General features: G+C 49.8%; 86 protein-coding genes (2 of these 86 cut by a window edge). 49 read left to right on the top strand and 37 right to left on the bottom strand.

The window, feature by feature from the left end; genetic code table 11:
- From QET93_RS02805 to QET93_RS02730, 16 genes are all read left to right on the top strand, one after another.
- Positions 1–208, top strand: the 3' end of a protein-coding gene (locus tag QET93_RS02805; RefSeq protein WP_322190090.1) for a right-handed parallel beta-helix repeat-containing protein. It extends 1,745 nt beyond the left edge of the window; 208 of the gene's 1,953 nt are visible here — the last part of the coding sequence; its start codon lies beyond the left edge, outside the window; its stop codon occupies positions 206–208.
- A 51-nt stretch (positions 209–259) separates the two neighbouring features.
- Positions 260–2,170, top strand: coding sequence for a right-handed parallel beta-helix repeat-containing protein (locus tag QET93_RS02800; RefSeq protein ID WP_280131528.1), 1,911 nt, complete (start codon positions 260–262; stop codon positions 2,168–2,170).
- A 2-nt stretch (positions 2,171–2,172) separates the two neighbouring features.
- Positions 2,173–5,133, top strand: coding sequence for a LamG-like jellyroll fold domain-containing protein (locus tag QET93_RS02795; protein WP_280131527.1), 2,961 nt, complete (start codon positions 2,173–2,175; stop codon positions 5,131–5,133).
- A 287-nt stretch (positions 5,134–5,420) separates the two neighbouring features.
- Positions 5,421–7,478 (top strand): hypothetical protein, encoded by a 2,058-nt coding sequence (locus QET93_RS02790; RefSeq protein WP_322190089.1) that lies wholly within the window; start codon positions 5,421–5,423, stop codon positions 7,476–7,478.
- A 48-nt stretch (positions 7,479–7,526) separates the two neighbouring features.
- Positions 7,527–9,098 carry a glycoside hydrolase 43 family protein gene (locus QET93_RS02785; protein ID WP_280131525.1) on the top strand — a complete coding sequence of 524 codons (1,572 nt, stop codon included), beginning with the start codon at positions 7,527–7,529 and terminating at the stop codon, positions 9,096–9,098.
- A gap of 372 nt (positions 9,099–9,470) precedes the next feature.
- Positions 9,471–11,411, top strand: coding sequence for a glycoside hydrolase family 97 protein (locus tag QET93_RS02780; RefSeq protein WP_280131524.1), 1,941 nt, complete (start codon positions 9,471–9,473; stop codon positions 11,409–11,411).
- A gap of 51 nt (positions 11,412–11,462) precedes the next feature.
- Complete coding sequence (locus QET93_RS02775; RefSeq protein ID WP_280131523.1) at positions 11,463–13,967, top strand: chondroitinase family polysaccharide lyase; 2,505 nt, start codon at positions 11,463–11,465, stop codon at positions 13,965–13,967.
- Positions 13,968–14,289: 322 nt separating this feature from the next.
- Positions 14,290–16,590, top strand: coding sequence for a GH92 family glycosyl hydrolase (locus QET93_RS02770; protein WP_345786066.1), 2,301 nt, complete (start codon positions 14,290–14,292; stop codon positions 16,588–16,590).
- A 54-nt stretch (positions 16,591–16,644) separates the two neighbouring features.
- The gene (locus QET93_RS02765) at positions 16,645–18,645 is read left to right on the top strand and encodes a DUF5054 domain-containing protein (RefSeq protein ID WP_280131521.1); all 2,001 of its coding nucleotides are present in this window, start codon (positions 16,645–16,647) and stop codon (positions 18,643–18,645) included.
- 52 nt (positions 18,646–18,697) lie between these two features.
- On the top strand, positions 18,698–21,034 hold the full coding sequence (locus tag QET93_RS02760; protein ID WP_280131520.1) for a glycoside hydrolase N-terminal domain-containing protein: 2,337 nt from the start codon (positions 18,698–18,700) through the stop codon (positions 21,032–21,034).
- A gap of 67 nt (positions 21,035–21,101) precedes the next feature.
- Entirely contained in the window at positions 21,102–21,653 is a 552-nt protein-coding gene (locus QET93_RS02755) for a hypothetical protein (protein WP_280131519.1), read from the top strand.
- Positions 21,654–21,804: 151 nt separating this feature from the next.
- On the top strand, positions 21,805–22,320 hold the full coding sequence (locus QET93_RS02750) for a sigma-70 family RNA polymerase sigma factor (RefSeq protein ID WP_280131518.1): 516 nt from the start codon (positions 21,805–21,807) through the stop codon (positions 22,318–22,320).
- Positions 22,321–22,347: 27 nt separating this feature from the next.
- On the top strand, positions 22,348–23,643 hold the full coding sequence (locus tag QET93_RS02745) for an NHLP bacteriocin system secretion protein (protein ID WP_280125189.1): 1,296 nt from the start codon (positions 22,348–22,350) through the stop codon (positions 23,641–23,643).
- 5 nt (positions 23,644–23,648) lie between these two features.
- Positions 23,649–25,847, top strand: a complete 2,199-nt coding sequence (locus tag QET93_RS02740; RefSeq protein ID WP_280131517.1) for an NHLP family bacteriocin export ABC transporter peptidase/permease/ATPase subunit — start codon at positions 23,649–23,651, stop codon at positions 25,845–25,847.
- On the top strand, positions 25,844–28,735 hold the full coding sequence (locus QET93_RS02735) for an NHLP bacteriocin export ABC transporter permease/ATPase subunit (protein ID WP_280131516.1): 2,892 nt from the start codon (positions 25,844–25,846) through the stop codon (positions 28,733–28,735). Before QET93_RS02740 ends, QET93_RS02735 begins: the two co-directional genes overlap by 4 nt.
- 28 nt (positions 28,736–28,763) lie before the next feature.
- On the top strand, positions 28,764–29,915 hold the full coding sequence (locus QET93_RS02730; RefSeq protein ID WP_280131515.1) for an ABC transporter substrate-binding protein: 1,152 nt from the start codon (positions 28,764–28,766) through the stop codon (positions 29,913–29,915).
- A gap of 58 nt (positions 29,916–29,973) precedes the next feature.
- Here the strand turns inward: QET93_RS02730 and QET93_RS02725 are convergent, their stop codons facing one another.
- Positions 29,974–30,735 carry a hypothetical protein gene (locus QET93_RS02725; protein WP_280125185.1) on the bottom strand — a complete coding sequence of 254 codons (762 nt, stop codon included), beginning with the start codon at positions 30,733–30,735 and terminating at the stop codon, positions 29,974–29,976.
- A 13-nt stretch (positions 30,736–30,748) separates the two neighbouring features.
- Positions 30,749–31,402: a hypothetical protein gene (locus tag QET93_RS02720; RefSeq protein WP_280125184.1), complete on the bottom strand. Its 654-nt coding sequence runs from the start codon at positions 31,400–31,402 to the stop codon at positions 30,749–30,751.
- A gap of 235 nt (positions 31,403–31,637) precedes the next feature.
- Between QET93_RS02720 and QET93_RS02715 the strand changes: the two genes are divergently transcribed.
- Both QET93_RS02715 and QET93_RS02710 read left to right on the top strand, forming a co-directional pair.
- Complete coding sequence (locus QET93_RS02715) at positions 31,638–31,850, top strand: hypothetical protein (RefSeq protein ID WP_280131514.1); 213 nt, start codon at positions 31,638–31,640, stop codon at positions 31,848–31,850.
- 28 nt (positions 31,851–31,878) lie between these two features.
- Positions 31,879–32,046 (top strand): hypothetical protein, encoded by a 168-nt coding sequence (locus QET93_RS02710; protein WP_280125182.1) that lies wholly within the window; start codon positions 31,879–31,881, stop codon positions 32,044–32,046.
- Between the two features lie 293 nt (positions 32,047–32,339).
- Here the strand turns inward: QET93_RS02710 and QET93_RS02705 are convergent, their stop codons facing one another.
- The 7 genes from QET93_RS02705 to QET93_RS02675 all read right to left on the bottom strand — a co-directional run bounded on the left by QET93_RS02705 (position 32,340) and on the right by QET93_RS02675 (position 39,188).
- Positions 32,340–33,347, bottom strand: coding sequence for an IS110 family transposase (locus QET93_RS02705; protein WP_322189958.1), 1,008 nt, complete (start codon positions 33,345–33,347; stop codon positions 32,340–32,342).
- A gap of 442 nt (positions 33,348–33,789) precedes the next feature.
- Positions 33,790–34,002, bottom strand: a complete 213-nt coding sequence (locus QET93_RS02700) for a hypothetical protein (RefSeq protein ID WP_322190087.1) — start codon at positions 34,000–34,002, stop codon at positions 33,790–33,792.
- 166 nt (positions 34,003–34,168) lie between these two features.
- A complete protein-coding gene (gene rbfA, locus QET93_RS02695) occupies positions 34,169–34,543 on the bottom strand; it encodes a 30S ribosome-binding factor RbfA (RefSeq protein WP_280125581.1) in 375 nt (124 codons plus the stop codon).
- 18 nt (positions 34,544–34,561) lie between these two features.
- Positions 34,562–36,643 (bottom strand): translation initiation factor IF-2, encoded by a 2,082-nt coding sequence (infB, locus tag QET93_RS02690; RefSeq protein ID WP_280131760.1) that lies wholly within the window; start codon positions 36,641–36,643, stop codon positions 34,562–34,564.
- Between the two features lie 54 nt (positions 36,644–36,697).
- Positions 36,698–37,960 carry a transcription termination factor NusA gene (gene nusA / locus QET93_RS02685; protein ID WP_280131759.1) on the bottom strand — a complete coding sequence of 421 codons (1,263 nt, stop codon included), beginning with the start codon at positions 37,958–37,960 and terminating at the stop codon, positions 36,698–36,700.
- Positions 37,961–38,146: 186 nt separating this feature from the next.
- Complete coding sequence (locus tag QET93_RS02680; protein ID WP_280131758.1) at positions 38,147–38,635, bottom strand: bifunctional nuclease domain-containing protein; 489 nt, start codon at positions 38,633–38,635, stop codon at positions 38,147–38,149.
- A 43-nt stretch (positions 38,636–38,678) separates the two neighbouring features.
- Entirely contained in the window at positions 38,679–39,188 is a 510-nt protein-coding gene (locus QET93_RS02675) for a gamma carbonic anhydrase family protein (protein ID WP_280131757.1), read from the bottom strand.
- A gap of 345 nt (positions 39,189–39,533) precedes the next feature.
- Between QET93_RS02675 and QET93_RS02670 the strand changes: the two genes are divergently transcribed.
- Positions 39,534–40,178 carry a DUF1287 domain-containing protein gene (locus tag QET93_RS02670; protein ID WP_280131756.1) on the top strand — a complete coding sequence of 215 codons (645 nt, stop codon included), beginning with the start codon at positions 39,534–39,536 and terminating at the stop codon, positions 40,176–40,178.
- Positions 40,171–40,416, top strand: coding sequence for a helix-hairpin-helix domain-containing protein (locus QET93_RS02665; protein ID WP_280125587.1), 246 nt, complete (start codon positions 40,171–40,173; stop codon positions 40,414–40,416). The genes QET93_RS02670 and QET93_RS02665 overlap by 8 nt, the downstream gene beginning before the upstream one ends.
- Positions 40,417–40,438: 22 nt before the next feature.
- Here QET93_RS02665 and QET93_RS02660 read toward each other — a convergent pair whose 3' ends face one another.
- The gene (locus QET93_RS02660) at positions 40,439–40,783 is read right to left on the bottom strand and encodes a cupin domain-containing protein (RefSeq protein ID WP_280125588.1); all 345 of its coding nucleotides are present in this window, start codon (positions 40,781–40,783) and stop codon (positions 40,439–40,441) included.
- A gap of 275 nt (positions 40,784–41,058) precedes the next feature.
- Between QET93_RS02660 and QET93_RS02655 the strand changes: the two genes are divergently transcribed.
- Positions 41,059–41,544 carry a MerR family transcriptional regulator gene (locus QET93_RS02655; protein WP_280131755.1) on the top strand — a complete coding sequence of 162 codons (486 nt, stop codon included), beginning with the start codon at positions 41,059–41,061 and terminating at the stop codon, positions 41,542–41,544.
- A 205-nt stretch (positions 41,545–41,749) separates the two neighbouring features.
- Here QET93_RS02655 and QET93_RS02650 read toward each other — a convergent pair whose 3' ends face one another.
- The 5 genes from QET93_RS02650 to QET93_RS02630 all read right to left on the bottom strand — a co-directional run bounded on the left by QET93_RS02650 (position 41,750) and on the right by QET93_RS02630 (position 46,572).
- On the bottom strand, positions 41,750–42,340 hold the full coding sequence (locus tag QET93_RS02650) for a flavodoxin (RefSeq protein ID WP_280125590.1): 591 nt from the start codon (positions 42,338–42,340) through the stop codon (positions 41,750–41,752).
- Positions 42,341–42,411: 71 nt separating this feature from the next.
- Entirely contained in the window at positions 42,412–42,948 is a 537-nt protein-coding gene (locus tag QET93_RS02645; RefSeq protein ID WP_280125591.1) for a flavodoxin family protein, read from the bottom strand.
- Between the two features lie 415 nt (positions 42,949–43,363).
- The gene (locus QET93_RS02640) at positions 43,364–44,338 is read right to left on the bottom strand and encodes a hypothetical protein (protein ID WP_322190086.1); all 975 of its coding nucleotides are present in this window, start codon (positions 44,336–44,338) and stop codon (positions 43,364–43,366) included.
- A gap of 225 nt (positions 44,339–44,563) precedes the next feature.
- Complete coding sequence (locus QET93_RS02635; protein ID WP_280131753.1) at positions 44,564–45,502, bottom strand: glycoside hydrolase family 16 protein; 939 nt, start codon at positions 45,500–45,502, stop codon at positions 44,564–44,566.
- An 80-nt stretch (positions 45,503–45,582) separates the two neighbouring features.
- The gene (locus tag QET93_RS02630; RefSeq protein ID WP_280131752.1) at positions 45,583–46,572 is read right to left on the bottom strand and encodes a metallophosphoesterase; all 990 of its coding nucleotides are present in this window, start codon (positions 46,570–46,572) and stop codon (positions 45,583–45,585) included.
- 280 nt (positions 46,573–46,852) lie between these two features.
- On the opposite strand from QET93_RS02630, the gene QET93_RS02625 reads away from it, so the two are divergent.
- A complete protein-coding gene (locus QET93_RS02625) occupies positions 46,853–48,127 on the top strand; it encodes a serpin family protein (protein ID WP_280131751.1) in 1,275 nt (424 codons plus the stop codon).
- Here QET93_RS02625 and QET93_RS02620 read toward each other — a convergent pair.
- Complete coding sequence (locus QET93_RS02620; RefSeq protein WP_280131750.1) at positions 48,109–49,527, bottom strand: DASS family sodium-coupled anion symporter; 1,419 nt, start codon at positions 49,525–49,527, stop codon at positions 48,109–48,111. The genes QET93_RS02625 and QET93_RS02620 overlap by 19 nt on opposite strands.
- A 216-nt stretch (positions 49,528–49,743) precedes the next feature.
- Between QET93_RS02620 and QET93_RS02615 the strand changes: the two genes are divergently transcribed.
- From QET93_RS02615 to QET93_RS02555, 13 genes are all read left to right on the top strand, one after another.
- Complete coding sequence (locus tag QET93_RS02615; RefSeq protein ID WP_280125597.1) at positions 49,744–50,073, top strand: autorepressor SdpR family transcription factor; 330 nt, start codon at positions 49,744–49,746, stop codon at positions 50,071–50,073.
- A gap of 8 nt (positions 50,074–50,081) precedes the next feature.
- Complete coding sequence (locus QET93_RS02610; RefSeq protein ID WP_280131749.1) at positions 50,082–50,789, top strand: SdpI family protein; 708 nt, start codon at positions 50,082–50,084, stop codon at positions 50,787–50,789.
- Between the two features lie 276 nt (positions 50,790–51,065).
- A complete protein-coding gene (locus QET93_RS02605) occupies positions 51,066–52,478 on the top strand; it encodes a hypothetical protein (protein ID WP_280131748.1) in 1,413 nt (470 codons plus the stop codon).
- Positions 52,479–52,962: 484 nt separating this feature from the next.
- Positions 52,963–53,241: a DUF3892 domain-containing protein gene (locus tag QET93_RS02600; RefSeq protein ID WP_280131747.1), complete on the top strand. Its 279-nt coding sequence runs from the start codon at positions 52,963–52,965 to the stop codon at positions 53,239–53,241.
- Between the two features lie 159 nt (positions 53,242–53,400).
- Entirely contained in the window at positions 53,401–53,820 is a 420-nt protein-coding gene (locus tag QET93_RS02595; RefSeq protein WP_280131746.1) for a hypothetical protein, read from the top strand.
- Between the two features lie 174 nt (positions 53,821–53,994).
- Positions 53,995–56,349: a hypothetical protein gene (locus QET93_RS02590; protein WP_280131745.1), complete on the top strand. Its 2,355-nt coding sequence runs from the start codon at positions 53,995–53,997 to the stop codon at positions 56,347–56,349.
- 430 nt (positions 56,350–56,779) lie between these two features.
- Positions 56,780–57,760, top strand: coding sequence for a ketol-acid reductoisomerase (gene ilvC / locus QET93_RS02585; RefSeq protein ID WP_280131744.1), 981 nt, complete (start codon positions 56,780–56,782; stop codon positions 57,758–57,760).
- A complete protein-coding gene (locus QET93_RS02580) occupies positions 57,747–58,643 on the top strand; it encodes an ATP-binding cassette domain-containing protein (RefSeq protein WP_280131743.1) in 897 nt (298 codons plus the stop codon). Before ilvC ends, QET93_RS02580 begins: the two co-directional genes overlap by 14 nt.
- A gap of 26 nt (positions 58,644–58,669) precedes the next feature.
- Entirely contained in the window at positions 58,670–59,338 is a 669-nt protein-coding gene (locus tag QET93_RS02575) for a FadR/GntR family transcriptional regulator (protein ID WP_280125605.1), read from the top strand.
- A gap of 148 nt (positions 59,339–59,486) precedes the next feature.
- The gene (locus QET93_RS02570) at positions 59,487–59,708 is read left to right on the top strand and encodes a hypothetical protein (protein WP_280131742.1); all 222 of its coding nucleotides are present in this window, start codon (positions 59,487–59,489) and stop codon (positions 59,706–59,708) included.
- A 189-nt stretch (positions 59,709–59,897) separates the two neighbouring features.
- A complete protein-coding gene (locus QET93_RS02565; protein ID WP_280131741.1) occupies positions 59,898–61,268 on the top strand; it encodes an alpha-L-fucosidase in 1,371 nt (456 codons plus the stop codon).
- A gap of 171 nt (positions 61,269–61,439) precedes the next feature.
- The gene (locus tag QET93_RS02560) at positions 61,440–62,627 is read left to right on the top strand and encodes an efflux RND transporter periplasmic adaptor subunit (RefSeq protein ID WP_280131740.1); all 1,188 of its coding nucleotides are present in this window, start codon (positions 61,440–61,442) and stop codon (positions 62,625–62,627) included.
- 36 nt (positions 62,628–62,663) lie between these two features.
- Entirely contained in the window at positions 62,664–65,795 is a 3,132-nt protein-coding gene (locus QET93_RS02555) for an efflux RND transporter permease subunit (RefSeq protein ID WP_280131739.1), read from the top strand.
- A gap of 24 nt (positions 65,796–65,819) precedes the next feature.
- Here the strand turns inward: QET93_RS02555 and QET93_RS02550 are convergent, their stop codons facing one another.
- Positions 65,820–68,303 (bottom strand): PQQ-binding-like beta-propeller repeat protein, encoded by a 2,484-nt coding sequence (locus tag QET93_RS02550; protein WP_280131738.1) that lies wholly within the window; start codon positions 68,301–68,303, stop codon positions 65,820–65,822.
- Positions 68,304–68,688: 385 nt separating this feature from the next.
- Here QET93_RS02550 and galB point away from each other — a divergent pair, with 385 nt between their 5' ends.
- The 3 genes from galB to QET93_RS02535 all read left to right on the top strand — a co-directional run bounded on the left by galB (position 68,689) and on the right by QET93_RS02535 (position 74,668).
- On the top strand, positions 68,689–71,643 hold the full coding sequence (gene galB / locus QET93_RS02545; protein WP_322190085.1) for a beta-galactosidase GalB: 2,955 nt from the start codon (positions 68,689–68,691) through the stop codon (positions 71,641–71,643).
- Positions 71,644–71,663: 20 nt separating this feature from the next.
- Positions 71,664–74,018 (top strand): beta-galactosidase, encoded by a 2,355-nt coding sequence (locus QET93_RS02540; RefSeq protein WP_280131736.1) that lies wholly within the window; start codon positions 71,664–71,666, stop codon positions 74,016–74,018.
- A 149-nt stretch (positions 74,019–74,167) separates the two neighbouring features.
- Positions 74,168–74,668, top strand: a complete 501-nt coding sequence (locus QET93_RS02535) for a hypothetical protein (RefSeq protein ID WP_280131735.1) — start codon at positions 74,168–74,170, stop codon at positions 74,666–74,668.
- Between the two features lie 21 nt (positions 74,669–74,689).
- On the opposite strand, the gene QET93_RS02530 is transcribed toward QET93_RS02535, so the two are convergent.
- Together QET93_RS02530 and QET93_RS13220 are read right to left on the bottom strand one after the other, a co-directional pair.
- The gene (locus tag QET93_RS02530; RefSeq protein WP_280125614.1) at positions 74,690–75,322 is read right to left on the bottom strand and encodes a GyrI-like domain-containing protein; all 633 of its coding nucleotides are present in this window, start codon (positions 75,320–75,322) and stop codon (positions 74,690–74,692) included.
- 98 nt (positions 75,323–75,420) lie between these two features.
- The gene (locus QET93_RS13220; RefSeq protein WP_345786065.1) at positions 75,421–77,835 is read right to left on the bottom strand and encodes a sugar-binding domain-containing protein; all 2,415 of its coding nucleotides are present in this window, start codon (positions 77,833–77,835) and stop codon (positions 75,421–75,423) included.
- Between the two features lie 351 nt (positions 77,836–78,186).
- On the opposite strand from QET93_RS13220, the gene QET93_RS02520 reads away from it, so the two are divergent.
- Positions 78,187–80,172 (top strand): alpha-L-arabinofuranosidase C-terminal domain-containing protein, encoded by a 1,986-nt coding sequence (locus QET93_RS02520; protein ID WP_280131733.1) that lies wholly within the window; start codon positions 78,187–78,189, stop codon positions 80,170–80,172.
- Positions 80,173–80,223: 51 nt separating this feature from the next.
- On the opposite strand, the gene QET93_RS02515 is transcribed toward QET93_RS02520, so the two are convergent.
- Positions 80,224–80,793: a GNAT family N-acetyltransferase gene (locus QET93_RS02515; protein WP_322190084.1), complete on the bottom strand. Its 570-nt coding sequence runs from the start codon at positions 80,791–80,793 to the stop codon at positions 80,224–80,226.
- Positions 80,790–81,716, bottom strand: a complete 927-nt coding sequence (locus QET93_RS02510) for a metalloregulator ArsR/SmtB family transcription factor (protein ID WP_280131731.1) — start codon at positions 81,714–81,716, stop codon at positions 80,790–80,792. The genes QET93_RS02515 and QET93_RS02510 overlap by 4 nt, the downstream gene beginning before the upstream one ends.
- Positions 81,717–81,753: 37 nt before the next feature.
- Between QET93_RS02510 and metK the strand changes: the two genes are divergently transcribed.
- From metK to QET93_RS02495, 3 genes are all read left to right on the top strand, one after another.
- On the top strand, positions 81,754–82,932 hold the full coding sequence (gene metK, locus QET93_RS02505) for a methionine adenosyltransferase (RefSeq protein WP_280131730.1): 1,179 nt from the start codon (positions 81,754–81,756) through the stop codon (positions 82,930–82,932).
- Between the two features lie 30 nt (positions 82,933–82,962).
- A complete protein-coding gene (gene ahcY / locus QET93_RS02500; protein ID WP_280131729.1) occupies positions 82,963–84,378 on the top strand; it encodes an adenosylhomocysteinase in 1,416 nt (471 codons plus the stop codon).
- A gap of 140 nt (positions 84,379–84,518) precedes the next feature.
- Positions 84,519–85,556: a low specificity L-threonine aldolase gene (locus tag QET93_RS02495; protein ID WP_280131728.1), complete on the top strand. Its 1,038-nt coding sequence runs from the start codon at positions 84,519–84,521 to the stop codon at positions 85,554–85,556.
- A 26-nt stretch (positions 85,557–85,582) separates the two neighbouring features.
- Here QET93_RS02495 and QET93_RS02490 read toward each other — a convergent pair whose 3' ends face one another.
- Positions 85,583–86,962: a sulfatase-like hydrolase/transferase gene (locus QET93_RS02490; RefSeq protein WP_280131727.1), complete on the bottom strand. Its 1,380-nt coding sequence runs from the start codon at positions 86,960–86,962 to the stop codon at positions 85,583–85,585.
- Positions 86,963–86,964: 2 nt separating this feature from the next.
- Positions 86,965–89,037, bottom strand: a complete 2,073-nt coding sequence (locus QET93_RS02485; RefSeq protein ID WP_280131726.1) for a glycoside hydrolase family 2 TIM barrel-domain containing protein — start codon at positions 89,035–89,037, stop codon at positions 86,965–86,967.
- Positions 89,038–89,205: 168 nt separating this feature from the next.
- On the opposite strand from QET93_RS02485, the gene QET93_RS02480 reads away from it, so the two are divergent.
- From QET93_RS02480 to QET93_RS02470, 3 genes are all read left to right on the top strand, one after another.
- A complete protein-coding gene (locus QET93_RS02480; RefSeq protein WP_280131725.1) occupies positions 89,206–89,928 on the top strand; it encodes a GDSL-type esterase/lipase family protein in 723 nt (240 codons plus the stop codon).
- 18 nt (positions 89,929–89,946) lie between these two features.
- On the top strand, positions 89,947–93,891 hold the full coding sequence (locus QET93_RS02475; RefSeq protein ID WP_280131724.1) for a glycoside hydrolase family 2 TIM barrel-domain containing protein: 3,945 nt from the start codon (positions 89,947–89,949) through the stop codon (positions 93,889–93,891).
- A gap of 140 nt (positions 93,892–94,031) precedes the next feature.
- Positions 94,032–95,576 carry a beta-N-acetylhexosaminidase gene (locus tag QET93_RS02470; RefSeq protein ID WP_280131723.1) on the top strand — a complete coding sequence of 515 codons (1,545 nt, stop codon included), beginning with the start codon at positions 94,032–94,034 and terminating at the stop codon, positions 95,574–95,576.
- Positions 95,577–96,127: 551 nt separating this feature from the next.
- On the opposite strand, the gene QET93_RS02465 is transcribed toward QET93_RS02470, so the two are convergent.
- From QET93_RS02465 to QET93_RS02450, 4 genes are all read right to left on the bottom strand, one after another.
- On the bottom strand, positions 96,128–96,682 hold the full coding sequence (locus QET93_RS02465) for a hypothetical protein (RefSeq protein ID WP_280131722.1): 555 nt from the start codon (positions 96,680–96,682) through the stop codon (positions 96,128–96,130).
- Positions 96,679–97,251 (bottom strand): hypothetical protein, encoded by a 573-nt coding sequence (locus QET93_RS02460; RefSeq protein WP_280131721.1) that lies wholly within the window; start codon positions 97,249–97,251, stop codon positions 96,679–96,681. Before QET93_RS02460 ends, QET93_RS02465 begins: the two co-directional genes overlap by 4 nt.
- A gap of 128 nt (positions 97,252–97,379) precedes the next feature.
- Positions 97,380–98,828 carry a hypothetical protein gene (locus tag QET93_RS02455; protein ID WP_280131720.1) on the bottom strand — a complete coding sequence of 483 codons (1,449 nt, stop codon included), beginning with the start codon at positions 98,826–98,828 and terminating at the stop codon, positions 97,380–97,382.
- Positions 98,829–99,197: 369 nt separating this feature from the next.
- Positions 99,198–100,241 carry a hypothetical protein gene (locus QET93_RS02450; protein WP_280131719.1) on the bottom strand — a complete coding sequence of 348 codons (1,044 nt, stop codon included), beginning with the start codon at positions 100,239–100,241 and terminating at the stop codon, positions 99,198–99,200.
- A gap of 319 nt (positions 100,242–100,560) precedes the next feature.
- Here QET93_RS02450 and QET93_RS02445 point away from each other — a divergent pair, with 319 nt between their 5' ends.
- Complete coding sequence (locus QET93_RS02445; RefSeq protein ID WP_280131718.1) at positions 100,561–101,028, top strand: hypothetical protein; 468 nt, start codon at positions 100,561–100,563, stop codon at positions 101,026–101,028.
- 25 nt (positions 101,029–101,053) lie between these two features.
- The gene (locus QET93_RS02440) at positions 101,054–101,530 is read left to right on the top strand and encodes a hypothetical protein (RefSeq protein ID WP_322190083.1); all 477 of its coding nucleotides are present in this window, start codon (positions 101,054–101,056) and stop codon (positions 101,528–101,530) included.
- A 361-nt stretch (positions 101,531–101,891) separates the two neighbouring features.
- Here the strand turns inward: QET93_RS02440 and QET93_RS02435 are convergent, their stop codons facing one another.
- The 8 genes from QET93_RS02435 to QET93_RS02400 form a co-directional block, all read right to left on the bottom strand.
- Entirely contained in the window at positions 101,892–102,491 is a 600-nt protein-coding gene (locus QET93_RS02435) for a hypothetical protein (RefSeq protein ID WP_322190082.1), read from the bottom strand.
- A gap of 121 nt (positions 102,492–102,612) precedes the next feature.
- Complete coding sequence (locus QET93_RS02430; RefSeq protein ID WP_280131715.1) at positions 102,613–103,695, bottom strand: hypothetical protein; 1,083 nt, start codon at positions 103,693–103,695, stop codon at positions 102,613–102,615.
- 70 nt (positions 103,696–103,765) lie between these two features.
- A complete protein-coding gene (locus tag QET93_RS02425; RefSeq protein ID WP_280131714.1) occupies positions 103,766–103,993 on the bottom strand; it encodes a hypothetical protein in 228 nt (75 codons plus the stop codon).
- A 245-nt stretch (positions 103,994–104,238) separates the two neighbouring features.
- Positions 104,239–104,838 (bottom strand): hypothetical protein, encoded by a 600-nt coding sequence (locus QET93_RS02420; protein ID WP_322190081.1) that lies wholly within the window; start codon positions 104,836–104,838, stop codon positions 104,239–104,241.
- A 254-nt stretch (positions 104,839–105,092) separates the two neighbouring features.
- Entirely contained in the window at positions 105,093–105,536 is a 444-nt protein-coding gene (locus QET93_RS02415) for a hypothetical protein (protein ID WP_280131712.1), read from the bottom strand.
- Complete coding sequence (locus QET93_RS02410) at positions 105,533–107,137, bottom strand: RHS repeat-associated core domain-containing protein (RefSeq protein ID WP_280131711.1); 1,605 nt, start codon at positions 107,135–107,137, stop codon at positions 105,533–105,535. The genes QET93_RS02415 and QET93_RS02410 overlap by 4 nt, the downstream gene beginning before the upstream one ends.
- A 1-nt stretch (position 107,138) precedes the next feature.
- A complete protein-coding gene (locus QET93_RS02405) occupies positions 107,139–107,975 on the bottom strand; it encodes a hypothetical protein (RefSeq protein ID WP_280131710.1) in 837 nt (278 codons plus the stop codon).
- Positions 107,972–108,262, bottom strand: coding sequence for a hypothetical protein (locus tag QET93_RS02400; RefSeq protein ID WP_280131709.1), 291 nt, complete (start codon positions 108,260–108,262; stop codon positions 107,972–107,974). The genes QET93_RS02405 and QET93_RS02400 overlap by 4 nt, the downstream gene beginning before the upstream one ends.
- Positions 108,263–108,320: 58 nt before the next feature.
- Between QET93_RS02400 and QET93_RS02395 the strand changes: the two genes are divergently transcribed.
- Together QET93_RS02395 and QET93_RS02390 are read left to right on the top strand one after the other, a co-directional pair.
- Entirely contained in the window at positions 108,321–108,788 is a 468-nt protein-coding gene (locus QET93_RS02395) for a hypothetical protein (RefSeq protein ID WP_280131708.1), read from the top strand.
- Between the two features lie 48 nt (positions 108,789–108,836).
- A complete protein-coding gene (locus tag QET93_RS02390; protein WP_280131707.1) occupies positions 108,837–109,418 on the top strand; it encodes a hypothetical protein in 582 nt (193 codons plus the stop codon).
- Between the two features lie 302 nt (positions 109,419–109,720).
- Here QET93_RS02390 and QET93_RS02385 read toward each other — a convergent pair whose 3' ends face one another.
- Together QET93_RS02385 and QET93_RS02380 are read right to left on the bottom strand one after the other, a co-directional pair.
- The gene (locus tag QET93_RS02385; RefSeq protein ID WP_280131706.1) at positions 109,721–110,008 is read right to left on the bottom strand and encodes a hypothetical protein; all 288 of its coding nucleotides are present in this window, start codon (positions 110,006–110,008) and stop codon (positions 109,721–109,723) included.
- A 218-nt stretch (positions 110,009–110,226) separates the two neighbouring features.
- Positions 110,227–115,343: the 3' portion of an RHS repeat-associated core domain-containing protein gene (locus QET93_RS02380; RefSeq protein ID WP_322190080.1), read on the bottom strand. Its footprint extends 694 nt past the window's final position; the window shows 5,117 of its 5,811 coding nt (coding positions 695–5,811); its start codon lies beyond the right edge, outside the window; the stop codon is at positions 110,227–110,229.

Here is a 115,343-nt window from a genome sequence, read left to right as displayed (position 1 = left end):
AGCCATTTCCCTGAAAAAGCTTCTGCCCGTCACCACCTCCCTTCTGGGCAAAAACCGCATGACAAAATGCCCTTATGAATTGCCGGACGGTTCTCCCATTGTCATTGACTACGATTTTGCAGGCAATACCAGAAAGAACGATTCCTGTGTCCCAGGCCCATTGGCCGATCTTCCGGTCAGAACACACCCCCTGCCCATCCGGCCATAAAATCAATCTCTCTCCACCCCAAGCAACAAATATCTCCTAACAACAAATATCATGAACCTCCGACTTACTCACTTTGCCCCCATGCTTTTGGCGGGATTCGCGTTCCTTCCCCTGTACGCGGCGGAATACCATGTCTCCCCACAAGGGAGCGACAACCACGCGGGCACAAAGGAAAACCCTTTCAAGACCATCACCGCCGCCGCGCAAAAAGCCGTCCCCGGTGACGTCATCTCCGTACATGCAGGCACCTACCGGGAAACTGTCAACCCGCCCCGTGGCGGTCTCTCTCCGGAAAACAGGATCACCTACCAGGCCGCTCCCGGCGAACGTCCCGTCATCAAGGGTTCAGAGATCGTCAAGGGATGGATTCAAACCGATGTTCCCAATGTCTGGAACATCAAACTCCCCCATTCCTTTTTCGGTAAACACATGCACCCGTTCCGGGAATTGATCGAAGGAGACTGGTTTTCCAACCAGGGACGCAACCATCACACAGGAGCCATTTTTGTGAATGGCAAGGCTCTTTTTGAAATGGACACCCGAGAGAAAGTGCTGAATCCCAAGCCCTTTCCCGGAGCCGTTTATCAGCAGGACTCCTTGAGGACATGGTTCGTCGAATCGGATGACGATGGTGTTACTCTCTGGATCAACACCCAAGGGGAAAATCCCAATGAAGCCCTTACGGAAATCACGACGCGTTCCTCCTGTTTTTATCCAGAGAATGAAGGCGTCAACTACATCACTCTTCAAGGTTTTGAAATCTGCCAGGCTGCCACCCAGTGGGCAGCCCCCACCGCCCACCAGGTCGGTATGGTCTCGACCAACTGGAACAAGGGATGGATCATAGAAAACAATATCATCCACGATTCCCGTTGCAATGGTATCACTCTCGGCAAGGATGCAGCTACCGGTCATAATCTTGAGTGTACTCAAAAGGATAAAAACGGGACAATTCATTACATAGAAGTCATTTTCAGAGTCCTCCGCAAGGGCTGGAACAGGGAGGATATCGGCTCCCACATCGTCCGTAACAACACGATCTACAACTGCGAACAAACCGGCATCTGCGGAAGCATGGGCTGTGCCTTCAGCACGATCGAAGGAAACCACATCTATGACATCTGGACCCAAAGGCAATTCTCCGGTGCAGAAATCGCCGGCATCAAATTCCATGGAGCCATCGACGTAACCCTGGCCGGCAACCACATCCATCAGACAGGCCGGGGAATCTGGCTGGACTGGATGGCACAGGGGGTTCGCGTAACTCGCAATCTCCTGTACAAAAACGATCAGCAGGATCTCTTTCTGGAAGTGGATCACGGCCCCGGCATGATTGACAACAACATTATGCTTTCCCCGCAAAACCTTCTCTGCGACTCGGAAGGATATGCCTTTGTCCACAATTTCTTCGGCGGTTTTCTCCGTATCTTTCCAGACCATTCCCGCTTCACACCCTACCACCTCAACCACTCAACGGACATCAAGGGGCTGGAAATCATCCGGGCTGGAGACGACCGGTATTACTACAACATCTTCGCACCCCTGCATGGGCAAAAAACAACGGGGCTGGAAGCACTTGCACAATATCCCTACCCCTCCCGGATCAGTGGCAATCTCTATTTTGCCGATCTCAAACCAGCACCCGGAGAAACGGATGCCATCGAAACCACTCTTCCGGCAAAAGACATCAAACTCGCATTCGATGAAAAGAACACGCTGCGTGCCATCTCACTTCCGTGGAATCAAAACATTTCCCTGAAACAGCTTCCCCCTGTCACCACACAATTGTTGGGAAGAACCCACATCGCCAAATGTCTGTACGAAAATCCGGATGGCTCCCCCATGACGATCGACCATGATTTCCAGCGCGCTTCCAGAAATGCGCCTTCGTGTATCCCCGGCCCATGGAGCAGTCTGCCCATGAAAGCCCCCATGGAGATCCAATCTCAACCAGCCCCATAATCATGAAGCCAACCCCAGCTATCCTGGCGGTAATTTTACTGTCAGGTATCACAACCCATGCGAAAGTCACCCCGCTTGCCCATTACAACTTCGGGCGATCAGGAAATGTCACGTACGCTGTTGCACCGGAATCGTTGCCGTCCTCCTCTGGAGACGATGTCCTGCGCTCTGTTGGCAAGCCTTTGTTCTATGCCGATGCGCCGGCAGACAAAGCTTTGCAGGGCGAAGGCTGCGTTCTGTTCAAGGAGGGAGCCGGCTATGCCATCAACAAGGCACTGGGGACTTCTCCCGGTAACCGGAACCAGCTTCTGGAAGTCTGGGTTAAAGCGGTTGAAATCCCGCAAAACGATGTCTTTCACCAGGTTCTATGCAATGGAGAAGCCGGAAAAGGTTGTTCCATAGGCATCCGGCAAGGAAAATGGGCCATCGACTCCAAAGAATCCGTCTCACTCGGCAAAGCACAGCAGAATCAATGGGTACACCTCGCCATCGTCGTGGAAGACGGCAAGGGAATAGCCTATCAAAATGGAGAACAAGTGGCCACATTCTCCACCCCTGCGGAGTATGCCCCCCATTTTTCCATTGCCGCCAGCGCCGGGGGGATGCAGGAAAGCTTCCAAAGTATGGTTTATGAAGTACGTGTCAGCACGTTTGAGAAGGGGGAATTCTCTGCAGGGACAGACCTGTTGTTCAACAGGCAATCCATGAGCGAGGAAAACGTCAAACGCCTGGAGGAGCGGAAAACACTCATCCGGGAACTGGAAAGCCCTGCTCCCGGAAAAGAAATCGTACAGGTGTTTCCCGAAGAGAAGCCCTCTTGCGACTGGCTACTCTCTCCTGAAGCGAGCTCCTGCAAACTACTCGTCCGGAAAGCGAAAGAAGGTGGTTCAACGCGCTTCCAATTAACCAACGGACTGGTCAGCAGGACATTCCACCTGGGAGACAACATCGCCTGCATCAGTTACAAAAACCTTTCCAACGGAGCTGAATACATCCGTGCCGTCAAACCGGAGGCACGCCTCAAAATTGACGACGTCTGGTATGATGTTGGCGGCCTGAAAAACCAGCCGGAGTGTTCCTATCTTCTGGAAGAATGGCTGCCCGGAATGAAGTCCGACAAGCAGGCATTTCAACTCGTCTCCATCAAAACCGACACGCCCGCAAAGCGATACACATGGAATAAAAAATACAACGCTCAAGCAACCGAATGGCCGCCAAAAGGTCTCCAGCTCGTCATGACCTACAAGCCCACGGAAGAGATGACCCATGTCAAGGGGGTGGAAGTAAAGGTTCATTACGAGATTTACGAAGGAATCCCCGTCATGGCCAAGTGGATAGAAGTCGAGAATGCTTCCGACAGGGATATGATTTTGAATGAAACCGAATGCGAAATTCTGGCCGTCAATCAGGATCAGAGGGACCGCCTCCATGTAGAAAGCGACTTCTCATTCGCCCTGGTCAACGGCAACATCAAGGGTAGTGCTCTCATGCACTTCAAAGGCACGCCCCAACCCTACCAGGCAGGAGAAAGCACCACCTTGTGGAGCGTCGATCCTGAATACAACACATGGGCATCGCAGAACCAGGCCGAAGACGCCTTCCTCGACTTCCCGCACCGCAACATGCTCATCAGCCGGCTTCCGGTCGGCCCGGATACGGCCGTTGCAAAAAATCGTCCGTTCCAATCATTTGTCACCTTCGAGTTGCTGCAGGACAGCGATGACCGGGAACGCAAATCCCTCGCGCACCGCCGCATGTATCGGGTTTTGGCTCCCCAGGTAACAGAATCGCTACTCACCGGGGGTATCACATCCAATGATCCGGCAAAGCTCAAAGCCTTCATCGACCAGATGGCCGAGCTCGGCATGGAACGCCTCGACATCATGGCATGGGTCGGCATCCAGCACGACAATCTGAATCCCGACTACGTGAATTTCTGGAAAGACATTGCCACCTATGCCCGGGAACGGGGTATCATCATCGGAGGGTACGAACTCCAGATCGCTTCCCGGGGACGGGGGAAACAAGTTGATTGCGTCAACCCGGAAACTGGCAAGCCCGGTTCCCTGTTCGGGCAAAGCGTTTGCGTCGCCAGTGCATGGAAAGACAGTTACTTCCCCAAAATGTGGGAATTCTTCGATAAAACGGGATTGAAAAGCTACAACATGGACGGCCCCTACCATGGAGACATCTGCGCATCCACCAAGCACCCCCATCACCGAGGCATGAATGATTCCCAATGGGAACAATGGAAAGCCTATGTGGACATCCTCCATGAACTGCAACGGCGCGATGTCTTCATCCCCATCCCGGACTGGTATTTCCTCAACGGCCAATGCACCACCGGCATGGGCTACAGAGAAGCCAGCGCCAACCTCAGCCCTCAGCAGCAGCTTTTGCTAGGCCGCCAATACATCTACGATGGCACCTGGCACAAACTCCCCACCATGGGCTGGATGACGCTCCAGCTCGTTGGCTTCTACACCAACGACCCCCGCGTCGGCCTGGAACCCCTCAAGGACAATCTGTCCCGTTACGAACAACAACTCATCCAATACCTCGCCAGTGGTTGCATGCTCACCATACGTGGCAACCGGCTCTATGATACGCCGGAAACCAAAGCCATGGTCAAGAAATGGATCGACTGGTACAAGGACCACCGCGCCATCCTGACATCGGAGATCATCCACATCAGTCGTCCGACCGGGCGCGATCTGGACTGCATCATGCACGCCAACCCATTCCTTGAAGAAAAAGGGCTGGTAGTCGTCTTCAACCCAACCAACAGGGACATCACACAAACGCTAACCCTTCCCCTCTACTATACCGGGTTGAAGGGACAGGCCACTGTCACGGATGAAACAGGCACCAGCCGTCCATTTGAGATGAACGACGCCTGCGAAATCCAGATTCCCGTCACCCTCACCCCCCAAGGAACAGCATGGTTTGTCATCAAAAAATAATGGCCGGCCTTCTCCTGGCTATTTCCATATCCCAAGGGATGGCTGAGGAACGAATTCCGTGGATTCCAATCGATGCCCCTTCCGCCCCGGACATGTACCACATGGAGGCCCACCTGTCTCCTGTGTTGTCCCCGTTCCAAGGAAGGGTGCGTCTTCTGGAATGTCGGTATGAGAAAGCATTGCTAAAACAACTTCATTTGTTCTCCGACGAGCTGCAAGGAAAAGAATGGGAGTATGCGATCATTGCCTCCAAAATTCCACCAGGGAAAGGAATTAGGCAAGAGCCCATGCCAGAAGGGACCACAGCAGCAGAAATCACCTTCAACGTGCGCCGACTCGGGCCTTCACAGGATTCGACAGGATTCGCCCTGGCCTTTGATTTCCTCAATTGGGATTCGGAAAACTACCTCATGATCCCCTCCTCCGTGTACAACGGCAACCGGAATCGCCTAGTCAACCGCCCCTACGCTCAAGGCCTTGATCGAAACGATCTTTACAAAAAGGATCTGCCTCAGACAACGGCGCCCGTCCCACAGCTCTCACCCAATCAAGGCGATGTATCGCGTCTGGAAGTGCTGACAGGGAACGCCGCCACGCCTGCCATGTGTATTTTCGACAGGAAAAACAACCGTGGCTTTATCCTGCTGGCGGAACAGGGAATCAGAAAAAATGGAGAGATACTCGACAACGGGCTTATCTTCGAAGAATCCCCAGACCGGACACAGGCTTCACTGGTCGTTTCTTTTCCCGGCGTCCGGGAAAAGAAACCGGAATTCATCGGATTCAGTACCAGTCCTGATCGCGGCACAACCTGGAATACCGGGGACACCTGCTCCGTTCGCGTCCAAATTTACTCTTTCCCGGCTCGCGATATTCCTGCTCTTCTGGATCAGTTCATGAGCATCAGGAAAAACCTCACCGGGCCTAATAGTCCACGAAACCTGATACCCCAGTCTGAAGTTCTCCGGATGATGACCGATCTCATCGACGGGCGTTTCTACAGAGGCCGGAAACATCAGTTCTATTGCCCGGAAAATGCAGAATGGATTTCATACGGTTGGATTGGCGGACTCATGAACACGTTCCCCATGTTGGCCCTCGGTGACCAGAGACACCGCAATCAGGTAAAATCCACATTCGACTTCGGCCTCGGATACGGACAAGGAAAATCCGGATATTTTTACGGAGCCTTGAACAAGGACGGCAAGCCTTTCGGACGCGAAGGATATGATGAAACACCCGAAATTGTCCTGACCCGCAAGAATGCCGACGTCCTGTACTGGATGGTCAAACAATTCATGCTCCTCAAGCAACAGGGACATGCCGAAGAAATCAATCCGGAATGGGAACAAAAAGTTCGCTACCTTGCCGATGCCTTTGTCAAAACGTGGAAACGGGAACGCCAATGGGGGAATTTCCTGCACAATGGCACAGGTGACATTGCCGTGTACAACACATCCGGTGGCGTCATGGCAGTCGCCGGTCTCACTCTGGCTGCTACGTATTTCAACGAACCAAGCTATCTGACCACCGCCCAAGAGGCCGCCGAATATTACAACGGGCTTTTCCAGAACACGGGTATGACGACGGGAGCCTGTGCCGACATCTTGCAAAATGCGGATTCCGAAACCGCCATTGCCCTTGCAACATCACTCATGACGCTCCACGAAGCAAGCGGAGATTCCGTATGGCTCGACCGTTGCCGAAATGCCGCTCACCTGGTTGCGACATGGACGGTGTCCTACGACTACATCCTTCCGCCACAAACACCGTTGGCTCAACACGGTGCCAAATTGGCCGGAGCTGTCTGGGCCAGTACCCAAAATAAACATAGCGCACCGGGATTCTGCACTCAGTCCGGCGAAGTCCTGTTCAGGCTCTATCGTCAAAGTGGGGACGAACGATATGCAGAACTGCTCCGTGACGTACTCCATGCACATGCCGAGGGAATCCAGCCCAATGGCCGTATTTCCGAACGCCTGACTTATTGCGATGCAGATAGTCGAGGTTCCTGGGAAGGATATACAGGATGGAACGAAACCAACGGAGCCATGATGGCCTTGGAAATTCCGGGGATCTACGTCAGCACGGATTCGGAACATTTCTACTGTTTCGACCATGTTCAGGCTACCGTGAAAAACCGATCCGGCAACAGTGCCATTCTTGAAATATTCAATCCGACGGCATTCGCTGCCAATGTGTCGATCTTCGCGGAATCCAAAGCAGAAGCTGGCAAGCCGCTCCCGGTCATCGCTTTCCCGCAATGGCAACATGTCACTATCAAAGCGGGACAAACAATCACTGTCGACTGCCCAGCGCAGACATTGCAAAAAACAAACTACTGAGGGACTCACCCCAAAAACATTTATAAGAAATATACTCCCCCCATCACCATGAAAAAGCTATGCACCATAAGCCTCCTGTGCCTCCTTTTCCCAGCCCCTCTGTATGCCTGGACTCCCGACAACGGCAACGGCACGTTTACCAACCCCCTCATGTGGGGGGACTGGCCGGATCCCGATGTCATCCGCGTAGGAGACGATTTCTACATGGTATCCACCAGCATGCACTATGTTCCTGGCTCGCCCATCGCCACATCCAGGGATCTGGTCAACTGGAAGATGATCGGTTATGCCATTGACCGTTACGACGAAGACCCGCGATACGATTTGAAAGGCGGCAGTCTCTACCTCAATGGCTCCTGGGCTAACTCCATTCGCTACAACAAGGGCAAATTCTACGTCGCCTTCTGCACTCCTTATGGGCGCGGTATCGAAAAGGGACATTTTTCCGTGTGCGAAGCAGACAAACCCGAAGGCCCCTGGAAGAGAACGATTTTCCCGGAATATCTGTATGATCCCGGTCTGTTCTTCGATGATGATGGCAAGGTTTATGTCGTTCATGGACAACACGATTTGTACATCACCGAACTCAATTCCGACGTCAAATCCGTCAAGGGAGAAAACGTCAAAATATGGGATAAAGGCTTCAAGGACAGTAAGACTCTCGGCGGCGGATTCGGCATGGAAGGGTCGCACATGTACAAGATCAACGGAAAGTACTACATCACCTGTCCGGCAGGAGGTACCGGAGGATGGCAAATATGCCTCCGGTCCGACAACATTTACGGGCCTTATGAGCACAAGCTGATCATGGACGACGACAGTTCCTACCCCGGCAATGGATTGCACCAGGGGGGTATGGTCCAATTAAAAAACGGGGACTGGTGGTTCATCATCATGCAAGACCGTGGTGCTATCGGACGCGTACCCTACCTAGTTCCAGTCACATGGGTGGATGGATGGCCCATGCTGGGAGCCAATGGTAAAGATGCCATCACATATCCCAAACCAGCTGTCGGCAAAACATTCCCCGTAAGCAGTCCCGCAACGACCGATGAATTTAATGCGCCGAAACTGGGATTGCAATGGCAGTGGAACCACAATCCCGACAATACCAAATGGTCGTTGACGGAAAAGTCCGGATTCATGCGCTTGAAAGCACTCCCGGCCAGGGATCTGAAAGATGCGCGCAATACTCTAACACAGCGTGTTCAGGGGCCCAATTCGGAAGGAACCGTGGAAATGGATGTCTCCGGGCTAAAAGATGGCAATGTCGCCGGATTCGGTATTTTCCAATTTCCCTATGCCTATGTCGCCGTCACCCAGGACGGAAACACCAGAAAAATCGTTATGTGCAACAACGGTGCAATTATAGAAACACCTGTCGAGAAGTTCACCGGCAATAAACTCTGGATACGGGCTCGCGCCATGGACAAAGATTTTACAGCCCGCTTCTATTATAGCACCGACGGTCAGCATTTCATACCCATTGGCAACACTTTGAAAATGGGCCTCGGCCTGCCCTGGACAGCCAACCGTTTTGCCCTGTTCAACTTCACCACCAAAGATGAAGGCAAAGACGGACACGTCGACTTCAATTGGTTCCGCTTCACTGACAAATAATGTTCACCATCCTAATTTTCCACGCCCTCTTCCTCTTGCACGGAATCGTTATCGTTCCCCATAAGTCTGTTTTAATACAGGACATAAACAGGATAATGCAGGATTGGCTTGTCTGCTCTACAGAATAAACCGGGAACCAGCAAATAACAGCCTTATTGCAAATATAAATTCAACCAATTATATATACAATAAGCTGTAAATTAATTATTTAAACAATTCATTATTGTTCAAATGACACTCAATCGAATCATAACACAATCATTTTCAATTATTTTCTTATAATTCAAGGGATATCTATCCGTATTTTTAAAAAGATTTCTCATACATTCCGCCTCTTCCATCATATTGATAACACATTCTCCTTCAATCTTCATGAAATCGTTTCCTATCACTTCATTGATATTACCACTGGTATGCCTGTCGCTGCAAACGTATGCATCTCCATCGTATCAGCTCAAGTCTCCCAACGAGCAATTAACCTGCCAAATCCGGCAAACTCCACAGGGGAATGTCACGTACACATTGTCGTATCAAGGTACTCCTCTCATTGCGGAATCTCCTATGGGCTATACCACAAAAGATGGTACGCAAGTCCCCGGCTCCGGCTGGCACATTTCCACCCCGCAACATAAATCCTATCGGGGATTCTGGAAACCAGTTTGGGGTAAACGATCCCTCGTTCCGGAACGCTATGAAGAAGTCATTCTGCCCCTGAAATCCCCGGAATCCGGTACACAACAAACATTTCCGGCTAACATCGATATTGTCGTCCGGCTTTATGATGATGGGCTGGCCTTTCGTTACAACATTCACCATACGGAAAACAATACTCGCCCATTTGAAAAAGAATCGACCGAATTCCGTTTTGCCGGAGATTACACCGCTTGGTTCTACAATGGAGAAAACGCCAATATCGGCCCGGAAAAACTCTCCGTATGTCATGCCGTACGCCTCCCCGTCATGACCATTGATACTGGCACAGGCCATTTCATGGCTATCCATGAAGCAGATCTGAGAACCGGAGAGCCTATGAAATTGCAGTCGGAAGAAGGCTCTTGCGACTTCACTATCCCTTCCCGTCCCGGCATGCTGAACAGCGACACCCCATCGCCCTGGCGCGTGGTATTCTGCGGGGAAACCCCCGGAGTTGCAATCGATTCCCATCTGCTGGAGCTGTTGAATCCCCCACCTGATCCATCCTTGGACTTCTCATGGGTACGCCCCGGAGTCTGTGTCTGGGACTGGCGGATCAACGGAGCGAAAACCGATGGATTCACATACCACATGGATTACCCGTCGTGGGTACGCATGGTAGACTTCGCTTCGGACCACAACATCAAACACCTTGTTCTGGATGCCAATTGGTACGGCCCCGAATTCCAGAAGGACTCCAATCCCCTCCAAGGCGGCAAAACGGAAGACGTTCAAAAAATTATCCAGTACGGCAAACAAAAAAATGTCGGTGTCTGGCTGTATCTGAACGATGTCGGAGGCCGCCAATATCCGCTCGACAAAACGCTGGAACAATATGCCCGATGGGGAGCAGCCGGTGTCAAATACGGATTCATGAACGGGACTCCCGAAGAAAAAAATGCCCGTACCCGCCGTATCACCGAACTCTGCGCCCGCAACCATCTGCTCATCGACTTCCATGACGGTCCCGTTCATCCATATGGGCAAATGAGAACATGGCCCAATGCCATTACCCGGGAATACTGCCAAGCACAATTAGATGGTCACAAGGTATTCCCGCCAGCCACCTTCCTCACCTCCGTATTTGTCAATATGGTTGCCGGCCCCCTGGACATGAACAACGGCATGTTCGACCTGAGGCAGGGTCCAACAACACGAACCGATGAAAACAAGCCGGTTCCCTCTACTCTCGTCTCGGAAGCGGCCCGTACCTTGATTGTCTTTTCCGGCGCCACTATCCTTCCCGACATCCCGGAGTATTATACCCGGTATCCGTCCCTCCTGGAATTCATCTCCGCCCAGCAAATGCCCTGGGTCGAGAGTAAAACCCTCGATGGAAAGATTGGCGAATACATCGTCATGGCTCGCCAAACGCCCCAAGTCACACTGATCGCCGCCGCAACCAACGAATCCGCTAGGGATCTGGATATAGATCTCTCCTTCCTCACTCCCGGATATTATCAGGCAATCATCACACAGGACGGTCCCGACGCTCATTATCTGAACAATCGGGAAACCCTGCACACATCCTCCAAAACTGTGACGGAAAAAGACACCCTCCCCGTTCATCTCGTTCCCGGAGGCGGAGCGTGCCTCCTGCTTAAACCAATTAGACAATAGGAACCGACATTGTCTGAATCCCACAAGAGCAATTCTCCCTCCTCTCGTTTCATGAATATTCATCTTCATTTCCTTTCTATGAAACACTTTGACTATCAGTCTCTTGCGCAATTTATTTCTCAAATAAGAGATATAAAAATAAATCTGACGATGAAAGCATCAAAAAATCTTTTGATTCTATGTTCCTGGTTGATGATGCCTCTTGTATGGGGTATTGATTCCGGAGTTGATGCAGCATCAGTAAAACAAACTTGCCTGGAAGGAAAAGTAGATAGCGACAAAAAAGCCGATTTGATCAAGCTGAGACAGAAATACCCTTTGCCGTTACCAAAAGCATCTGCCAAGGAAATGGAAATAGCCCTGCAACAGTTACAGCAGTATCAGTTGAGACGAATAGATAATACCACAGTCAAGGGGAATATACTTCCGGACAAAAAGAAAATTACATTCCAACAGGCCAGAGATCTAGCACAAACCGTACGAGGTTTGTCTTTTGCCGCTTTGGGGGGTAATCCTCAGGCAAAAGCAAATCTCTATCTTTATCTGGACGGTTTGTTTACAGACAATATTATTGAATGCCTCCCCAAAGGCAAAGGTAGTAGCTACAGATATACACGCCAAATTCCAGCTGATTTTCTGAGTGCACTGCCAATATGTGACAATAAGCGGAAAGAACGATTGATTGCAGCAATAAGAGATTTTTTAACAATAAATCGCTTATATTCAGATGCCTCCAACACTAATGAGAGGCAGATCAACTCAGACTTTATATATACTATGCTTCCACATCTGTTTGTCTGCGCACTGCACCATCCGAACGACAAACAAGCAATCCTGTATTTGATGGAATTTTCCCGTTTCTTGTCTAATTGTACGGAATACACTCCCGGAACAAAAGGCGTCTTAAAACCCGACGGAACAGGTTTTCATCATGGATCACATTACAACGGGTACATGTATGCCTATAATCCCTGGGTAGAATATATGGGACGTCTGAAAGGAAGTGCCTTCCGCATTAATAAATCTGCCTATGAACGACTAAGAAAAGCCGTTTTCAGTCTGTACTTAATGTCCGTCTGTTCGGAATCGGATAATAACCGTTATTTCGCAAACAGCATGGCGGGAAGACACCCTTTTTATGGAATGAATGTAACCTTTCCTCAGAAATTGTTCGAGCTTCTAATTGAGGTGGGAGGTGACGTCTACGGTAGCCCGTATGACCCGGGACTGGCATCCTGTTACAATTACTTTTACAAAACACGGAAATATGCCAACGCCCCCCAATGGGATGCTAACGGTTTCTATCCCTTTAATTACAGCCCGGCTGCCGTGTACAGACAGGACAACTGGATAGCTGTTATGCGCTGCCCAACCGCAAAATTGTGGGGAGCGGAAATCTATGACAAAACAAACCGGTTCGGCAGATATCAAAGCCACGGTACACTCGAAGTTCTTTACGAAGGAGGACTTGCCAAATGCGGCTATCCGGACGGAGAGAACAGAAATGGCGCCGGCTGGGACTGGAACATGATGCCGGGGAGTACCACTGTACACTACACAGACTGGAAAACCATGATGCCTGCCGGAAATGACTCGGCCCGGTTCGACCAATACGCCCGGACAACAAATTTCTCCGGAGCAGTGGCGGGACAAGAAGGCGGAATCTTCGCAGCAGTATTCGATCAGGGAGATTCCTGGGGAAGCAAACGGTTTGAAGAAACCAACCTTTTCTTCCGAAAATCCGTTTTCGCCACAAACGGGATGTTGCTCAGCCTAGGAACTGATATTTCCGCAAAAGGCAATTATCCGGATGAATGGATCACTGCTACAAATTTATTTCAAAATATTGTTTCTGAAGAGAGCAATAAATTGATGGTGAATGGAAAAGAAATTCAATGCAGAGACAAACTGGTGATTTCTTCCCGGGAATCCGTGTGGATGATCACTCCCGCCTCTACAGGGTACTTTGTCCCGAGTGGGCACGATGACATTCAGGTCATTTATGGGAAACAATCAAGCCCTCCATCAAGCGGTCCGGCTAACAAACTCGGGGAAATAGTGGTCGCCAAAGCTTTCATTCATCACGGAATCAAGCCTCAAGGCAAATCCTATCAATTTCTGGTTGTTCCCGCCGCAACAGAGGAGCGAATGAGAGAGCTTGCCACACAGCAGGAAAGTGGGAAATTATTCCAAGTCATGCGCATGGATAAACAAGTGCATCAGGCCCAATATTTACCCTCCCACACGATATACTATTCTTTGTTTGAACCTGTATCCGATTTATCCGGAGGCATCCTGCTATCTTCGGAAACGCCTCTGCTCATTTTGGAACAATCGCATAAAAACAACGGTGAATTAAACCTGAATCTCTGTTTCCCCGATCTTTCCCGACCTGTCCGAGCATCCGTGGAACTAAAAGGCATATGGAGTCTGAAAACCGGACAAGACTCCCCAAAGGTATTCCTAAAATCGAATGAACGGGGAAATACCGTACTTAAGGCGGATTTGTCAAAGGGTGAACCCTTGCACATTTCACTAAACCATTCTTCAAAATAAAGGATTCCAATAATCAAATCATCTGTTCTTTTCTCCCCACCAAACCATAATACAGAACATAAAATGAACCTGTTCCCACTCCTGCTGATTCCCTTGTCTACGGTCTCTTATGCCTTCCCGAATTCCATGTAAATCACCAGATGGGAAACTCATTTGTACAGCCTGCCTCCTGCTCAAACTAATTAACCAATAGAAAACAACACCGTCTGAATCCGATAAATGCGATTCTCACACAACTTACTCTCTTTTCATGAATGTCCCCTTTCATTTCATTTCCACAAAACGCTTTGTCCGGTGTAGTAAAGCCACTCTGCTCTGTCTAATGATGGGATTCACTATCCTCCCGTCTCCCGGAAGGACAGAGCCCATTGACTACGTACGGCCCCAGATTGATTCCCACAAGTCACGCTGGTTCTATTTTGCCTCGGCCTCACGACCTTTCGGTATGGTCAGCCTGAGCCCCGACACACAGGTCAGGGGAAGCTGGAACTCGGGGTATCTGTATGGAGACAAGGAGATAAAATGCTTCAGCCATGTCCACTGCTGGCAGATGGCAGGCGTCCCCGTGTTCCCCACTACCGGCGAAATACTGGGGCACAAAGGCATGGATGCGTACAAATCCCCCTTTTCCCACGAAAAGGAAACCGTCATCCCCGGTTATCACAAAGTCGTTCTGGACAAATATGGTATTACGGCGGAACTAACGGCGACCTCGCGAATAGGCATGCACCGGTATTCATATCCCAAAGGACGGACGGCAAACGTCCTGATAGATGCAGGCGCCTTTCTGGCACATGGACCGACAACCAAAGCGGCTTTCAGGAAAAAGTCTCCGACAGAACTGACCGGATATTCCATCCTTGCCCCTACCATGAGGCGACAGAAAAGCGTCACCGTGTACTATGCCATCAGTTTTGACCGGCCCTTCCAGACCTGTGGAGGCTGGGAACCTGTCGACAAAGTGAAAACCCTGGTCTCCAAAAAGTCTCTGGAAGGCAGCGATATCGGCGGTTATGTGTCGTTCGGCGACTTGGACGGCAAACCACTTCTGATGAAAGTAGCCATTTCCTACGTCAGTGAAGAGCAGGCAGCCCTCAATATGAAAAACGAACTGGACCACTGGGACTTTGACCGCGTCGTCTCCGAGGCTCGCAACGAATGGAACCGGGAACTGGGGAAAATATCCGTAGAAGGCGGTACGGAACAGGAGAAAATCAAATTCTACACAGACCTGTGGCATTCCCTGCTGGGCAGGCATACCTTCTCCGATGTCAACGGAAAATATGTAGACAATACAGGGAATTTTCCTCAAATCCGGCAGGTGCCTCTGGAAAAAGGTCGTTCTATCCGCAGCACCTACAATTCCGACGGATTTTGGGGAGCCGAATTCAACCTCAATATTCTCTGGTCCATAGCCTATCCAAAAGTCCTGAGCGATTTCGTATCGACACTAGTAGATTACTATCACAATGGAGGGTTGATCGCCCGTGGTCCCAGTGGGGGCAACTACACCTACGTCATGGTGGGAGACCAGGCTATCCCGATGATTGCTGCCGCATACAATAAGGGGATCCGGGATTTTGACGTACAGGGAGCCTACGAAGGTTGTCTGAAAAACTCGGAACCCGGCGGTATACGCGACCACGCGGGGTATGAACTGAAGACCAATTGCTACATGCAGAATTACGTAGATAAAGGATTCGTCCCCGAAGGTCTGCCTGGCAAGGGCAGCCACCGGGAAGGCTGCGCCATGACTCTCTATTTCGCCTATCAGGACTGGTGCATGGCCCAGTTTGCCAAAGGAATGAACAAGGATGAGGATTACAAAAAATACCTGAAACGTTCTTTCAATTATCGGAATGTCTTTGACACCGAAACAGGCTGGATGCGCCCTAAAAACCAGGACGGTAGCTGGATCAAGAACTTTGCCCCCGTCGGCAAGGGATTCAACATGCCGGGTTTTGTGGAAAGTAACTCGGCCATTTTCACCTACTATGTCCCACACAATCTGCCGGATCTCATCTCCCTGCTCGGAGGGAACAAAGTCTTTGCCACAAAGCTGAACAAACAGTTCGAAGACGCTGCCCCTCATCAATTCATCACGCCGCATGGTGCCCATGCCGGCAACTGGGTGGATTACGAAAACCAGCCATCCCTGCACATGGCTCACCTGTTTAGTCACGCGGGAGCTCCCTGGTTAACCCAGTACTGGGTACGCCGTATCAAAAAGGAAGTCTTTGGTAACATCACACCCTATGGCGGTTACAACGGAGACGAGGATCAGGGACAAATGGGAGCTCTAGGAGTACTGATGGCTATCGGTCTATTTGATGTTCAAGGTGGGGCATCTACACAGCCGTATTATGAAATTACATCACCGATTTTCGACAAAATCGTTATCAGTCTTGATAACAGATATTATCCTGGGAAAAAGTTTGTCATTGAAACCAAAAACAACTCTTCGGAAAACGTATATATTCAAGCAGCCACACTCAACGGCAAACCTTGGAATTCTTTCCGTCTTCCTCATTCTGAACTAGTCAAGGGTGGCCATCTGATTTTGGAACTTGGCAATACTCCCAACAAAAAATGGGGGACTGCATCACCCTGCCCTTGTTATTGATCCCACCCACCTTTCTCCCAAAGAATAAAAATCAATTTAGAACCAAAAAAAACAATGAAAAAAACATTCCTTGTTAAATTATTCATCATTCCACTGGTATGCCTGTTGTTTCAATCAATCGGACATGCTCAAGTCAACCCGGAGGTCACAAAAGTTTATATCGTCTTCAAAACCCATCTGGATGTGGGCTTCACCGACTTGAGTTCCGTTGTCACTCGGCGCTATCTATCGGAGTTTATTCCCAAGGCTTTGGATCTATCCGAAAAATTGTACGCCGAACATGCCAAGGAAAAGTATGTATGGACAACGGGAGCATGGTTGATCTGGAAGTACCTCCATACTGCCTCTCCGGAAAACGTGAAACGACTGGATGCTGCAATCCGGCGGGGAGATATCGTCTGGAACGCCGTTCCCTATACGGTCGAATCAGAGTCGATGAATCGAGATTTATTTGAAACCTGCCTGCGCCTATCACAACAACTGGACAAAAAATACGGCAAGCAAACAATTGCGGCCAAAATGACGGATGTACCGGGACATACGCGAAGCATCGTATCTCCGATGTACCACGCGGGGATCCGTTTTTTGCATATCGGAGTCAATCCCGCTTCTCCGATTCCCTCTGTACCGGATTTTTGCCGATGGAGAGATACGGACGGCAGCGAACTGATTCTGGTCTATCAAAAAGATTATGGGTCGGAAAACCTGCTCCCCGGAGGCAAGACAGCCATTTCGATCAATTTTACCGGAGACAACCACGGACCGCATACCTATGATCAGGTAAAAGCCATTTATGCCGGCCTGCATAACCGCTACCCCAATGCTCAATTAATTTCCTGTTCTTTCGATGAAATCGCTCGAGAACTGCTAGCCATGAAGGATCAACTCCCGGTAGTTACCTCCGAAATCGGCGATACCTGGATCTATGGTTACGGCAGCTCTCCTAAGCGCATGGCCCGGTTCAGAGCCTTATCCGAACTTTATTCCCAATGGCTGCGTGAAAAGAAAATAGACAAGAACAGCGAATGCGCGATCAATTTTGCCGTGGAACTGGGCCTGATTGCCGAACATACCCAGGGTATGGATGTGAAAACCCACCTCCGAAACTGGGATAAATACGACATGGATGCCTTTCTGCCTGCCCGGACATCCCAGACCTTCCAAAAGGTGGAACAATCGTGGAAGGAACTGGACCAGTACATTGATTCGGCGATCGGGTATTTACCTCTCTCCTTGCAACGGGAGGCCTTAGCCAAAATGAAAGAAATCAACAATCCGAAGTCCCTCTCATTGACAGACAAGGCCCGGACGATTTCTCCGATCCCGTGGAAGACATCGCTCTTCAAAGGGGGATGTTTGAAAATAGAAGGATTGTCGTACCAGATGTACGACAAAAATGATTTCAAGAATTATCTGGGCAAGTATTTGAGAACTCAGGCAAGCTGGGCGTTTGACGATATCGGGAAAACGGGACTGGATCAATCCGGAGCGGTAAGTGTAACTCTGTCCGCCAACGCGATTAAACAGGAAATACGCAAAGAACCGAAGGGTACGAGGACGATATGCGAGTTGGAATTCCCACACCAGGAAGGAGTTGATCCACGTGTTTACCCTCATAAAATGTATGTCGATATTCTGGAAGATCAAACCGGGAAAAAAGCGGAAATTGACCTAACCATTCTGAACAAGCCGGCAGTCCGATTGCCGGAAGCTTATTGGCTGTCTTTCAATACGGATCAAATTGTTTCCATCGTTGCTGAAAAGATAGGGGAAAGAGTCGATATTCTGGATGTGGTGGAACAAGGGAACCGGCAAATGCACGGTATCGACCATTATGTGGATTTGATCACCTCCGCCGGAACAATCCGGATATGGAGCGAAACTGCTTTCCTCGTCAATCTTGGAGAAGCCCAGGGCATCAACTATTCCCGCAACTATCCGGATAAACGGGGAGGTATCCATTTCAACTTGAGCAATAATCTCTGGGGGACGAACTTCAGCATGTGGAATGAAGGCTCCCTGACCTACCGGTTTATCGTCGAACGGCTTGATTAGCAATCATGTAAAATTATCTTCCAACCGACCTCCTCATCCATTTCTTCCTACAATGAAAATCAATTCGATCATCCTGCCGTGTCTGGCCTGCCTGGCCCAGGCAGTTCTCGGCACTCCCTCCGACTGTATCCTGAAGGACAATGTACCGGCTTCCGCATGGGATCACGGATATGGCGTCGGGAACGGGCGTCTCGGAGCCCTTTCCTATATGGATCAAGGACAAACAGTCATCCTCCTGAACGAAAAATCCATCTTTGCCAACAGCCCCATCCCCGATGTACCGGAACGGGCATCAGCCTTCCGGGAAGTTATCAAATTGTGCCAGGAAGGAAAATACGACCAGGCTACGGAGACCTATTCCCAAAAGGTAATGGACAAATGGTCTTTCAGCGGATGCTTCCAACCCGCCGGATTTGTCCGAATCGACTTCTCGAAGATGGGGGCACCCGGGAAAACGAACCGCAAACTCGACATGCGACAGGGACTTGTCTCCGAAGAATACACGACGTCAACAGGAGGTTACACCATGCAAATGCTGGCGGCTCCGACAACGGATTGCATCGCTATTCTGCTGCAGGCAACCGGCCGGGACAATCTGGATATCAGTCTCTCCGCCGACAGGCCTGAAACCGATTCCCTGAAGCAGGAAGAAAACGATTTCGTCATCTCCGGCCAGGCTTCGAATGGAGGTACCCGATTTGAGACGAGGTTCCGCCTCATCGTCCCCCAGGGAAAACGGGAATTCCGCGACGGGAAAATCCATGTGGAACAAGCCAGGCAGGTTCTTCTTCTCGTCTCCATCGCAACGGATTACGACATGCAGAATCCGACAAAACCCAACCATCACAATCTGGTTCAAGAAAACAAAAAGATACTGGATCAGGCGGAAAAACAAGGGTGGTCGTCCATGGTACGGCAAACATCCCAACACTTTTCCACGTTGCTGGACCGTTGCATCGTCGATCTGGGGGATTCGCCCCGGGATGTTTTGGAACTGACAACTCCTGAAAGGATTAAAAGATTTCAACTTGGAGAGGCTGATCCCGACCTGGTTGAGCTTTTGTTCCAATTCGGCAGATATTGCGTCATTTCCTGTTCCCGCCCGGGAACCCTGCCCAGCACGCTGCAAGGAATCTGGAATCCGGATATGACTCCTCCCTGGGAAAGTTGCTTTTTCCTGAACATCAATTGTCAAATGAATTACTGGCCCGTTGAGACGACCCATTTGGGGGAATACCACAAACCTTTCACCGATTTCGTCATCGGCCTCCTGCCCGGAGGGCAACACTTCGCCAAAGAACTAGGATACGAAGGCTTCTGCTTCGCCCACAATACGGACTGCCGCCTGGGCTCCAATTTCCGTTTCTTCGATCCGGGAGCCGCCGGAACCTTGCTCAACGGAGCATGGGCCACATCCCATCTGCTGGAACATTACCGGTATGGCGGAGATAAAAAGGAACTGGCCAAAGCCCTGCCAATGCTACGGGAGAATGTCCGCTTCATCCTTTCATGGCTGGAGGAAGAACCCGGTACCGGCAAATTGATCACCGGCCCCGGTAATTCTCCTGAAATGGGATTCTCCTACAAAGACAAGGACGGAAACAATAAATCCGGCAGCATCAGCACCGGAACGACTCATGACCTTCTACTGGCCCGCGAAGTCATGAAAAACTACGAAGAAGCCTGTCGTGAACTGAATGTTCCCTCCAATGATCCGATCCGGGACAAAGTCCGGCAGACCCTCCCCCGTCTGGCCATGCCGACCATTAACCCCGATGGACGACTGGCCGAATGGAGAAACGGCCAAGAGGAAACCGACAAGGGGCACCGCCACCTGAGCCATTGTTACGGACTGTTCCCCGGCAATGAATTCGATGTTCTCAATACGCCGGATTATACAGAAGCCGTACGCAAGTCCCTTGATTATAGATGTGCCAACGGTAGCGGCCATACAGGCTGGAGCTCCTCCTGGATCATTTCCCTGTATGCCGCCCTGCGGGATGGAGAACATGCGGAAAAATTCATCGACAAACTCATGAAGGAGAAAATCAATCCCAACCTTTTCGACATGCATCCGCCCTTCCAAATCGACGGCAATTTCGGCTTCACGGCAGGAATTGCCAACTGCCTTCTGCAAAGCCAGATCGTCAAGGACGGCAAACGTGTCATTTCCGTCGCCCCGGCCTTGGTTCCCAGTTGGGAAACAGGTTCTGCCCAAGGAATGTGCACACGAGGAGGATTGATCGTCAATCTCTCTTGGACGAGAAACAAGATCATGGCCGACATCCGCGCCACACGGAATGGAACTTTCCTGATCGAATATAAAGGAGCCCTCAAACCCCTCACCTTGAAATCCGAAGAAAAATCGTCCATCGAATTCTCTCGATAATTCGTACTTTTCCTGTAACTCGAACCATGCGCTTTTCGTTAGGAAGATAACAACAGAAAAAACTGCCATGGAAAAAGAAACACAGACAAACATTACTGACTATCAGTCTATTAAATCGAACAATGGAGCCATTGTTGCTACTCTTCACAACGAAGCGGAAAGGAAGTTCATGAGAATCTACGACGACAATGACCAGCCCTGCGCCGATATCGAAGAGCACATCGTGACAGAAGATGAAGCAGGACACGGCATCTTTGCCAATTTCCCTGCCGGGAGCATCGGCTTCATCATTACTCCCGCGGAAAACTCAGAAGAACGTCAATTCATGAAATTCGAAGAATTCAGCCAGTTTGTCTCTTCCTCGGAAACAGGGGAATTGACCATGGAGGAACTGGATATGATTGTCGGAGGAGTCAATTGGAAGAAAATCTGGCAAGGCATTAAAAAGGTCACCAGTGCTCTCGTAGGATTCATCCCTGTCATCGGGACTCTTCACATGGCTGGAAACTTGATTGCCTCCGGCTCCAGAAGAGATGGAGAAGGCATGATGGAATCCTTGATCCCCGGAGGGGGCTTCTTGTTCGACGCGTTGACGGGCAAGCAACCCCACTGGCCCTGATCAACATACCTATTGAGACATTTTCGTCACTGCTGAAGATTTGGTACGAATCCTCAGCAGTTTACATTTGGGATCACGGAGCAAGCATCTGGAATCCTCTTGCATGCTTCTTGTATTTTTCCTAATCTGTTGAGCGGGAAATTTACTGTTTATGATTACCAGGGAATCCATGGAAAAGTACTACGAGGCATATGCGCAAAAGGTTGTTAATTACCTGATAGCAAGTGGACTAGATTACGCAGCAGCAGCAGATGTCACCCAATCCGCTTTCTTGAAGATCTGGCAAAAAAGAGAAACTCTTTCTTTGGAAAATGAAGATGGTTTCTCAGGTTATGTGTTTACGGTAGCTCGTAATGAACTTGTCGACGGTTATCGCAAAAACAGTCGGATCGTGTTTACCGATGAACTGCCCGAACCGGAACACGAAGAAGACGGTCACGATTCCGGCAATTTCTCCAGAGACGAAGATTACATCCGGGAACGCATCTCTTCCGCCATGAACCAGCTTCCCGATGCCATCCGGGAAGCTTATTCACTGTTCGCCGTCAGCGAATGCTCCGTTAGTGAAATTGCGCGAATTATGGGCTGTAAGGAAAGTCTGGTAAAAGTCCGCCTGTTCCGGGCACGACAGAAGCTTCAGGCACTATTGGCCGACTTGAAGCCGTAAGGAAACGGATCCAATGAAGACACAATCATGACTGTCCCACGCAACATCTTCTCGGAGCGAGCCCTTGCCAATATGAACAAAGGGGAACAAACGGATTATATAGCAGATTCGCGTTCCGGATGGACGGTTTTCTTCCTTATCGCCTTGACGATTGGAGTTGCCTCAATTGTCTATTGGGGATTTTTTAGTACGATGGTTTCTACGGTCGAAGGGATGGGCATCGCTATGCGTGAAGATGGCCTGGGGGTCGTCCGTTCCAAAGGCAAGGGAGTCATTGATTATCTGAATATCGAAATCGGTTCTCCGATCCAGCGAGGACAAATCGTAGGCCAAATCTACAACCCCGAAAATTTTTTCAACATCAAATCCATCGCGATGGATTACCACCAGTTGACTTCCTATGTGGATCAATTTAACAACGGTTATAAGAGACTGACAGACGAGAAATTAAAGTTGGAAGACTTCCGCAAGGAACGTATCGGCCTCATTCTCGACAAACAAAAGGACAGCCAGACCAGAGCCACGGAACTTGCCGACATCTACAATGTCCTCCGAGGCCGCGGTTCCGCCAGCAAAGTCGACTATTACAGGCAGTTGGAGCAAATGCTCCAAAATGAATCCAGCATCACGTCCATGCTGATCCAATCTGCCGAATTCGGAGTCACGCAGAAGGATGCCATCTGGTCCTTTCACCGGAACAAGCTGGATCTGGAAAGGCAAATCGCAGTCAAAGGAGCGGAATTGGATCTGGCCGAAAAAATCTTTCAAGACTGCAGCTGGATTCGTGCCGACGAAAATGGACGAATTATCGAACTGCTTAAGAATGTCGGCGATCCCGTCGTCCCGGGAGACATGATCGCACTAGTCGGTTCTGAAGAACAGGCCAATATACATGTCGTTGCCTATGTCCCCATGGAAAAAGGTAAAAAAGTACAACCCGGGATGAGCGTTTATTTTTCTCCTGCCTCCATGAACGCCAAGGATTACGGGTATATCAAAGGTGTCGTGCGCGAAGTAAGCCCATACGCCGTTAGCTCGGATTCCATCCTGACGGAATTGAAAAACCGGGACTTTACGGCTATGTTGGCCAAGTCGGGCGCCATGGTCCGCGTCGTCGTTGAACTATTACCCTCCCGGAAAACTCCAAGCGGATGGTTGTGGACGAGTCGCAAAGGATCTCCTTCCCTTCTTGAAGCCGGAGCAGTAGGTACGATTCTGATCAATACGTCCTACAGGAATCCTGTCTCCTATATAATTCCCTATCTCCGCCAAATAATTATGGGAGTAGGTTCCAGCCATTCCGAACAACAGGAAGACAGATAAATGTCATGAACTGGATTGGAAAGCTGCTGCCATGTCTGTCCGGGCACCGTGTCAAGGTTCCCATGGTATTCCAGATGGAAGCGACCGAATGCGGTGCCGCATGCCTGGGAATGGTTCTGCGATACTACCATTGCTATGAACCTCTGGAAAAGCTACGCGTAGCCTGCGGCGTGTCCCGCAATGGCAGTTTTGCCTCTCTGATTATCAAAGCAGCTGCCACATATGGGCTGAAAGGAAGAGGGTTCAAGGTTACTCTGGAAGGGTTGGATTCCCTCCCTCTGCCAGCCATCCTATTCTGGGATTTCAATCATTTTGTCATCTATGCAGGCCGACGGGGAAAACATTACTACTTGAACGACCCTGCCATGGGACTCCGTAAACTGAGTGAAGACGAATTTGCGGATCACTTCACGGGAGTTGCCCTGACATTCGAGAAAACTCCCGACTTCAAGGCATTTGGTCGTGAGAGAGGAATGCTGGCCCGTCTCATCCCCCTGTTGGGCCAAGTTAAAGGCAATGTCTGGAAAATGCTCTGGATCGGCATCCTCTTGATCCTGCCCGGCGTCGTACTACCTGTTCTGACACAGGTCTTCGTCGACGACGTCATGCAAACGCGACCGGAGTGGCTCGTCCCGCTGATTATCCTGTACATGGTCCTGCTCATCATCCAGTTTTTGCTGACTTGGCTGGAAAATTTACTGATGCGGCGAACGGAAGTTAAAATGGCCGTCAATAGTACGATGAACATGCTGGTTCACATGTTCAAACTGCCCATGGAATTCTTCCAGAACCGTTCGGCGGGAGATTTGCAAAACCGGGTCGCTCTCAACAGAAGCGTTGCCAACTCGGCTTTCGGTACGATTTCCGGCAACGCTGTCAAAATGTTCACGGCCACGTTTTTCCTGGTCATGATGGTTCAGTTCAGTCCATTTCTATCGGCAATAGCCGTAGCGACGGCCATCCTGAATTTCCTGGCATTGTCATTTGTCAACAAACGCCTCCGCATATCCAACCAACGGCTCATCATGGTTGAAAGCCAATTGTTGAATTTTACGGCGACAGGCATTTCCATGATGGAAAACCTGCGGGCCGGAGGCCGTGAAGACGAGATGTTCTCCCAGTGGGGTAACTATATTGCCGATTATGCGGACAAAAGGCGAAGAATGCAAAGTGCCTCTACCTTCTTCTCTCTGCTGCCAAATTTCCTGTTCGGGTTGAACAACGTATTGATCCTCTGCTTCGGAGCCTGGCTTGTTATGAGGGGGGAATTATCCCTGGGCGGCATGCTTGCCTTCCAAATGCTGATGGTCTCTTTTATGACTCCCGTCAATGCCCTGGTCGGTTCCGGAGCCCAGATTCAAATGCTCCGCGGAGCAATCGACAGAGTGGATGACGTCTATAAATACGATGGAGAAAAACGTTTTAAGGAAGAAGACGGCAACACCTGCGAACTCACGGCCGGCGCCGGAATGCTGGAAATGCGAGGCATATCGTTCGGATACAACAGATACCAAGCACCTCTTCTGGAAGATTTCAACCTCATCCTCAAACCGGGTACACGGGTTGCACTCGTCGGAGCCTCCGGTTCCGGCAAAAGTACCGTCGCCAAACTGGCTGCCGGTTTGATCACCCCATGGTCAGGGGAAATCCTGATAGACGGACAACCGTTGGAGTCATATTCATCACGGGAATTTTACCATTCCCTGGCTACCGTCGATCAAAGCATCATGCTCTTCTCCGGTTCCGTCCGAGATAACCTGACTCTGTTCCGCAAACGCGTCAACCAGGCGGAACTAAACCAGGCCCTGCGCGATGCCGCCATCGAAGGAGAACTGCTTTGCCGAGGCACCGCACTTGACGTTCCCGTCAATGAAATGGGAAGCAATTTCTCCGGAGGCCAAAGACAAAGACTGGAAATTGCCCGGGCGTTGGCAAAATCAACCCCGATTCTCATCCTTGACGAAGCAACCAGCGCTTTGGATCCCATCACGGAGGTAATGATTGACAAAGCCATCCGCCGCCGGGGATGTTCCTGCCTCATTATTGCCCACCGGTTAAGTACCATCCGGGACTGCGACGAAATCATCATGATGCAGGAAGGACGCATTCTGGAAAGAGGAACGCACGAACAATTGATGGAAGCGGGAAATGCCTATGCCTCGCTCATGCGTTTTGAATCGCACACGGAGGAAGTACTGGGATGAAGAAAGAATTTGCAGGAAAAACCGTCATGCCACAGGGGACATTGCAGGAAATGGCCTCCAACCGGATTTACGAATTGAAGATCCACGGAGGAAGACCCTTGGTCGTTACTGCCGGAGAAATCAATCTGTTCCTGATAGAGTCCGATTCCGATGGCAACGAATGCGGGCGTACCTTTCTCGCCTCCCTTTCTTCCGGTGACTGGTGCTTTCCCCTCCCTCCGGGAGAATGGCAAGGAAGAACGGGGCGTGTCGTGGCAATAGCGGCCACCCATGCCGCATGGATGGAGTATCCCGCCACTATTCTAGAAAACCATTCTTCACTGGCAGAGGAAATAAGTGACTGTATCGATACCTGGATTTGCCGTCTGATCGAACGCCTCTGTTCCGGAGAACCAGCCCGTTCGACAGGATTAACCCCGCTCGGTACGGAAATGGAAGTTACGGATGGGACGGCAATCGGTTCGGCCAGAACAGTCCGCTGGATTAATCTGACAAAGGGAGACTTGGTGCCCATGGGTGACTCCGGCTATGCGCCGGTTCATGACGGCATGGCAATAGCAACAGTGGATCCCCTTTGGTTTGACGCCCGGGGAACGGCTTGTCTGGAAACAACAACCACGGAGGAATTGCTCACGATGGGAATTCTCCCCGAATGTCTTTCCGTTTTCCACCGACTTCTGACGCTCTGGTTAATCAGGAAACATGCGGTTTCCGTTTGGGACAGAAACCGCAAAGAATGTGCGGACAATGAATTTGCCGAACAGAGAATGTACTCCCAGCTCCACTCTCTGGCGGAGTTGATCGGAGTCTCCCAGCCGATTGCCGCCTTTAAGGACGACCCCATCCATGCCTCATTTGCCAGAATAGCGCAAGAGTGCAACCTGCCTTTTGAGTTCGATGTGAATGAAGACGAGAGCGACAATCTCTACGAACGCATCGCCCAGCTAACTTCCCGGAACCGCTGGCGCATGCGCCGAGTCTTGCTGCCTTCCGATTTCTACCGGACCGATGCAGGAGTATTCATCGGATTCCGCAAGGAAAATGCCTCCATCGTCGTCCTGATTCTCCGAGGGAAGGGGCATTCCCTCCTCTTTGATCCCGAAACGGGGCAAGAACGTCCCCTCACCCGTGAAGATACCGCCTCTCTCGACCGGACCGCCTTGAAATTCTATGATCTTCTGCCGGAGCACAAACTGACATGGAAAGATTTGGGGCGTTTCATGTTCAAAGGGGCCAAGGGAATGTTCGTTTCCCTCCTGACCGTAGGAGTCATTTCAAGCTTGATTGGCCTGGTCATGCCGGTTGCTATGGAATACGTCACGGGCAGTATCATACCATCGGCCAACACTCCGGAATTGTGGCAAATCATGATCCTGCTGGTTTGCCTGACAGCAGCCTCAGTCCTGTTCGGCCTCGTTCCTCAGCTCATCATGCTTTCGTTCGGGACCAGCCGTTTCGAACGCTTCCAGGCCGCCATGTGCGATCGTCTGCTGCGCCTGCCCGTCAACTTCTTCCGCCAATTCGACGCCGGAGACCTGACAAACCGAATCCTGGCGGCCACCCGTATCCAGGAAACCCTCTTCGGAGTCGTATCCAATCAGTTCTTGGGAGCCCTGTTTTCACTGGGAAGCCTGATCATGTTGTTTTATTACAGCCCCCGGCTGGCTTGCGTCGCCGTAGTCGTGGAAGTCATGTTTGCCGGGCTGTTACTGCTACTCTATCAGCGCAATTTAAAACCTCTTTCCGCATCTCTGGCTGCCGAAGGCCGCTTGTCCGGTTTATTGATACAATTGATTGAAGGCATGGCGAAAATCCGTTCCTCCAACGCGGAAAAACGTGTTATTTCGCGCTACCTTGAAGATTTTTCGACCGCAACACGAGCCGATTTTCAGTCTAATGTCAACGGTTCTTTCGTCAACATGGCATCCATTGTCTTTCCCGGGCTTGTTTCCGTCCTGTTCTTCCTGTTGATAGGTAAATTCTGGAAAGGCAGCCTTTCACTACCCGAGTACATGGCATTTATGAGCGCCTACGCAGGCTTCCAACAGGGTTTGATCAGTATTGTAAATGATATATGGACACTTCAATCCATCCGCCCCGAATTGAAACGCCTTCAACCTGTCCTGGAGGAAATACCGGAAGTTTGCCCCGGCATGCATGTTCCCGGCCGTCTGGACGGCAAAGTCGAATTAATTCATATAACGTTCCGCTATCAACCGGATGGTCCTACTATTCTGAACAACGTTTCCATCTCCGCCGAACCGGGAGAATTCATTGCCATCGTAGGTGCGTCCGGATCCGGCAAAAGCACATTGGTACGCCTTCTTCTCGGATTTGAAAAACCGGAAAGCGGCGGAGTCTATTACAGCAATCAGGAATTATCGAACATGGATGTCAGGGCTGTGCGACGCCAGCTCGGAGTCATTCTACAAAACAGTAAAGTACTGCCTGACAGTATCCTCGCCAATATCATCAAAGGTACTGACTACACGGCGGAAGATGCCATGGACGCACTGGAACTTGCAGCCATGAAAGAGGATATTCAAAACATGCCCATGGGTATCCACACGCTCGTGAGCGATACGCTCATTTCCGGAGGTCAGCAACAACGCATTCTGATCGCACGGGCGCTAGTCGGTAATCCGGCCGTCGTCATCATGGATGAATCGACAAGCGCCCTTGATAATGCCACTCAGGAAATTGTCCGGAAAAACATGGAACAGCTCCGTTTCACGCGCATCGTCATCGCCCACCGCCTTTCCACCATCATCAATGCCGACCGCATTTACGTTCTGGACAAAGGTAGAATATGTCAGGTCGGTACATACAACGAGCTCATCAATCGGGAAGGTGTATTCCGCCAACTCGCTTCCCGTCAAATGTTATAAACAACCCTTCTTCACCACAAAACATCCCATGAAAAACGGAATTATCGCCCTTCTTTTCCTCTTGGTCGTTTTCCTGCTGTTATACGTACTGGGAGCCTTCAATTACGGTTCCATAACCGATCACGATTATAACGGGGCATTTCTCAGTACTCGGGAGGAGGCTGTGTCAAAATCTCCAGTCTGGAAAGTAGGTATCGCCTTGGATTTGAGGGATGGCATGGGCCGAGAAACGGTACGGGGCATACAATTCGCCCGTGATTATTTAAACTCACGAGGAGGAATTCTCGGCAAGCATATCGAATTGGAGATCCATGGCGAAGCCACCTCTCCACAACAGAACAAATTACTAACCCAGGAGTTTTGCGAACGTCCGGATATCGCCCTGCTCATTGGCGGGCTGAATACGGAAGAAATCCCAACGCTGAGAAGCATCACCCAGTTCCAAGGGTTGCCGTTCGTCTCTCCCGTCGCCTCCCTGCCGGACTCCCTGCCGGAACTGAAACCCGACATGACGTTTTCCTACTTCCCTCCTCTGTCCATCCTGACAAACAAACTGGCAACCGAATTGGCCCGGAGAGGGAAAAAAAGGCTTCTGGTTGTTTCCCCCGGGGACGATTCCTATGGAAGCATTTTCGGAACCAAGCTGGAACGCAGGCTCCACGAAGATAAATCATTCGTGGAAATCTATCGCGTCAATTTCAAAAATCCCGCCCGTTTTGCAGATTTGTACCAGTCTCTCAAGCTGTTTACTGAAAACCGTACGATCGACGCGATCATTTTCACTGACGACGAACCTTGCCTCAAAGTCCTGGGAGAAGTCATCAAAGCCTTAAACATTTCCATCGAAGTATGGGGAAACGATTATCTGGATATCACGCACAGCGAAAATTCGCTCAAGGCTTTTCCTTGTCCGATCTTCTATACGGCCTTTGGCAACTGTCGCTTCGTCAACAAAGATTTCATCAAAGCCTGGCAAGAAAAATTCGGTTCTCCTCCCTCCCTTTGGAACCAACTGGGAGCGCAGTGTCTGCTCGGTTTCGCTGAAGCCGTCGAACGGGAAAGCAAATATAAACCCGGAAAAATCATCGACATCATGCGTGAATTACACGAAAGGAAACTGGCCTTGGGTAAAGTCCCGACCGAAGTCAACATCCGACAAATGCCAAGGGTAAAACAATAGCCCCGCATCCGGCTCATGACCAGACACGGGGAAGTAATATTACCGGAAGAAGAAATGCCTAAAAAGTATAGACCAATCCGGCGGACACCGTGACGTAGTACCGATCCTTCGTTCTTGTATTCATTAATTCGGCATTGCCATTGACGGAATAAAGGGGGCCGCAATCGGACCCGAAGGTCTGCAGGAAATCGAAACCGATATACATAAATGAAGTATCGCTGACTTGGACTTCAGCTCCGATACCGGCGCCTATCACAGGTTTTACTTTGGTAGAATTGGCGTCAAACCGGCTTTCCCCATACAGTTGTTCGGCTTCTCCTTTCGCTTCTGTCGTCCGAATGAGGACACCGGTACGCAAACCACCGCGAATTATGAAATGTTTATCAAGCCCATACACATAATCATAAGTCGCAAGGACAGGCACAACAGACACGCGAGTCTTGAGTCTATATAATTCATCAGTCTCGTCGAAGGATTCTAAATTGTACCATTCGGCCGACTTATAGGTATCGTAAAAATAACCGCTCTGAAGACCGATCCGTTGAGCATGCCTGTCCTTACGGAAAATTTCGCCCGACAGATTAAGCTGGATGCCATACAAATTGGAGGGGATCCATTCCTCTCCATTCGCAAAATGCTCATTCCCGTTGGAAGCCATCATACCGAATCCCATGCTCAGATACAACCGGTCACCCAGGCCGAACTCAGCCTGCATCGGGCGATTCAGTTGGACCGGTTCATGAACCAAGGTTTTTTCTCCCGCCTGGAGGGAAAGAACCCCACAAAGGGCAACCCCCAATATACAAATACTTTTATTCATGGTGCAAGAAGGATTAGAATTTCAAAGTAAGGCCAAGACTTGCCGTTCCGGAAAGGGCTGAATGCTTATCGGAAATCTGGGGATCACACGTCTGGCGGCGGAGGGAGGAATACAAGGTCGCCGTATAGCCGGCAAACAACTCCACCCGGGGCGTAATCTTGTAGCGAATCCCAACTATCGCACCTCCGGCCAGCGTCGATGAAGTAATAGCATACTTCCAGTAATAATCCTGCACCGGAGAAGTCTGCTTCTTTTCATCCTTGGAGTGAACATACCCAATCAACCCTCCGACATAGGCTTCCCAATGCTCGGATAATTGCATTTCATAACGGTATCCGAAATAGAACGGTACGACTTCCTGAGCAAAATGATAGCGGAAAATACTATCGGATGGGGTGACCGACTCCGTACCCCGGAACCATCCCGCCTGAAAAAAAGCGTAATGGGCGCTGTCGCCCATATGGGCTATTTCATATGTGCGGGCAACGGAAAAACCGTACAGACCGTCCACCGTCATATGGTCGTTCATATCGAACATGTAATCGATCGTCTGATCCATTGAAGAGCAATACCGCGGTTGCTCCGTCAGCTCAATTAGGTCGACACCGGATGCAAAATGAGGAGACAGGCACAAAAGAGCCAGTAATAAGAAATGCAATTTTTTCATAATGGAGAGAAAAGTACGGAGCTACCGTAATAGGTTCGGATGAATAACGTCCAGGCTATCGTTAAAAATTATGAAGATTTGTCAAGGTATAATGGAAAAAGAAACCCGTCGCAAAAATAATAGTAACCTTTTCGCCTCTTAAACCGTTTCAGGAAGTGAAGACCTGTAAAATAGGAAGACCAGGAAAAACTTTTCCAGGGGTCTTATCCGCAGAAACACATAGAATGGATCAACGATGAATAAAGAACGAGAAGAAATCAGAACTCCCCTAGACGACTTGGTCAGGGACAGCTTCAAGGTGGCCCCTCCGCCCATGCCTGCATTTCTTGACAACGATCAGGAGCAAACAGAAAACCTCGTCGAGCTGGAGGAAGAAGATATGGATATGCTTGCGGCAGCAGCCTCTCAAATCAAGCATGAATCTCCTCCCCGTAAAAGATTCATCTGAACAAGAAACACCAGAACCGCTATACTTCATGGACGAACAAAAAATACATGTAGCGGAATTGAATGAAACAGAATTGACGGATATCACCGCCGGCTGTACCAGCATTTTGTGCGTGGCAGACCATTCGGACGAATCCGACATGGAAGAAACTCATCTCCGCTTCATCTTCACGGAACTCACATCATCCAACCATTAACATCCAACCTGATTCATACATATTATGAGCAATACCAAACCAGAACAAGACGGCAAAACCTCCGATACCCGGAACCTTTCCGGAGAAGAGCCCAAATGCTGCCATTCTTCAAAACCGGCCCCAGAAGGAATATCGGAATTGAAACAAGAAGAACTGGACGGCCTTGCAGGAGGCCAAAGCCCCGTGCAAAGACAACACGAAGGCCAGAGAATCCAATATAAAAAGTAACGCATATTTGATTTGAACGGCACTTTGACAGAGTCAACTATAATTCAGAAATAGACAAATGGGGGCTACTCGCCCCCAATCCCCCCGGCAGCGTGCGACGCTGCATCCGGGGGAATTATTTTTTTCGTTAAGCTATTGAGATAAATGATTAGAGAATGACAGCAGGCAATAAGTGCACACTTTCGTGTTTTTCCCACAGAGAGAAAATGTTTGTACTTCGCCTGCAAGATTTCATTGCACCTCAAGGCACTAACCGTTGCCAAATAGAGAAGATGGCGCAGTTCCTTTCTGCCCCCATGTATTTTGCGTGTTCCTTTCATCGTTCCGCTTTCCCAGGAATAAGGCACTACTCCGAGTAGGGCTGACGCCTGCTTTCTATTAATGCTTCCCAATTCGGGCATGAGGCTAATCAACGCCATGGCATTGCGTTTCCCTATTCCTTTAACATTCAAATAGGTTTCATACTTTTCTTTTAGCTCTTGATGAGTATTGATGAGTTTTTCCATTTGAACCTGCAACGCCTCTATGCGTTTTTCTTCCTGCTTCAGGGCTTGATCCAATTGCTGTTTCAGAAACGGCTGATTGGTTGCTTTTTGCTCGTTTTTCAACTGTGCCCGTCTTTTGACATAAAAAGTAAGGACACTTTCGTATTCTTTGAGCTGAAGAATTTCTCGGGTAAGTGGATAGTCTTGCTCAAGTTGTTTGTCTTTTCCCAATTGGCAGAGCACCTGAGCGTCCAAACGGTCGGTCTTGGCCTGTAGTCCTTCACTTCTGGCATAGTTTCTTACTCGTACCGGATTAAGGCATGTTTGGGAGATATTGGCGTCCATGAAAACGGGGATAAGCCGACGGCTTAAATAGCCGGTGGACTCATACACGACATGAACTGGTTGTTCCTGTTTTTCAAAAAGACGGAACATGTTCTTATGTCCTGTCTTGTTGTTGGTGAATCGGTAGGTTTTATGCTGAAGGCAGATATCCAAATAGTCTTTGGATATATCTACTCCGGCATAGTTCTTTTGAGGTATGTTTTCTCCTACTTCACGATTGATTTTTGTTTTGTTGGGCTTCATTCTGATCTCCTCCTCAAATGCGGACTCATCTCGGGGAGACGGTCCTTTCAACTATTCGAGATTTGGAATGATCGGATCCCCGGATGGGGCTTGTATCGGCACTGACTCTTTGACATTCTCCGCCCTAGGGCGGGAATCTGGCTGTCTCTCGTGCTCAATACAAGCCAGGGCTTCGTGGTTGCGATCCTCGAAGCCCTGCTCCGATTCCACGAAGCATTTTACCCTCCGTGGTAATCAAATATTAGCTCTTTTTATTATTTGAGGCTGTCTCGCTAACCCGAGACAGCCTCTTTTTCGTTCCAATCAATACCTAACAGCCGACATGGGAAAGCCGACAAATCAGAATTTTCTCGAGAAACAAAATCATTTCCTCAGGAAATACACAATCAGTCGCCAGTTCCGAAGAGCTGACGACTGATGAATGATTGCCGTCCTGGTGAGATTATCTCTTGATTTCTCTTATTTGATAATATCCCGGACGTTTCTGGTCCATCTTGGCAAACATCTGTTCCGCTTGTTCCCGAGTCTTGAACGTAAAATTACCTTTTTTTTGGACGAAGCTGCCAGGTTTTATTTCTGTAGATTCATGATAAATTTCCCAAATCCCTCCAGCTACCGTATCTAGTTCTTCTTCGTTCAGTTCCTGCTTATTCATAGAATCGTTGTTCATTGTTTTGAATGTTGGTTAGTTCACTAGTACAACGAATACCATGTTTGAAAGGTTACATGATTTTACCCTAGTAGAAACAAAAGAAAACCCCGCTCGAAGAGATTCCTTCGGGCGGGGCTAAGTTTCTGCGTTTGCGTTACGAGGAACTCGCTTATTCTTCTCCTTCAGGAGCGGGAGGTGCCTTCGGAAGGTTCTTGTCGATATCCTCAAGGAGGTTCACCATATCCACGCCGCGTTGCGCGGAATCGTCCAGTCGGAATACAAGCCGCGGTGTATTGCGGAGCACCACCCGCTTGGAAACGAGAGACTGGACCATGCCGTGACGGGCATTGAGTTTCTCCAGAACCTGGTCGGGATGCATGCGTCCAACGACGCCGATCCAGACCTTGCCTTCCTTAAGATCCTCCGTGATTTCCACTCCGGCAACGGTCACGATCGTATCCGGAAACTCGAAGTCGCGTTGAATAACCGTGCTTATTTCACGGCGCATCAATTCATTTACCTTATCCAGTCTGCGTGTACTCATGTGGAATAGACAATCCTATTAGAGAGTCTGTTTAATTTTTTCCAAAGTATAGCATTCGATCACATCGCCTTCTTCGTATTCGTTGAAGTCGCCGAGGCGAATACCGCATTCGAGGCCAGCCTTGACTTCGTCCACTTCATCCTGGAAGCGGCGGAGCGTCGACATCTTGCCGTCGAAGATTGCCTGACCATCTCGGAGCACGCGAGCTTCGCATGTCCTCTGCACTTTGCCGTCGGAAACCATACAGCCGGCAGCACGCCCTTTATTGAGCTTGAAGACCTGCTTGACGTCGGCATGGCCGATGATCGTTTCGCGGGTTTCCGGCTCAAGAAGACCGAGCATGGTATCACGCACCTGGTCGATGAGTTCGTACACAATGGAGTAGAGCTTCACCTGCACACCTTCGCGTTTCACCATGCGAACGGCATTGGATTCCACCTTCACATTGAAACCAAGAACGACGGCATCGGAAGAGGACGCCAGCAGAATGTCGGATTCGGAAATGGGACCGGCAGCCGTTTGGATGAAATGGCACTCCACCTTCTCGGACTTAATGTCTTCGATAGCCTTTCTAATAGCTTCGACTGAGCCTTGGACGTCCGCTTTGAGCAAGAGCTTGAGCTGAACTTTCTGGGAGCCATCGCCCATGAGAGCACGGATGTCTTCCATGCGAGACTTCCTAGGTGCATTCAAACGAGTTGCGCGGAGATCAAGCTGGCGTTCTTCAGCCAACTTCTTGGCAGCACGTTCATTCTCCATTTCAACAAGTTCATCGCCGACATTCGGAGTTTCGGCAAAACCGATAATCTCCACCGGTGTTCCGGGACCGGCAGATTTGATTTTCTTGCCGCTGTCGCTGTTGAGTGAGCGGACTTTGCCTGCAAAGGGGCCGCAAATGAAAGGCATGCCTACCTTGATGGTTCCGCTTTCGACAATAGCCGTCGCAGAGCTGCCACGCCCTTGTTCCACACGGGCTTCGATGATAGAAGCCCGGCAATTAGCCTTCGGGTTAGCTTTCAACTCCAATACTTCAGCCTGCAACACAAGCAGATCAAGCAGATCGGGAATGCCTGCACCCGTCAAAGCGGATACTTCCACGCATTCAATATCGCCACCGAAATCGGTCGGCACCAAGCCTTCTTCCATCAGACCAGTCTTGGTCTTCATGGGATCTGCTGCCGGCAAATCGCACTTGTTGATGGCGACGATCACCGTCTTTTTCGCAGCTTTAGCGTGGGCGATGGCCTCGCGTGTTTGGGGCATAATGCCGTCATTGGCAGCCACGACCAGCACGACAATATCCGTCACATCCGCTCCGCGAGCACGCATTTCAGTGAAAATAGCGTGCCCCGGAGTATCGATAAATGTCAACAACTGGCCTCCGTGATCTACGGAATAGGCACCGATGTGCTGGGTAATGCCACCCGCTTCCCCTTTGGCCACACGGGAACGGCGGATGTAATCCAACAAGGATGTCTTGCCATGGTCAACATGCCCCATGACAGTAATGATAGGCGTCCGGATTTTCAGAACTTCCTTGGGTTCTTCGACAACCGGGACGGGATCGGGTTCTTTGGGAACTTCCGGCAGAGGTTTGACTCCGCCGCCTTTTTCGCGTTTTTCGCGTTCGAAGACGAATCCATGGATATCACACAGTTTACCAACGACTTCCGCATCAATTACGGTTGAGGGATTGCCGAAAATACCCAAGCCCATCAAGTCCTTGATCAAGCGAAAAGGTTTAATTCCCATCATAGCAGCCAGATCCGAAACGGAAACCGGGGGTTTAAGGTTAATGACACCCCCCGGTTCTACGACACCGGGGTTACTATCGGCAGAGGGAAGGGACGAATCAACTTCGGGAGATTCGGCAACAGGCTCGGCAGGAGTCTCTGGCTGAGGACGGGACTTCTTTTTACCCGAAAGGAGATCGAGAGCCTGCTTCTTTTCTTGTTTGACTGGAGTATCCGTGGCGGGAACCGGCGTCTCGTCGGCCGCTGCAGGTTCAACCTGCTGTTTCTTGCGAGGTCTCTTCGGCTTGGAACCGATGAGATCAAGCACTTCTTTTTCTGACTCGCGATTATCTTTTTGACCGGGCATAGATATAAAATTTTTTCTTGGAAATGCCGGTGAGGTTGTCCTCTCCGGCAGAGTTTACTGGTTCGCTACGTCGTGGACTTTTCCCATAACGGCTTCCGCTTCTTCCATGGAAATGTCAAGGTTGTCAGCGATATCGGCAGCCTCGAAGTCAACGAGGGCGGCAACCGTCGTACCACCCATGGTGGCAAGACCGTATGCGAGTTCCTCGGCAATGCCGAGCTGTTTACTCAGGGCCTTGGCTGCTTCTGCCAATTGCTTGGCAACACCGGCCTGAGGATCATACACGCGGACTTGAACATCCCAGTTCATCAGACGGGATGTCAAACGCGCGTTTTGTCCGCGGCGTCCAATGGCCTTAGAGAGGTCCCTATCGTCATTGACAATGACTAGAACCGTCTTCGTATCGGAGTTCGCGGTAATTTCACGGGGTTCCACCGGAGTCAACGCACTACGCACGAACTCGGTGGGATCTTCCGTCCATTCGAGGATGTCCACCTTCTCGTTATTGAGTTCGCGGACGATATTTTTAACTCTTGCACCACGCAGGCCAACGCAGGCGCCAACAGGGTCCACCTTGGGATCATTGCTGAAAACGGCCACTTTGGTACGGTACCCGGCTTCGCGGGCGATGCCGCGGATCTCTACCGTGTGATCGGCAATTTCCACGACTTCCGCTTCAAACAGGCGGCGGACAAGATTCGGATGGCTGCGGGAAAGAATTACTTCCGGTCCACGGCCTTCCACACGCACTTCAACGACGTAGAAACGCATCCGGTCACCGACGGAATATTCTTCCGTCGAAACCCGCTCCCGGGAGGGCATCACACCTTCGAACTTGCCCAGATCAATGTAGATATCGCCTTTTTCAAAACGGCGGACGGTACCTGTCACCAAGTCACCGGCACGATCCTTGAATTCATCGTAAAGCATTTCCTTTTCAGCATCCAAAAGTTTTTGCATCATTGTCTGCCGAGCAGTTTGGACAGCGATGCGGCCAAAATCCTTCGGAGTCACGTTCACGTCAATGATATCCCCTATAGCAGCTTCGGCATTCAAGCGGACAGCCATGTTGACGGGAATCTGATTAAACTTGTCCTTGTATTCGTCTTCCGGCACGACTTCCAAAGCCGCGACAATACGCACCTTACCCTTGTTCGTGTTGATTTCTGCGCGTAGATGCTCAATCGAATTGGCACCGGGGACCATTTTCTTGTACGCGGAAAGGAACGCGGAGGCAAGAGCCGTCAGGATTCTGTCTCGGGAAAGACCTTTTTCTCTCTCGTAGTAGTCAACCAAGGCGGTAATATCGTTCGTCATGTGCGTGAAATGCTGATTGTTAATGAGGGAGACAAAAAAGAGCGGGTCATTGACCCACCCTCCTGAATGACTCCCGGGGAATGTTTTCGCGGAGATTAGATCATGCTCCCACTAGTTTGACAAGGATAATTCCTGTCTCCCTAAACTCTCATAGACAATTATTTTCGAAATCCAAAAATACGCCCGTCAAAAGAAATCGGGGCCCTCGCCGTCAGGGGAGGATTTCCGGATTTCCTGCAATTTATCCGTGACGTCCTCCATGTCCGACCAAATATCGGAACGGATTGTAAACGGACATCCCTCAAGCAAAGACATAGCTAGGGCATCTCCCGGTCTGGAATCCAACTCCAACACCTTTCTTTCGGAGATTTCATTCTCCATTTCAACAATCATGCGACAGTAATAGATCCCTTTTTCGCTACGAACGATACAGGAACCACGCAAGCGAATCCCCATGCCCTTCATCATATCCCGCATCAAGTGGTGGGTCATCGGGCGGGGAATAACCTGTCCGGACAGATGGAGATTGATGAAGGCGCCAACAGCTGAATCAATAAAAATAACGACTGTTTTCCCCTCTCCATCCACTGGAGCAAAAAATGTAGCACAGCCGGCCGGAGTCGGCAACAAGGCAACGACGCGGACAGGAATAGAGGATGTTCCGGGATCCGGCATAGGAAAAAGATGAGGCGGAAAAAAGATTCACGCCATCAACAAGTTATGAATTCATATATCTACGTGAAACGCGAACGTATTTTTCAGCCCAGGCATGGTTTTTTACCTGGGATTCCGGGCCGAGATCCTTGACCACTTTGGCCGGAGATCCAAGAACCAGGGAATTGGGAGGAATCACCGTTCCCTTCGTTACCAGCGCCTGCGCTCCAACGACGGAACCCTCTCCGACTACGGCACCATCAAGGACAATGGCTCCCATTCCGATCAGGACGTCATTTTTGATTGTACAGGCATGCAGAATGGCGCCATGACCAACAGTCACGTAATCACCCACGATACAGCCATAGTTATCAGCCACGTGGAGGCAACTATTATCCTGGATATTGGAACACTTACCCACGGAAATATTGTTGATATCCCCCCGTAGCGTTACATTGTACCAGATACTCGCGTTTTCTTCGATATCTACCTGTCCGATCAGATCTGCGCTAGCGGCTATGTATGCCGTTGCGTCAATGACCGGAGTCTTCCCCTGATAGGATTCAATTGCCATACGCCATGGCATACTGGCAATTACCCCTGAAAGCCAGCAGAAAGATGTCCATACCTTCAAAACCGGACTATGTTTTCTCCGTCATTTCCCCGCCCAGACATCCACGGCTTTCCTCAAATATTCCACGATTGCTCTCTCACGCTCCGGCTCCATGCAGGCCCTTCAATGCTGTTCGTGCGAAAACAAAATACCGGCACAGATCCTCAAACAACAGGCAACAACGGAAAAGATACACGCACCCAACTTTCTATTTCCGGTTATATCCTCATTGCCCATAATCAATCAAGAGATAGAGCCATGGAATTTCTTCTTTCCCCGCCGCCTGGAATAATCTATGAACACACCATGAGAATTCCTTGTCCAGCCTGGTTTTTCGCAATCCTCCTGTTCACGGTTGGCACCGTTTCCGGGACACCTCCGGAACCGGCTTTGTTCCTCGTGACAAGCGCGAGATCCCAAATCGGCGTCACAGTCTCGTACGATCCGGAATACCGCTCCATCTCCTACCCCAATGGCGACGTTCCGCAATCGACCGGGGTTTGTACCGATGTCGTTATCCGTGCCATGCGCCGGCTCGGGTTCGACCTGCAAAAGGAAGTCCACGAAGACATGTCCAGAAATTTTTCCCAATACCCTAAACTATGGGGACTAAAATCCACGGACAAAAATATTGACCATCGTCGCGTCCCCAACCTCCGTACGTTCATGTACCGCCGCGGCTGGGCCATTCCCCTTTCCCCAAAATCCTCCGGCAAACAGGATCCCGGTCGCTACCACCCCGGCGATGTCGTAACTTGGTTGCTCCCGGGCAATCTTCCGCATATCGGCATTGTCTCCGACAGGAAATCACCTGAGGGAATTCCGCTCATCATCCACAACATCGGCGCCGGCACTCAGGAGGAAAACTGCCTGTTCTCCTTTTCCATCACCGGACACTTCCGCCCCAAATGGAGCAAAACGACGACATCAACACATACTTACCATGGGTGAATTACGCAATATTCCAGGCGTCGGCAAAGAAACGGAAAAAGATCTCATCATGCTGGGATTCACAACCATCGCATCCCTCAAGAACGCCGATCCCGAGGAGCTTTACGAACGCGAATGCGCCATGCGGGGAATCCGTATCGACCGCTGCCAGCTTTATGTATATCGTTGTGCCGTTTATTTTGCTTCGACGGAAAATCCTGATCCGGAAAAACTCAAATGGTGGTATTGGAAAGGATAAACAAATACCCCCTCCAACGCTTTTAATCTTCCGGAGGAAAGGCAACCGTCAGGAGCATTTTGAAATCTTCAACGGCATAAACGGAATGAGGAAGCCCCGCAGGTAGAACGATAGCCTCACCCTCACGGAGGATGGAATCCGCGCCGTTCAAAGTAATTCGGGCCACTCCATCAAGCACCTGGATCAGTTCATCGCCAATGGACGAATGCGTACTCACGCCCTCCCCTTTACTGAAAGCAAACAGAATAAGCCGAACGATTTCATGCTTCGTCAAGGTCTTGCTAACGATCTCCCCGGGAGAATAGGAGACTAATCCGGCCAGAGACAAAGCCGACCCCTCCGGTATATTTTCTAGTTCTGTTGTCATAATTTGTACTCAATGAGATTCGTGTTCCGCAAGAACTTCTCGCAAGCCCTTTCTCCGGGCCAAACACGATCTTCCAGAATGCGGAGGCCATCACTTGCGTCCGAAGTACCTCCAACGCTTTTGATTCCAATCTGCATTTCACACACTGAGACCATCCCCCAGTCGAGGATGTTCAAATCGGTGTCTGTCTTCCAGACAGACAGAATGTCAACAAATGGTTTGAGACTCTCCTTCCCATGGATTATTAAAGTTACAGTAAGAATAACCCAGCCCATATGATAGAAAGCCAACGTAAGGAAGGAACCTTCCCCAACTCCTACGACCAAACTCCCTGCTATACCGTCAAACAAGTCGCCGACATGGTGGAACTATCCACCTACACGGTTCGATATTATGAAAATGCAGGCCTCATTCCCGGAGTGGATCGTAGCGGGAGCAACGCTCGCCTATTCTCGGAATACAATCTAAACTGGTTGCGCCTGGTCCACTGCCTGCGCATGACCGGACTTCCAATCGAAGGAGTAAAACGCTACATCAACCTCTGCCTGGAAGGAGATTCGACAATTATGGAACGGGCGGAAATCATCTCCCGTCAGGAAAAAAACCTCCGAACCCAAATCCGTATGCTGAACAAGCAAATGGAAGTCCTAAAATACAAGAAGCGTTACTACAAAGAACTTCTTGAAAGCCGGGAGAACGACGTCTGCAATCCTCTCAATCACATTCCTCAGGAAGAGCCCCATATCAAACCGAACGATTAAAACAACAGTTGACTCAATCGTTGAAGGGAGAAAAGAGACAGGCAACAACAAAAAACCATCCCTTTTCCCCCTTTCTCCTATCACCTTTCAGTACTTTACTGACAAAATTGATTGCGGAGGCGTATTCCCTATCCGCTACGAGAGATCCCCACGGAACCACCCATAGATGGCCTCCCCGGCAAAACACGGTTCTTCAGCAATCGGGTTATTCTTTGATGGTAACTGATTCTTGAATCCACTTGGCAATGGCTGCCCGGTAGCTGCGAATGCCCTTCCCGGCAAAAACTCCGCTCTTAAGAAATACCGAGCCCGGACAAAGTTTCCGTAAGTTTTCCTCACAATGAGCCAAACCACCGCCGCCATGCGTCACGAACGGAATCACAGTTTTCCCGGCGAGGTCATATCCGGCGGCAAAAGAAGCAACCGGAGGAGCAATATTGCTCCACCAATTGGGAGAACCGATAAAGATAACGTCGTACTGTCCGATATTGTCTACTTTCGTCGCCAAATCGGGACGGAATCCATCCTTGATCTGCTGTTTGGCCACCTGGGTACAAGCATTGTAGTCTTGGGGATAAGCCTCCGCCGGCTTAATCTCGAACAGGGTACCTCCTGTTTCTTTCCGAATCTGTTCCGCAACAAAGCGGGTATTTCCACCCCAGGAATAGTAGGCAATCAGAATCCGGGATGATTCAACTGACACCGGAGTCCGGAGTTGTGATCGTTCCTGTCCCTGACCGACAAGGGTTGCCAGAAGAGAGGAAACGCATAAACCGAGGAATGTTCTCTTTTTCATATGTCGATATTCTATGAATGAATTGCTTAACACGGAAGACCGGGGCGCCCTCCATCATTGATCCGATCAATTCAGGCCCCCATCCCCATGGACTTAGCCTCCTCCAAGGCAGGAGATCCCTTGATGTCGCCAACTTTCCAGGCACCGATACCATAGACAACACCTCGTTCGACGGCTCCTTCCAGACAATCCAGAAATCCACGGAAGCATTCTACAGTTCGCAACATGGCCTCGCGATTATCGTCTGCGGCTGCCAGAATAAAATAAAATTCCTTGTCCCGGATATCCAGATAACGGGGAACCGTGCGGTCGATGAAGGTTTTCATCTGGGCATTCAGAGTATAGAAATAAACAGGCGTCCCCAGAACGATGACATCAGCCTTCAAGAGTTTTTCCAGCATCTCTGCCATGTCGTCCTTCTGCATGCAGACATGGGTATCGTTGCATACGCCACAACCACGGCAGTAGTTGATTTTTTTGTCAGAGAGGCGCACTTTCTCCACCCGGTGCCCGGCATCAAGAGCCCCCTGCATGAAGGCATCGCAAAGAAGATCGGAATTACCTCCTTTGCGGGGGCTAGCCGAAATAATCAAAATATTTTTCATCATCAAATCAATAGGTTAAAATTAAAGGTTGGTCATGAAGACAGTTCAAACGACCTGCTTCGAAAAGAACTCTCGTCAGTACGTACATATTAAAACAATCCATGGTCTTTCTGAATTTGGAGATTGATAAGAACCAGTCACCCAAGGCGGAACCCGCCCTGTATCCGACCGGACTTTAACTCTATCAAAAAACCTACAGTTACTCTAATGGAAGATTTTTTTCACTCTCCTCTGAAAAAATTTCATCAAGAAAATCTATACACTTATTTCGAATAAGTTATGAAACAAAAAAAATCATTTGCCCTTTCATGAAAGTAAATGGAAGACACATCGAAAAGAAAAAGCATCCACCTTCTAGCCTGTTTTCCCGCCAATCCACCTTGATCAATCGCAGAGCCCCCCCCCGTCACCACAACCACTAGTTCATCTTGTCGAGGACTGGCATCCAACCCCGCCTATCCGGATGGAACAGATAGATTTTTCCCAATGCCAGAGACACATAAAAACTCTCTTTACTGTTCCCTTCCCCTTTGAATAGATGAACCCTTCTAGCAGGAGAAGAGGATACATGAATCCACTTTTTCTTGGGGCGAGTCGGATTATAGAGGCTTGTGACTTCAATTCCATCCTTGGTAAACGTCCACTTTTCATCATTCTTTTCCGTCTTCCAGTTTCCCAGCAACTCGCCGTACGGACAAGTATCCTTCCTGGCAATCGGGCGATTCCCCAAAACTCCAATATAATCATTCAGTGCCTTAAGTTCATCCGCACTAGCACCCTTTTCCAATAAAACAGGGATTTGCTTGACGAGGTAGGCCACGTAATTCGTTGTAAGGTCTTTTGTCTTCCGGGAGCATTCATCCACAAAGCGCCTGCGTATTGTCCCTAATTCAGTTTCACAATTCGCCCCCTTGCGCGACGGAGCAATGCGAGACATGGGCAATGAAAACACTTTAGACCTTTGCATTAAGTTATTCTCATCCAGGTAGAACCAAAGACGATCACCATTGTTGAACACAAGGACTTCGGAATCAGATGATTTTAGATCCACCTGAAATTTTTCCACGGAACCGTCCGGAGAGCGGGAAACCATCACCATGTCCATATTTAGAGTATGCGACCAATCTCCTCCCCAACCTGAAGCCATGAAGTAAGAAAAATTCTTTTCCGCACTATTCCCCCACACATATGTACCGTTCGTCAACGAATCGTAATAGTCCTTGACCTTCTTGGCCGTTGCAAAGTCGGAGGAATTCAGACATTTCTCCTGTAACTTTTTCAATTCAGCCAAATGAGCTTTCGTCAGGTCTGCACAGATATGCCGACATTTACGGCGGTACGTTTCGTCGAGAGACTGGACAGAGGCAGGAAGATCCGCCCCCAGACAGCTCATCACGAAACAAAAGCATATCACTTTGAAAATTGTCCTGTAAAAAAACATTGTGTTGTTTTATTTATGGACTTATTTCAGAAGAGAAGTCAACACCATTATTGATCCCAGAAAAGAACAAACGCCCCCCAACAAGACGCACCTGACCAAAGAGCAAGAACAATGCCGATCATAGCATAGCTCTTACCAGTCGGTTTGCCTATGACAAGAGAATGCTCTAAAACTTCCCTACCGCATCTTTCCTTCCAGGTCGATCGTCCCCGTCTCCGGCGCATCTACCCTTTGATAAACACGGACATAATCAACTTCGAAAGTCGCCGGCCACTTGATCTTATCCAATTTGCCTCCCGCCTTGCCAAGGGCCAAATTCAAAATAATGGCCTGCGGCTGATGAAAGGGATTCTCCTGCTTCTCAAACAAGGCATTCTTCGTTTTGTCTAACATAGTGCGGTTCAAAAGAATGTCATCTACGTAGAGAGAAATGGAATCCTTATTCCAGTCCATGCGGAAAACATGGAATTTACTGTCCCACAGCGGATCCTTCTCCCTCAAGCGATCCACAGGTGTCCTTGTTGTACTCCATTGTCCTATAGACTTCCTCTCCGATGCCCAGCACAAATTGGCCAGATACGTTCCCTGATAGTATTCCATAATATCGATCTCGCCACAGCTCGGCCATCGTTCCGTGATCCCCACCGTCCAAAAAGCAGGCCACATTCCCTCCACGGGCAGGAACCTCCCCCTGCATTCGAATCTGCCGTAAAGCCAGGCAAACTTTTTTTTCGTCGTCAGGGAAGCAGACGAATACTCCGCCTGCTTGCGATTGAGATGCCAGCTTTTACTCTCCTTTTTGTATCTGGGGTTATTGATTTTTTCCTTCCTTCCTTCTATGACAAGGTTCCCTCCCTTGCAAAAGGCATTTTTTGCCTGGTACCACTGGGGTTCCTCATTCCGCACAAAGCCTTCCTCATAATTCCATTTTTTCGGATCCGGGCGGCCATCTTTGTCAAATTCATCATTCCAGACAAGTTTCCAACCTGTGTAGTCGGCTTTTTCCACAACCAGAGGCGCCTTTTTAGTCCCCTTGTCCTGATTGATAAAATCCTCGGCCAGAGAGGAATATCCCATCGCCGTTCCCAAAAGAGCTATCATCCATAACATTTTCATTCTACACTATCATACGGCGTCAAAAGATCCGATTTTACATTTTCCTTCCTTTTTCTGCACATCAAGAGAGAATCCGGGGCTCATCGGTATACGATCACTCTGTCCTTGATCCCCGGATAGAGTTTGTCCGCCTGTGGATAATTCTCACGAATTGGAACCGGCGGAAGAAATTCACTCTGCGTACCTTTGATCTCTATCGTCCCAGCCTCCGAATCAAGAGTGATAAATGCGAAAAGGGGGTGCTTATACTCAGCCATATGTCCGTTGGAGAACGCAGCTGCATGTCCGATCCAAAAGTAGGAAGCACTATTAATCTGAATATATTGAACTCCTTCGATAACTTTGTGGTTGTCGATATGGTGATGCCCGCAAATACTGGCAATGATTTTGAATCCTTCCGGTTTGACGGCATTCACCTCTCGGATGATCCGTCGTACATCCCCGGTACTGGAAGAACAGGGGGCCTGCCAAATGTCATCGAAGGCCTCATGGGAAAACAGAATGGACGGCTTGCGCGTTCCGAGCAGATCCTTTTTCAACCACTCGAGTTCGGCATCGCTTAACAACTCGTTGACAACCGGCAAGCCTTCCCGCTTCGAAGGCCGCTTGTCGTAAAATCTCCCTCCCTGCTTGAAGTAGTTGGCATCCAGCACGACAAAATGGTATCCGTCCACGTCAAAGGAATAGAAATTCCCCGGCATCTGCAGTTGCTTCACCAGAGCTCCTTTGTCGCCTCCGTCCATTTCGTGATTGCCTAGAACATGGTACTTTTTCCCTGGGAAACGGTTCCAGACTTCCAGCATAGCCTCCACATCCTCCGGTTTGCCATGAGTCATATCCCCGAGCTGGATAATAAAGTCCGGCCTCTTCTCAATAGCCTTGTCAATAAAGATTCCCAACCGTCTCTCCGCATCCTTTTGAAGACCTTTGTGAATATCGGAGATAATGCCGAATGTCACCTTTTTACCCTTCCCTATGTCGGGAACAGTTCCTGCGGACAGACTGGCAACAGCCGGGAACAATAGTAATTGCCCTAAAGCGGAGATAAATTGACGACGGGAAGTATCCATATAAAAATCAGGGATTTCAGATACTTACGTCCCACCAATCTCCAAAATTTCATCACCTTCGACATTTACATTTCCGTTATCTGCTCGACTCTAGAAAAAGCACTCGCCCTCCTACACATTCTGAAATCATCCGCCATACAGGCGCCCTCCTCAAGAAATTCATATTGACGAAATACCCCTGCCAATGGATAAAACCAATATTCAGGCATAATTTTCTGCCTTCGCATGACATGGCAAAATAAAATGCCACGCAGTACCGATTTTAAAAAAGACTCCAATCATGAAAGCCATCATTCCCCTTCTTGCTGGCGCCCTGTTCGCCATCTCAGCCACCGCACAGCCCCAGGAGGCCAATTCCATCAATATCATGGGGTTGAAGATCTTGCAAAGTCTTGTACCTCCAGGAAGCAGTACCAATATCACCGTTTCTCCCTACTCCATCGCTGACATGCTCCATATCATCCGTCTGGGCACTCAAGGTACCACCCGTACGGAGCTAGACGCCGTGCTGGGAAATTCCGAACAATTCAATACAACGCGAACTGTCCTGAACAAAGCTCGGCCTGTCAAACAATCCTTTATATCCAGCACCTTCTCCAACAAGAAAGAATCCCCCTTCACTCTGATTTCGGCACGAAAACTATTCGTCGACAACCACTTCAAGATCAACAACGCCTACACTAACCAATTCGAGGAAGAAGTCATTGCTCGGCAACCCTTCTTTGAAAATCAGGAGCAGGCCAGAATCTCCATCAATCAATGGGGAGCTAAGTCAACCAACAACTTGATCAAAGAAATTATCCCGCCGACAATGGATCTGAGTCAATCCAGAATCATTGCCGCCAATGCCCTTTATTTTCTGGGAAAATGGGAAGTGCCATTTAAAAAATTCGCTACGACTAAACAGGATTTCCTTACTCCTCAAGGGAAAACGACAGTCGATATGATGTCTGACAAAAGAATCATGCCCTACAAAATGATCCCCGGAGTAGGAACCAGCATCTCTCTTAGTTACAAATGGCTTCAAGAGCCCGGTTCTCCCGAGCCCGTTTTCATCGCTGTCCTTCCCGAATCCAAAAAAACAATCGGAGACTTTTTGGGCGCACTCTCTCCCCGGCAACTTGAACAATGTATCCCGGACCAAAAAGAATTAGTGCTCCTCGGCCTCCCGAAATTCAAAACGGATGGGGATTCTCTCTCTATCAATCCAGGTTTACAGAAAGCGGGTCTCCATGAATTATTCATCGAAGGAAAAGCCGACCTCAGCCTCATTTCACCAACTCTCCTTCATCTGGTCAACGTATTGCAGAAATGTTTCGTCAGTGTCGATGAAGAAAAAACGGAAGCTGCCGCCGTTACAGCAGGGATCATAGACGAATGCATTCCCGTAAGCGAACCACCCTTCAAAACACTCACCTTCGACCGCCCCTTCCTGTGGTTCATCTATGACAAAACAACGGGAAGTATCCTCTTCATGGGCGTCCAGAACAATCCGGGGGAAAACGATGCCAGCCGCGATTCTGAATCATTGCCTCCCTACATCCAAAATAAATAAGCCCAGCCGGCTTTGACGAAAACCAGCACGATGTTAATCGCAAAGCCCACCTTGATCATCATGGATTGAGGCACTTTGCCCGTAGCAAAAGCCAAGGCGTTGGGTGGCGTCGATACCGGCAGCATGAATGCGCAGGAAGCTCCCACACCAATCAGCAACACGAGAGGTTCCGCCGGAATCCCCATCTCGGCGGCAACGGTCACCATCAGGGGGCAAACGAGTGCGGCAGATGCCGTATTCGAGCAAAACTCCGTGAGCATCGTGATAAACAGGCTCACAATCAGGAAGAGTACAATCAGGCTTTGCCCCGTCCCCAGCACGGCAACTTGGGAAGCAAGAAACTGACCTGCTCCCGTCTTGATCAATATCGTACTCAAAGTGATGCCGCCACCAAAAAGCAGAAGAACGCCCCAGTCCGTGTTTTTGACAATTCCCTGCCAGTTGATCAAGCCGCACACAGGAAGCAACACCACGGCGCACAAGGCAATCAGAGCATCAATAGATGGGATTCCCCCCGGTACAAGGCCGGAAATAAAACCGCTAAACATCCAGCACAGGGCAATGACGGTGAAAACTCCCAGCACGCGTTTCTGCTTGGCATCCAGGTTGCCATGTCCTGCAACGGCACTTGCCTCCACCACGTCATCGGGCGATTTGATTTTCAGAGAAAGACAGGGTTTGAGCATCACCCACATCAATGCAAAGACCACCACGGAAAAGACACAGGCCACCGGAACACCAATCTTGAGCCAATCCGCAAATCCCATGTGCAATTCCCGGGCTGCAATCGCATTGGGAGGTGAGCCAACCAAGGTTCCCATCCCTCCGATGGAGGCACTGTAGGCCACACCCAACACGGCGAAAATCCAGGTCGATTTATACTTGCTTTCATCCACTTCACCCAAAAGACCAATAACCAATGGCAACATCATGGCCGCCGTTGCCGTGTTGGACATCCACATCGACAAAAAGGCCGTCGCGGCAAAAATCAACCCAAGAGCCAAGCCCAGATGGCCCCGCGAAAACCGCAAGATTTTACCCGCGAGCCAGGTGTCAATTTTCTGCTCATGCAAGGCTCCCGCCAGCACAAAACCACCAAAAAACAGAAAGATCGTCGGATCCGCAAAACCCACCATAGCCGATGCCCCGGGAAGAATCCCCAGGATCATCGCCAAAATCGGTACCAGAAGGGCAGTAATCGTCACATGAACCGCCTCCGTCAGCCACAAAATGCCAATGAAGACGAGGATAGCAACACCTTTGGCCGCATCGCCATCCAGAGGGAGCCATTTGAGGAGTGCCAGAAAGAGAAGCACATCGCACAGGATGATTGCATACTTGCGGTGCCCTTTCTCCGTATCCTTCGTATCATGCTGAATAGTAGGTACTTTTTTCTTCATAGCCCATGTTGTCCTTCTCTTCTAAATCCTTGCTGTCAGCAGTCCGGGGGAGAGCTGGTATGGTTCACAGTAGCAATCTTCAAGCAGCAGGTCAATAAGCCCTCGTGCCTAAAATGCCATTTCTCGGCCCTGCCATTCTTCTAAAAATTTCGGCATCTTCTTGACCTCCTCAAAAAAACAGATAATAAATCATTTAACATTCAACTTAAATGTAAAATGAGTACGGAAAGCAGTTTACAAAATACGCTCAAGGCATTAGCCGATCCCACGCGAAGAGAGATTCTGGAGATTTTGAAATCCGGGCGCCAATCAGCAGGAGACATCGGCAAACGCTTCAACATCACCGGTGCTGCCATCTCCCGCCACCTTTCCGTTTTAAAGGAAGCGGATTTAATCCGCGATGAACGAGAGGGCAAATTTATCTTCTACGAGCTCAACCTGAGTATTATGGAAGAGCTTCTCACATGGTTTGGCAACTTCCAGTCCACACGGCAGAGCAAACAATCCCAGAGTAAAGGATCTTCCCGTCCTGAACCTCAACACTAATCTCTCCCATGGATGAGCTTCAATCCCCTCAGCGCCCTTCACTCTTCAAGGGTGGCCCCATCCTGACCGAACTTACCATTGCGCTTTTGCCCTGGGTCTTCCTTGCCATCATCTACAAGGAACTTCCTGCCCAGGTTGCCGTCCATTTCAACGCCGAGAGTATTGCCGATCGCTATGCCTCCAAAGAGAGTTGGGAAGTGTTGTGCCTCCCCTCCGTCGGTTTTATTGGATTCATCATCGGACGCTTTATTCGTTTCATGTGCATGCTCTCAGGCCGTTTCGATAAAAAGTTCTGTAACGCCAAACCTCTAGAGCGTTTTTGCACCTACACAGAACTCTTCTCGGTGAGTCTGTTATCCGGCACAGCCCTTTACCTTTTGCAAAGCTGCAGAGCCTCATTGGAAACGATGAATATTGAGTTACTCCTGCGTATCTTCGTAGCAGCCATCTCAATTCTTTTCATCCTGGTCGGGAATCTCTGTCCAAAAATACGCCCCAACAAATGGTTCGGAATCAAAACTCCCCGGGCATTTTCCAGTCCGAATGCCTGGAATAAAGTTCAGAGCGTCGGAGGAAGACTCATGTTCTGGTGCGGTGCCTTCAACCTGCTAATTGCCTGTGTTCCTTTTATTCCCACAGGAATAGTAGTGACCTGCAGTTGCATCACCATGGTCCTCATGCTGTTTGCCATCTTCCTCTATCGCCCTAAAATGTGAGCAAGGAGAAATCGGAGCCAAGCCTCGAGTCTGACAACTCACTCCATCGCATTGGGACCCAGCACGGCAGTCTGCCCTGAACCGTAACAGTACACGTCGTTCCAACCCAAGAGATTTTCTAAACAGAGGGACACGCTGGCCGTACTGAGAAGGCGAGGTAGCATTGCCCCAATCCAAGACAAAGCCAATCTTTCTAAGAACAGAAAAAATGAAAGTAATTCCTCAATCAAGACGTATCATCTCATCATCAACTCTTTCTCCTCCTTTGATTCTCCTATGAAAACAGCTGTTTTTGCCCTATGCCCCTGCCTTCTTTTATCCGCCTTCGCTCAGACTTCCCCTTCCGCCGGAAATAAATCCGGCAATCCCGCTTCCACTCAAATTGCAGACCTAGCCTCGCAGGTCATTGCTCCGGATTGGGATCGATTGAAGCCGAGTCCTCTCACAGGAGAATGGGAACGGGGCGTGCAAGGAATGTTGTTAAACGCCAATAAATTCGCCCTCAACACTTGGTATCACGATCGCAAGGGATTCGACAAACAGGATAGTCCCTACCTGGATTTCAAAGGTCGTGCCGAAGCACAAATCCGTCCCGTAGCACACCAGGTATTCGGATTGGCGACATCCTTGAAATGGAACCTCTACGATCCTGTCATCACCGGGATCTCCCGCGAAGAAGCCACCCGCCGCACCATCCGTATGATCAGCTCTCTCGCCCACCACCACAAAGCCAATCAAGGTAAAACCGGTTGGGGAGATGCATGGCAAAGTGCCCTGTGGGCTAGTCAGGCCGCCCTGGCAGGATGGTTTCTTTGGGACGAACTGGATGCTTCCACGCGCATGGAACTTGCCCGTATGACCGATCACGAAGCCGACCGCTTCATCAACTACAAAACGCCCTACTACCGCGACAAAACAGGCAAAATCATCACACCGGGCGACAGCAAAGCAGAAGAAAACGCCTGGAACTCCACCATCCTTGTTGCGGCCAACGTCATGATGCCGCACCATCCCAACTGGCAAAGATGGAACGACAAGGCTATCGAACTTCAAGCCTCCGCCTACTCCGCCCCCGGCGACTGGAATCTCCCGGGATCAATCAATGGATTCCCCTTCAGCAAGTTGAATGGCAGCAATATCGATCCGGACGGCACCGTCATCAACCACAACATCCTGCACCCGGACTACATGACAGCCATCATGGGCAGCGCCACTAATGCCTGGATCTACTGCATCGGCGGCATGAAATCCCCGAAGGCTTCGCTTTTCAACGGCAACAGGGTCTATCATGCCCTCACCGATTTGCTCGTCAAGGATGGCAAAACCATGTACGTCTCCAACCAGGGGCAGGCCACAGCTACCATGTACTACCCTCAGGGCAACGACTGGGGCAACAATCGCCAGGCAAACTACTGGCTCATGGACATCATGGCGGATCTCTTCCACTGGGACACCCAATCCTCTATCAAAGGCCATGATTGGGCTCGTGCCCGCCAACAGGAAATGCAAGCCATGCAGGCCCGCACGACCACAGGCCAATACTACCAGAAGCGCGACGAAGACACCTTCCCCTCCCGGGAAGAATGGATTTCCTACCACCTCGCTTTCGGCTACATCGGCCTCTGGCTCCACCAACACCAACTCGTCAAATTCACCGACGAGCCTCTCAAAGCACCAGTTGCAAGGTAAAGGTGAATAGTATCGTGTCCTCCTTGCCTCTTCTGGCAAGGAGGACACTACTTAACAACTAGTAATTTACATTAAGCATATTACAGGTTTCAATCCACGTGTGATTCACACGAACCTGTCCAAGGAAGAGCATCAAGGACAGGAACAAGTATGGAGGCTCAGCAAGGGAATGTCACTCGCAAACCTCCCCATGTCCCCCACAAGCCAACATTCCTGTAGTATAGTTATAGAAATTATATTCCTGTACAATGTTAATGAAATTCTAGTTTGATAATTCTCATTGACAAGTATCGTAAATCGACGTAAGGTACGCCCAACGGAACAAAAAAGGTAAGGTACTACGAATACCTTACCTCAATGTTCCAACAACCAGATCTCGAAGACGAGTATTGGCGTCAGTTTAGCTCTGGAGCTAGACACCTTATATGGGCTCATCATGATGATGTCAACTTGGAATCGGGATCAAGTAACTAAGATATTCATCATGAACATCGCATATAAATTGAAAAGGAAGCCGTGGTGCTACATAGTAACCTCCACTCTCGAAATTGACTCCATCTATGTAGCCGGGGGAGATATCATTCCCGGGCTTTACAAGAAGGAGGTACTCCATGACTATGTCAAACAGGGGGGGATCATATACGTCAATATCCCTGATTATCCGAAACTCATCGCTGCTACCAGTGCACGAGGAGAAAAATACGTCCGTTCCGCACCTAACGATACCCCAAATGATAATCTCCTGAAATTGCCTTGCATCTAAGGTCAATCGTTTGACACATTGTTATTGAAAGGCCAGTGCTGTTGAGAAGATAAACTCAACAGCACTGGCATAGCCCATTTTTAGAAATAAGCCAACTTCCACAAATTTGTCTCGTTTCCGGATGCAAGAGAGACTAAAGAGTAAGGAAATTACATGACCATGGAAACGCCCGAAGGACATTCAGAGGCTCAGAAGCAGCCAATCGTACCACAGAAGACAAACGGAATGTGCATAGCGGCATTCGTCCTGGCTCTTGGAGCTATTCTGACTGCTCCATTCGTCATTCCTGGCTTTCTGGCAAGTATTCTCGCCCTTGTTTTAGGTATTCTCGGTATTAAGAAAGCAAAACGGGAAGGCCATTCGGGAGAAACTCTCGGAATGTGGGGTATTGTCCTCTCCTGCCTGTCCTTGCTGGTTAGTTTGACTCTGGCCGGAATCGCCACGTGGTTCTTCCTCGAACTGAAAAAATCTGACGAATTCAAGCAAGAGATCCAGGAACAAATCGAGCACCAGAAGGGAATCGATCCGGAAGGAGCCAAAAAAGCCGAAAAAATTTTCCATTTCCTCGGCCTGGATTAATAAACAAAAAATCGAAGTAGAGCATTCTTCGGTCAAGAATTTTCCGTCATCGTACCGTCATTCGGAGCCGATGCCGCGATTATTCAGGATTTTCTTTTCTTGATTCCCATTTGAACCTTGATTGCCTGTCTGATGCAGGTTTATGGTTACTACCTAGGTATTCTCTAAATCGCCATGTCCCGCTTTTTCATTCCCCTTCTCCTTGCCACGCTAGTACCACTGTTCCCCGTCTCAGCGGAAAGAAATCCGTTTGGCTCAACAGTCAACGGTCCGACACGAGACCAAATCATCCCTCTCCAGAAAAAAGACATTAAAACTCCGGTTATTTCCCCCCAAGAAGACGGAACGTTCCTCCTGACAGCCGATAAAGCCCAGCTTCGAGGAGAGGGAACCATCGAACATGAGTACGGATTTCCCACCATTGGCGTATTCAAAAAGCGAGGGAATCAGGCTGGCTGGTTACTGAATGTTCCCAAGGATGGCACTTACATAGTCGAAGTCCAATACACTTGTCCTCAAGGAACCCATGCTCCATCCTCCCTTGTCGATGTCCGATCGGGGAACAAAGTATGCCCGTGGGATATCGTTCTTACAGGCGGTTCATGGCAGCATTTTGTCAAGCGCCACATCGGCAAGATCCAACTTTCGGCAGGAGAACAGCCTTTCATCCTGACTCTCACTGACAACTACGGTATCAACATCGGCAATATCCGTCTCATTCCAGATCCCGGGTTGGAAGTAAAACCCGACAAGACCGGAACATTCACACTTCTTCCCGAAACGGCCGACCTCACAAAAGCTTCATGGAGTAGTTCCAAAAACATCATCGTCGGAACTTATGGGATTGCCTGGATTGTCAATTCCCCCATTCCGCAACGCTACCGAGTCATTCTCAACGGAGCAGTTCCCAGCGGTGCCGAATTTGAACTTTCCTGCGCCTCTCTCTCTACGATTGTCAACATTCCCTCTACAGGAAGCTGGGATAATTTCAAGGAACAAACAATCTCCACGATCACGCTCCCTGTAGGCCCCACCACTATTTCGCTGAAAAAAAAGAATGGAGGTTTGGATATTCGATCCGTCACCCTTCAGCCGACAGGAGAAAACTTGAATGCCAAAGTTAAGGAATTGGAAACCAAACCGCTCATCGGCATGGACAAGGAAGACATGGATCTCCTCTGGGGCGGAAGTGTCGCAAAAGGTTCCCAAGATTTTTTGAAACTTCACGGAATCAACGAAGCCGAGACCGATTTTTACAAGGGGATTGAACTTTCCTGTAAAGCCTATCAGTGGCCATTGCCGGACATGACTGTAACGGGCGTTTTCATGGACGGAAAGTGTATCAACCTGATTGTGAAAATGCCCAATCAAACATTCGCAGCATCCAAAACCCTCCTCGCGAAACTCCTTCCCGGCGTTGCTTTTGCCTCTGCTCCCACTACAACCGAACCTCCTTATATCGTCCCGTCTAAAGACAATACCTATCAGTTCCTGTACTGGGGGGACTGCTTCGAACTCCGGGCTCCCAACATCGTCAATGAGGCCAGGGAATCCGCCGAGAAGGAATTCAAAAACACTATCGGTAAAGTCCGTCTGGGCATGTCCCTGAGCCAGTTGAAAGAAATCCTGGGAGAAGGAAGACCCCGCAGCGATTTTGATGCAGAACGCTCCGGCCCCGGTGACATCGATCAAAACCTTTACAAAGGAATCACTAAACGCTGCAACGGAAACATCTGGGGATACCCCGAGAAGAAGGACTTCTATATCACAGCCATCCTGTTCCAGGATAAGTGCATAGAATTCGATATCAGCCAACGTGGAGGATTCACAACCGAAGAGGCCCTCTCCCTCGCTCAAACCTTCATCCCCGGCGTCCAATTCAATGTGACACCCGCCCGGATGCAACCCCAATATGCCTACTACTCCACCAATTATGGCAAGGGTTACAAGATGCAATATCGCGGGGCCTTCCTTGAATTGAAAGCATCCGCCCTTTTGAAAGCCCTGCTGCTGGAGGAATTGGGAATCGTCAGCAAAAAGCCGGTTCTTCCAGGAGCAACCGACAGCAGTGCCTCCCCCTCTCTCAAGCAATCGTCCCTGGCCCTGACCAATCTACTCCAGAAGAGCCCCCTGTTGAAAAACACACCCATTTTCGGGAAATCCGCTGAAGCAGTGGATTCCATCCTGGGCAAATCGGAAGAGATCGACCCCAGCCTCACCATCCAGCCGACTCGCGTCTGGGAAATCAAGAACAGTACCTTCCGCCTGACCGGAACATTCTCCAAAAAGAACGGAAAGGACATTCTCAATAGCATCTCCATTGTCGACGAATCCGGAGCGATCACCCCGGCTGTCGCCCTTTTTGTTGCCAGGAAACTGATTGCGCCCTACACGACAACCCCCATCTCCAGTGCCCAGATGAACGCTGCTTTCACCCTGACATCCTCGGACCCGCAGCAAAGATTTACCCTCGAATGGATCCCGGACAAAAACAACTCCGGCATCATGCGCATCGCCGACAAGGATTAATATCCCTCATGCACATCCCGAGCATGTCGGAAAATTCACTGCCATACAGAAACGCTCCGAATGCAAAATTGACGGTCCGATCGAAGAACTCTCCTGGATTGAGGACATCAAGTGCCAATTCCAGGGGAGTTCTATCCCACAATTATCACACCCTGCGCAACCGTTCCGTCCCGGTCGATATCTTCCCCCGTTCCCGGAATTCCTATCCCTTGTGAACCCGGCATCGCCTTGGGCGACCCCGAAATACCCGGGGTCCCCTCGGTCCGCAAGAAGCTACAGTTCCCTATGGAACACCCTGTAGCCTCTTGCTGAAATGGTTAATTTTCTGTCTCCAACGTTTTTCCCCCTTGCTTTTTGGAGAAGCCGGACTAGATTGAATCCACCAAACATAGGATGTTTGGAACTTTCCCTCATTAACAAGGAGCAAAACATGGATATCATTCACGACAATGCCGCTGACCTCAGCGTGTTGAACGGCAAGACGATCGCAGTACTCGGATACGGCGCCCAGGGACGCGCCCAGGCGCTTTGCATGCGCGACTCCGGCGTAAACGTCATCATCGGCGTCCGCCCCGGCAAATCCTTTGACGCAGCAACTCAGGACGGGTTCAAAGTCATGAGCGTCGCCGACGCCGTCAAGGAAGCCGACATCATTCACATCCTTCTTCCGGACGAAATGCACGGCCCCGTGTTCGAAGCCGAAATCAAGCCGAACCTGACCGCCGGCAAGGCTCTCGCCTGCTCCCACGGTTTCGCTTACGTGTTCAAAACGATCGTTCCTCCCGCCGACGTCGACGTCATCATGGTGGCGCCCAAGGGTCCGGGAACTGAAGTCCGCAAAGTGTTCGAACAAGGTTTTGGCTGCCCCGGCCTGATCGCCGTGTTCCAGGACGCTACAGGCAAAGCCAAAGACATGGCTCTCGCTATGGCCAAGGCCGAAGGACTCACACGCGGCGGCGTTCTCGAATGCACCTTTGAACAGGAAACCTACGAAGATCTCTTCGGAGAACAAAACGTCCTCTGCGGCGGCATGGTCGACCTGATGAAGTATGGTTTCGAAACACTTATTGAAGCCGGCTATCCGGCTGAAATGGCTTATTTCGAATGCATCCACGAAGCCAAGCTCATCGTGGACCTCATCTACGAAGGCGGCATCCAGAAGATGAACTCCGTCATCTCCAACACCGCCGAATGGGGTGAATACTACAATGGACCGCAGATCCTGACCCCCGACGTCAAGGAACGCATGAAGGAATCCCTCAAGCGCATCGAAAGCGGCGTATTCGCCAAGGATTGGCTGGCCGAAGCCAACAGCGGAGCCAAGGTTCTCCAAGCCAAGAGAGCAGAACTCGGACAGCATCCTGCCGAAGTCGTCGGCAAGAAGATCCGTAGCTTGTTTGAAAAACACTAAACCATTCTGTCGCCTTACTGACGCTGCCGCCGGTTCCGGATTTGGTCCGGCGGCAGTTGCCATCCCGACAACCAAGCCTATGGACAGGGAATCCGCCGATTCGGTTATCAATGTGGAAAATGCAAATGTCTTCCTGGGAGGACGTGAAATTCTGCATGATATCTCCTGGCAGGTCAAACGCGGCGAACGCTGTTTTATCCTCGGAGCCAATGGAGCAGGTAAAACGACGCTCGTCAAAATGCTCATGGGATATGCCTGGCCGCTCTACGGAGCTAAAGTCCAGGTCCTAGGCAAAACATTCGGCAGTATCAACCTGTCGGAACTCCGTAAATCCATCGCCTGGGTTAGCCCGTTCATGCACCAATGGCTTGCCGACCGCGAATGGACAGGGCTGGAAATGGCCCTCTCCGGGCTGGACGGAACCATCGGCCTGTTCCGCAGCACAAGCAGGGAAGAAAAAGACCGAGCGCGCAGCATCATGCAATCGCTTAAGGCGGAGCACCTCCTTGACCGTGCCGTTCACATCATGTCCTCCGGGGAACAAGTCAAGGTCCTTATCGCCAGGGCATTGATGACCGATCCCGAGCTCGTCATCCTTGACGAACCCAGCGTTTATCTCGATATCGCCGGAAGGGAATTCCTCCTCAATACCATTCAAGAACTTGCCGAATCCCGACCGGAACTTACCATTGTTTTCATCACCCAGCGCATCGAAGACATCCTGCCTTCTTTCACTCGCGGCATGATCCTCAAATCCGGTGCCATCTGCGCGGAAGGCTCCCGTGACGAAGTCCTGACCGAGGCCAACCTCCATACCGCATTCGATCTCAACATCCGGCTCATCAAAACGGATCAAGGCCGTTTCTGGACAGTCATCGAATAATCCTCTCCCTGCCCCTCCCTTCGCGTATGGAATTGAAAAAACCCGTTCGTATCTCCCTCTCCCGGCAAGTCCTCAATGCCATGGAAGGATTGATCCGGGAAGGCCGCTGGGCCGTCGGAGACCGGATTCCCGCCGAACCGGAACTGGCAAAATCCTTCTCCGTCAGCCACAATACCATCCGCGAAGCCCTGCAGTCCCTGATTCATGCCGGAATTCTGGAAGCACGCCCCGGAGACGGTACCTACGTCATCGCCAATGATCGTTTCGCCGTTGCCATGAACAACAAATTGCGTGAGGCGGAACTCCACCAAATCCTGGAAGCGCGACGGGCTCTCGAAAAGGAAATAGCCAGGCTCGCCGCCGCCAACCGCACGGATGCCGATCTCCGTCAATTGGAACAGGACTGGCAAACCTGCCAGGCTCGCTCCGGCCAGGGCATCGAAGACGATATGCGCTTTCATGCCTCCGTCGCCGCCGCCACCCACAACCCTGTCCTGGCGGAATTATACCGCGTCATCGTCAGCTATCTCCAGGACAATCTGGAACACATCCTGGCAGAAAAACAATACGATGCCGGAGCCATGCAATTGCATGCCGACCTTCTGGACGCCATCCGCAGCCACGATGCCGACACGGCGGAAGCCATTATTGTCCGCATCGTCGAATTCGATGCCAGTACCATCGCCGGTCAATAAGCCATGTCTCCGGCAGGGTACCAGGTAGGTGCGTGTCTCTGACATGCCCTTTCATAAAATTTTCAACGCTACACCGGATTGTCTTGTCTAAGTATTTGCCTCCTGATAGGGAGGTATCCCTTAATCATCTCAAATCATCAATACAACTATGAAAAAATTCATCGCTATCGCCGTTTGCGCCTGCGCCCTGGGTCTGAATGGTTTCGCCGCTGACACTCCGGCCGGCGACACCCCCGCCAAATGTGACCAAAACTGTCCCAAGGCATGCAAGGATTGCGAAGGTTGCAAGGATTGTAAAAAAGCTAAAAAATGCGACAAAGCCAAGAAGTGCGACAAAAAAGGCGAATGCCCGAAGAAGGCTGAAGCCTGATCTTGCCGCTTCCGTCCAATCCGGAATCCGGAGTCAAAGGACGCCACCAAGCTCCCAAACTGCAGCAATTTCGATTGTTGCAGTTTTTTTGTATCCGACGCATTTCGCGTCACGGAATAAATATCACGGCACATTCGTCTTCAGGAAAAGACATGTAAGAAATACATGCGTCTTACCGTAATTCTTTGTATGAATAGACTCCTTGCCCCCCTTACCGCCGCCACTGTCTGCCTTCTGGGGCTTGCCAATACTTGGGGAGAAACTCCCTCCTCAAAACCAGCCGTTACCCCGACTCCCCAGCAAAGAGAATGGGCTGAGCAGGAACTGGGAGTCATCATCCACTTTGACATGCCCACTTATGTGCCTGGTTATAATTGGCGCCAGTTCGGCACTCATCCGGCTCCATCCGTCTTCAACCCGACCCATCTGGATACCGACCAATGGTTGAAAGCAGCCAGGGACATGGGAGCCAAATACGCGGTGCTCGTCGCCAAACACTGCTCGGGCTTCAGCCTCTGGCCAACCAAAGCCCACGAATACAGCGTCAAAAATTCACCTTGGAAAAACGGCAAGGGAGACATCGTCGCCGACTTCGTTCAATCTTGTCGGAAAATGGGGATCAAACCCGGCATTTACGCCAGTACGGCTGCCAACGGGTACTGTTACGTAGACAACCCCGGCAAAGTTCAACCCGGAGCCAAAATCACCCAGCAGGATTACAACAAAATTGTAGAAACCCAGCTCACGGAACTGTGGAGCAACTATGGCAAGCTTTTTGAAGTCTGGTTCGATGGGGGAGTCCTCCCCATTTCGGAGGGCGGCGCCAATGTCTCTGCCCTCCTGAAAAAGTACCAGCCCGATGCCATCGCCTTCCAGGGACCGGAAGACCACCCGAACCTCATCCGCTGGGTCGGCAATGAAGAAGGTTTTGCTCCTGATCCCTGCTGGGGAACGGCCAACGCTACAACCAAAGCTGACGGTACGATCAAAATAGAAGGTATGGGAGGCTCCGCTACAGGCAGTATCTGGTGCCCGGGGGAAGCAGACCTGACGTTGCGCCGCAATTCATCCTTCCAGGGAGGGTGGTTTTGGACAAAGGGACAGGACAACACACTCTTCAGCGTCGATGACATGATGCACAAGTATGTCTGCAGTGTGGGGCGCAATACGAATATGCTCGTCGGCATCGTCATCGATGACCGCGGACTCGTTCCCGATGCCGATGTCAAACGCCTCAAGGAATTCGGCGACCGCCTCCGGCAGGACTTTGCCAACCCCATCGTTACCACGCAAGGCAAGGGCAACAATTTGGAGATCGTCAACCCGGACAACCGTTCCGTCCGCTATATCGTCCTGCGTGAACGCATTGCCAACGGCGAATGCGTCCTCGGCTACAAAGTGGAATGGGACACCGGCAAAGGCTGGGAAACCGTCTTCGAAGGACAAGTCATCGGCAACAAACGTATTATTCAAACCGATGGAGCCATTCCCAAAAAAGTTCGCCTTACCGTCACCGACTTCCGGGGAACGCCCGATATCCGTGAATTTTCCCTTTACTAATCTAACCTTCCTCCCGAGGTAGGAAATGCTTTGAAATCGGCAGACATGTCTTAAAACGGAATTAAACCAAACCGAGTTTAATCTATTCAACATATAGAGAATCAATCCGCGGAACAGGTATTGGGACGATATAAATTTCAACGCAACATCAAGAGTCAGTGTCCAACAGGCATGGCTTCCGTTCATCCTTTCCCCCGAATCGGATTCAAATCCTTTTTCCCCCTTGCCTGTATTTTGGGAATCCTGTGTTCCTGTCAACCGGAAAAACCTAAAGAAAACATACCCTATTCCGTCGAAACGGCACGGCCGACAGAAATGAATGTACCTATTCTCCAGGAATGGGTCGGACATTTGACCGGTACCGTCAATGCCAGTATTCTCCCCCAAATCAGCGGTTATCTGAAAAGCCAGGATTACCAGAACGGGGCCATGGTTAAAAAAGGAGATATCCTGTTCCACATAGACGACCAGTCGTTCCGCGACCAGGTACGCCAAGCCGAAGCCAGATTGTCCGAAGCCAAAGCCCAGCTGCAACAACAGGAATACGACAAAAACATCTATGCCCCTCTGGCAGCCAAGGACATCGTCTCCAAACAAAAATACGAAGATACGGCTCTGGCTGTCGAAGCTGCCAAAGCCTCCTTGCTGGCATCACAGGCTGCATTAAGCCTGGCCCAACAAAACCTGGCTTACACCGTTATCACGTCACCGATCGATGGCGTCGCCGGCATTGCGACCGTTCAGCAGGGAGACCTAGTCAGCCCCGAAGGAAAATCCATGACGGAAGTCTCATCAATCAATCCTATCCGATTGAACTTCTCCGTCTCCCAAGAACAATGGTTGAAGCAAACGGGCAACCAGGGAACTCAAAAAGCCGGGCAACCGGGCATTACCAACGGCAGTGAACTGGAGGTCATCCTTTCCGAAGGGAAAACTTATCCGCATCAAGCCCGTGTCGTTGCCATCGACAGCGCTTTTAATCCCACGACAGGCACCATACGTATCCAGGCGAACCTCCCCAATGAAGACTCTCTGCTCAGGCCAGGCATGTTCGTCCGCGTCCGCGCCCGGACCGGAGAAGAACAGCATGCCCTGACAGTCCCGGTACAAGCCATCATTTCCATGCAGGGACGCTTTTTCATCGTCACTGTGGATGACCGGAACAAGCCCCATATGATCCCGATCAAGGTCGGAGGAAAGATCGGAAACAGGCAAGTCGTCATACCCATTGTTCCCAATTCCGTAACGACCGACTCGCAGGTCGTCGTCGAAGGAGTCCAGCAAGCCATGATCGCAGCGGCGGAAGGAACAACCACGCTGATGGTCAAGCCCTATGATCCCGAAAACAAAACCCTGTAATTCCAAACTTTACATCCTACTCCTAGGGAGGACATTATGGCACAATTTTTCATCAAACGTCCGATCGTCGCGATCTGTCTCTCTATCATAATCGTCATGCTGGGTACATTTTCCCTGCTGCGGCTGCCGATTGCCGAATATCCGGACATCATTCCTCCCGTCATCCAGGTTTCCGCCACCTACCCCGGAGCAGATTGCGAAACAGTCGTCAAATCCATCGCTTCCCCGTTGGAGCAGCAAATGTCCGGTGTGGACAACATGTCCTATATGTCATCCGTCAGCACCAACAACGGACAAATGAGCATGACTGTCGTATTCGACGTCGGCACCAACCCGAACATGGACCAGGTGCTCTCCTACTTGCGTTACGGACAAGCCAACTCCCAACTTCCCGGAGAAGTAGCGGAACTGGGCGTTTCCCTGCGAAAATCAAGCGGATTGCCGACCATGGTCGTCAGTTTCTATTCCCCGGACAAAAACTATGACAGTCTCTGGATTTCCAACTACGCCAACATCAACCTAGTCAATGCCATCAAACGCGTCAAGGGAGTCGGCGACGTACAGGTCTTCGGCTCCGGCAGATACGCCATGCGTATCTGGCTGAATCCGGAAAAACTTTCCGCTCTCAACATCAGCGTCACGGAAGCCATGCAGGCTGTTCAGGCGCAAAACACAGTTAATCCCGCCGGCAAGGTCGGGGCCCAACCCGCCCCTGATGATCAGCAATTTACCTATACCGTCAAAGCGCCCGGCCGCCTCAACACGGTTGCCGATTTCGAAAACATCGTCGTCCGGGGCACAGGGGATTCTATTGTCCGCCTGAGAGATATCGCCCGCGTAGAACTCGGGGCGGAGACCTATGAACTCAGCGCCCGAGTCAACGGGTCGCCCACGGCTGCCATTGCCATTTATGAAGCCCCCGGAGGCAATGCCCTGCAGTTATCTGACGATATCAGAAAACTCCTGCAGGATACCCCTCTACCGCCCGGACTCGATTACCTCGTTTCCATGGATTCCACGAAAGCTGTCCAGGCCAGCATTACCGAAATCGCACAAACTCTGCTGATCGCTCTCGGCCTCGTCATCCTTGTCGTGTTCGTCTTCCTCCAAGGTTGGAGAGGCACCATCATTCCGTTTTTCGCAATCCCGGTAGCTATCATCGGAACCTTTGCATTCTTCCCGTTATTCGGTTTTTCCATCAATACCATTTGCCTGATGGGCATGGTCCTGGCTATCGGGCTAGTCGTGGATGACGCCATTGTTGTCGTAGAAGCCGTCCAGAACCACATCGACTCCGGAGAATCCCCCAAAGAGGCCACTGCCAACGCCATGAAGGAAGTTGCCGGTCCCATCGTCAGCACGGCGCTCGTCATTTCCTGCGTATTCCTGCCGACCCTTCTTCTTCCGGGAGTGACCGGTAAATTATTCGGGCAGTTCGCCATCACGATCGGAGCCTCCATCATCATCTCGGCCTTCTGCGCCCTATCCCTGAGCCCGGCTCTGGCAGCCATGATCCTGCGGAAGGAATCCACTTCCAATCATAAACTCCTGGGGCCCCTGTACCGTGCATTCAATACCTTTTTCGACAAGGCCCGTAATCTCTATGTCGCCATATGCGGCAGCCTGACAAGGCGGATCGTTCTCTCCCTCGTTCTGTTAGCCGGCATGACTGCCTTGATCTTCCCCATCACGCAACGCATTCCCGGAGGGTTTCTTCCCAATGAAGACCAGGGCTATCTGTTCGCCGGCATCCAACTTCCGCAGAACTCCTCCCTGAACGTCACGGAAAAGGCTTCCTTCCAGGTGGAAGAAATCATCAGATCCATTCCGGGCGTCCAGGACGTCACCACCGTCAACGGTTTCAACTTGATGACATTCGTCCAAAGCCCGAATAACGCTTTCTTCTTCATCTCCCTGAAACCCTGGAACGAACGCCGTTCGCCCGGCGAAAGTGCAGACGCCCTCTGCGGACGCATCACGGAGGAACTCACCCGCCGCATTTCCTCCGGCATCACCTTCGTCTTTCCTCCTCCTCCCATTCCCGGAGTCGGAACATCCGGAGCCGTCTCCTTCCTGTTGGAAGACAGACAGGGAAAAGGAGAAAATTTCCTCACAGCCAATACTACCGCCTTCATCAATGCCGCCCGGAAGCATCCCGCCATCGCCTCCATCAACAACTTCATGACGCCGTCCATCGAACAATACAAACTCGACGTCAATACGGAACAAGCATCCCTGCAAGGAGTGGACGTTGCCGACGTCTACAACACCATCCAGGCCTACATGGGCAGCATCTTCGTCAATTACTTCAACATCTACGGGCAACAGTGGCAAGTGTACATGCAGGCTGACGGGAACTACCGCAACAGCATCGACAAACTGAACCTCTTCAACGTACGAGCTGCCAACGGAGATGCTGTCCCTATCAACTCTGTCGTCAGCACCGGCAAGACCTGGGCTCCCGAATTCCTGATGCGCCAGGACATGTACAATTGCTCGATGCTCAATGTATCGCCAGCTCCCGGTTATTCCTCCGGGGATGTTATGGCCGCTCTGGAACAAACCTTCCGCGATACCATGCCGGCGGGCATGGGGTATGGATACTCCGGCATGAGTTTTCAGGAGCAACAAGCCTCCCAGGGGTTAACACCGGGTATTATCTTCATCGTGTCCTCCATTCTGGTATTCCTGATTCTGGCATCTTTGTATGAAAGCTGGACCCTGCCTCTAGCCGTCTTCATGACAGTTCCTGTCGCCCTTCTCGGCTCGGTTGCCGCCTTGCTGGCTTTCGGACAGGAATTGAACGTCTATTCGCAAATCGGTCTGATCGTCCTCATAGCCCTGGCCGCTAAAAACGCCATTCTCATTGTAGAATTCGCCGTTCTTGAAATTCGGCAAGGCAAGTCTCTGATGGAAGCCACCCTGGATGCGGCACGCATCCGTCTACGGCCCATCCTGATGACGAGTTTCGCCTTCATTCTGGGTTGCGTACCGCTGGCAGTCGCCTCCGGTTCGGGGGCTGCGGCCCGCCAAGTCGTCGGCATCGGCGTCATCGGGGGCATGCTGACAGCCGTCTTCCTCGGCATCTTCCTCATCCCTTCTTTCTTCCACATGATAGCCAAGTGGACGGGATTGGGAGCATCGTCTCCGAACAAAGAGCAATCCTGATCCGACCAGTCTCCGTATCTCCCTCTATTTCCCGGCGACCGGAGTCAAGGCATACACATTACCCGAGAAGTCGGCCACAAAGACGGCATTGCCGGAAATGGCGGGAGAACTCAGGAAGGGGGCTCCCGTCATCGCCTTCCACAGAACGTTGCCGCTCTTGCGGTCCAACGCCGTCAGGGAACCGTCGGAGGCCGTCGCCAGAACAGTAGCATCTCCTGCCAGGACAGGGCTCGTCTCAATCGTTGCTGAAACCTTGCGCGTGTAAGGAGCCGTATACACCAGGGCATCACCGGGAGCATGTCGCCACTTTTCGGTAAGAGTTTCGCGATCCAGCGCAATCAAACCGTCTCTGGCCGAACCGAAGATAATTTCCTGATCCGTCACCAAGGGAGTCGAAGTCACATCGACGGAAACGGGCAGCTTCACATGATTCAGCACATTGCCCGTCGCCGTCTCCAATACAAACAAACCGTCCTGCGAGGTTATATAGGCTTTATCTCCATGAATGGCGGCGGAAGCCCCACGATTACGCAACCCGTCACGGTCGATTTTCCAGAGCAATTTCCCCGTCGCGGCATCGTTGCCAAACAAGGCCTGCCACTGCGAACCCGAAATCAACACCCCATTGCCAAGGGACATAGTCGTCGTCGTCCCCTCGCGCTGATCCCAACCGGAATTTTTCCACAACTCCTTTCCATCCTTGACGGAACAGGCTGTCAGTCCTCTCCCGCTGCCCGCATACACGATCCCCTTGTCTGCAACAAGTCCCTCGATTAATCCTGGGACATCCTTGACGTTCAGCTTCTTTTCCCAGCGGAGCATCCCGGTTTTTCCATGAATGGCATAGAGATAACCGTCAGAATCCTGGGCAAGCACGGTATCGCCATCCAAAACAATGGTATTCTTGACCGAATTGCGGGTCGGGTAACGCCACAAAAGTTCCCCTGTCCGGGCATCCAAAGCATAAATTCCGCTTCTTCCCTTCAAGTCCTCATCCATTGCCGCCACATAAACCTTGTCTTCCCGGACAACAGGAGAAGCCATGTAAACATTGGCTCCTATATTGGAAACCCATGCCAGCTCATAGGGGGGCAGAGGAGCCCCCGGCACAGTACCGGAGTGTTCCGGATTTCCCAGCAGATTATTCCAGGGTTTCCCTGTCCGGACCGGATTGGCGGCAAAAGGAGTACAGATGAAATTCTCTTCCGCATCAACTGTAAGACCATGCCCGAAATCAACCCGGGTTCGAAGTTGAACCTTTTTACCGGCAGCCCCGGCAGGCATCGGCACCTCGGCAGACCAGTTCCAATCCGTCCGGCGCGACAAAGCAACCTCCGGCAGCTTCTTCCCGTCCACCGTCAGAGAACAAGTCACCCCTTTCGTCGGAGAACCGGCATGATAGGCATTGACCAGTACCGTCAGGGAACCATTCTTCGACAACGGTGATTTTCCATTCTGCACGGATGCGACATGCACGGCTCTATCCAGATAGGCATATCGCAAATTCGATGACGGATAGCCTTCGACATCAACGTGAATATCGCGGAAAGCAGCTGTCGAATGGTCGATTCCTCCCTTGTCCACCGTCCCCGTACACATGGTAAAAACTTCTCCCTGGAATCGCATATGGTTGATATGCCAGTGCCCATAGATCCAAGCCTTTAGATTGTGGGCATTCAGGTCAATCTCCTCACCCTTGCCGATGCCATATTTGAATTGATCGCCCGTCGTAAGAATATCGTGGTTAAAAACGATTACAGGCTTACCCTTCGGAACCAGAGCCAGATCATTCTTCATCCAGCGGTACACATCCTCTTTGGTATAACCGGGTTTGCGGTCGCCCCCAAGCATCGGGGTGACAATGTAATGCGTACTTCCGGAATCAAAGGAATAGAATGTCGGACCGTACACGTTCTCGAACACCTCTTCCCCATACTTGCCCGCCACCAGATCGTGGTTGCCGATACAGTAATACACGGGACAGGGGAAATTGCCCGTATTCATCAAATTAATATGCTCCTTCAGCCCTTTTTCATAACAGATGTCGCCCGTATGGATCACGAAGGAAGCCCCGGTCTTCTCCGCATATTCCCGGAGACCGTTCACCCAGTCCTCATGCTCCCCGGTATTGAAAATTTCCGTATCCGTAATGTGCAGGAAACTGTGTTCCTTGCCCGGCGTTCCCTTTTTGTTCGGGAGAAGGGCGAAATCATACTGTTCCTTCCCATCTTCGATTTTCCGGTAAAAAGGATACGCCTTGCAACCGTCCGGAACAGTCATGAAAAGGAACCGTTCCCCTTCATGCCCCGGCAGCACATACCGGCCGTTCTTGTCCGTTTTGACGGCGTGAAGGCCATCCGACACAACAACGCCGGCTACAGGAACTTCTCCCGGATCATGAATGCCATTGGCATTCCTGTCTGCAAAAACAATACCGGAATAATCGGCCCATGCGGAAGGCACAATCAAAGCAACAACAAAAAGAGCAAAAAAAGGGGGCTTTTTCATGGAACGTTATTCATTTTATCCATGACAAATTCAAATGCAATTTCTAATGTTCGCAATCCTCCTATCAGGAAACGCCTCGCAGGAAATATGAATATCTTCGCCAAACATCAAAGCATAGCGGAAACTGCCATCTCATAAGATCCCATGATGGAAATATTTAGAATACTATTGATTTTTACAGAAATCCGCGCCATCTTTAAAATACTATTAATATCCAAAAATTCACCCAGGACATTATACCACAAAAACAATAATGTGAATATATTACAATTATTATAATTTGACACTGAAGAGATCTCGTGACACCTTGCAAAGAATACATTCCAATCCGTGGAAAAGTTGTTCATCGCGGAAATTTTTCCTGTTTTTCCACGTATATAGGAACATGCAGCCGCATTCTCTTTCATCAATCCTTTTCATTGTAAGCGCCGGTATAACCATAGCTGCGCCTTTGCAAACCTCCAAGGTTTCATCCATGGATGAAGGGTGGAAATTCGCTCGTTTCGGAACGATGCCGGACGGCACCATGAAGCTGGAACCCGGAGCTCCGTCGAGAACAGTCTGGGCCTCTACCAGCCAGAACGACAATACCGCGGCCATGGCACTGGACGGGAATCCCGGCACCCGCTGGTGCGCCACCCGTAGCGGTGCGGGACAAACGCTCTCCGTGGACATGGGACAACCGACTCCCGTCGCCAAAGTTTCCATCTTATGGGAAAAAGAGGGAATACACCAATTCAAGTTGGAAGGATCCTCCGACGGAACCAACTGGAAAACTCTTTACGACGAAACCAAAAACAAAGTTTCTTCCGACCGTACCACCTGCGATATCCGCAGGGAAAACGCCCGGTTCTACCGCATCACCGTCACTGATCATACTCCGTCCATGTGGGCCAGCATCCGGGAACTGAACTTCTTCGACGCCATGGACAAGGAACTGGTTCCCCGGCCATCCGCCGAGTCACGCATGTCTCCTCCCTCCGAACCGGGCTACAACGATGAAAAGTGGCGGACGCTGGATCTCCCGCACGACTGGGGTGTCGAAGGTCCGTTCCGCATGGAATTGCCCAATAATACAGGTAAACTCCCCTGGGTCGGCATCGGCTGGTACCGCAAGACTCTGGATGTTCCCGCCGATGCGCAGGGAAACCGTTTCTACCTGGACTTTGACGGAGCCATGACCTGTCCTCAGATTTTCGTCAACGGGCAATTGGCCGGAGAGTGGAAATATGGCTACGCCTCTTTCCGCGTGGATATCACTCCCTTCCTCCGCTTCGGTCAAACGAACACGATCGCCGTCCGTCTGGACAATCCCCCCAATTCCTCCCGCTGGTACCCGGGAGCCGGGATTTACCGCCATGTGCGCCTGACGGAAGCCAATCCCGTCCACCTAGATCACTGGGGAGTTTACGTCCGCACTCCTGAAATTACAAAGGACCAGGCTACCGTCCTGGTCGATACGACAGTCGCCAACAACAGTGGCAAGGCAGCCATTCCAACTGTTATTCAGAAGATTCTGGACGGAGACAAGGTCGTCTCCACTGCTGAATCAACGGGGAAGGAAATCGCACCGGGACAAAAGGAAATCGTCCAAAATACGCTGAACGTCAAATCACCGATTCTCTGGGATCTCGACAATCCCCACCTCTATACGGTCGAAACAACGGTCATGCTCGACGGCAAACCGGTCGATTCCGCCCAAACCAATCTCGGCATCCGTACGATCGAATGGACTGTGGACGACGGGTTCCATCTCAACGGGAAGAGAATCCCCATCAACGGAGTCTGCCAGCACCACGACCTCGGGCCTCTCGGCGGTGCAGTCCACAAGCGCGGCTACGAACGCCAGGTGGAAATCCTCAAGGAAATGGGCACCAACGCCATCCGCACCACGCACAATCCCCCTGCCCCCGAACTGCTCGACGCCTGCGACCGACTGGGCATGCTTGTCATGGACGAGTTGTTCGACATGTGGGAAAGTGCCAAGAACGAAAACGACTACCACCTCTACTTCAACGATTGGCACGAACGGGATCTCGTCAATTTTGTCCGCCGGGACCGCAATCACCCCAGTGTTATCCTCTGGAGCGGCGGCAATGAAGTCCACGAACAGTGGAATCCCGCCAAGCATTACATTTCCAAGCGACTTACCGAATTGTTCCACCGCGAAGATCCATCCCGCCTGGTCGGTATCGGATGCAGCGGAGGCGAGGGCATCAGAAACGGATTTGCCGACACCGTAGATGTCTTCGGCGGCAACTATCGTGCCGGGCAATATCCGGAATTCAAACAAAAGAAGCCCGACCAGCCCGCATTCGGCAGTGAGACTTCCTCCTGTATCAGTTCCCGCGGAGAATATTTCTTCCCTGTCAGTTGGAAGCAAAACGGAGGGTTCTTCAATTTCCAGGTCAGTTCCTACGACCTCTATGCACCGGGCTGGGCTTACAAGCCGGATGTCGAATTCCGCGCCCTGGACGCCAACAAGCGCATCGCCGGCGAATTTGTCTGGACCGGGTTCGACTACCTCGGCGAACCGACACCTTACAACCACGACGCCACCAACGCCCTGAACTTTTCCGATGAAAAGGAAAAGCAAAAGGCCATGGCCATGTTCGAGAAATTGGGTAAATACGCCCCGTCCCGCAGTTCCTATTTCGGCATTGTAGATCTCTGCGGTTTCAAAAAAGACCGCTTTTACCTCTACCAGGCACGCTGGCGCCCGGAACTCAAAATGGCTCACATCCTGCCCCACTGGAATTGGCCGGACCGCGTCGGAAAGGTGACTCCCGTCCATGTGTACACCAGCGGAGACTCGGCAGAACTCTTCCTCAACGGCAAAAGCCAGGGAGTCCGTACCAAAGGAACCGCTGACGACAATGCCTACCGTCTCGTCTGGCACGACGTCAAATATGAACCGGGAGAACTCAAAGTTGTCGTTACCAAAGACGGCAAGCCATGGGCCACGGACATCGTGCAAACTTCCGGTCCGGCAACAAACTTCACCGTAGAGGCCGACCAAACGGAAATCGCCGGTGACGGACAGGATCTTTCCTACCTCACCATCACGATGAAGGATGCCCAGGGCCGTTTTGTCCCGACAGCCCAGACTCCTCTGAATTTCACGGTGGAAGGCCCGGCGGAAATCGTCGGAGTCTGCAACGGAGACGCAACGGATTTCACTCCTTTCCAAGGAAATAAAATCAATGCATACAACGGCATGGCGCAAGTCATCATCCGTGGCAAGAGACACGCCTCCGGCAACGTCACCGTAACGGGAACAGCCCAGGGCATGCCCGCTACCTCCACCAAATTGACCATCGTCCCGGCACAGCAAAACTAATCCATAGACACAAAATACATATGAGAAAACTACTGCTTCCCGTCTGTCTGAGCACCTCGTTCCTTTTGGCCGGCATGGCCGCCGCCACCGAGGCACCTCTACCCAACCATTCTTCCCATACCGTAGGAATCAACGACAACGACTTCCTGATCGACGGCAAGCCGATTCAAATCATCTCCGGGGAAATGCACTACCCGCGCGTCCCGAAAGCATACTGGCGCGACCGTATGAAGCGCATGAAGGCCATGGGATGTAACACTCTTTGTACCTATATCTTCTGGAACATGCATGAGCCCAAACCGGGAGAATGGGACTTCTCCGGGAATCTCGACATCGCAGAATACTGCCGAATCGCTCAGGAAGAAGGATTGTGGGTCATCGTCCGCCCGGGACCGTATGTTTGCGCGGAATGGGAATTCGGAGGTTTCCCCTCCTGGCTGCTTAAAGGCCGGAAAATCAAGGTCCGTTCCACCGATCCCGGGTACATGAAGCCGACTCTCAACTACCTGAAGAAAGTAGCCGCCGTACTAGCCCCTCTCCAGGCATCCAAAGGAGGTCCCATCATCATGACCCAGGTGGAAAACGAATACGGAGCCTATTCCAACGACAAGGAATACCTTCGGGCGCACCTCAATGCCCTGAAAGAAGGAGGACTTACCGACGTCCAGTTCTACACGGCCGACCAACCTACCGACGGATGCCTCAAAAACGGTACGCTGCCGGATCTGCCCGCTGCCCTCACCTTCGGCGGAGGAGCTAAAAACGCCTTCGAACTCTTCCGCAAGCACAGACCGAAAGGCCCCCGCATGAATGGGGAATTCTGGTGCGGATGGTTCGACCACTGGGGAGCCGTCCACAACCCGCGCAACACGGAATCGTACAACAGCGAGTTCAAGTGGATGCTGGAAAACGGAATTTCCGTCAACTTCTACATGGTGCACGGAGGTACGTCCTTCGGTTTCATGTCGGGAGCCAACGGCGGCAATAACAGCATGACGCCGGACATCACCTCATACGACTATTCCGCCCCCATCAGCGAATCCGGCAAACTCAATGCACGCTTCCAAGCCTTCCGCAAAACCGTGGAGGACCACCTCGGACACGCATTGCCTCAGCCCCCGCCCGATCCGGAATTCATTGACATCGCTCCCATCTCATTCTCCCAGTCCGCAGGCATGTTCAACAACCTGCCCAAGCCTGTGGAAAGCGCCAACCCCATCGTCATGGAAGATATGGATCAGGCTTACGGCTTCGTCCTCTACCGCACCAAGGTCACAGGACCCCAGGAAAACGCTCCGCTGACCATGACCCGCCTGATGGACCGCGCTATCGTCCTGCTGGACGGGAAACGCGTCGGAACGGCGGACCGCCGGCACGGTACCAATACCGTCAAGCTGGATATCCCGGGCGGAGAACACACGCTGGATATTCTGGTAGAGAACCTCGGGCGCGTCAATTACGGAGGCGCCATCACCACGGAGAACAAGGGGATTACAGAAGGAGTCACCCTCGCCGGCAAACCCGTTACCGGATTCAAGAACTTCTCCCTGCCCTGTGCCGACAAGGAAGTAGCCGCACTCCCCTTCTCCACAAAAGTCCCCGCAGGTGACCAGCCGATCTTCTACAAGAGTTCGTTCAAAGTAGACAAGCCCGGAGACACCTTCCTCGACATGCAGGACGGATGGACCAAGGGTGTAGTCTGGGTAAACGGTCACAACCTCGGGCGTTTCTGGTTTGTCGGTCCCCAGCAGACCTTGTACTGCCCTGCTCCGTTCCTCAAACAGGGAGAGAATGAAATCATCGTCCTCGATCTCGAAGGAGGCAAAGGAACCGTCAAGGGAGGTTCGGAACAAATCTGGAAAACGAACAAGGAGAAAAACCTCTTCAAACTCAACCGCAAACCCGGCCAAACCGTCACACCCGGCAAGACCTCCCTCGTCCATGAAGGAACCTTCCAAGCCGGAGAAACCTGGCAGGACATCAAGTTCGACAAACCTGTCACAGGACGCTACTTCGCCATCGAAGCCCTCAGTGCCATGGATGGACAAGACTACGCCGCCATCGCCGAGCTGGAAATCCTCGACGAAAATGACAATCCTCTCAAAAAGGAAGAATGGAAAGTCGCCTATGCCGACAGTGAAGAAGTAGATGCAGAACCCGGCAATGCCGAACTCGTCATGGACCGCCAGCCCGTCACCTTCTGGCACACTGCCTGGAGCGACAACGGACCCAAGCACCCCCACTTGCTCGTGCTCGACCTCGGAGGCAACAAAAAGATCTCCGGTTTCCAGTACCTTCCCCGTCCCGGTGCTTCTGGTGGCAAAATCAAGGACTACCGCGCCTACGTCAGCCTCAAACCCTTCCCAGGCCAATAAAGGCGCAGACTAACAACTACTCATCCCACAACCGGAGCGGCTCACCACCGCTCCGGTTTTTTTATGGAGGAACAAGAGAATTGAGGAAAGCCGCCCACCTCATCAAAAATATATTTCCTTTCATTGGGAGATTTCATATTTGAGAGAATATGAAAAAAAGTATAAGAACATTATTACTGGCATTATGCCTCATGGGAGTTTGCCATGGGGTAGATGAATCATCCAGTGCGGGTGCTACTCCCCGACAAATTCCCGAGATACCCGATCAGGCAATCATGTATTCCTTGTCGGGCGCAGGTTGGAAACCGGATAAAACCATGCAGGCTTTTTGCAAATGGTTCAAACCTCAGGAAAAAGGGATCAAACTCAGCGACAAGTACAAGGCTATTTATTTTGCGATTGCCTTTCCGGAAATCAAACATTACGGAGCCGCTGTCTATATTTATGAGCTTCCTGCTGATGTTGCCAAGGCCATGCAGTCCGCTCTTAAAATAAAAAATTCAGCACTCATTCAGAAAATCAAAGCACCCATGATGCATACGGCGAGAATTGTTTCGAACCGCTTGATCATTATTCAGGCTCCCGCTCGAGAGTCTCAATTTACAGAAAAATTAATCAATAATATTGAGAAATTTGTCCACATTAAATAACCACTCCGAAGAAATTGAGACTCACCCCTTGACCTTGTAGCGCAGAACTGTTTTCAAGGCATCCGGGGCGACCTTCCGGGGATCAGACAGGTAAATTTCACGGTGTGATGCGGATGTCCTGTTCAGCCCTTTTTCCAGGCAGAACTGTTCCATCAAGGCAAAGCTTTCCGGCTCGTTGTCGTAGGATCCCACATGAAGCATCTGGACACACTGCCCTTCTTCGACGGAGACAAGGGTGACTTGCTTCAACAGAGAGGAGGGATCTTTTTCAGCCGCGATTTCAAGAGCCAGATCGAACACCCGGCTCGTCACAAAATCGGGTTGCCGAATCATCATCGTATAACGAAGACGGCTTTTGTCAGTCAACACTTGCGAGGCATCGCCCTCGGGCATACTCCATGTGGCTTCCAGAGGGTACACTGTGTATTCAAAATATCCGGGAGGCACAATGCCTTTTTTGGGCATCATCCTGATGGCGTAGGCTATGGAGTACAGAACACCGATGCCATCGGCAAATTCCCGGGCATTCGGATCGCCATGCCCGTCCAATGCCAAATAGAAGTACGGCGGCACCGTTACGACAACAGGTTTCCTGCCGGGAAGGTAGAGTTCCTTTTCCCGTTTTCTCCATTCATATTTTACTTCTCCCATCATGTTCTGCTAACAAAGTCCTCATGGCAGGGCAAGCATATTTCCGTCGAATGCGGTATAAGCACAGTCTCGCCAATCATTACCCAGAAAGTGCCGAAAGATCATTCCACAACCAAATTTACAGTTGCAGGAGTCAATCCGGGTGAACTGAATACAACCGATACGATTCCTTTTTCACCGGAGGTCTGGATATAGCCAAGAAGCCTTCCCCGGTATGCTTTACGAGAGGCACTGGTATTATTGCTCATGTCCGTATTGCTTCCCGCCTCCAAACCAAGCAACTTCCCTGGTCCAGTGACGGAACAGGATATCTCATTTTCAGCCAGAGGAACAGAGTTGCCACCCCTGTCACGGATATAAACGATAACATGCGCCAAATCCTTGTCTCTCCCCAATTTCATCCTGTCGGCAACAACCTCCAGGCACGCTGCTTTTCCTGCAGTCTTAATCGTATGCCGTGTTTTTTCCTTTCCATCGTCAAGACCGACGGCTTCCAATGTTCCCGGTTCATAATCGAGGTCCCAGGTTATTACTCCCGTTTTATCATCGTAGTCCTTTACGTTGCCTACTTGCCTGCCATTCAATAAAAGTTTTGCCTGCGGACAATTCGTATAACACATAATCCTTATACGGTCTCCTTTTTCATAATTCCAAATCGGCCATTCGTCTATGGAGTAATCTGAAATTTGTTGCCGGCATTTGCATGTTCCGATGCGGATCAAGGGAAATTGAGTCCACAAAGCCTTCCGGAAATAGGCCCTTGGCTTCATAAAACCGGCCATGTCCAACAAGCCTTGGAAAAATGGTCTGTAGAGTCCCCGGGAAGGCCACACTTCCGCTTCTCCCAGATAATCGACTCCGACCCAAATAAATTGTCCAAAAACATAATCATTGTCCCGGGCAATTTTCCAGGCTTCCAGAGTATGCGTGTTCTCGCTCCCATAAATAATCCGGGATGGATATTTCTCATGGTCTTGCGAATAAGCTCCCTCCGTATAGTTGTATCCCACAGCATCCAAAGCCGCTGGCAATCCGGTTTTATTTGACATGGAAATCCCAGCCAGTGCTGCAGATACGGGCCGCGTAGGATCTACCGACTTAACTTCAGAAACAAGGCGCTCGGCAATGGTTCCAAGACGTTCCGCAGAAGGCTTGTTGAAAATGACTCCCTTTTCCAATCGGCCCGGTTGCGACATGCCGATACTGTCTTTGCCTCCCAAAACAGGATGGGTATAGGGATCGTTAGGGTAGTCGATTTCATTGCCAATCATCCACATGAAAATAGAACAGTGATTTCTATCTCGAAGAACCATGTCCCGGATATCCCGACTACTCCATTCATCAAAATACCAAAACGATCCTTGATATCCAGGTTTTCCAGTGCAGAAACCTTCCTCCCATTTTCTTTTCGGATACTCCCATTCATCAAATGAATCCGGAGTTACGAGAAATCCCATTTCATCACACAAATCATACAAATAGGGGACATGAGGATTATGGCTCATCCTGATTGCATTGCAACCCAGAGTTTTAATCGTCTCTAACCGACGTACCCAAACTTGCCTGGGAACAGCGGATCCTAAAGCTCCGGCATCATGATGTATGCATACTCCTTTAATCTTTATACTTTTCCCATTGATAAAGAGCCCCTTGTCAGGATCCATGGAGATCTTTCTTATGCCAGTACGGAAAGAAGTCCCGTCAATATTTTTGTCCCCCTGGAAAAGAGAAACTCTGATCGTATAAAGCCGAGGATCCCCGGGACTCCATAACAACGGGTTTTGCAGCGTCAGGGAAATCATTTGAGAGGTAGCGCCGTTTCCTTGGACTTTCAATGGAGAGGTTGTTTGCGCAACGCATTCACCATCTTCGGAAAACAACCCTACACAAATTGCAAGTAATTCGTCTCTTTCCGTTTCATTTCTCACGGCAACATCCACATCCAACACGGCCTTTTTGGAAGTCGCCGTCCGCGTCCTGCAAAAAACACCCCATTTGTCAATATGCACCGGATTCGAATAAATCAGATAGACATCACGGTATATTCCAGATCCGTTGTACCAACGGGAATCTGCACCCATACTGTGATCAACGCGTACCGCAAGATTATTCTTTTCCCCATATCGGACATAAGGCGTTATGTCGTACAAAAACGACACATAGCCATTCGGACGTTTTCCAACCAGCCGACCATTCACATAAACCTCGCTGTTGTTATAGACTCCCTCAAAATAAATAAAGACCTTTTCCCCTCGTTTCTCCTCCGGGATTTCCAGACATTTCCGATACCAGGCAATCCCTCCCGGAAGATAACCAGCATTTGCCGGCCATTTCGGATCGGGGGTTGCCTCAATACTCCAGTCATGAGGTAAATCAAGGCTTCTCCAAAGATGATCGTCGTACCCCGGTAATCGCGCACCGTATTCATCTCCCAGGCAAAATTTCCAATTCTCATTAATCTTTTGAGATATTCCGAAAAAAGCATCCGCCTTTGCAGAAATCAAGCAAAGAGCCATCACAACCACGAAAGCGAAAATGCGAAATAACATAGTATTTTTCTTTTATCAGGCAGAATTTTATACGTCAACAACAAACAAAAAACAGAAAAAGAAAATACATTATCCCATCTTATCATATGGGAACTGTATTTATAAAAACAAATCGCCATCGAACAACTTATTTATTTTAATAATATTATACAGCATGAAAACATTTCCATATCATATCGAATACAGGAAAAGCAAAGAAAAAGACACTTCCCTCCCCCTCCTTTCCAAGGAAAATTCCGTCTACATCCCATCACGGAAAAACTTTCTTATTTCTATGGAAAATGAAAAGGGAGATATGATTTTCACGTATCAATAGACATGAAATTTTTAAGTATCGTCTTTTTCCCCATAATTACCCTACTGGCTTCAGTGGCAGGAAAAGCCGAAGAAAACTCTGCCGCCCCCTTTCGGGTCACTATAGATGTATCGTCTCCGGGAACAGAAGTTTCTCCGAATCGGTATGGAATTTTCTTCGAGGATATCAACTTTGCAGCAGATGGAGGCCTGTATGCCGAATTGATCAAAAACCGCTCTTTCGAATTTCCTCAGGCCTTCATGGGATGGAAAATATTCGGCAATGTGGCGTTGCAAATAGAAGATGGACCTTTCACCCGCAATCCACACTATATCCGTTTGTCTCCGGCCTCTCATCGAGAGAGGAAAACAGGAGTGGAGAATGAAGGATTCCGTGGCATAGCTTGGGAAAAAGGGAAAAAATATCGTTTTTCCGCATGGGGAAGAGTTGGGGTAAATCAGACAACACCTGTCGTCCTGCAAGCTTGTCTGATTGATGAAAAGAATAATTCTGTTGCCCAGACAGATATGGTAATTACCCAAAAAGAATGGAAGAAATACATCGTTGAACTGGTCCCTTCAAAAACAGTCGATCAAGGTAGTTTCCGGCTGCTTTTAAACTCGCCGGGCATCGTCGATTTGGACCATTTGTCTCTCTTTCCGCGCCATACATGGAAGGAGAGGGAAAATGGCCTCAGAGCCGATTTGACAGGCGCATTGAAAGAGCTGAATCCCGGTTTGCTCCGTTTTCCAGGAGGATGCATCGTCGAAGGAACTTCTCTTGCTACCCGATACAATTGGAAGGATTCCATCGGTCCGGTAGAAAACCGGCCTTTAAATGAAAATCGTTGGAATTTCAGTACCAAAAAACGTCTTTCTCCAGATTATTATCAAAGTTACGGGTTGGGATTTTACGAATATTTCCTTCTTGCCGAAGATTTGGGAGCTACTCCCCTGCCTGTCCTCAACTGCGGCATGGCTTGCCAATTCCAAAATGGGAAAGAAGCTCATGCATCCCTGGAAGATATGGATGTCTACATTCAGGATGCTCTGGATCTGATCGAATTCGCCAACGGCGATATTTCAACGAAATGGGGAGCGCTCCGGGCAGAAATGGGACATCCTCGGCCATTTCATCTCAAGTACTTGGCTATCGGCAACGAACAATGGGGAGATGAATATGCAGAACGCTTGGAGCGGTTCCTTGCCACATTGAGGAAAAAGCATCCCGAAATAAGAATAATAGGAAGCGCTGGCCCAGGGGCGTCCGGGCAGGAATTCGATAATCTATGGAAACACATGAGGAGCCTGAACGTCGATCTTGTGGACGAACATTATTATGCTTCCCCCGACTGGTTCAGGAAAAATGCCCGCCGCTATGATACCTATCCAAGATCCGGGCCCAAAGTCTTTGCCGGAGAATATGCATGCCACACTCCGGAGAAGAGCAACAATTTCTCCAGTGCCCTTCATGAAGCGGCCTTCATGACCGGTTTGGAGCGCAATGCGGATATTGTCCCCATGGCAACCTATGCTCCCTTGCTGGCTCACAAGGATGCCTGGCAATGGAAACCGGATTTGATCTGGTTCGACAATCGGTCACTTGTCCTCACTCCCAATTATTATGTACAGCAAATGTATTCGACCTACGCCGGGAACCGGATTCTCCCACTAGCGGGAGAGGACGGAAAACCGCTCGCGGGACAAAAAGGACTCTATGGAAGTTCTGTCTTTGACGGGGAAAGAAAGTCCATCATTGTCAAGCTGGTCAATATGAATCCATCAGACTGCACAATTCAACTCAATTTCAAGGGGCAGGATGAGCAGATTCCGAAAGGGAGCGGAATTGCTATCCGGCTACATTCGGACAATATAGAAACTCAAAACAATTTTGAAAAACCCGACAATATTCGACCGGTTTCCACCATTCTCCCAGCACTAGAAAAGAATCGGCTGGATCTTCGAATACCGGCTTATTCTTTCGGGGTTTATGTCTTCCCGGCAGAATAGAATCATACCTCCGGGGGCTTTCAACTAACGGGAGACTAGCACGCAAAAGACCTACCATCCCAGAAGCGTTTTGTCGGCACGGTACAAAACGTGACGCAGCAGAGGATGGCTGGCAGGGACATTGGGATGGTCGAACTCACCCACCTTCTCCATGCCGGCTCTTTCCATCACCCGACTGGATCTCATGTTCGGCAACGCCGTGAAGGAATAGACCTCCGGCAGATTCAACTCGCACAAAGCATACTTCAAACAGGCGGATGCCGCCTCCGTCGCGTATCCATGCCCCCAGGCTTCAGGAATCAGCCGCCAGCCAATCTCCACACAGGGAGCAAAGGGGGCATCAAAGGTCACGCGATGCAGGCCAAGAAGGCCAATGAGTCGGTGATCCTCTTTTCGTTCCAGCGCGTAGAGCCCGTAACCGGATTCCCGGTGCTCGGCGAGGATGCGGGCAAGGGTGGTGAGGGATTCCTCCATCGACAGGGGAGCCAGGAAGTAGCGCATGACTTCGGCATTGGCATTCATGACGGCAAATGCCGGAAAGTCCTCCGGCTTCCATGTGCGGAGGATCAGGCGCTCGGTCTCAACGATGGTCGTGGTGTTCATGACGGGAAATTGCTTCATTCGCTTTTGGGTTTCCAGGCGACTCCCATGAGGGTTTGGAAGAAGGGGGCTTCGGCTTCCTTGTCTACGATGTCGGTGAACACGTGGCTGAATCCTGCTTCCCTGAGCATGGATTCCATCTGCGCCTCGCTGAAGCCCAGCCAGGTATCGGCATAGAGGTCGCGGACTTTCTCAACGTTGTGGCGGAGGAGGTCGAGAATCAGAAGACAGCCGCCCGGCTTTAAAATCGTCCAGGCGCTTTGCAGAGCCTTCATCGGGTTGCGGGCATGGTGCAAAGCCTGGCTCAACATGGCGAGATCCACCGTACCGGGATCAATGGGCGGATCTTCAATATCGCCGAGGCGATACTCCAGATTGGTCAACCCGTGTTCCCGGGCCATTTGCATCCCCAGTTCAACCATGCCGGGCGAATTGTCTACCGCAATCACCTGGCGGGCACGCGGGGAAAGAAGCTGGGATACAAAGCCCTCGCCAGCCCCCAGATCGGCAATCACCTCGTAGTTCATAATGCGAAGCAATCCCCCGGCCAGCGCCTTCCAGGAACGTCCCGGCGCATAGTTGCGTCCGAAACGCCCGACGACATCGTCGAAGTAGGAACGCATCTTGTCCTTACGCTTCTCCAAAATGAAATGCAGAGCCTTGCGATCCTGTTCCACATCCGGCAATTCTTCACAGGCCTTCGCAGCGACCCCGCGCAGGCTCTCGTCGAGACAGGAGACGTAGAACACATTTTTCCCCGTACGGGAATCTGCGACAAGGCCCTCCTTCTTCAGTTGGGCAAGCTGCGTCGAAATGCGGCTTTGCCCCATATTCAAGACTTCCTGAAGTTCCGCTACGCTGAGCGACTCACCGTCCAGGACATTGAGAATGCGCAGACGTGTCGGGTCTGTCAGCAGCTTGAGCGATTTCAGGATTGACTTCATGGAAAATTAATATATCAACGCATCACGATTTAACGATATGAAGACACCCCACATTTTTACCTCGGAATCCGTCGGCGAAGGACATCCGGACAAGGTGGCCGATTACATTTCGGACTCCATCCTTGACGCCTGCCTGGAGCAGGACAAGTACAGCCGGGTGGCCTGCGAGACGCTTGTGAAGAGCAACATGGTTGTCGTCGCCGGTGAAATTAGCACGAAGGCGGCGATCAATCCAGAAAAGATTGCCCGTCAGGCTATTCGGGAGATCGGCTATTGCTGTCCGAAAGACGATGATGTGTTCAATGCGGATACGGTGTTTTTCATGAATATGCTGACCGAACAATCCCCGGACATTGCCCAGGGAGTAGATGCCAGCCATGCGGAAGGCAAAGGCCATGCGGAACAGGGCGCCGGAGACCAGGGAATCATGTTCGGCTATGCGACAAATGAAACACCCGAGTTCCTGCCCGCTCCCATCGTGTTCTCTCACAAGCTGCTTATCGAACTGGCCCGCAGGCGCAAAGCCGGCGAAGTATCCTGGCTGCGTCCTGACTGCAAGTCCCAGGTAGCAGTCGCGTACAACGAGGAAGGCCACCCTGTCCACATCAACAATGTTGTCATCTCCACCCAGCATACGGAAGACGTGGATCATGCCACGATCCGCAAATATTGCATCGACCTGATCCGGGACGTTCTGCCGGCAGTGCTTCTGGACGAACAAACGGAATATTTCATCAACCCCACCGGTAAATTCGTCATCGGCGGCCCCCATGGCGACACCGGACTGACCGGCCGCAAAATTATCGTGGATACCTACGGCGGCCTCGGCCGCCACGGCGGCGGCGCTTTTTCCGGCAAAGATCCTTCGAAAGTAGACCGTTCAGCCGCCTATATGTGCCGCTGGGTCGCCAAGCATGTCGTCGCAGCCGGACTCTCCGACCGTTGCGAGCTCCAGGTTGCCTATGCCATCGGTTACCCATCCCCCGTTTCCATTCGTGTCGATACATTCGGCACGGGCCGCGTCAGCGAAACAGCTATCGAAACCGCGCTGGAAACCGTCTTCTCCTTCAAGCCCGCAGATATGATCAGCCAGCTTGATCTGCTCCGCCCGCTTTACCGTCAAACAACCCATTACGGACATTTCACCAAGGGAGACCTCCCGTGGGAAACCCTCGACGACGCACGCCTGTCAAAACTCCGCTCCCTGCTGGGATAATCCACTTTTCCATCCAATCCTCTAACGCCCATGTTTTCAGAAACCGATACCTACAAAGTCCGCGACATAACCCAGGCCGACTTCGGCCGTAAGGAAATCGATATCGCCGAACACGAAATGCCCGGCCTGATGGCCATCCGAGAAAAATACGCCGCAGAACAACCCCTGAAAGGAGTCCGTATCACCGGCTCCCTTCACATGACCATCCAGACGGCCGTCCTCATTGAAACGCTCGTCGCCCTCGGAGCAACCGTCCGCTGGGCAAGCTGCAATATCTTCTCCACGCAAGACCATGCCGCCGCCGCCATCGCCGCGGACGGCACGCCCGTCTTCGCCTGGAAGGGAGAGAGCCTGGAAGAATACTGGGAATGTACCTGGAAGGCTCTCAGTCACGAAGGTGGCTTCGGCCCTCAGTTGATCGTCGATGACGGGGGAGACGCAACTCTTCTCCTGCACAAGGGTTACGAAATGGAAAACGGCTGCGGCTGGGTCGACTCCCCCTCGGCATCCAAGGAAGAAGAAGTCATCAAAAACCTCCTCAAGCACATCGCACAAGAACATCCCGGCATTTTCCACAAGTGGATGCCCGAAATCAAAGGTGTTTCCGAAGAAACGACGACGGGCGTTCACCGCCTGTACCAGATGCATGCCGCCGGCAAGCTTCTCTTCCCCGCCATCAATGTCAACGACTCGGTAACCAAATCCAAGTTCGACAACCTGTACGGATGCCGGGAATCCCTCGTGGACGGCATCAAACGCGCCACGGACGTCATGCTGGCAGGCAAGGTCGCCGTCGTGTGCGGTTATGGAGATGTCGGCAAGGGATGCGCCCAGGCCTTGCGCGGTCTCGGCACCCAGGTCATCGTCACGGAAGTGGATCCGATCTGCGCACTGCAGGCAGCCATGGAAGGCTACCGCGTGCTGACCGTGGAAGACACCCTGGGATGGGCCGATCTCTATGTTACAACCACGGGCAACTGCCACATTATCCGTATTGAGCACATGGCAAAGATGAAAGACCAGGCCATCGTCTGCAATATCGGACATTTCGACAATGAAATCGAAGTCGCCAAACTGGAAGGGTTCCCCGGCATTCAAAAACTCAATATCAAGCCTCAAGTCGACCGGTTCACCTTCCCGGACGGACATTCCATCTATCTGCTGGCCGAAGGTCGTCTCGTCAACCTCGGTTGCGCCACCGGCCATCCCAGTTTCGTGATGTCCAACAGCTTCACCAATCAGGTTCTCGCCCAGATTGATCTCTGGAAAAACCGTGAAAACCGTTCCGTCTCTGTTGAAGTCCTACCCAAGTTGCTTGATGAAGAAGTCGCCCGTCTGCACCTTGAAAAAATCGGTTGTAAACTGACGACGCTCTCCCAGGAACAAGCCGATTACATCGGTGTCAAGGTAGAGGGCCCTTACAAGCCCGAATTCTACCGTTACTAAGCACCCGGTTCTCCATCATCATCCAACGCCGCCTGTCCGAATCTCCGGATTGGCGGCGTTTTTACATCGGGCATATTCCTTTACTCGGACAGCAGGCAGGATTATGGTTCCCGCGTTTTTAAGAACGAAGGCAAAAGACAATGATTCTATTCAACTGTGACTACAGTGAAGGCGCCCATGCGGACATCCTCCGCAAGCTGGCAGAAACGAACATGGAGCAAACTGCCGGGTATGGAGAAGACCCCTATTGCGAAAAAGCACGCGACCTGATCGCCACTCTCTGCCACAGAGACGATCTGGACATCCATTTCCTCGTCGGAGGCACCCAGACCAACTTCACGACAATCGCGGCAGCACTGCGCCCCCACCAATGCGTCCTATGCTCGGATTCCGGGCATATCAATGTCCATGAATCGGGAGCCGTGGAATCATGTGGTCACAAAGTCTGCGGGATCCCATCCCCGAACGGCAAGCTGACGGCACAACAAATCGACGAGGCCTGGCATGCCCACTGGGACGACGAAACCCACGAGCATATGCCCCAACCCAAGATGGTTTATATTTCCTTCCCGACCGAGTTGGGTACCATTTATTCCCGCCGGGAATTGCAGGAAATTTCGGATATGTGCCGCTACCGAAACCTCTATCTGTACATCGACGGAGCCCGACTGGGGTATGGCCTCTGCGACAAAGACTCCGACCTGGATCTTCCCATGATCGCTTCACTCTGCGATGCCTTCTACATCGGCGGCACGAAGGTCGGCGCCTTATTCGGAGAAGCGCTCATCCTGCGCAACGATGATCTCAAAACCGACTTTCGCTATATCATCAAGCAAAAGGGAGGAAGGCTCGCCAAAGGCAGATTGCTCGGCATCCAGTTTCTGGAGCTTTTCCGCGACGGACTTTACTTCCGCCTGGCAACACACGCCAATCGCCTCGCCGTCATGATCCGCGATGCCTGCCGTGCCAAGGGATTGCCGATTCCCGTCTTCAGCGGTACGAACCAACAATTTATCACGATGCCGGATGAAGTTCTTGATGAACTGCGAAAGAAGTACGGATTCGCCTATCTACGCCGCGAGGATGCCGCACACAGTACCGTCCGGTTCTGTACAAGCTGGGCTACCCGCGAGGAAGACGTCCTGGAGCTGCTTGCGGATATTGACCGCTTGTGTTGACAGGGATTCCCCTACGCCCGGTTCTATCATTCAGGCTGACGCCCCGGTTTGGCCTTGTCATACTGCTTCATGAGACTGGCGGACCAACTGACGGCATCGGGATAACGGCATGGAGGAGTCGTCATCAAGTATGAGCCCAGTTTATCGGCCAGCGGCGCCGCATTTCGGAGGCATGCCGGAAACAGATTTTTCATCTCCGTCCTGTCCTGATCAATATCATACAACTCTGGAAGACGGTTCGGGACAAGCAGGTATTTGAGGTTGCCATGGAGAATAGCGGACGTATAATCCGTACACCAGTAAAGAGTTCTGGAAATTTTACTATCAGCTGATTTCAGCATGGGCATCATATCCTGTCCGTCCAGCCCTTCCGGGATGGCAACGCCATTCAATTTGAGCAAGGTTGGCAAAAAATCCACTGTCGATATCACCTGGCCACACACAAATCCCGGACGGACACGTTCATCGTTCGGAAAACGGATAATCATGGGCACTCGCACTCCGCCTTCATAATGAAGTCTCTTTTCCCCTTTGAACGGTGCGTTACACGCAGGGCCATCGGGAGCCCCCCCATTGTCGGATAAAAAAACCACCATGGTATCGCGCGATTTTCCCGCTTCGTCCAAAGCTTTCAGAATTCTGCCTACCGCCTTGTCCATCCCATGAACAACGGCGGCATACTTCCGGCGAACAGGATCGGATATCCCTCGAACCACCTCCAAATCCTCGCGCTTCGCCTCGTAGGGCGTATGGGGAGCATTGAAGGAAACAAACAGGAAAAAGGGATTGTCCCGGTTTTTGTGTTTTTCGATAAACCGGATACTTTCGCGGGCAATATCGTCCGTCAAATAACGAACCTGCGTATCGCTCGAGACATTCGAAACAATTGCCGACGGATTTAATCCTCCAACCTCTTTTTTCTGAGGAAAATAATGACGGGAACCTCCCAGAAACCCCCACCAGGTATCAAACCCGCGATCCACCGGCGTCTGTCCTTCAGCATGTCCCAAATGCCATTTGCCGATCACGGCACAAGCATAGCCGAGAGGCCGGAGATATTCCGGGAAGCACTTCTCCGATTGCGGCAATCCATAATGAGAATCGGCCAGATAATTCATCTTGACGTTCGGATTGGTCGTAATACCGAACCTTTTGGGAAACCTTCCCGTCAACATGCCCATACGGGACGGAGCGCACATCGGAGCCGTTACGTAAGCCCGGGAGCAAAAGACACCGTCACGCGCCAGGGAATCGATATGGGGAGTCGGGATTTGCCGGGATCCCGTGCAACCCAAATCGCCATATCCAAGGTCATCCGCCATGATAACCACGAAATTGGGCCCCGCAGCCATCGCCTGGAACGACGACAGCAGCAACAAAATCACCATCTGAATACCAAAATTCATCTTCATTTTTTCACATCTCCGTCATTGTTTCCTTTCGAATCAGGCTGGTATATCCATTCGGCTTCATCCCTGTGGAGCTGGCCCTTGTCATCTTTCGAGATGACCTTCACCACGTTCCTTCCACGTTTGAGAGCAACGGGAGGAGTGGCGAAACCGTTACGGCAGTAAGAGGAAACACCGGGAACTTCCTTTTCATTGAGGAAAACCTTGTTGTTTTTCATGTTGGAATAGAAACGGATGGCCACTTTTTCATCAGAAGTGGGAGTTGCACGCTTCTCCTGAAGATGAAGGACGGGGATGTCATCCCGCCAATTGGCCTTGTAGAAGTAGAAAGCATCCTTGGGAACCTTGCGATCAAATGTCACCAGCCCCTTGTCATTAATACCGGGGCGGTCTCCCTCGTCACGCCAGACACTTGCAAAGTCAAACATGTTCCAAAGGAAAGTTCCCCAAGTCGTTTCCCTGGAAGCAATCTTGTCCCAGAGGATTTCATGAGAACGGGACTGCCACTCCTCCGGATGCCATTTGCCTCCGGCCTTGGGAGCCTTGGAAATGTTGCGGTCATGATGCTTGATGGAGGCTCCGCTACCATATTCGCTGATAGCGACAGGTGTATTGGGATAGCTTTTATGCAATGAATCGATCGCTCCACCCATGCCTTCCGGCCCCCCGCCATACCACCCGGGATAGGTATTCAGAGCCAGCAGATCGGCAATAGAGCAGAGATCCTTGTTGCCCGGCCTGTTAACGGCCACAACCGTCTTGCGATACGGATCTTCCTTGTGGGCAAGAGCATTCAATTCGCGAAGAAGAGGCAGGGGATCATCCGTACTGCGATGGAGCAGTTCATTGCTCAATCCCCAGACGACAATCGAAGAATGGTTGCCGAACTGGCGGATCATCTCCACGAGCTGCTGCTTGGTCGTCTCCTCAACCGCAGGGTCTTTCGGCTTGCCAACGGAATCGACAAAGGGAATTTCCTCCCAAAGGATCACGCCTTCGGCATCGCACATGGCAATTAACTTCGGATCATGAGGATAGTGGGCCAGGCGAATGGCGTTGGCTCCCATTTCCAGAATGAGATCCAGATCGCGTCTGTGTTCCTTTTCCGTCAAAGCCCACCCTTTGCCCTCCCAGTCCTGATGACGGCAGACACCTTTGATTTTCAGCGCTTTCCCATTCAGAGAAAACCCCTTGTCCGAATCAAAAGAGACAGAGCGGAACCCGATGGGATAACTGAGGAGGGTACTGTTGTCACCGGAGGAAAGACGGACATCCAGCTTGTACAAATAGGGATCTTCCCGACCCTGCCAAAGATGAGGGGAGGGCACCGTCATGTCGACTTGATGCTCGCTTTCCCCCGGAGTCAGGCGGATGGGTTTACTTGCCTTCAGTATGGATTTTCCTTGAGCATCGTACAAAGCTATTTCCAAAGTTCCCTCTCCTCCGTCCGGCAGGGCACTATCCACCGTCACAGACACGCCAAGATCGGCAGACTCGTTGGAGACATTGTGCTGGGTGATCCTGACTCCGTCTGTACCATTGGCAATCGGGGAAATACAGACAGGATCGCGTTCGATCAACTCCACATTGCGGTACATGCCTCCGTAGACCGGAAAATCGCCGCTGATCGGCAAAATCTCCCGTCGTAGCGAGTTATCCGCCCGTACTTCCAGCACATTGCCGGCACCGGGCTTGAGTTTCCCCGTCAACTCTGTCCCAAATGAAGTAAAAGCTCCTTTGTGCTCTGCCAGCTTCTCGCCGTTAAGATAGACCTCCGCAAAGTTGGAAACAGCACCGAACCTGACAAAAACGCGCTTCCCGTCAAATCGGGCAGTATCCGGCAATTTGATGCGGTACGTGCCAGGCCCACGGTAATAGCCGAAATCTTTGTTGTTCTCCTTTCCTCCGCCCTTCTGGGCATCCTGAGCGTTCCAGCAGTGGGGCACAGTAACCTGTTTCCATTCTGCCTGGGGATCATCGGGAGATGTTTTCGTAAAAATCCAGTTGGACAAGGTCATTCCTTGAGCGGCCAAAGCCGTCAAGAGCGAACCAATAAAAAGAGACCATTTCATGGGAACAATTGGGAAGTTAAATGAACGATATAATATCCATCCGCAAAACACCCGCTTTTTTTTCTCGCAATTACCTGAGAAAAAGCGAAAAAGGCGATCGTTTTCGCAAGAAGAGTCTTTTCTCCTCCGTATTCTGTGTACTGAAATATTCCAATTCAATTCCATCCTATGAGAAAATTTATTCTGTCTGCCGTCCTGTTTCTGGGATGTTCTCTGTCCATAGCAACCGCCCAGGCATCGCCCATTGATCCCGAAACCAAGAGCCAGCAAGCCTGGTGGAAAAACAGGTATGAAGACCAAGTCAAAGCCTTGAAGGAACAGCCCTGCGACATTCTGTTCCTAGGGGACTCTATCACCGACTACTGGGCAACGACCGGGAAAAAAGTATGGGACTCTGCCTGGGCGCCGCTCAAGGCTCTCAACTTCGGAATTTCCGGAGACAAGACGGGAAACCTGATCTGGCGCATTGATGATTCCAAACTGCCGACATTGAGTGATCCCAAAGTATGCGTCGTCATGATCGGCACCAACAATACTGGACATTACAAATGTGGCGAAGCTCCGGAAAAAACGGCCATAGGCGTTTTGACCGTCGTCCAAAGGCTCCTGCTCCGCTATCCGGATACTCAAGTCGTCCTCCTGGCCATTTTCCCGCGAGGAGCTACGCCGCAAGATCCCATGCGTATCCATAACGATAAAATCAACAAAATTCTGGCAGCAACACGTCTTCCGCGAATGCACTTTGTCGATATCAACAAAAAATTCCTGGATCCGCACGGACAGTTCCTGCCCGGCGTTACCAGAGACCAACTCCACCCCACGGAAAAAGGCTACCAGATCTGGGCATCCTCCCTCCTGCCTACCGTCAAAAAAATCCTCACTCAACAATAATCCCCACATTGTCCCCTCATGCAAAACTTCACTTCTCCCTCCGCCACGCATCCCGGCTGGATTGCTCCGTCTCTGATATGCGTCCTGTTCTCAGCCACGGCCATGGCCTCCGTGCCCGATTGGGAAAATGCAGCCGTGACCGGCATCAACAAGGAACAGCCGCGCTCCTACTCCCTCCCCCGCGCCGATAAAACCAAGTCCCTAAACGGCAAGTGGAAGTTTCAATTTTCCATGACGCCCGACGAACGTCCGGTCCACTTCTACGAAACCGGCTTCGACGTAGGATCATGGGCCGATCTGCAAGTGCCCTCCAACTGGCAACTTGCCGGCTATGGATCCGCCCTCTACACCAATGTCCGCTATCCCTTCAAATCGGATGCTCCCCGCGTGATGGGTGAACCGCCAAAAGATTGGACCGCCTACAAGGAACGTAATTCCGTCGGTTCCTACCGTCGCGATTTCAACCTTCCGGCCTCCTGGAAAAATGACCGTGTCATGGTGCGTTTTGACGGCGTCGAGTCTGCCTTCTACGTCTGGGTCAATGGGAGGAAAGTCGGGTATTCCCAGGATTCCTATACGGGAGGGGAATTCGATATCACTCCCTATGTTGTACCGGGCAAAAATACCATCGCCGTGGAAGTGTACCGCTGGAGCGACGGTTCCTATCTGGAAGACCAGGACTTCATGCGCCTCTCCGGCATTTTCCGCGACGTTACCCTTTTCGCTCAACCCCAGGTCCACGTTCGCGATGTTTTTTTCAAAACCGGGCTGAAGTCTCCGGACTACACCACCGGTACGCTGGAAACAAGCGTCACTGTCCGTAATTCCAGTGACCAGAATATCCCCGCTGGAGGCAAATTCTCCTTCTCTCTCACCGGGTTAAACACAAGTATGAGCTGGGATGGCCCTCATGGGACGCGAACAATCAAAACGGTCAATAATCAGGATCTGGGCTCGGAATCCATCACGCTTCCGGCAATTCCCGCCGGCAAGGAAGTCACCATCACATTCAACAAGGAATACCCCGGTGTCAATGCCTGGTCAGCGGAAACCCCCAATCTCTACACAGCTACCTATTCCGTCAACGGTCAAGATCCCCGTTCAGTCAACATCGGGTTTCGATCCGTGGAAACTGCAGAAAACGGAGCTGTTCTCATCAACGGCAAGCCGGTCAAGTTCAAAGGTGTCAACAGGCACGAAACCCACCCCGACTACGGGCGGGCCATCCCACGTTCCGTCACCGAACAGGACATCCGCATCATCAAGGAAAACAACATCAACACCATCCGTACGTCTCACTATCCCAATCAGCCGTACCTTTACGAATTGTGCGACCGCTACGGCATCTACGTCATGGACGAGGCCAACAACGAGTCCCACGGAGACCAGTCCATTTCCAACAAGCCGGCCTGGGAAAAACCGATTGTGGAACGCGTCATGAACATGGTGCACCGCGACAAAAACCACCCCTCCATCGTTTTCTGGTCGATGGGCAACGAGGCCGGAGGCGGCAACAATTACAAGGCTGCCGCCAAAGCCGCACGCGATTACGACAACAGCCGCAAGCTGCACTACTGCGAATTCCGGCATGGAGAACCTGCCGTCGATATGGACTCCATCATGTACCCGACCGTCGACCGCGTCGTCGGCTGGGGTAAAGAACAGACCAACCGCCCCTTTTTCGTCTGCGAATACGCCCACGCCATGGGCAATGCCCTCGGTAATTTCAAGGAATACATGGACGCCTTCGAAGCGTCTCCCCGCATGATCGGCGGCTGCATCTGGGACTTTGTCGACCAATCCCTCCATGCCAGGCGGGACAAGGACGGCATCTATCACCCGGCACCATTCAAAAGCAAAACGCTTGCCTACGGAGGAATGTTCGGCGACAAACCGAACGACGGTAATTTCTGTGATAACGGGGTCATCCTCGGCGACCGTAGCGCCACGGCCAAGCTCAAGGAAGTCAAGCACGTGTACCAGTACGCCGGATTCCGAACAGAAGGCAACAGCTTGACTATCACCAACAAATACTTCCACAAGAACCTCAAGGATGCCGTCCTGACAATCATCGTTCCGGAATTGCGCGGCACAGGGAAGAATGCCATCCAATTCATGCTGCCGGAGATGCAGTCCGGAGCCTCCGCCACGCTGGAACTTCCCTCCTTCCTGACGGCAGCGAACGGCCAGAAGTATCCCTTCCTGGCTCTGCTGTCTGAAAAACCCATTCTTCCGGAACTGGCCGCCACTTCACCCTCTCCGAAGAAGGCCGTACGCCGAATCGCCGGGAAGGATCAACCATTCGGGCAATCGGCAGATCTGACTCCGTCCCAGGTTGAAACCGCCGTCAACAAGAGCGAAGCCTACCAGTATTTTGCCGGAGAAGCCCGCAAACCCGTCCCTGCCGTCAAGGCCGGCAAACAGGACACGCTGACATTCAACCCGGACGAAGGCACAGTCACGGGGAAGAATTTCAAGGCAGTATTCAAGGACGGCATGCTCTCCGGGCTTTCCTATGCCGGACGCGACATGATCCTGCCGGGATATCCCATCGCCCTTCAGGCCTATCGCGCTCCGGTCGACAACGACAAATGGATAGACGGTAAATGGAACAGGGGCAAACTCGCCAATCTCAAGAGCGAATGTATCAAAACGGAAATGAAACAGGTGAACCCCCAGCTCATCCAGGTCATTTCCGACATGAAGACTGTCAACAGCAATCCTTCCTTCACTTACCGGATGGTCTGGAATGTGCTGAGTTCCGGCGTCATCGACGTATCCGCACAAATCTATCCCTCTGCTGACGGCGAAGAACTGCCCCGCCTGGGCTTCTCCTTCGGGGCACCGGCCTCCTACGACACCGTTTCCTACCTCGGCCTCGGCCCGTGGGACAACTACAGAGACCGCAAAACATCTACATGGAGAGACACCTTCACCAAATCGGTAGACGATATGTTCTTCGCCTATTCCCGTCCGCAGGAAATGGGGAACAGAACCGGCGTCGAATGGCTCTCCATCGGAAATGGTCAAACTCCCGGACTAGTCATCGGCGCAGCATCGCCCAAGAACCCTATGGAAGCTTCCGTCTCCTACTACACGGCACAGGAACTCAATGCCGCACAGGCATTGGACAAATTGCCGCCCAAGGACAAAGTCATCGTCAATCTCGATGCTTTCCAGATGGGGCTCGGCGGAGCATCCTGCGGTCCGCGTCCGCTCATGAAATACCAGACATTCAGCAAACCGACAGCGTTCGGTTTCATCCTCGCCCCTGATCGTGCCCGACTGGATACGTTCCTGTCTCAAATGGGAGGAGCCGTCAACCCGCCCGTCATATCACGCGATTCATCGGGACTTGTTTCCCTGGAATCATCCACCCCGGAAGCCACCATGACCTATTCCATCGACAACGGCCCCGAGCAAACCTACACCCAGCCCTTCCCTCTGGAACAGGGCACGGTAACCGCCAAGGCGGCACACGGCAAAATTGAAGGGCTTTCCCCGGCTTCCACGCGAACATTCAATCGCGAAGTCATCCGGACAGGTTGGAAAATCCAGCAAGTCTCATCAGAAGAACCCGGTGAAGGCGTAGCCCAGCATGCCATCGACGGCAAACCCAACACGTTCTGGCACACGTCCTACACCAACGGACAGCCGGGATATCCCCACTCCATCGCCGTGGATATGGGCCGCAAGGAACGCTTCAAAGGATTCACATTGACTCCCCGAGCCGATATGGACAACGGACTCGTCCAAAACTTCAGCTTCTACGTCTCCAACGACGGAGCTAACTGGAGGAAAGTCATGACGGGATCGCTTCCCTACAAAAACAGGCGGGCTCCGCAGCAGGTAATCCTCCCCCGTGTGGAAGAAGCCCGCTATTTCAAGCTGGATGCCATCAAACCCGTCCACGACGGACAACCCTGGGCCGCGATTGCGGAACTGAACATCATCCCGGAATAAGCCGCCTCCTTGGAAGGGCGCATCGTAACAGACATTTCACCCCGTGCCGGTATTCCGGCACGGGAAGATGTCGTGGCCGTTCAGCCGCATGAAAATGTTATTTGATTGCATCCATGAGCAAGAAAAATTAGAGTAGAATCATGAAATTTTTTGCAATTCCCTTGCTCGTCCTTTTTCCTGGCGTATTAATGGCGGCACCCGGCTTCGATGAACGTCCATATATGGTTATTCCCGAACCTGCCGTGGTGCGCATGTCACAGGGGATTTGCTCCAAACCCGTTGTCCTAAAGACAAAAAAAGATGAATCACTGGGAGCGGAAGGCTATCGACTGACGGTTACTCCGCGAGGTGTTGCCATCGATGCCGGGGATAAGTCAGGATTGTTCTATGCCCGGAAAACGCTGGAGCAGCTGGAGTCTCAATATAAGGGAAAGAAAATCCCCTGCGGGGTGATCGAAGACAAGCCGCGCTTCGCATGGCGCAGCATGATGCTTGATTCGGCACGCCACTTTGTTCCTGTCGCCGACGTCAAAAAATTCATTGATGTCATGGCCGACTACAAGTTTAATAAACTCCATTTCCATCTGACGGACGACCAGGGCTGGCGGCTTCCGGTTCCGGGATATCCCAAATTGAAGGAAGTGGCATCGGTGCGTGAAGAAACCTTCGGCAACAAGATCCCGCATGGAGGCATGTACACCAAGCAGGAGCTGAAGGATCTGGTCAAATATGCTGCAGAGAGAAGCATTGAGATTATTCCTGAAATCGACCTTCCCGGACACAACCAGGCACTTTGTACGGCTTATCGAGACTTCCAGTGCTTCCCCGACCCGAATCTCAAGGTGAGAACCGATGCGGGCATTTCCAAGACACTGGTTTGCCCGGGCAACCCGGACGTACTGAAATTCTACGATGCTGTCTTCAAGGAACTCGCCGACATCTTCCCCTCCCAATATGTGCATCTCGGCGGAGATGAAGCACCCGAAGATAATTGGAAAAAGTGCCCCAGGTGCGCCGAATTCCGGGCCAGGGAGGGAATCAGCAATACTGGAGGAAAAAAGAAGACAAGCGCTTCACCTTCACCCGTTTCCCAGGCGGATTCTCTCAAGCAGACAGACATCAACAAGGAAGTCAGCCAGCAGATGTTCAGTTTCTTCAATAAAATGAACGCTTTGATTGCCAAGAGAGGCAAACGGGCCGTCTTCTGGTATGAACCCGCAGGTAAGTACCCCGACGGTTCCATAGCAACTGTCTGGCGCCACCATAATGCCAGGGACGTAGCCAAAACATCCGGTACGAACGTGGATGTAATCTATGCCCCCAATGGCATTTGCTACCTCGACTATCCCCAGCTGCCGGGAGACTGGCCGTCAGGACAGCCCGATACCGGCTGGATGCCCGTCAATACGCTCGAAAATGCCTATTCTCTTGATCCGGGCAAGGGATTGTCTCCGGATGAATTGAAGCGAGTCCGTGGAGTGGAATGCTGCCTCTGGAGCGAACGCATGCCGGATATCAACCGCGTGTTCTACCAGGCCTATCCGCGTTGCCTTGCAACTGTTGAGGCTGGCTGGTCTCCCATGGAAGTCCGGGACATTGAACGCTTCAAGAAAAAAGTCGAGTTTCACAAAAAACTGATTTCGGAGAAATGGGGAATCCCTATGGACCGTCCGGAGAAAAAGTGACAGCCCTTCCATTTCACACTCCTCCAACCCGGCTTGGGCCTCCTTTCTTCAGGCAGTTCCTGCATTGAAATACGGAGGCACCACTTCTCCTCCACCATTGTTTTCTTCTTTATTTTACATAATCTATCCTCAAATTCTGTCCATACTTGAACCGTCATATTCGGAGGATCAACCGAAGAAGTTGATTGTGTGCTTGTCGCCTTCCTGGGGCAATTATCCTTCGAAATTTCGAAGATCCCCACTACCATATATCTTTAAATTTTCATCATTCGGACGGACCCGTGTTATTTGATTGATCAGACAACCACGTACAAAGAACTACTCTGCCCTTGCCATCTTTAGAATAAAAATTGACAACAATAATATCGTGATACCCATGTCGAACTAAAAATGCGATGCTTCTTTAAATTCCCATCCTCGCAGGAAGACAAAATCACCGGGATCGCATGATGTTTTAATATTTGGAAGAGACCATTGAGCCTTTTTCATATCATAAATACAGTTGCTAAACAACTTTTGACAGAAGTATCGTTAAAAACGATGAAGGATGATTACTTTTCGGATACAGAGATTTGAGGTTTTCCGATCATACGGAAAATAATATGCAGGGGAATGATGATGACAGATACCCAGAATCCGGCGGATGTCCATGCGATGGCTGCGTAAGGGGAACTGATGATACCCGTGACCGCGAGCATAAAGGGCAGAAGTGAGAAGACGGAATATCCTGCAAGAGTGAGTATGTCGATCATAGGACGTTCTCTATTTTTATCAAAACTCAGCACGCCTACGGAGAAGAGGAGACAGAGAGGCAGAATGTTATACAGGACAAGTCGGGACACAAACATGCTGCCGTACTGGAAAGATGTCAGTACGGTGAATATACCGATGAGTCCCCAGAGGCTTAGTAAATAAAGTTTTGTACTTCCAGGTATTCGCTTAAACCACCCCATGCAGAGAACCGGCAGACTGAAAATAAGGTAAATGCGAATAAAAAATAATTCATTACTATGGATGGTCGTCAGGATTTTCTCCAAAAACAGAATGAGCACCAGGCAAAATACCATGCTGATAACGGCTCCAGTGTAGTGGCGAGTCAATTTCATAATCCGTGCTGTGATTTGTAGAATATGGAAATCATCAATAGGCTCTTTCCATCCTTGATCGGCAAAAATAAGGGAGATTTTAAACAATAGGAATATGACGGATGATTTTCAAATAAAAGAGGAATGGGATAATCCTGAAAACCATGATGATTATGCACCCCGATATATGTGTCACAATCGTACTGCTGGATGGCGATCTGCGCGATGGTTCGAAAAGTGCTGGAACCGACCAGAGGCATTGGTGGAGAGATGAATGACAAAGGATGCTCTTTCAGAAAGATTTGATCGTACAGTGATGTATTGCTCTCAGAAACACAGAGGGATTCCAAAACTTTACGCTCCACAGTTCCCATGACAATCCATTCCCTGTTGGAAAATAACTGTCGTCGGTAAGAATAAACAACTGGATTCCGAATCCGCGAAAAGAAAAGGCCATCGGGAAAACCGGACAGAGATTCCTGCCTCAAATCCTCGTTCTCCCAAGCCGCACCCGGATCATCAACCCCACAAAGAGAAGGGCACACGGCAAGGGCATACAGGAGTCCCAAAATGGCTAAAATGTATTTCATGATCGTATTTATATTTCAGCGCCGTTCTCATCCCCGGACGATACATTATTGTGAGCAGTTTCTGGTGATATAATGCACAACTGAAGAAGTTGGCTGTGTACCTGTCGACAAGAATCGAGCCGGACGACTCATTTCTCTATTCCCAGCTCTATCCTTTCCAGCTTTGCCTCTTTCAAGCGTTGCTCGTAGCGATCAATCTCCAGAATCGACTCCTCTTTGTCGAGATTCGAGATACTTCTTTCAGTCGCAAAACTGTTTAGGAAAAAACTAACTATTGGCGCATTCGGCGGAGCTACAAGCCAACGGGATGAGCTATCCTCTGGAAAACGCGTCAAAATAACGGCGGTGTTGTGGGAGTAATCCTGAAAAGCTTGCTCAGGTTCCGTCATGGCAAGCTTCGCATGATAATTCAGTATTCTGGCAAGCTTGTCGTCCATGGAAAGCCTCCCTCGACAAATCCCGACCATATCCACAAGCATAAGCCGGTATTTCGAAAGAGATGGAACCTTCAATTTCCTCTTCTCCAATTCATGTACATAGTTTGATGGTACTTGAGAAGCAAAGGAATCCAGCCATGATGTACTATGGCAGGAAAATACCGCAGAATTGAGAAAATGATCATTCCATTGGAGGGCCACAAGATTACCTCTATAACGAAAAAGTATTTCCCCTTTAGGAGAAGGAAGAGACTGGCGCATCAGAACATTCCAGAGAGTATCCGGATCCAGGGAAAACAGAAAATGTTGCGATGGTGAACCTGGACACTCTCCGTATTCATCTCGCCTCTCGGAAAATATAGGCAGGGGAATGTAGGATTTGTTCCGGACGAGTTCGTTGCACTGCACAGCCAACCAGACTTGTTGATAAACATCGAGTTTGCCATATTCAAGACTGAGATAAAGCATTCTGGCCAACATATTGTAAAAACGAATAATATTATACGTTCCATAACGCCCCGAGCTCATCCCTAATAATTTTTGATTGGCAAATCCGCCAAGAATTTCGGAAGTATGCGACGTATACAAATCCCCTTCATAGGTTAGATCCATCGTCGAAAAATAATCACCCATTTTGGGAACCGGTAAATTTTCTGCCAGCCAGTGAAAAAGGCACTTAAATGACTCATACAAACCAGGTTCAATAGATTGATTCCCGATTTGCCACAAATCACTTTCTCGCGGCCTATATTCAAATGTGGCAAAATGGATCCACGAAATACGATTGGGAGATAACCACCAATAACGGGCGGCAGGGAAATCCCCCACCATATCAAAGTTGATGCCCTTTTCCATCCAGGTCAGTTCATCACCAGTACTTTTCGGATTAAGCTTACCAAGCTCTTCCCGGATTATTTTCAGATGACAAGGCGACACAAGATACAAAAAAGATCCGTCTAATTGATCGGGCTGAAGAGGCTCGGACGATTCCCCATTCGAGGACAATTCCTCTTCCGATAGAGAAGGTTTCGGATTGTCTGGTGAATAAAAAGGAGATTCATCAGCATTGATTTTAGAGCATAAAATCATTAAACACACGGTTAATAATTTTATTACTCTTGGTGTCATACCAATTTTCACCGATTTTATTCCCTTGAATAGTTAAAAATGTAATTGCTTCAGTTTTATTGAAGAATAGTCAAGTTATTCATGTACATACATCCATTCCTTTCTTCAGGACATATAACTTGCCTTGTTCGTAATCCTCGCGAGGATGCGCGTTGCCGTCGGCTGGGACGGATCCAATAACAGGATTTCGAGAGCACGAAACAATCCCCGGATTCTCTCTCTGCATCCAGCTTATACGCGGCGATTTGCACGTATCCTTTATAGATGAAATGCTCGCGCGATGTCAATGTGTTTCCATGGTATTCCAAGCGATCCGTGCGCCTTCCCATAAAGTCATAGAAGCACCTATAATTCGCCTGAATTTCTTTTCGCCAAGTTTTGCTACGGCAAATTGATGCGGTAAATTTCTATCGTTTGACCATCAGGAACGATGGCGCAATATCTATTCCCCAAGAATATATTGGATCTGGTTTTTAGTCGTTGTTCTGCTACTATTTCACCTGTTTTAACATCAATCAAGAGATGAACTAAATACGTTCCCGGAATTGCCACTTCCCAATTTCCCGTTCTACGGTAGAACCGCAGAGAGAGCAAGGTTCCATCCCGACTAAAAACAGGTTCAGCGCTGGCAACCCATTCCCCCGGCAATGTCGGACAAGGGAGAGCATGTATAACTTCCAAATGATGAAAGTTTGTCAAATAAAAAGTATCGCCTTCCTCAATACATATATCATTCGTCACAGGATGATAGGTAAATGTACTCGGGCGAAAAAAATTTTTAAGTTTCCATTCCTTAATCCTATCCCCCTGAGTATCTAAAATATCCAAAGTCGTATCTCCAGGATCATGCTGCTGATCAGCATCATAAATCACTCTGTAACAATTTGCCCCTTCATCCACAAAGCCGATTAATTCATCATCTAATGTTTTTTTGCCTTTTTTATAAGGGCCCGTGAATTGCCGAATCATCTTAATATATGACGACGCTTTCTTGATATGTCCCTTTAATTCCGTAAATCCATCCGGAATCGCAACAGGCACAAGTGGAAGATATTTTCTTGTATAAAAATATGGAAGAAAACAAGCCTGGCAAATATATGTGTCCTCATAATAAGTTGGCAAAGGCTCCTCCATCTTCACTCCAGAAATTGACCTGACCAGTTTGCCGGATTCCGTTTCATAAACATAGAGTGTATCCCCGGGCCAGGTTGCCAAATAGGAATCATCATCAGAAAATGAAATTTTAGTATTATCTTCATTTTCAGTAGCCTTCCTGTCACTGTAATCCTGCCATGAATACGAAGGGACTGCAATTGTTGTGATATGTTCCAGAACAGGCGGTTTCCTTTCCGGAGAAAACATTATACTCCCCAATAAAGAAGCAATAAAAATCACTGCAATGATGATGTAAATAATCTTTTTCATATCCTGAAAACTATCGCCAATTCTCCTTCTTCATCCAGCTTATACGCGGCGATTTGCACGTATCCTTTATAGATGAAATGCTCGCGCGATGTCAATGTGTTTCCATGGTATTCCAAACAATCCGTGCGCTTTCCCATAAAATCATAGGAACAAACAACAGAATAGCCAGCATCCCTGGCACTGGCCTCAAACTTGTATTCCAGTATGGAGTGTGAGCCCATATTCAATAGTCACCCCAGACTGATCGATCGATAAATATAATGAAACTTCTCCCCCTATCTTGACAAAACCCAAAATATTACTTATCCTTCGATAAGGTATGAGAGAATCATTCGGTAAAGTTATTTCTCTTTTTATTCTGGGTGTAATTGTGGTTATGCTGAGCATCAGCTATCTGTTTGTCATAAAAAGAGGACCTGAAAGCCGAATTGATACAAGAAATGTGAATTTGGAATCTCGCTTTTCCTGCAGCCTCTTGAGCAAGCAATGGCGTCATGTGACAAATGGCTGTTCTCCACTGCATGTGACCATCATTACATATAAGAATGAAGATAAACATACCAGAAAACAAAAGTGCTTCGCCTATTTGGAAGAGGGAACTCCTTATCCGCGTTGTCGTGAGTTATTTGAAACACCCTGGATAACTTGTTCCAGAATGTATCTTGAGCAAGAAAATGATGCTACTATCAAGATCATGGTCGATGGTAAATTATATGTTCATGTAGATCCGATGATCTTCTATCCTGCTTATACATGGTCCTATTTGTGCTACCGGGTTCAACCATAATCTGACTATGTTTTATAAATTATCCTTGTACATCGAACTATTTCTAATTGCTTTTCTGCTTGCCAGTATCATTGCAGCACGCGGCCCTGTGTTTTGGGATGACGGCAAGGAAGCCATTTCTCTTCCTTGTATGGAGACTCATATTGATAATATCATCCCATTGCAAGGACATGATATGATAGAAGACTATTATGCGATCATAATATCTCAAGGGAAAAACTTTTACACACCCTTACATCCGAATTATAAAGAATACACTACTCCATCCATTGATTACTCCTGCATCGTCAGACGTGATGATGAAAATAATTTACTCTACCGTGCCTATACATTTCCTGTTTCACTCGAAAACAAAAACAAGGAAATGAATTTTTTAGTCAATGATACATGGTTCATTATCATGCAAGGAAATAAGGAATACCTGAAAATCCGCAGAAAAAATGCACGTAAATATATATGGGAAAAATTTGATAACGAATGGATACGATTTCAGAGAGAATAACAATTTATATTAAATATAGATTGCACCATGAGATGCGATTACTGTTCGTTGTTTCTCCTAAGGGAAGTTTCATGGCTACTGTAATAGCTTCTTCCCAACGCTTATCGTCTTTCTCTTCTATCGTCCCCATTTTATTAAAATAAGGTCGTTTCCCTCAGCTGCTATTACCGTTATTTTCTGGATTCATCGCCATCAGTATTCCTCCTCCACAAATAAGCGCACTTATCGCGATTATACTTATATATTTATGTTTCATAATTCTACTAAAATTCATAACTTACATTCAAATTTTTTCCAAACTGGAGCAGTTTTCCTTCGAAATTTCGAAGATCCCCACTACCATATATTTTTTAAATTTTCATCATTCGGACGGAACCGTTCTATTTGAGTTTTCAGATATCAATGTATCAAGGAGTACTCTGCCCTTGCCATCTTTAGAATAAAAATTGACAACAATAATATCGTGATACCCATGTCGAACTAAAAATGCGATACTTCTTTTAAATTCCCATCCTCGCAGGAAGACAAAATCACCGGGATCGCATGATGTTTTAATATTTGGAAGAGACCATTGAGCCCCTTCCAGATCTTGGTATAGATGATTATTTTCAATCGATACCGTTTTCTTCATTTCATGAATCTGCTCAAGAAGAAGAGATTCTTCTCTCTGCATATCCCTACTGTCAGGAAAATCAATGACAACGATATAGAGGTATTTTGGGTTGTCCGGATATCCGTCAATACTGAACCCTCCATTAAAACTTCTATAAACTTTATATGCCGTATTTTTGCAGAGCCGATTATATAGAAGAGATTCAATGCAATTGTCGTCCTGGTAATAGGGCAATATGTCCTCTACCCGACGATTAGTAGGAAAATAAGCAAACAACCAAGCAGCAATGCCTATGACGAGCAACACAAGCATTGCAAATATTATGATGATTAATTTTATTCTTTTCATTTATTCTGACTACAATCTAGAGCAAGACAATGAGAATATGGGAGCACGAAAAACGTGCCATCGTCCTATCATGATTCTCATGATACCAAGTCAAGCTAAGATTAGCCTCTTTGAGGCCATATCATCTTGAAGCAGGAAGCGGCGCATTCATTTGAGGGTCAGGAAGATTGATTCGATAGATTTCTATTCTACGATCATAGGCAATAGCCCAATACTTGTTGGAAGGAGAAAATGCACTTATACTATAACCTTCATCATGAACGATCTCGGTAATCACCTTCCCTGTTGTAGTATCCAACAAAATTGTGCAAAAAATATTGAAAGAAAATAACGCATATCTACTAATAGAACGCTCATAGGTAATCGCTAAAATGCTTCCATCGTCATTGAATACTGAAGATGAAATACGTGGACGCCATGTTCCTTTTGCCTGAGGAACAGGTAATTTCTTCATTTGCTCTAACCGATTGCAGTTGATCAGATAAAAATTATCATTATCATATATGAATATTTCTTTTGCCTGTAAGCAAATATCATGCGTCTGTGGATGATGGCGCATTCCATATATGAATATTTCCTGCGGAACACCCCAGACATTCGAATCCCCTGTCTCCTCATTGACAACTAAATTCTTACTTGGACCGTTATGTCTGGAACGAATAATTTTATAACGGGATTTGGATTCCTCAATATAAGCCAATAACTTAATCAAATTATAATCAGGATTTTCATCTGCAAATTTTTTAAAACTAAGATAATTTTTCTCATTTGTTTTTATATTGTTTTCTAAAATTGAGAATCCCTGAGGAATTTGCACACCGAAGAGAGGTTTGTAACGCTCGCATTCTTCAAGGACAAAACAACCTAATAAAGACATATGAAGATATTCTTCCGCATTTGGAAGAGGGTCTTCCTGTTTAAGCCCAGGAAGAGAATGGGAAAGAGCCTGTGTTTCCACATCATAGACATAAAACGTATTTCCCGGCCATGTCGCCAGGTAACGATCATTGTCAGAAAAAGCTATTTTCGTATTGATCATGTTGACATTGAAATCTCCATCATAGTCCTTCCATGAAAATTCAGGAGTCATAATTGTTCCTACATGCTCCAAAATTTTCGTTTCTCTTTCGCTCGATGAAAATAATAACAATAAAAGAAAAATGGCGACAACAGATACGCTAGTATATATAATTATTTTTTTCATAAATTACATTTCCATGTTGCAATGGGGAAGTGGCGTCATAATAGACATCATTATGACGCCACTTTTATATTTAAATCTCAATTAAGAAATGACTGAATATTTCAGCAGGACAATAACATTTATTATAATATTTTTCTAAATATTTTTTGATATTCTTCTTTGAAAATTCTACAGCCTCCATTTTTCTCTTTTCACTATCGCGAGCTCTATCTCCTGGTTCGAATCCATCGATGAGCCCCGTTATCCAAGCTCCATGCCCGCGAGGTCGCATCTTGCTTATCCAAGATACAGGTGTCATAGATTTAACATGATCCGGATCTCCCTTAATGGTACCAATGATAGTATTGTAGCCTCCATGATCCTGCTGTACAGCATGTGATCAGTCCCCCACAAATAAGCGCATTTATCGAGATTATACTTATATATTTATTTTTCATAATTCTACTAAAATTCATAACTCCCCTTCAAATTTTTTCCACGCTGGAGCAGTTTTCCTTCGAAATTTCGAAGATTCCTACTACCAGATATTTTTTTAAATTTTCATCATTCGGACGGCCCCATGTTATTTGATTGATCAGACAACCACGTACAAAGAACTACTCTGCCCTTGCCTTCTTTAGAATAAAAATTGACAACAATAATATCGTGATACCCATGTCGAACTAAAAAATCGATACTTCTTTTAAATTCCCATCCTCGCAGGAAGACAAAATCACCGGGATCGCATGATGTTTTAATATTTGGAAGAGACCATTGAGCCCCTTTCAGATCTTGGTATAGATGATTGTTTTCAATCGATACCGTTTTCTTCATTTCATGAATCTGCTCAAGAAGAAGAGATTCTTCTCTCTGCATATCCCTACTGTCAGGAAAATCAATGACAACGATATAAAGGTATTTAGGGTTGTCCGGATATTCGTCAATATTGAACCCTCCATTAAAACTTCTATAAACTTTATATGCCGTATTTTTGCAGAGCCGATTATATAGAAGAGATTCAATGCAATTGTCGTCCTGATAATAGGGCAATATGTCCTCCACCCGACGATTAGTGGGGAAATAAGCAAACAACCAAGCAGCAATGCCTATGACGAGCAAAACAAGCATTGCAAATATTATGATGATTAATTTTATTCTTTTCATTTATTCTGACTGCGATCTAGAGCAAGACAGTGAGAATATGGGAGTACGAAAAACGTACCATCGTCCTATCATGATTCTCATGATACCAAATCAAGCTAAGATTAGCCTCTTTGATGCCATATCATCTTGAAGCAGGAAGCGGCACATTCATTTGAGCGTCAGGAAGATTGATTCGATAGATTTCTATTCTACGATCATAGGATAAATACTTGTGCCTGTATATAGGCACAAGTATTTTGTTGGACTTATTATATTTATTGCATGGATGCGGGAGCTGGGAAAATTTCAACCCTTGTTCCTACACTTTGCAGTTTATTAGTTAGATCAAACGAGAAAAACAAAACAATGTGTTCCTGCCTACGATCTGGTTTTGAGTTAAGAAGCTGTTTCTCATTATATCCCATATATAAATACATATATTCATAGTGATCATCATCTGAATCATTAATAGATGGGTTGTTGCCAATTAGATCCATGACATCCTTGTTCGTTGTTTCGCGCAACGGTAGTTTTATGGCTGCAGAAAGAGCTGCCTGCCATCTTTCTTTATCTCGTATAAATGATTTCCCATCATTAAAATACGGAGAAACTATTTCACTTTCGCCATTATTTTCTTTTCCATTTTTACACACAGTCAATATGCCTATTGACAAAATAGCAAAAAATGCCGTTACGATGATTTTGTATTTTATTTTCATAATTTTCCTTCGAATTTTTTCCATACTGGAGATGTCATATATTTTGAAACTTTGTCCCAATAAAATATTGGAGACCCATCAGCATAAGTCCCAGTTTGAATATAATTATAATATAATCTCAGAATCCCATTAAAAGAACTCGTCCCGATTGATCTGTCCGTTCCGTATGAAATTGCTCCTTTCCTCAAAATTTGTTCGGCAAACGGCCTCGCAATTTCTTGAGAAGAGCATCCGGAAAAACGAGCTTGAGCTTTTCGGGTAAACCAACAACGAATTGGACCTTTCCTTTGTTTTGCTCGTTCAAATGTGGCACTATGGCTTCTATCCAGCAAATCCTGTACAGAATATTGATTCCATGTCCCACGGTTGCCATATCCACTGTACCCACCATATCCGCCATGTCCTGCTGAAACAAAATTCGAAATAGGATCTTGGCCTTCTTTGGAAATCGTTTCTAATAACAAGGGAACTGTGATAGGATTTACATATTCAGCAGAGGGAAATATCCCAGCATAATCTGGTATTAGATCATAACTTAATATGTACTGAATATCTTTCCCTTCTTGTGAGGCCACAAGATTAGAGGCATCATATACATCTCCTGGTTCAATATTGTTGGGATAGCCATGATTTGGTGTCTCGCCTACTGGCCATAAACACTGCCAATCTTCTTCGCTTGCACCATATTTCGATGCTAGATGCTTTAATGTATCTCCTTTGCCTGCGCACCAATGATTCCCTCGCCCTTCGCCTTTCATTCGCGTCCATAAACCAATATGGTCAACTCTATTGAAAGGCCTATTGGCAAGAGCTATGTATAGGTTCCAGTGATCTTGTTCGTCTATGGGATCCCTATTAATCCACCGTCCATCGTTCGGGTTGAGGTAACGGTAGTTGTAGTAATAGAGGCCCAAGGGGCTGTCATCATATTCGGAGGAGAAACCGAAGGCGTTGGCTGTGTGTTTGTCGCCTTCCTCGATCAGTTTTTCCCCGTAGGGGGAATAGACATAGCGCGCACGGCACGTTCCAGCATCATCGTAGAGAGCCGTGATGTTTTTCACCGTGTCGCAGGCGGCATAGAGCATCGTGGCATCCGACGCGTCTTTCATCGCGAGGATACGCGTTGCCGTCGGCTGGGACGGATCCCAATAACAGGATTTCGTAAGCACGAAACAATCTCCGAATTGTCCCTCGGCGTCCAGCTTATACGCGGCGATTTGCACGTATCCCTTATAGATGAAATGCTCGCGCGATGTCAATGTGTTTCCATGGTATTCCAAGCGATCCGTGCGTCTTCCCATAAAGTCATAGGAACAAACAACGGAATGACCGTCCCCGGCAAACTGTTCCGGGCGATTCCGCATGTCGTAGAGGACATCCCAAACACCGGTGCGCGTCTGAATCCGCGTCTGGTTGCCGTGAACATCAAATTCGGGCGTGAACGCGTTTCCCGCATTCTGCTGTTCAATGCGGACATACTGGTTGAGCCTGTTGCTGGTGTAGCTCCGGCTTGCAGCCAGTTCGCGGGATTGGACGCGGTTGCCGATGTTATCGTAGGTGTAGGTGTAATCCTCCTTTCCATCATACGCAGCGGAAATCAACTCACTTCGGGGATTGTAATTCGGGACGATTCTTCGTTCCTCCCGCCCTCCGGCATGATCCGTCAGCAGGGTCGGCCTTCCGAGCGCATCGTAACCGTACCGGTGGGCGAGAACTTCCCGTCCCGAGGCATCCTTGTACACAAGGGCCGAAATGGCATTCCTGCGATCCTCGTACTGGAGTGCCGTTGGGCCAATCCATGCCGGTCAGCAATTCACCTTCACCGTAATGCCAGGTGAATACTTTCCCTTCCTCCGGCGATGCCGTTTGCAGACGGCCGAAGCTGTCGTAGGTCAGAGCCGTGTCCTGGACGTTTACTCCATCGACGCTCAATGTATAGCCGGCATCCCTGCCGCAGGCATCGAACTTGTATTCCAGAATGGAGCGGACGCTTCCCTCGAACTCTTCACGCATGAGATCCCCCACATGATTGTAGGAATAAGTACGGGTGCCCGTACCATCCGTGATGCTTGCGAGACGCCCCAGGGCATCGTAGCTATGGCATATCGGGGTCGATTGGTCGCTGAAGGATGTTTCCGCCAGTTCCCACGTTTCCGCCTGATCGATGTAACCGATCGATGAACCATCAGCCCGGACCGTGCGGATAACCAGTCGGTCGCGGTTATAGACTGTCGTTTCGGATGTTCCGTCGGCATAGGTCTTTTTCACAGGCAGCCCGCTCAGCGAGTCGTATTCCCACTGCGTGATGTCCCCCGGCGTGTCTGGAATCCCCGTCAGCGTTTCGCCCGGGTTCCTCCATGTCGTTAGCGCGATCATGCGACCATTGCTGTCGTAATCCTTCCGGATGGGTTGCGTACCCGAACCGAATTGTTCCGTCAACTGTCCGGCCGCGTTGTAGCGGTAATGGATTCCTCCGTCGTACAGGCCAGTAGCCCGGTTACCGGGTCGTAGGAGTACGAAGTCGCATTCCCGTCCGCATCCCGGCTTGTCACGATGCGCCCGGCCTTGTCGTGAGCCATCGTCAGCGTATTACCACGGGCATCCGTCCGGTAGAGGCATGTGCCGTTGTCCGTGTAGCTCCGGACGGAGGTCGTAATGTCTCCGGACGGGCTGATCGACAGGACTATGTCTCCACCGACAGCGTACTGCTTCGCCGGAGCGGACATTGAAATCTTGTTTTTATTGTTGATTTAATATATAATTTACTTATTATTGATTATTGTAATGGATGGTCACGGGAAATTGTATTCAGCTATTGCTGGAGGAATTTTAGTAATGCTTCTTGGCGTTGCCTATTACAGAATTGAGCATGCACCAATTGAAGACAAAATAAATATGGAGTCTATTTCTTTAGACCATTATTTTCACGGGACGAACCTTGGCGAAAAATGGAGAGTATTCATGAATGGTTATTATCCGGTTCGCGGTATCATTTTATCTCGAGTCATACCGTCAAAAAATTCCGGAAATCCCCTGTCTCAGAAAAAATATGTTGCTTTCATTGATGAAACCAGCCCATATCCAAGCTGTCGAGATCTTTTTGAAACGCCATGGATTGATTGTTACGAAATGAAAGAAGAGAAGAACATGGGAATCATATCTATCAAAATAGACAATTCGTTTTATATAAGTGTTGATACAATGATGTATCTTCCTCCCTATTTATGGTCCTTGATCGGATATGGCCGGTAAAATTTCAAGTAATCATTTGATTGCAAACAGAATATTTTATTTTCAAACATGAACAAAAATAATGCAAATTCGCTATTGAATTGGATTATTCTGACAGAGATCATTCTTGGATTCTTTTTCCTCGCATGTTTAATCATAAACAGAGGGTTTCTATGGGGTAATAATTATTTATATAAACCGATTTATACAAATTATATTTCCAGTGAATTTGATAACTGTTTTTGGGTGACCTCAAATTCTGATGAAAATGGAGAAGAAGGAGGATATTTAATTGGCTGTAATCCAAAAGACTATTATGCTATTTTCAATTGTGTCAGCCAATTTTCTTCCCCATGGGAAAAATTTCACAATTATGATTCAACATCTTCACATCATAAAATAATAGGAAGTTGCATCACCAAAGAAGATCCATTTCAAAAATCATATCGATGTTATTCCTTCCCTCCAATCTTAACATCGCGTCATCATAATGACATATTTAAAGTCAAAAGAATTGGAGACTACTATGAAATTTATAAAATGGATAAAAAATACATAAAAATAAAATTATTAAATCATAAAAAAGCTACATGGGTCTATATTGGCGACGAATGGCACAATACTCTTCCATATATATCTAATGGCTCATAACTAGCCGGGCGGAGAATTTCGTAGGTTTGTTAAAATGAATGCATACAGATTATCTCCTCGCTGATTAAACCTGAATTCACATCCTTTTACATGGAGGAATATATTAGCCTTACTACTTAAACACCGAGACTTGCTTAGACGCATTTTAAGTACAGACCAGGATCCCTCAATGCCGTCAACATGAAAACGAACTCATTGTCTCCATGAAGAAGTTTGAAATGGTGCTTAATCCATCCTTCATCAAAGCATCATAGACTCGAAAGACATCAGTATAGATCGTTGAATTATGGTCAATTCTATCCTCAATTATCCTCATAAACGTTTTCTCTTTTAACGTTATCTATAATTTGACGAAATGCCCGCTCATAGATTCCGAAAAGGATTGTTTTCCCCTTGGTTCGTTTTCCTCGTACTTTTCTCGCGCCCAGGTAACATTCATCCAATTCAAAGATACCCTTACGGCAAGTATTTTCCTGTTCGCAAAGTTTTGCCAAACGTGTACGTAACAGCTTAAGGATTCTATTGACTGTATTGCGATTTAGACCTGTAAGAGCAGTAATTTTAGTTGCTTCCATATCGATAGTAAACATGCGAATGAGACGTCTGAATTGATACTCTGAAATCCGTAAACGGGAAATATATTTATTATGCACTCATCAAGAATACATTACAATATCTTTGACGTCACTCAGCTAGTCATGCACCAAATTTAAAATGAATTTATATCACTACATCGACATCATATAGCTACACATCATCGGAATAATTCATACCCATTGCATGAATTATTCCGATCATTATCAATTGATTATATTATTCTTCTTATTGATGGCGGCTTTATGTTAATAAAACAGAATTTTTTATCGGTATCCCTCTGAACTTTTACCACAGATCCAGGAATCGGTTTCGCTCTTTGCATTTTTTCTCCATCCTGAAAACATGATGTATAATGCGCCCGTTCTTTCTTATCAAACTCATTAATTAAATTATTAACAACTGAATGAGGCATCCTTTCATATGGTCCAATTATACATCCTGGCTTATCGGATAAATCAAACCCTCCATGCGCAACAATATCTAATGTATCATATTCTTCTGACATTAACAGCATTGTTGACTTTATTTCATTTTCAATCTTACTTTTGCCTTCATTCCATATATTCTTAATAAACGATAGTTTTTCGTGCTCAATTGTTTTCATAAGATCTTCTTTTGTTTTTATTTTTTTTGCTTCAATTGTTTGATATTTACCTCCTTTTTCTTCTTCGGTCAAAATCCTAACTTTGGTTATCATTGTATTTTCATTAAATAACAGTCCATAAGTATTTATTTCTTCTTCAAGAATTTTCAATTCATTAACATATTTATCTATTTTTCCAGCCATATCAAGATCGTTTTCATTTACTAGAATCGTTATAACGAAACACGCTAACCCCAAATAATCAATCGATATATATATGCTGTTTTTAGAATATATGTAAAGATTGATTGTTTTTGATTCATTAATATAATCCCTATTAATCCAGCGACCATCATTCGGGTTGAGGTAACGGTAGTTGTAGTAATAGAGACCCAAGGGGCTGTCATCATATTCGGAGGAGAAACCGAAAGCGTTGGCTGTGTGTTTGTCGCCTTCCTCGATCAGTTTTTCTCCGTAGGGGGAATAGGCATAGCGAGCACGGCACGTTCCGGCATCATCGTAGAGGGCCGTGATGTTTTTCACCGTGTCGCAGGCGGCATAGAGCATCGTGGCATCCGTCGCGTCTTTCATCGCGAGGATACGCGTCGCCGTCGGCTGGGACGGATCCCAATAACAGGATTTCGAGAGCACGAAACAATCCCCGGATTGTCCCTCGGCGTCCAGCTTATACGCGGCGATTTGCACGTATCCCTTATAGATAAAATGCTCGCGCGATGTCAATGTGTTTCCATGGTATTCCAAGCGATCCGTGCGCCTTCCCATAAAGTCATAGGAACAGACAACGGAGTGTCCGTCCCCGGCAAACTGTTCCGGGCGATTCCGCATGTCGTAGAGGACATCCCAAACACCGGTGCGCGTCTGAATCCGCGTCTGGTTGCCGTGAACATCAAATTCGGGCGTGAACGCGTTTCCCGCATTCTGCTGTTCAATGCGGACATACTGGTTGAGCCTGTTGCTGGTGTAGCTCCGGCTTGCAGCCAGTTCGCGGGATTGGACGCGGTTGCCGATGTTATCGTAGGTGTAGGTGTAATCCTCCTTTCCATCATACGCAGCGGAAATCAACTCACTTCGGGGATTGTAATTCGGGACGATTCTTCGTTCCTCCCGCCCTCCGGCATGATCCGTCAGCAGGGTCGGCCTTCCGAGCGCATCGTAACCGTACCGGTGGGCGAGAACTTCCCGTCCCGAGGCATCCTTGTACACAAGGGCCGAAATGACATTCCTGCGATCCTCGTACTGGAGTTCCTTCCTCATGCCGTTGGGCCAGTCCATGCCGGTCAGCAATTCGCCTTCACCATAGTGCCAAGTGAATACTTTCCCTTCCTCCGGCGATGCCGTTTGCAGACGGCCGAAGCTGTCGTAGGTCAGGGCCGTGTCCTGGACGTTTACTCCCTCGACGCTCAATGTATAGCCGGCATCCCTGCCATAGGCATCGAACTTGTATTCCAGAATGGAGCGGACGCTTCCCACGAACTCTTCGCGCACAAGATCCCCCACATGATTGTAGGAATAAGTACGGGTGCCCGTACCATCCGTGATGCTTGCGAGACGCCCCAGGGCATCGTAGCTATGGCATATCGGGGTCGATTGGTCGCTGAAGGATGTTTCCGCCAGTTCCCACGTTTCCGCCTGATAGATGTAGCCGATCGATGAACCATCAGCCCGGACCGTGCGGATGACCAATCGGTCGCGGTTATAGACTGTCGTTTCGGATGTTCCGTCGGCATAGGTCTTCTTCACAGGCAGCCCGCTCAACGAGTCGTACTCCCACTGCGTGGTGTCCCCCGGCGTGTCTGGAATCCCCGTCAGCGTTTCGCCCGGGTTCCTCCATGTCGTTAGCGCGATCATGCGGCCATTGCTGTCGTAATCCTTCCGGATGGGTTGCGTACCCGAACCGAATTGTTCCGTCAACTGCCCGGCCGCGTTGTAGCGGTAATGGATTTCTCCTCCCATGGCATCGGCCGTACAGGCCAGCAGCCCGGTTACCGGGTCGTAGGAGTACGAAGTCGCATTCCCATCCGCATCCCGGCTTGTCACGATGCGCCCGGCCTTGTCGTGAGCCATCGTCAGCGTATTGCCGCGGGCATCCGTCCGGTAGAGGCATGTGCCGTTGTCCGTGTAGCTCCGGACGGAGGTCGTAATGTCTCCGGACGGGCTGATCGACAGGACTATGTCTCCACCGACAGCGTACTGCTTCGCCGGAGCGGACACGCCATCCTGCCACATTGTCGTGATGGTATTGCCCTGTTTGTTTTCCGTCATGCTGGCGCTCCAGCATCCGTATTTGTTTTTCGTCAGGCTTACGGATGTTTTCTCCTGCCCCGTCAGTCGCGTATAGCTTTCCTGATTGGCGCGGGAACCTCCCGGCAGAATGGCGGACGTTACACTCTTGCGGAATACTCCTGACGCCAGTCCGGCAGGAAGAATGGCCGGAGCCGGGTTCATCCCGGTATAGACCGTTTCGTATTCCGTGACGCGATCCACGGAAGGCTCAACCTCTGATGAGGGCGATATCTTCGTGATGGAACGCACCATGTTGCCGAAGGCATCGTATTCCATGATTTGAGGAGCCTTGTTTTCCGAGACGCGGGAGATGTTCCGCCCCTGGGCGTCATAACGAAGCCGTTCGATGACGAGACCGCTTGACTGATCTCCCGCAGGAATGCCATTGGAAACGGTTCTCCCAAATCCATCGGAGACACTTTCCGCAAGAATGGGGCCATTCGGCGAATCCTGCCGGACGGTTTCCACGATTCCTTCCGGGCTTATCCGGCGGCTGTAGAAACGCGCTGGCTGTCCGGTGGCCGATTCTTCTATGACGATTCCTGCAGCATTCCTTCTGCTCACGGCCAGCTGTCCCGACGGATGAGTCACACTTTGCATGAGATTGTTGTCGGAATATTCATAGCGAGTGACGAGGCCTGCGGCATCCGTAGTCGAAGCCAGATTGCCCTGGGAGTCATACGTTTTTTCCGTTCGGACAGAACAGGAACCGATTGTCGTCACCGTAGCAATCTCCCGACCGAGGCCATCGTATTCATGCGTGATAATCGTATCCGGCTGCCGCGAGATGGAGACGTGCTCCAGAATTTCCGGCAGAGGAGCGGGAGCTTCGTGGACTTCCCGGATGAGCCGTTTGGCACTGTCGTATTCATACCACGACTGCGTCCCGTTGTCGTGAGTTTCACGCTTGGGGCCGCAGCATGACCAGTCCGTTGCCGTCGTAGAGCCTTCGGAATCCACGGTAGCAATGGTTCTTCCGCTGACATCGGCACTCGATCTGGATTCCGAAACCGTCACAAAATCCGTTCCATCATGGACCTGCTCCCGGGTGATGAAGGCATATCCGCTTGCATCGTAAAGAGTCACGGAACGGGTCGATTGACCGGGAACGACGACACCCTGACGGACACGGGTTGACGTCGCCGCCCACGAGGCGCCTTCTTCATCCGTCGCGGAGTAATCGTAGGAAGTTTCCGCGCCATCGTAGGAAAGCGTTCTCTTGAGACGACCGCGAGCGAAGGGACATTCCGCAGAATCTCCGTGGGTTTCCGTGATGGAAATGCGCGGGTATTCGGAGCCAAGAGCCGTTTCGGTCACTGTTTCCCGGATCAGAAGATCGGATTCCTCATATTGTGATTCAGTCTTCAGGAGCATCGTCTCCGTTCCATCCGGCGCGAGAACCCATTTTTCAACACATGCCGTACGGTAATCATTGTACCAAAGATCGGCAAAAGTTGTTCTGGTTTCCAGGACGGAAACGGCATCGTCCCAAAGAGTCCTTTCCTTGACGACTCGCCCTTCATCATCATAGTCGTATTCCGTCCAATTGCCTTCCGGAGTCGTCTGACGGATCATCCGTCCGTAGTTCGGGGAGGTCGTGTCCGTTTCATAGGAATAGGTCCACACCTGATCAGTTCCCTGCCCATAGGATTTCGTGCGCTTGACGATCACATCTCCGAAGGGATAACTGCGATAGTCTTCATGAGTCACGGATTCGACAAAGTCGGCCGTATCCAGATTGATACCATCCAGGGAGCGTTCTCCCCTAAAGGTGTAGGTTGTTTCCCGAATGGCGGAAACCGGAGATTGACCGATTTTCAATGCCAGTCCGTTGGGGCGAGTGACAGGAGCCACATCCGATTCAAGAGCTTTGCGGACTTTCACAGAGCAGGCAGCCTGCTGTCCCGAACCACTGATGAAATACGTACCGTCTTTCCCATACGGCTGCCAGCGGCTTTCTTCGAAGGCTCCATTCCCCATGGCTCTCATCTTGAACATGGACAGAGAATTTGTGGAGGGATCGTCTCCGGATTCGGCCATACCGGCAATGGCGGTCAGGTTCCATGTTTTCACGGGAGTTGCTCCTTCCCGAATCGGGAAGAGGCCGTTTTCATCGACCATGGCGAGAGTGTCGGATGGAGCGTACCAGTTGATGGTATGGGCATCCGGACAATCGAGAAGGCCATCCATGCGGCACCATATCTGCCTGATGCGGTCATCCTGGATGTTATTGGCATGGAGCATGGAATCCAGTTTATTGTCGTAGTAGGCGCATTTTCCGTCGAGAGTTTCCCGGACGACGCGCAAATCTCCGCCCAGTTCTTCAACCTGAACCCACACGCCCTGATGGGTGCAATAGGCATAGGGAGTGCCATCATCGGCACGGTAGTGGATGATGGAGCCATCCATGAAGGTTTCTTCAAAGAAGGTTGCATCTTCAA

The organism is Akkermansia sp. N21116 (assembly GCF_029854705.2).
Taxonomy (GTDB): domain Bacteria; phylum Verrucomicrobiota; class Verrucomicrobiia; order Verrucomicrobiales; family Akkermansiaceae; genus Akkermansia.
This window is presented reverse-complemented; position numbering and strand designations above follow the sequence as displayed.

Bases quoted from the DNA above. Each gene is read 5' to 3' on its own strand.
- QET93_RS02800 (WP_280131528.1), top strand. From the start codon at position 260: ATGAACCTCCGACTTACTCACTTTGCCCCCATGCTTTTGGCGGGATTC.
- QET93_RS02795 (WP_280131527.1), top strand. From the start codon at position 2,173: ATGAAGCCAACCCCAGCTATCCTGGCGGTAATTTTACTGTCAGGTATC.
- QET93_RS02790 (WP_322190089.1), top strand. From the start codon at position 5,421: ATGCCAGAAGGGACCACAGCAGCAGAAATCACCTTCAACGTGCGCCGA.
- QET93_RS02785 (WP_280131525.1), top strand. From the start codon at position 7,527: ATGAAAAAGCTATGCACCATAAGCCTCCTGTGCCTCCTTTTCCCAGCC.
- QET93_RS02780 (WP_280131524.1), top strand. From the start codon at position 9,471: ATGAAATCGTTTCCTATCACTTCATTGATATTACCACTGGTATGCCTG.
- QET93_RS02775 (WP_280131523.1), top strand. From the start codon at position 11,463: ATGAATATTCATCTTCATTTCCTTTCTATGAAACACTTTGACTATCAG.
- QET93_RS02770 (WP_345786066.1), top strand. From the start codon at position 14,290: ATGATGGGATTCACTATCCTCCCGTCTCCCGGAAGGACAGAGCCCATT.
- QET93_RS02765 (WP_280131521.1), top strand. From the start codon at position 16,645: ATGAAAAAAACATTCCTTGTTAAATTATTCATCATTCCACTGGTATGC.
- QET93_RS02760 (WP_280131520.1), top strand. From the start codon at position 18,698: ATGAAAATCAATTCGATCATCCTGCCGTGTCTGGCCTGCCTGGCCCAG.
- QET93_RS02755 (WP_280131519.1), top strand. From the start codon at position 21,102: ATGGAAAAAGAAACACAGACAAACATTACTGACTATCAGTCTATTAAA.
- QET93_RS02750 (WP_280131518.1), top strand. From the start codon at position 21,805: ATGATTACCAGGGAATCCATGGAAAAGTACTACGAGGCATATGCGCAA.
- QET93_RS02745 (WP_280125189.1), top strand. From the start codon at position 22,348: ATGACTGTCCCACGCAACATCTTCTCGGAGCGAGCCCTTGCCAATATG.
- QET93_RS02740 (WP_280131517.1), top strand. From the start codon at position 23,649: ATGAACTGGATTGGAAAGCTGCTGCCATGTCTGTCCGGGCACCGTGTC.
- QET93_RS02735 (WP_280131516.1), top strand. From the start codon at position 25,844: ATGAAGAAAGAATTTGCAGGAAAAACCGTCATGCCACAGGGGACATTG.
- QET93_RS02730 (WP_280131515.1), top strand. From the start codon at position 28,764: ATGAAAAACGGAATTATCGCCCTTCTTTTCCTCTTGGTCGTTTTCCTG.
- QET93_RS02725 (WP_280125185.1), bottom strand. From the start codon at position 30,735: ATGAATAAAAGTATTTGTATATTGGGGGTTGCCCTTTGTGGGGTTCTT.
- QET93_RS02720 (WP_280125184.1), bottom strand. From the start codon at position 31,402: ATGAAAAAATTGCATTTCTTATTACTGGCTCTTTTGTGCCTGTCTCCT.
- QET93_RS02715 (WP_280131514.1), top strand. From the start codon at position 31,638: ATGAATAAAGAACGAGAAGAAATCAGAACTCCCCTAGACGACTTGGTC.
- QET93_RS02710 (WP_280125182.1), top strand. From the start codon at position 31,879: ATGGACGAACAAAAAATACATGTAGCGGAATTGAATGAAACAGAATTG.
- QET93_RS02705 (WP_322189958.1), bottom strand. From the start codon at position 33,347: ATGAAGCCCAACAAAACAAAAATCAATCGTGAAGTAGGAGAAAACATA.
- QET93_RS02700 (WP_322190087.1), bottom strand. From the start codon at position 34,002: ATGAATAAGCAGGAACTGAACGAAGAAGAACTAGATACGGTAGCTGGA.
- rbfA (WP_280125581.1), bottom strand. From the start codon at position 34,543: ATGAGTACACGCAGACTGGATAAGGTAAATGAATTGATGCGCCGTGAA.
- infB (WP_280131760.1), bottom strand. From the start codon at position 36,643: ATGCCCGGTCAAAAAGATAATCGCGAGTCAGAAAAAGAAGTGCTTGAT.
- nusA (WP_280131759.1), bottom strand. From the start codon at position 37,960: ATGACGAACGATATTACCGCCTTGGTTGACTACTACGAGAGAGAAAAA.
- QET93_RS02680 (WP_280131758.1), bottom strand. From the start codon at position 38,635: ATGCCGGATCCCGGAACATCCTCTATTCCTGTCCGCGTCGTTGCCTTG.
- QET93_RS02675 (WP_280131757.1), bottom strand. From the start codon at position 39,188: ATGGCAATTGAATCCTATCAGGGGAAGACTCCGGTCATTGACGCAACG.
- QET93_RS02670 (WP_280131756.1), top strand. From the start codon at position 39,534: ATGAGAATTCCTTGTCCAGCCTGGTTTTTCGCAATCCTCCTGTTCACG.
- QET93_RS02665 (WP_280125587.1), top strand. From the start codon at position 40,171: ATGGGTGAATTACGCAATATTCCAGGCGTCGGCAAAGAAACGGAAAAA.
- QET93_RS02660 (WP_280125588.1), bottom strand. From the start codon at position 40,783: ATGACAACAGAACTAGAAAATATACCGGAGGGGTCGGCTTTGTCTCTG.
- QET93_RS02655 (WP_280131755.1), top strand. From the start codon at position 41,059: ATGATAGAAAGCCAACGTAAGGAAGGAACCTTCCCCAACTCCTACGAC.
- QET93_RS02650 (WP_280125590.1), bottom strand. From the start codon at position 42,340: ATGAAAAAGAGAACATTCCTCGGTTTATGCGTTTCCTCTCTTCTGGCA.
- QET93_RS02645 (WP_280125591.1), bottom strand. From the start codon at position 42,948: ATGATGAAAAATATTTTGATTATTTCGGCTAGCCCCCGCAAAGGAGGT.
- QET93_RS02640 (WP_322190086.1), bottom strand. From the start codon at position 44,338: ATGAGCTGTCTGGGGGCGGATCTTCCTGCCTCTGTCCAGTCTCTCGAC.
- QET93_RS02635 (WP_280131753.1), bottom strand. From the start codon at position 45,502: ATGAAAATGTTATGGATGATAGCTCTTTTGGGAACGGCGATGGGATAT.
- QET93_RS02630 (WP_280131752.1), bottom strand. From the start codon at position 46,572: ATGGATACTTCCCGTCGTCAATTTATCTCCGCTTTAGGGCAATTACTA.
- QET93_RS02625 (WP_280131751.1), top strand. From the start codon at position 46,853: ATGAAAGCCATCATTCCCCTTCTTGCTGGCGCCCTGTTCGCCATCTCA.
- QET93_RS02620 (WP_280131750.1), bottom strand. From the start codon at position 49,527: ATGAAGAAAAAAGTACCTACTATTCAGCATGATACGAAGGATACGGAG.
- QET93_RS02615 (WP_280125597.1), top strand. From the start codon at position 49,744: ATGAGTACGGAAAGCAGTTTACAAAATACGCTCAAGGCATTAGCCGAT.
- QET93_RS02610 (WP_280131749.1), top strand. From the start codon at position 50,082: ATGGATGAGCTTCAATCCCCTCAGCGCCCTTCACTCTTCAAGGGTGGC.
- QET93_RS02605 (WP_280131748.1), top strand. From the start codon at position 51,066: ATGAAAACAGCTGTTTTTGCCCTATGCCCCTGCCTTCTTTTATCCGCC.
- QET93_RS02600 (WP_280131747.1), top strand. From the start codon at position 52,963: ATGAACATCGCATATAAATTGAAAAGGAAGCCGTGGTGCTACATAGTA.
- QET93_RS02595 (WP_280131746.1), top strand. From the start codon at position 53,401: ATGGAAACGCCCGAAGGACATTCAGAGGCTCAGAAGCAGCCAATCGTA.
- QET93_RS02590 (WP_280131745.1), top strand. From the start codon at position 53,995: ATGTCCCGCTTTTTCATTCCCCTTCTCCTTGCCACGCTAGTACCACTG.
- ilvC (WP_280131744.1), top strand. From the start codon at position 56,780: ATGGATATCATTCACGACAATGCCGCTGACCTCAGCGTGTTGAACGGC.
- QET93_RS02575 (WP_280125605.1), top strand. From the start codon at position 58,670: ATGGAATTGAAAAAACCCGTTCGTATCTCCCTCTCCCGGCAAGTCCTC.
- QET93_RS02570 (WP_280131742.1), top strand. From the start codon at position 59,487: ATGAAAAAATTCATCGCTATCGCCGTTTGCGCCTGCGCCCTGGGTCTG.
- QET93_RS02565 (WP_280131741.1), top strand. From the start codon at position 59,898: ATGAATAGACTCCTTGCCCCCCTTACCGCCGCCACTGTCTGCCTTCTG.
- QET93_RS02560 (WP_280131740.1), top strand. From the start codon at position 61,440: ATGGCTTCCGTTCATCCTTTCCCCCGAATCGGATTCAAATCCTTTTTC.
- QET93_RS02555 (WP_280131739.1), top strand. From the start codon at position 62,664: ATGGCACAATTTTTCATCAAACGTCCGATCGTCGCGATCTGTCTCTCT.
- QET93_RS02550 (WP_280131738.1), bottom strand. From the start codon at position 68,303: ATGAAAAAGCCCCCTTTTTTTGCTCTTTTTGTTGTTGCTTTGATTGTG.
- galB (WP_322190085.1), top strand. From the start codon at position 68,689: ATGCAGCCGCATTCTCTTTCATCAATCCTTTTCATTGTAAGCGCCGGT.
- QET93_RS02540 (WP_280131736.1), top strand. From the start codon at position 71,664: ATGAGAAAACTACTGCTTCCCGTCTGTCTGAGCACCTCGTTCCTTTTG.
- QET93_RS02535 (WP_280131735.1), top strand. From the start codon at position 74,168: ATGAAAAAAAGTATAAGAACATTATTACTGGCATTATGCCTCATGGGA.
- QET93_RS02530 (WP_280125614.1), bottom strand. From the start codon at position 75,322: ATGATGGGAGAAGTAAAATATGAATGGAGAAAACGGGAAAAGGAACTC.
- QET93_RS13220 (WP_345786065.1), bottom strand. From the start codon at position 77,835: ATGGCTCTTTGCTTGATTTCTGCAAAGGCGGATGCTTTTTTCGGAATA.
- QET93_RS02520 (WP_280131733.1), top strand. From the start codon at position 78,187: ATGAAATTTTTAAGTATCGTCTTTTTCCCCATAATTACCCTACTGGCT.
- QET93_RS02515 (WP_322190084.1), bottom strand. From the start codon at position 80,793: ATGAAGCAATTTCCCGTCATGAACACCACGACCATCGTTGAGACCGAG.
- QET93_RS02510 (WP_280131731.1), bottom strand. From the start codon at position 81,716: ATGAAGTCAATCCTGAAATCGCTCAAGCTGCTGACAGACCCGACACGT.
- metK (WP_280131730.1), top strand. From the start codon at position 81,754: ATGAAGACACCCCACATTTTTACCTCGGAATCCGTCGGCGAAGGACAT.
- ahcY (WP_280131729.1), top strand. From the start codon at position 82,963: ATGTTTTCAGAAACCGATACCTACAAAGTCCGCGACATAACCCAGGCC.
- QET93_RS02495 (WP_280131728.1), top strand. From the start codon at position 84,519: ATGATTCTATTCAACTGTGACTACAGTGAAGGCGCCCATGCGGACATC.
- QET93_RS02490 (WP_280131727.1), bottom strand. From the start codon at position 86,962: ATGAATTTTGGTATTCAGATGGTGATTTTGTTGCTGCTGTCGTCGTTC.
- QET93_RS02485 (WP_280131726.1), bottom strand. From the start codon at position 89,037: ATGAAATGGTCTCTTTTTATTGGTTCGCTCTTGACGGCTTTGGCCGCT.
- QET93_RS02480 (WP_280131725.1), top strand. From the start codon at position 89,206: ATGAGAAAATTTATTCTGTCTGCCGTCCTGTTTCTGGGATGTTCTCTG.
- QET93_RS02475 (WP_280131724.1), top strand. From the start codon at position 89,947: ATGCAAAACTTCACTTCTCCCTCCGCCACGCATCCCGGCTGGATTGCT.
- QET93_RS02470 (WP_280131723.1), top strand. From the start codon at position 94,032: ATGAAATTTTTTGCAATTCCCTTGCTCGTCCTTTTTCCTGGCGTATTA.
- QET93_RS02465 (WP_280131722.1), bottom strand. From the start codon at position 96,682: ATGAAATTGACTCGCCACTACACTGGAGCCGTTATCAGCATGGTATTT.
- QET93_RS02460 (WP_280131721.1), bottom strand. From the start codon at position 97,251: ATGAAATACATTTTAGCCATTTTGGGACTCCTGTATGCCCTTGCCGTG.
- QET93_RS02450 (WP_280131719.1), bottom strand. From the start codon at position 100,241: ATGAAAAAGATTATTTACATCATCATTGCAGTGATTTTTATTGCTTCT.
- QET93_RS02445 (WP_280131718.1), top strand. From the start codon at position 100,561: ATGAGAGAATCATTCGGTAAAGTTATTTCTCTTTTTATTCTGGGTGTA.
- QET93_RS02435 (WP_322190082.1), bottom strand. From the start codon at position 102,491: ATGAAAAGAATAAAATTAATCATCATAATATTTGCAATGCTTGTGTTG.
- QET93_RS02430 (WP_280131715.1), bottom strand. From the start codon at position 103,695: ATGAAAAAAATAATTATATATACTAGCGTATCTGTTGTCGCCATTTTT.
- QET93_RS02425 (WP_280131714.1), bottom strand. From the start codon at position 103,993: ATGACACCTGTATCTTGGATAAGCAAGATGCGACCTCGCGGGCATGGA.
- QET93_RS02420 (WP_322190081.1), bottom strand. From the start codon at position 104,838: ATGAAAAGAATAAAATTAATCATCATAATATTTGCAATGCTTGTTTTG.
- QET93_RS02415 (WP_280131712.1), bottom strand. From the start codon at position 105,536: ATGAAAATAAAATACAAAATCATCGTAACGGCATTTTTTGCTATTTTG.
- QET93_RS02400 (WP_280131709.1), bottom strand. From the start codon at position 108,262: ATGTCCGCTCCGGCGAAGCAGTACGCTGTCGGTGGAGACATAGTCCTG.
- QET93_RS02395 (WP_280131708.1), top strand. From the start codon at position 108,321: ATGGATGGTCACGGGAAATTGTATTCAGCTATTGCTGGAGGAATTTTA.
- QET93_RS02390 (WP_280131707.1), top strand. From the start codon at position 108,837: ATGAACAAAAATAATGCAAATTCGCTATTGAATTGGATTATTCTGACA.
- QET93_RS02385 (WP_280131706.1), bottom strand. From the start codon at position 110,008: ATGTTTACTATCGATATGGAAGCAACTAAAATTACTGCTCTTACAGGT.